116 protein-coding genes, 7 pseudogenes and 1 riboswitch (2 of these 124 running past the window's edge) are annotated in these 114,126 nt (G+C 40.7%); of the genes and pseudogenes, 111 read left to right on the forward strand and 12 right to left on the reverse strand.

Annotation, left to right across the window (positions count from 1 at the left end):
- Positions 1-886 carry the 3' portion of an endonuclease Q family protein gene (locus AC3ZVC_RS11675; protein WP_490068588.1) on the forward strand. Its footprint begins 281 nt before the window's first position, so the window shows 886 of its 1,167 coding nt (coding positions 282-1,167); its start codon lies off the left edge, out of view; the stop codon is at positions 884-886.
- 90 nt (positions 887-976) lie between these two features.
- On the opposite strand, the gene AC3ZVC_RS11680 is transcribed toward AC3ZVC_RS11675, so the two are convergent.
- A complete protein-coding gene (locus AC3ZVC_RS11680) occupies positions 977-1,552 on the reverse strand; it encodes a GNAT family N-acetyltransferase (RefSeq protein WP_490068589.1) in 576 nt (191 codons plus the stop codon).
- A gap of 158 nt (positions 1,553-1,710) precedes the next feature.
- Between AC3ZVC_RS11680 and spoIIM the strand changes: the two genes are divergently transcribed.
- The 16 genes and pseudogenes from spoIIM to lysA all read left to right on the forward strand — a co-directional run bounded on the left by spoIIM (position 1,711) and on the right by lysA (position 16,869).
- Positions 1,711-2,355: a stage II sporulation protein M gene (gene spoIIM / locus AC3ZVC_RS11685; protein WP_490068590.1), complete on the forward strand. Its 645-nt coding sequence runs from the start codon at positions 1,711-1,713 to the stop codon at positions 2,353-2,355.
- A gap of 535 nt (positions 2,356-2,890) precedes the next feature.
- Positions 2,891-3,358: a ferric iron uptake transcriptional regulator gene (gene fur, locus AC3ZVC_RS11690; protein WP_144541425.1), complete on the forward strand. Its 468-nt coding sequence runs from the start codon at positions 2,891-2,893 to the stop codon at positions 3,356-3,358.
- 217 nt (positions 3,359-3,575) lie between these two features.
- Positions 3,576-3,803: a YqzK family protein gene (locus AC3ZVC_RS11695; RefSeq protein WP_490068591.1), complete on the forward strand. Its 228-nt coding sequence runs from the start codon at positions 3,576-3,578 to the stop codon at positions 3,801-3,803.
- Between the two features lie 9 nt (positions 3,804-3,812).
- Entirely contained in the window at positions 3,813-4,706 is an 894-nt protein-coding gene (gene xerD / locus AC3ZVC_RS11700; RefSeq protein ID WP_490068594.1) for a site-specific tyrosine recombinase XerD, read from the forward strand.
- A gap of 274 nt (positions 4,707-4,980) precedes the next feature.
- Positions 4,981-6,165, forward strand: a complete 1,185-nt coding sequence (gene deoB / locus AC3ZVC_RS11705) for a phosphopentomutase (protein WP_490068595.1) — start codon at positions 4,981-4,983, stop codon at positions 6,163-6,165.
- Positions 6,166-6,192: 27 nt separating this feature from the next.
- Complete coding sequence (locus AC3ZVC_RS11710) at positions 6,193-7,014, forward strand: purine-nucleoside phosphorylase (protein ID WP_490068913.1); 822 nt, start codon at positions 6,193-6,195, stop codon at positions 7,012-7,014.
- A gap of 40 nt (positions 7,015-7,054) precedes the next feature.
- Positions 7,055-8,359: a pyrimidine-nucleoside phosphorylase gene (locus AC3ZVC_RS11715; protein WP_490068597.1), complete on the forward strand. Its 1,305-nt coding sequence runs from the start codon at positions 7,055-7,057 to the stop codon at positions 8,357-8,359.
- 315 nt (positions 8,360-8,674) lie between these two features.
- Complete coding sequence (locus tag AC3ZVC_RS11720) at positions 8,675-9,838, forward strand: D-alanyl-D-alanine carboxypeptidase family protein (protein ID WP_490068598.1); 1,164 nt, start codon at positions 8,675-8,677, stop codon at positions 9,836-9,838.
- A 239-nt stretch (positions 9,839-10,077) separates the two neighbouring features.
- Positions 10,078-10,428, forward strand: coding sequence for an anti-sigma F factor antagonist (spoIIAA, locus tag AC3ZVC_RS11725; protein ID WP_110064298.1), 351 nt, complete (start codon positions 10,078-10,080; stop codon positions 10,426-10,428).
- A 3-nt stretch (positions 10,429-10,431) separates the two neighbouring features.
- The gene (gene spoIIAB / locus AC3ZVC_RS11730; protein WP_214722798.1) at positions 10,432-10,872 is read left to right on the forward strand and encodes an anti-sigma F factor; all 441 of its coding nucleotides are present in this window, start codon (positions 10,432-10,434) and stop codon (positions 10,870-10,872) included.
- Between the two features lie 12 nt (positions 10,873-10,884).
- A complete protein-coding gene (sigF, locus tag AC3ZVC_RS11735) occupies positions 10,885-11,643 on the forward strand; it encodes an RNA polymerase sporulation sigma factor SigF (protein ID WP_490068599.1) in 759 nt (252 codons plus the stop codon).
- 514 nt (positions 11,644-12,157) lie between these two features.
- A complete protein-coding gene (locus tag AC3ZVC_RS11740; protein WP_490068600.1) occupies positions 12,158-12,778 on the forward strand; it encodes a stage V sporulation protein AA in 621 nt (206 codons plus the stop codon).
- Complete coding sequence (locus tag AC3ZVC_RS11745) at positions 12,768-13,190, forward strand: stage V sporulation protein AB (RefSeq protein WP_490068914.1); 423 nt, start codon at positions 12,768-12,770, stop codon at positions 13,188-13,190. Before AC3ZVC_RS11740 ends, AC3ZVC_RS11745 begins: the two co-directional genes overlap by 11 nt.
- A 73-nt stretch (positions 13,191-13,263) precedes the next feature.
- Positions 13,264-13,833, forward strand: a complete 570-nt coding sequence (spoVAEA, locus tag AC3ZVC_RS11750; RefSeq protein WP_490068601.1) for a stage V sporulation protein SpoVABEA — start codon at positions 13,264-13,266, stop codon at positions 13,831-13,833.
- The gene (locus AC3ZVC_RS11755) at positions 13,826-15,301 is read left to right on the forward strand and encodes a spore germination protein (RefSeq protein WP_490068915.1); all 1,476 of its coding nucleotides are present in this window, start codon (positions 13,826-13,828) and stop codon (positions 15,299-15,301) included. The genes spoVAEA and AC3ZVC_RS11755 overlap by 8 nt, the downstream gene beginning before the upstream one ends.
- A 249-nt stretch (positions 15,302-15,550) precedes the next feature.
- Positions 15,551-16,869 (forward strand): annotated as a pseudogene (gene lysA, locus AC3ZVC_RS11760) (diaminopimelate decarboxylase).
- 42 nt (positions 16,870-16,911) lie between these two features.
- On the opposite strand, the gene AC3ZVC_RS11765 reads toward lysA, so the two are convergent.
- Complete coding sequence (locus AC3ZVC_RS11765) at positions 16,912-17,781, reverse strand: DUF1002 domain-containing protein (RefSeq protein WP_490068602.1); 870 nt, start codon at positions 17,779-17,781, stop codon at positions 16,912-16,914.
- Between the two features lie 542 nt (positions 17,782-18,323).
- Between AC3ZVC_RS11765 and AC3ZVC_RS11770 the strand changes: the two genes are divergently transcribed.
- Entirely contained in the window at positions 18,324-18,695 is a 372-nt protein-coding gene (locus AC3ZVC_RS11770) for a GNAT family N-acetyltransferase (RefSeq protein WP_490068603.1), read from the forward strand.
- Between the two features lie 21 nt (positions 18,696-18,716).
- Here AC3ZVC_RS11770 and AC3ZVC_RS11775 read toward each other — a convergent pair whose 3' ends face one another.
- The gene (locus AC3ZVC_RS11775) at positions 18,717-19,235 is read right to left on the reverse strand and encodes a DUF309 domain-containing protein (RefSeq protein WP_490068604.1); all 519 of its coding nucleotides are present in this window, start codon (positions 19,233-19,235) and stop codon (positions 18,717-18,719) included.
- Positions 19,236-19,535: 300 nt separating this feature from the next.
- Positions 19,536-19,637 (reverse strand): YjcZ family sporulation protein, encoded by a 102-nt coding sequence (locus AC3ZVC_RS11780; RefSeq protein ID WP_214722788.1) that lies wholly within the window; start codon positions 19,635-19,637, stop codon positions 19,536-19,538.
- Positions 19,638-19,872: 235 nt separating this feature from the next.
- Here AC3ZVC_RS11780 and AC3ZVC_RS11785 point away from each other — a divergent pair, with 235 nt between their 5' ends.
- The 19 genes and pseudogenes from AC3ZVC_RS11785 to AC3ZVC_RS11875 all read left to right on the forward strand — a co-directional run bounded on the left by AC3ZVC_RS11785 (position 19,873) and on the right by AC3ZVC_RS11875 (position 39,030).
- Positions 19,873-20,649 (forward strand): segregation/condensation protein A, encoded by a 777-nt coding sequence (locus AC3ZVC_RS11785; protein ID WP_490068605.1) that lies wholly within the window; start codon positions 19,873-19,875, stop codon positions 20,647-20,649.
- Positions 20,636-21,226 (forward strand): SMC-Scp complex subunit ScpB, encoded by a 591-nt coding sequence (gene scpB / locus AC3ZVC_RS11790; RefSeq protein ID WP_490068606.1) that lies wholly within the window; start codon positions 20,636-20,638, stop codon positions 21,224-21,226. Before AC3ZVC_RS11785 ends, scpB begins: the two co-directional genes overlap by 14 nt.
- Before the next feature lie 119 nt (positions 21,227-21,345).
- Positions 21,346-21,765, forward strand: a complete 420-nt coding sequence (locus AC3ZVC_RS11795; RefSeq protein ID WP_490068607.1) for a hypothetical protein — start codon at positions 21,346-21,348, stop codon at positions 21,763-21,765.
- Between the two features lie 31 nt (positions 21,766-21,796).
- Positions 21,797-22,285 (forward strand): YpuI family protein, encoded by a 489-nt coding sequence (locus AC3ZVC_RS11800; protein ID WP_490068609.1) that lies wholly within the window; start codon positions 21,797-21,799, stop codon positions 22,283-22,285.
- A 333-nt stretch (positions 22,286-22,618) separates the two neighbouring features.
- Positions 22,619-23,509, forward strand: coding sequence for a superoxide dismutase (locus AC3ZVC_RS11805; protein WP_490068916.1), 891 nt, complete (start codon positions 22,619-22,621; stop codon positions 23,507-23,509).
- A 433-nt stretch (positions 23,510-23,942) separates the two neighbouring features.
- Positions 23,943-25,094 carry a D-alanyl-D-alanine carboxypeptidase family protein gene (locus tag AC3ZVC_RS11810; RefSeq protein ID WP_490068612.1) on the forward strand — a complete coding sequence of 384 codons (1,152 nt, stop codon included), beginning with the start codon at positions 23,943-23,945 and terminating at the stop codon, positions 25,092-25,094.
- On the forward strand, positions 25,087-25,674 hold the full coding sequence (locus tag AC3ZVC_RS11815; RefSeq protein WP_490068613.1) for a nucleoside recognition domain-containing protein: 588 nt from the start codon (positions 25,087-25,089) through the stop codon (positions 25,672-25,674). Before AC3ZVC_RS11810 ends, AC3ZVC_RS11815 begins: the two co-directional genes overlap by 8 nt.
- Positions 25,675-25,681: 7 nt before the next feature.
- Positions 25,682-26,218: a spore maturation protein gene (locus AC3ZVC_RS11820; RefSeq protein WP_490068614.1), complete on the forward strand. Its 537-nt coding sequence runs from the start codon at positions 25,682-25,684 to the stop codon at positions 26,216-26,218.
- Between the two features lie 257 nt (positions 26,219-26,475).
- Positions 26,476-27,201: a 23S rRNA pseudouridine(2605) synthase RluB gene (gene rluB, locus AC3ZVC_RS11825; RefSeq protein WP_490068615.1), complete on the forward strand. Its 726-nt coding sequence runs from the start codon at positions 26,476-26,478 to the stop codon at positions 27,199-27,201.
- 236 nt (positions 27,202-27,437) lie between these two features.
- Positions 27,438-27,962 carry a thiol-disulfide oxidoreductase ResA gene (resA, locus tag AC3ZVC_RS11830; RefSeq protein ID WP_490068616.1) on the forward strand — a complete coding sequence of 175 codons (525 nt, stop codon included), beginning with the start codon at positions 27,438-27,440 and terminating at the stop codon, positions 27,960-27,962.
- A gap of 20 nt (positions 27,963-27,982) precedes the next feature.
- Complete coding sequence (resB, locus tag AC3ZVC_RS11835; protein WP_490068617.1) at positions 27,983-29,614, forward strand: cytochrome c biogenesis protein ResB; 1,632 nt, start codon at positions 27,983-27,985, stop codon at positions 29,612-29,614.
- Positions 29,615-29,626: 12 nt separating this feature from the next.
- On the forward strand, positions 29,627-30,808 hold the full coding sequence (ccsB, locus tag AC3ZVC_RS11840) for a c-type cytochrome biogenesis protein CcsB (protein ID WP_490068618.1): 1,182 nt from the start codon (positions 29,627-29,629) through the stop codon (positions 30,806-30,808).
- A 197-nt stretch (positions 30,809-31,005) separates the two neighbouring features.
- A pseudogene (locus AC3ZVC_RS11845) lies at positions 31,006-31,721 on the forward strand (response regulator transcription factor).
- Complete coding sequence (locus tag AC3ZVC_RS11850; RefSeq protein WP_490068619.1) at positions 31,718-33,502, forward strand: ATP-binding protein; 1,785 nt, start codon at positions 31,718-31,720, stop codon at positions 33,500-33,502. Before AC3ZVC_RS11845 ends, AC3ZVC_RS11850 begins: the two are co-directional and overlap by 4 nt.
- Positions 33,503-33,696: 194 nt before the next feature.
- Positions 33,697-34,248 carry an RNA polymerase sigma factor SigX gene (sigX, locus tag AC3ZVC_RS11855; RefSeq protein ID WP_490068620.1) on the forward strand — a complete coding sequence of 184 codons (552 nt, stop codon included), beginning with the start codon at positions 33,697-33,699 and terminating at the stop codon, positions 34,246-34,248.
- A complete protein-coding gene (locus tag AC3ZVC_RS11860) occupies positions 34,223-35,491 on the forward strand; it encodes a hypothetical protein (RefSeq protein ID WP_490068621.1) in 1,269 nt (422 codons plus the stop codon). Before sigX ends, AC3ZVC_RS11860 begins: the two co-directional genes overlap by 26 nt.
- Positions 35,492-35,913: 422 nt before the next feature.
- Positions 35,914-36,864 (forward strand): M23 family metallopeptidase, encoded by a 951-nt coding sequence (locus tag AC3ZVC_RS11865; protein ID WP_490068622.1) that lies wholly within the window; start codon positions 35,914-35,916, stop codon positions 36,862-36,864.
- Positions 36,865-36,928: 64 nt separating this feature from the next.
- The gene (locus AC3ZVC_RS11870) at positions 36,929-37,741 is read left to right on the forward strand and encodes a histidinol-phosphatase (protein ID WP_490068623.1); all 813 of its coding nucleotides are present in this window, start codon (positions 36,929-36,931) and stop codon (positions 37,739-37,741) included.
- A 371-nt stretch (positions 37,742-38,112) separates the two neighbouring features.
- Positions 38,113-38,283: riboswitch (FMN riboswitch) on the forward strand.
- A 162-nt stretch (positions 38,284-38,445) separates the two neighbouring features.
- Positions 38,446-39,030, forward strand: coding sequence for an ECF transporter S component (locus AC3ZVC_RS11875; protein ID WP_490068624.1), 585 nt, complete (start codon positions 38,446-38,448; stop codon positions 39,028-39,030).
- Positions 39,031-39,187: 157 nt separating this feature from the next.
- Here the strand turns inward: AC3ZVC_RS11875 and AC3ZVC_RS11880 are convergent, their stop codons facing one another.
- The gene (locus tag AC3ZVC_RS11880; RefSeq protein WP_026584182.1) at positions 39,188-39,436 is read right to left on the reverse strand and encodes a ferredoxin; all 249 of its coding nucleotides are present in this window, start codon (positions 39,434-39,436) and stop codon (positions 39,188-39,190) included.
- A 304-nt stretch (positions 39,437-39,740) separates the two neighbouring features.
- Here AC3ZVC_RS11880 and AC3ZVC_RS11885 point away from each other — a divergent pair, with 304 nt between their 5' ends.
- The 5 genes from AC3ZVC_RS11885 (at position 39,741) to AC3ZVC_RS11905 (ending at position 44,628) form a co-directional block, all read left to right on the forward strand.
- A complete protein-coding gene (locus AC3ZVC_RS11885; RefSeq protein WP_490068625.1) occupies positions 39,741-40,799 on the forward strand; it encodes a YpbB family protein in 1,059 nt (352 codons plus the stop codon).
- The gene (locus AC3ZVC_RS11890; RefSeq protein WP_490068627.1) at positions 40,796-42,295 is read left to right on the forward strand and encodes a RecQ family ATP-dependent DNA helicase; all 1,500 of its coding nucleotides are present in this window, start codon (positions 40,796-40,798) and stop codon (positions 42,293-42,295) included. The genes AC3ZVC_RS11885 and AC3ZVC_RS11890 overlap by 4 nt, the downstream gene beginning before the upstream one ends.
- A 6-nt stretch (positions 42,296-42,301) precedes the next feature.
- Positions 42,302-42,925: a CPBP family intramembrane glutamic endopeptidase gene (locus tag AC3ZVC_RS11895; RefSeq protein ID WP_490068628.1), complete on the forward strand. Its 624-nt coding sequence runs from the start codon at positions 42,302-42,304 to the stop codon at positions 42,923-42,925.
- A gap of 380 nt (positions 42,926-43,305) precedes the next feature.
- Positions 43,306-44,028, forward strand: coding sequence for a LysM peptidoglycan-binding domain-containing protein (locus tag AC3ZVC_RS11900; RefSeq protein WP_490068629.1), 723 nt, complete (start codon positions 43,306-43,308; stop codon positions 44,026-44,028).
- 141 nt (positions 44,029-44,169) lie between these two features.
- Entirely contained in the window at positions 44,170-44,628 is a 459-nt protein-coding gene (locus tag AC3ZVC_RS11905; protein ID WP_490068630.1) for a YpbF family protein, read from the forward strand.
- Positions 44,629-44,687: 59 nt separating this feature from the next.
- Here AC3ZVC_RS11905 and AC3ZVC_RS11910 read toward each other — a convergent pair whose 3' ends face one another.
- From AC3ZVC_RS11910 to AC3ZVC_RS11920, 3 genes are all read right to left on the reverse strand, one after another.
- Positions 44,688-45,257 (reverse strand): manganese catalase family protein, encoded by a 570-nt coding sequence (locus AC3ZVC_RS11910; protein ID WP_490068632.1) that lies wholly within the window; start codon positions 45,255-45,257, stop codon positions 44,688-44,690.
- Between the two features lie 107 nt (positions 45,258-45,364).
- Complete coding sequence (locus AC3ZVC_RS11915) at positions 45,365-45,625, reverse strand: spore coat protein CotJB (protein ID WP_490068634.1); 261 nt, start codon at positions 45,623-45,625, stop codon at positions 45,365-45,367.
- Positions 45,622-45,852, reverse strand: a complete 231-nt coding sequence (locus AC3ZVC_RS11920) for a spore coat associated protein CotJA (protein ID WP_214722757.1) — start codon at positions 45,850-45,852, stop codon at positions 45,622-45,624. Before AC3ZVC_RS11920 ends, AC3ZVC_RS11915 begins: the two co-directional genes overlap by 4 nt.
- Before the next feature lie 145 nt (positions 45,853-45,997).
- Between AC3ZVC_RS11920 and AC3ZVC_RS11925 the strand changes: the two genes are divergently transcribed.
- The 7 genes and pseudogenes from AC3ZVC_RS11925 (at position 45,998) to AC3ZVC_RS11955 (ending at position 52,533) form a co-directional block, all read left to right on the forward strand.
- A complete protein-coding gene (locus AC3ZVC_RS11925; RefSeq protein ID WP_490068917.1) occupies positions 45,998-46,630 on the forward strand; it encodes a CBS domain-containing protein in 633 nt (210 codons plus the stop codon).
- A 60-nt stretch (positions 46,631-46,690) separates the two neighbouring features.
- Positions 46,691-47,086: a hypothetical protein gene (locus AC3ZVC_RS11930; protein ID WP_490068639.1), complete on the forward strand. Its 396-nt coding sequence runs from the start codon at positions 46,691-46,693 to the stop codon at positions 47,084-47,086.
- A 23-nt stretch (positions 47,087-47,109) separates the two neighbouring features.
- Positions 47,110-47,880 (forward strand): metallophosphoesterase, encoded by a 771-nt coding sequence (locus AC3ZVC_RS11935; protein WP_490068640.1) that lies wholly within the window; start codon positions 47,110-47,112, stop codon positions 47,878-47,880.
- 83 nt (positions 47,881-47,963) lie between these two features.
- Positions 47,964-48,869: a MerR family transcriptional regulator gene (locus tag AC3ZVC_RS11940; RefSeq protein WP_490068641.1), complete on the forward strand. Its 906-nt coding sequence runs from the start codon at positions 47,964-47,966 to the stop codon at positions 48,867-48,869.
- Positions 48,870-49,096: 227 nt separating this feature from the next.
- Positions 49,097-49,678: a genetic competence negative regulator gene (locus AC3ZVC_RS11945; RefSeq protein WP_490068642.1), complete on the forward strand. Its 582-nt coding sequence runs from the start codon at positions 49,097-49,099 to the stop codon at positions 49,676-49,678.
- 373 nt (positions 49,679-50,051) lie between these two features.
- The gene (locus AC3ZVC_RS11950) at positions 50,052-51,326 is read left to right on the forward strand and encodes a Glu/Leu/Phe/Val family dehydrogenase (RefSeq protein WP_490068643.1); all 1,275 of its coding nucleotides are present in this window, start codon (positions 50,052-50,054) and stop codon (positions 51,324-51,326) included.
- A 230-nt stretch (positions 51,327-51,556) separates the two neighbouring features.
- Positions 51,557-52,533 (forward strand): annotated as a pseudogene (locus tag AC3ZVC_RS11955) (YpdA family putative bacillithiol disulfide reductase).
- Positions 52,534-52,666: 133 nt separating this feature from the next.
- Here AC3ZVC_RS11955 and AC3ZVC_RS11960 read toward each other — a convergent pair.
- Positions 52,667-53,635, reverse strand: a complete 969-nt coding sequence (locus AC3ZVC_RS11960; RefSeq protein WP_490068644.1) for an asparaginase — start codon at positions 53,633-53,635, stop codon at positions 52,667-52,669.
- A 153-nt stretch (positions 53,636-53,788) separates the two neighbouring features.
- Here AC3ZVC_RS11960 and prsW point away from each other — a divergent pair, with 153 nt between their 5' ends.
- The 9 genes from prsW (at position 53,789) to fni (ending at position 62,388) form a co-directional block, all read left to right on the forward strand.
- Positions 53,789-54,478, forward strand: a complete 690-nt coding sequence (prsW, locus tag AC3ZVC_RS11965) for a glutamic-type intramembrane protease PrsW (RefSeq protein ID WP_490068645.1) — start codon at positions 53,789-53,791, stop codon at positions 54,476-54,478.
- A gap of 126 nt (positions 54,479-54,604) precedes the next feature.
- A complete protein-coding gene (gene sleB / locus AC3ZVC_RS11970; protein WP_490068647.1) occupies positions 54,605-55,435 on the forward strand; it encodes a spore cortex-lytic enzyme in 831 nt (276 codons plus the stop codon).
- A 14-nt stretch (positions 55,436-55,449) separates the two neighbouring features.
- Positions 55,450-56,799 (forward strand): germination protein YpeB, encoded by a 1,350-nt coding sequence (gene ypeB, locus AC3ZVC_RS11975; RefSeq protein ID WP_490068648.1) that lies wholly within the window; start codon positions 55,450-55,452, stop codon positions 56,797-56,799.
- A gap of 309 nt (positions 56,800-57,108) precedes the next feature.
- On the forward strand, positions 57,109-57,768 hold the full coding sequence (locus AC3ZVC_RS11980; RefSeq protein WP_490068649.1) for a flagellar brake protein: 660 nt from the start codon (positions 57,109-57,111) through the stop codon (positions 57,766-57,768).
- An 89-nt stretch (positions 57,769-57,857) separates the two neighbouring features.
- Positions 57,858-58,043 carry a YpfB family protein gene (locus tag AC3ZVC_RS11985; protein ID WP_490068650.1) on the forward strand — a complete coding sequence of 62 codons (186 nt, stop codon included), beginning with the start codon at positions 57,858-57,860 and terminating at the stop codon, positions 58,041-58,043.
- 599 nt (positions 58,044-58,642) lie between these two features.
- A complete protein-coding gene (gene cmk / locus AC3ZVC_RS11990) occupies positions 58,643-59,323 on the forward strand; it encodes a (d)CMP kinase (protein ID WP_490068652.1) in 681 nt (226 codons plus the stop codon).
- Positions 59,320-59,901 (forward strand): lysophospholipid acyltransferase family protein, encoded by a 582-nt coding sequence (locus AC3ZVC_RS11995; protein ID WP_490068655.1) that lies wholly within the window; start codon positions 59,320-59,322, stop codon positions 59,899-59,901. The genes cmk and AC3ZVC_RS11995 overlap by 4 nt, the downstream gene beginning before the upstream one ends.
- A gap of 273 nt (positions 59,902-60,174) precedes the next feature.
- The gene (gene rpsA / locus AC3ZVC_RS12000; protein ID WP_214727223.1) at positions 60,175-61,314 is read left to right on the forward strand and encodes a 30S ribosomal protein S1; all 1,140 of its coding nucleotides are present in this window, start codon (positions 60,175-60,177) and stop codon (positions 61,312-61,314) included.
- A gap of 12 nt (positions 61,315-61,326) precedes the next feature.
- Positions 61,327-62,388: a type 2 isopentenyl-diphosphate Delta-isomerase gene (gene fni / locus AC3ZVC_RS12005; protein WP_490068660.1), complete on the forward strand. Its 1,062-nt coding sequence runs from the start codon at positions 61,327-61,329 to the stop codon at positions 62,386-62,388.
- A gap of 45 nt (positions 62,389-62,433) precedes the next feature.
- Here fni and AC3ZVC_RS12010 read toward each other — a convergent pair whose 3' ends face one another.
- Positions 62,434-62,577, reverse strand: a complete 144-nt coding sequence (locus AC3ZVC_RS12010; RefSeq protein WP_110064244.1) for a YpzI family protein — start codon at positions 62,575-62,577, stop codon at positions 62,434-62,436.
- Positions 62,578-62,728: 151 nt separating this feature from the next.
- On the opposite strand from AC3ZVC_RS12010, the gene AC3ZVC_RS12015 reads away from it, so the two are divergent.
- The 33 genes and pseudogenes from AC3ZVC_RS12015 to AC3ZVC_RS12175 all read left to right on the forward strand — a co-directional run bounded on the left by AC3ZVC_RS12015 (position 62,729) and on the right by AC3ZVC_RS12175 (position 92,482).
- Positions 62,729-63,337 (forward strand): YphA family membrane protein, encoded by a 609-nt coding sequence (locus tag AC3ZVC_RS12015; RefSeq protein ID WP_490068661.1) that lies wholly within the window; start codon positions 62,729-62,731, stop codon positions 63,335-63,337.
- Positions 63,334-64,221, forward strand: coding sequence for a YIEGIA family protein (locus tag AC3ZVC_RS12020; protein WP_490068663.1), 888 nt, complete (start codon positions 63,334-63,336; stop codon positions 64,219-64,221). The genes AC3ZVC_RS12015 and AC3ZVC_RS12020 overlap by 4 nt, the downstream gene beginning before the upstream one ends.
- A gap of 5 nt (positions 64,222-64,226) precedes the next feature.
- Complete coding sequence (locus AC3ZVC_RS12025) at positions 64,227-64,412, forward strand: capping complex subunit for YIEGIA (RefSeq protein WP_144541540.1); 186 nt, start codon at positions 64,227-64,229, stop codon at positions 64,410-64,412.
- 322 nt (positions 64,413-64,734) lie between these two features.
- Entirely contained in the window at positions 64,735-66,045 is a 1,311-nt protein-coding gene (der, locus tag AC3ZVC_RS12030; protein ID WP_490068664.1) for a ribosome biogenesis GTPase Der, read from the forward strand.
- A 142-nt stretch (positions 66,046-66,187) separates the two neighbouring features.
- Positions 66,188-67,258 carry an NAD(P)H-dependent glycerol-3-phosphate dehydrogenase gene (locus AC3ZVC_RS12035; RefSeq protein WP_490068665.1) on the forward strand — a complete coding sequence of 357 codons (1,071 nt, stop codon included), beginning with the start codon at positions 66,188-66,190 and terminating at the stop codon, positions 67,256-67,258.
- Positions 67,259-67,491: 233 nt separating this feature from the next.
- Positions 67,492-67,695, forward strand: a complete 204-nt coding sequence (locus AC3ZVC_RS12040) for a DUF2768 domain-containing protein (RefSeq protein WP_490068666.1) — start codon at positions 67,492-67,494, stop codon at positions 67,693-67,695.
- 25 nt (positions 67,696-67,720) lie between these two features.
- A complete protein-coding gene (locus AC3ZVC_RS12045) occupies positions 67,721-68,434 on the forward strand; it encodes a YphF family lipoprotein (RefSeq protein ID WP_490068667.1) in 714 nt (237 codons plus the stop codon).
- 352 nt (positions 68,435-68,786) lie between these two features.
- Positions 68,787-70,265, forward strand: coding sequence for a stage IV sporulation protein A (gene spoIVA / locus AC3ZVC_RS12050; RefSeq protein WP_490068669.1), 1,479 nt, complete (start codon positions 68,787-68,789; stop codon positions 70,263-70,265).
- A 665-nt stretch (positions 70,266-70,930) separates the two neighbouring features.
- Positions 70,931-71,203: a non-specific DNA-binding protein Hbs gene (hbs, locus tag AC3ZVC_RS12055; RefSeq protein ID WP_009332755.1), complete on the forward strand. Its 273-nt coding sequence runs from the start codon at positions 70,931-70,933 to the stop codon at positions 71,201-71,203.
- 436 nt (positions 71,204-71,639) lie between these two features.
- Positions 71,640-72,206 (forward strand): GTP cyclohydrolase I FolE, encoded by a 567-nt coding sequence (folE, locus tag AC3ZVC_RS12060; protein WP_110064235.1) that lies wholly within the window; start codon positions 71,640-71,642, stop codon positions 72,204-72,206.
- Positions 72,207-72,343: 137 nt separating this feature from the next.
- On the forward strand, positions 72,344-72,580 hold the full coding sequence (gene mtrB / locus AC3ZVC_RS12065) for a trp RNA-binding attenuation protein MtrB (RefSeq protein ID WP_490068672.1): 237 nt from the start codon (positions 72,344-72,346) through the stop codon (positions 72,578-72,580).
- Between the two features lie 322 nt (positions 72,581-72,902).
- A complete protein-coding gene (locus tag AC3ZVC_RS12070) occupies positions 72,903-73,712 on the forward strand; it encodes a heptaprenyl diphosphate synthase component 1 (RefSeq protein ID WP_490068673.1) in 810 nt (269 codons plus the stop codon).
- Between the two features lie 3 nt (positions 73,713-73,715).
- The gene (locus AC3ZVC_RS12075; RefSeq protein ID WP_490068674.1) at positions 73,716-74,423 is read left to right on the forward strand and encodes a demethylmenaquinone methyltransferase; all 708 of its coding nucleotides are present in this window, start codon (positions 73,716-73,718) and stop codon (positions 74,421-74,423) included.
- A gap of 75 nt (positions 74,424-74,498) precedes the next feature.
- Positions 74,499-75,226, forward strand: a pseudogene (locus tag AC3ZVC_RS12080) (polyprenyl synthetase family protein); the annotation flags it as partial.
- Positions 75,226-75,459 carry a hypothetical protein gene (locus AC3ZVC_RS12085; RefSeq protein ID WP_490069014.1) on the forward strand — a complete coding sequence of 78 codons (234 nt, stop codon included), beginning with the start codon at positions 75,226-75,228 and terminating at the stop codon, positions 75,457-75,459. The pseudogene AC3ZVC_RS12080 and the gene AC3ZVC_RS12085, both read left to right, overlap by 1 nt.
- 241 nt (positions 75,460-75,700) lie before the next feature.
- Complete coding sequence (ndk, locus tag AC3ZVC_RS12090; protein ID WP_110064231.1) at positions 75,701-76,147, forward strand: nucleoside-diphosphate kinase; 447 nt, start codon at positions 75,701-75,703, stop codon at positions 76,145-76,147.
- Between the two features lie 137 nt (positions 76,148-76,284).
- Positions 76,285-77,058 carry a CheR family methyltransferase gene (locus tag AC3ZVC_RS12095; protein ID WP_490068675.1) on the forward strand — a complete coding sequence of 258 codons (774 nt, stop codon included), beginning with the start codon at positions 76,285-76,287 and terminating at the stop codon, positions 77,056-77,058.
- Positions 77,059-77,435: 377 nt separating this feature from the next.
- Positions 77,436-78,607, forward strand: a pseudogene (gene aroC, locus AC3ZVC_RS12100) (chorismate synthase).
- Positions 78,607-79,692, forward strand: a complete 1,086-nt coding sequence (aroB, locus tag AC3ZVC_RS12105; RefSeq protein WP_490068677.1) for a 3-dehydroquinate synthase — start codon at positions 78,607-78,609, stop codon at positions 79,690-79,692. The pseudogene aroC and the gene aroB overlap by 1 nt, the downstream one beginning before the upstream one ends.
- A gap of 75 nt (positions 79,693-79,767) precedes the next feature.
- Positions 79,768-80,142, forward strand: a complete 375-nt coding sequence (gene aroH / locus AC3ZVC_RS12110; RefSeq protein ID WP_490068678.1) for a chorismate mutase — start codon at positions 79,768-79,770, stop codon at positions 80,140-80,142.
- Positions 80,143-80,391: 249 nt separating this feature from the next.
- The gene (hisC, locus tag AC3ZVC_RS12115; protein ID WP_490068679.1) at positions 80,392-81,492 is read left to right on the forward strand and encodes a histidinol-phosphate transaminase; all 1,101 of its coding nucleotides are present in this window, start codon (positions 80,392-80,394) and stop codon (positions 81,490-81,492) included.
- Positions 81,493-81,594: 102 nt separating this feature from the next.
- Entirely contained in the window at positions 81,595-82,701 is a 1,107-nt protein-coding gene (locus AC3ZVC_RS12120; protein ID WP_490068680.1) for a prephenate dehydrogenase, read from the forward strand.
- A gap of 49 nt (positions 82,702-82,750) precedes the next feature.
- A complete protein-coding gene (aroA, locus tag AC3ZVC_RS12125) occupies positions 82,751-84,040 on the forward strand; it encodes a 3-phosphoshikimate 1-carboxyvinyltransferase (protein ID WP_490068681.1) in 1,290 nt (429 codons plus the stop codon).
- A 198-nt stretch (positions 84,041-84,238) separates the two neighbouring features.
- Complete coding sequence (locus AC3ZVC_RS12130; RefSeq protein WP_490068684.1) at positions 84,239-85,144, forward strand: hypothetical protein; 906 nt, start codon at positions 84,239-84,241, stop codon at positions 85,142-85,144.
- Between the two features lie 19 nt (positions 85,145-85,163).
- The gene (locus AC3ZVC_RS12135) at positions 85,164-86,432 is read left to right on the forward strand and encodes a tetratricopeptide repeat protein (protein WP_490068687.1); all 1,269 of its coding nucleotides are present in this window, start codon (positions 85,164-85,166) and stop codon (positions 86,430-86,432) included.
- Positions 86,433-86,537: 105 nt separating this feature from the next.
- Positions 86,538-87,083 (forward strand): ReoY family proteolytic degradation factor, encoded by a 546-nt coding sequence (locus tag AC3ZVC_RS12140; protein WP_490068688.1) that lies wholly within the window; start codon positions 86,538-86,540, stop codon positions 87,081-87,083.
- A 223-nt stretch (positions 87,084-87,306) separates the two neighbouring features.
- Positions 87,307-87,771: a YpiF family protein gene (locus AC3ZVC_RS12145; RefSeq protein WP_490068689.1), complete on the forward strand. Its 465-nt coding sequence runs from the start codon at positions 87,307-87,309 to the stop codon at positions 87,769-87,771.
- 149 nt (positions 87,772-87,920) lie between these two features.
- A complete protein-coding gene (locus AC3ZVC_RS12150) occupies positions 87,921-88,427 on the forward strand; it encodes a Rieske (2Fe-2S) protein (protein ID WP_490068690.1) in 507 nt (168 codons plus the stop codon).
- 3 nt (positions 88,428-88,430) lie between these two features.
- On the forward strand, positions 88,431-89,105 hold the full coding sequence (gene qcrB, locus AC3ZVC_RS12155; protein WP_490068692.1) for a menaquinol-cytochrome c reductase cytochrome b subunit: 675 nt from the start codon (positions 88,431-88,433) through the stop codon (positions 89,103-89,105).
- A 133-nt stretch (positions 89,106-89,238) separates the two neighbouring features.
- Positions 89,239-90,006, forward strand: coding sequence for a c-type cytochrome (locus AC3ZVC_RS12160; RefSeq protein ID WP_490068695.1), 768 nt, complete (start codon positions 89,239-89,241; stop codon positions 90,004-90,006).
- A 108-nt stretch (positions 90,007-90,114) separates the two neighbouring features.
- Positions 90,115-90,711 (forward strand): lipoprotein heptaprenylglyceryl N-acetyltransferase LhaT, encoded by a 597-nt coding sequence (lhaT, locus tag AC3ZVC_RS12165; RefSeq protein WP_490068696.1) that lies wholly within the window; start codon positions 90,115-90,117, stop codon positions 90,709-90,711.
- Positions 90,712-90,819: 108 nt separating this feature from the next.
- Complete coding sequence (gene ypjB, locus AC3ZVC_RS12170; protein WP_490068697.1) at positions 90,820-91,608, forward strand: sporulation protein YpjB; 789 nt, start codon at positions 90,820-90,822, stop codon at positions 91,606-91,608.
- Between the two features lie 193 nt (positions 91,609-91,801).
- Entirely contained in the window at positions 91,802-92,482 is a 681-nt protein-coding gene (locus tag AC3ZVC_RS12175; RefSeq protein ID WP_490068698.1) for a zinc metallopeptidase, read from the forward strand.
- Between the two features lie 318 nt (positions 92,483-92,800).
- Here AC3ZVC_RS12175 and AC3ZVC_RS12180 read toward each other — a convergent pair whose 3' ends face one another.
- Positions 92,801-93,673 carry a YitT family protein gene (locus AC3ZVC_RS12180; protein ID WP_490068699.1) on the reverse strand — a complete coding sequence of 291 codons (873 nt, stop codon included), beginning with the start codon at positions 93,671-93,673 and terminating at the stop codon, positions 92,801-92,803.
- Positions 93,674-93,896: 223 nt separating this feature from the next.
- Between AC3ZVC_RS12180 and AC3ZVC_RS12185 the strand changes: the two genes are divergently transcribed.
- The 20 genes and pseudogenes from AC3ZVC_RS12185 to AC3ZVC_RS12280 all read left to right on the forward strand — a co-directional run bounded on the left by AC3ZVC_RS12185 (position 93,897) and on the right by AC3ZVC_RS12280 (position 112,012).
- A complete protein-coding gene (locus AC3ZVC_RS12185; RefSeq protein WP_490068700.1) occupies positions 93,897-94,229 on the forward strand; it encodes a nucleotide pyrophosphohydrolase in 333 nt (110 codons plus the stop codon).
- Between the two features lie 14 nt (positions 94,230-94,243).
- Positions 94,244-95,047, forward strand: a complete 804-nt coding sequence (gene dapB / locus AC3ZVC_RS12190; RefSeq protein WP_490068703.1) for a 4-hydroxy-tetrahydrodipicolinate reductase — start codon at positions 94,244-94,246, stop codon at positions 95,045-95,047.
- A gap of 14 nt (positions 95,048-95,061) precedes the next feature.
- Positions 95,062-95,487 carry a methylglyoxal synthase gene (locus AC3ZVC_RS12195; RefSeq protein WP_490068705.1) on the forward strand — a complete coding sequence of 142 codons (426 nt, stop codon included), beginning with the start codon at positions 95,062-95,064 and terminating at the stop codon, positions 95,485-95,487.
- Positions 95,474-96,190: a bacillithiol biosynthesis deacetylase BshB1 gene (gene bshB1 / locus AC3ZVC_RS12200; RefSeq protein ID WP_490068706.1), complete on the forward strand. Its 717-nt coding sequence runs from the start codon at positions 95,474-95,476 to the stop codon at positions 96,188-96,190. The genes AC3ZVC_RS12195 and bshB1 overlap by 14 nt, the downstream gene beginning before the upstream one ends.
- On the forward strand, positions 96,187-97,332 hold the full coding sequence (gene bshA, locus AC3ZVC_RS12205) for an N-acetyl-alpha-D-glucosaminyl L-malate synthase BshA (protein ID WP_490068707.1): 1,146 nt from the start codon (positions 96,187-96,189) through the stop codon (positions 97,330-97,332). The genes bshB1 and bshA overlap by 4 nt, the downstream gene beginning before the upstream one ends.
- Positions 97,329-97,748: a hypothetical protein gene (locus tag AC3ZVC_RS12210; protein WP_490068708.1), complete on the forward strand. Its 420-nt coding sequence runs from the start codon at positions 97,329-97,331 to the stop codon at positions 97,746-97,748. The genes bshA and AC3ZVC_RS12210 overlap by 4 nt, the downstream gene beginning before the upstream one ends.
- Positions 97,749-97,798: 50 nt before the next feature.
- Positions 97,799-98,539 carry a tRNA nucleotidyltransferase/poly(A) polymerase-related protein gene (locus AC3ZVC_RS12215; RefSeq protein ID WP_490068709.1) on the forward strand — a complete coding sequence of 247 codons (741 nt, stop codon included), beginning with the start codon at positions 97,799-97,801 and terminating at the stop codon, positions 98,537-98,539.
- Complete coding sequence (locus tag AC3ZVC_RS12220) at positions 98,512-99,495, forward strand: biotin--[acetyl-CoA-carboxylase] ligase (protein ID WP_490068710.1); 984 nt, start codon at positions 98,512-98,514, stop codon at positions 99,493-99,495. Before AC3ZVC_RS12215 ends, AC3ZVC_RS12220 begins: the two co-directional genes overlap by 28 nt.
- Before the next feature lie 509 nt (positions 99,496-100,004).
- A pseudogene (panB, locus tag AC3ZVC_RS12225) lies at positions 100,005-100,840 on the forward strand (3-methyl-2-oxobutanoate hydroxymethyltransferase).
- Positions 100,837-101,694: a pantoate--beta-alanine ligase gene (gene panC, locus AC3ZVC_RS12230; RefSeq protein ID WP_490068712.1), complete on the forward strand. Its 858-nt coding sequence runs from the start codon at positions 100,837-100,839 to the stop codon at positions 101,692-101,694. Before panB ends, panC begins: the two are co-directional and overlap by 4 nt.
- A gap of 12 nt (positions 101,695-101,706) precedes the next feature.
- Positions 101,707-102,090 (forward strand): aspartate 1-decarboxylase, encoded by a 384-nt coding sequence (panD, locus tag AC3ZVC_RS12235; protein WP_490068713.1) that lies wholly within the window; start codon positions 101,707-101,709, stop codon positions 102,088-102,090.
- A 185-nt stretch (positions 102,091-102,275) separates the two neighbouring features.
- Positions 102,276-105,079, forward strand: a pseudogene (gene dinG, locus AC3ZVC_RS12240) (ATP-dependent DNA helicase DinG).
- A gap of 295 nt (positions 105,080-105,374) precedes the next feature.
- Complete coding sequence (locus tag AC3ZVC_RS12245) at positions 105,375-106,082, forward strand: ComEC/Rec2 family competence protein (RefSeq protein WP_490068715.1); 708 nt, start codon at positions 105,375-105,377, stop codon at positions 106,080-106,082.
- 401 nt (positions 106,083-106,483) lie between these two features.
- Positions 106,484-106,654 carry a YpmA family protein gene (locus tag AC3ZVC_RS12250; protein ID WP_009332715.1) on the forward strand — a complete coding sequence of 57 codons (171 nt, stop codon included), beginning with the start codon at positions 106,484-106,486 and terminating at the stop codon, positions 106,652-106,654.
- Between the two features lie 17 nt (positions 106,655-106,671).
- The gene (locus AC3ZVC_RS12255) at positions 106,672-107,145 is read left to right on the forward strand and encodes a cell wall elongation regulator TseB-like domain-containing protein (protein ID WP_490068718.1); all 474 of its coding nucleotides are present in this window, start codon (positions 106,672-106,674) and stop codon (positions 107,143-107,145) included.
- Between the two features lie 59 nt (positions 107,146-107,204).
- Positions 107,205-108,389, forward strand: coding sequence for a pyridoxal phosphate-dependent aminotransferase (locus AC3ZVC_RS12260; protein WP_490068918.1), 1,185 nt, complete (start codon positions 107,205-107,207; stop codon positions 108,387-108,389).
- Positions 108,390-108,561: 172 nt separating this feature from the next.
- Entirely contained in the window at positions 108,562-109,857 is a 1,296-nt protein-coding gene (gene asnS, locus AC3ZVC_RS12265; RefSeq protein ID WP_490068719.1) for an asparagine--tRNA ligase, read from the forward strand.
- A gap of 212 nt (positions 109,858-110,069) precedes the next feature.
- Positions 110,070-110,780: a DnaD domain-containing protein gene (locus AC3ZVC_RS12270; protein ID WP_490068720.1), complete on the forward strand. Its 711-nt coding sequence runs from the start codon at positions 110,070-110,072 to the stop codon at positions 110,778-110,780.
- Between the two features lie 48 nt (positions 110,781-110,828).
- Positions 110,829-111,485, forward strand: coding sequence for an endonuclease III (gene nth, locus AC3ZVC_RS12275; RefSeq protein WP_490068721.1), 657 nt, complete (start codon positions 110,829-110,831; stop codon positions 111,483-111,485).
- On the forward strand, positions 111,482-112,012 hold the full coding sequence (locus AC3ZVC_RS12280; protein ID WP_490068724.1) for a YpoC family protein: 531 nt from the start codon (positions 111,482-111,484) through the stop codon (positions 112,010-112,012). The genes nth and AC3ZVC_RS12280 overlap by 4 nt, the downstream gene beginning before the upstream one ends.
- A gap of 171 nt (positions 112,013-112,183) precedes the next feature.
- Here AC3ZVC_RS12280 and AC3ZVC_RS12285 read toward each other — a convergent pair whose 3' ends face one another.
- On the reverse strand, positions 112,184-114,126 hold the 3' portion of the coding sequence (locus AC3ZVC_RS12285; RefSeq protein ID WP_490068726.1) for a PBP1A family penicillin-binding protein. It continues 742 nt past the right edge of the window; 1,943 of the gene's 2,685 nt are visible here — the last part of the coding sequence; the start codon falls outside the window, past its right edge — the gene reads right to left on this strand; its stop codon occupies positions 112,184-112,186.

Genomic DNA, 114,126 nt, shown 5'->3' on the forward strand with positions numbered 1-114,126 from the left:
TGATGAAAAGTGCAAGGGCCCTATTCATGTACTTTGCTTTTTTCCTTCCATTCCGATTATGAAGGAATTTTCAAACTGGCTGTCTGACTACTTGAAAAATATTACATTAAGCTCACAGCGGATATATGCTTCAGGGCAAATGCTGCAGAAGAAGGTAAAGGAGCTGAATGGGTTATTTATTCCTGCCCATGTTTTTACACCCTTTAAAAGTTTATTTGGAAAAGGTGTACAGCGGTCCCTGACTGAGGTTTTTGATCCTGGCCTAATTGATGCTGTAGAGCTGGGATTGAGTGCAGATACTGCCATGGCTGATCAAATCGGCGAACTGCACAGTTATACATTCCTTACCAACTCAGATGCCCATTCATTAAAAAAAATTGCAAGAGAATATCAAATCCTCGAAATAGAGGAACCGACCTTTGAGGAGCTTAGGAAGGCTTTGGCAGGTGCAGTCAACCGCAGAGTTAAAGCCAATTATGGCCTTGATCCCTTGCTTGGCAAATATCATCAGACCGTTTGTTCAGAATGCTTTAGCCCTTTTAATGCAGACAAGGGTGTGTGCAAGCATTGCAATCATCCCAAGTTCATCAAAGGAGTAGCCGACCGAATTTCAGAATTAAAAACAGCCGGAGAGATTTCTATGGACCGGCCTCCCTATATTCATCAGGTGCCACTCGAATTTATTCCTGGTTTGGGCCCGAAAATGCTGGAGAAGCTGTTAAACCATTTTGGGACAGAAATGGCCATTCTCCATCATGTTCCGTTATCTGAATTAAGCCGTGTGGTCCCTGCCAAAACAGCCGGCCTTATTGGCAAAGCACGTGAAGGGAAGTTAAACCTTAAAGCAGGGGGCGGAGGAAAGTACGGGAAAATAGCAGATAGCTAAAAAGCCTGTTCGATATGAGCAGGCTTTTTAATTTTGGCAACCTGTTGATTGGAGCGGAAATCAACAGGTAATTATAACAGAGGCTTTATATTAGGTGCTGGCTGCCTTGCTTACCTTGGCATAGACACATGTATCCCGAAGCTCTTTGCCATCTGCACTTAAACTGTCATTAGCAAGTATCCCTTCCAGTTTGTATCCCAGCCTTTCGGGAATCTTGCTGCTGTTTATATTCCTGGGATCGCATCTGATTTCTACTCTGTTAGCCTGAAAGTGCTCAAAGGCAAACTTCGTTAAACGTTCAGCTGCTTCTGTTATATAGCCGTTTTTCTGATATCTCGAATCACCCCAATATCCTATTTCAAATTTGCGGACATCCCAATCAATTCGATGCAAGCCCGTAGAGCCGACAAAAATGTTGTCCTCCTTTTTATAAATATGGATTCGGAAATCTTCTCTTGAAATAAACTTGGCGTAAGACCTTCGGATCCCAGCCTCTACTTCCTCCACTGTTTGTTCGTTCTGGGCAAAAGGAAGCCATTGTTTCAGCTCCTTAACAGATGCCATTATGGCATCATGGACTACTTTCCCATCTCCCGGTAAGGCAGGCCGCAGATAAAGCCTTTCAGTTTCAATTTTCTCTGGAAATTCGGTTAAAATGGCCTTCACTCGATCAGCTCCATATAGTTAAATAATTTCGAAAATTATAACGAAAAAAATTGGAATGATCAAGATTTTATTTTCTTATATACTTCTTCTGTCATACAAACCGGGGACAAGCATACAATTTAATAATCAAATTTTGTTTTGTCTTAGGAGGAAGAGCAATGAAGAAAAAAATGTACCAGAACGTCGCCGCAGCCCACTTTCGCGAACATTCCTCAATTTACTTGTTTGTCATTGTTTTATTCCTGATGGGTGTGATTTTTGGAGCAATAGTTGTTAATAGCTTAAGCTTCACGCAAAAAGAGGATTTATTTTATTACCTGTCTCAGTTTTTTGGCCAAGTATCTGATGGGCATGTGGCAGCAGCAAAAGACTTATTCAAACAGAGTTTTTTCCATAATACGAAATTTATAGGCTTGATGTGGATTTTGGGAATCTCCATTATTGGACTTCCTGTCATCCTGATTCTTTTATTTATGAAAGGGATGGTGGTAGGATTTACAGTTGGTTTTTTGGTTAACAAAATGGGCTGGGAAGGATTTTTGCTTTCATTTGTATCGATCCTTCCGCAAAATCTGATCATTATCCCGGTTTTTATTCTGGCAGCGACTCTCGCAGTTTCCTTTTCACTTAAAATGATTCGCAGACAATTTATGAAAAAAGTGGGCCAGCCAATCATGCCGCTATTCGGGCGATATATGATTACCTTTGCTGTAGCGATTCTGTTTCTTATCGCCGCAGCTGGAGTCGAGGCTTTTATCTCACCTGTTTTAATGAAGTCTGTAGTAAACTCCATCCAATCCTGATTTATTAATAAAGGCTGTTTTCGTAAAGTTTGTTGCTTTTTGAAGGCAAACGTATTTGGACAACTGAGTTGATTGTAGCGGAGGGCACTTGATCCTCGAAAATGCATCCGCATTTTCTTCGTGCGATGTTTACTCAAGGGTGTTTATTCAATGTCCTGCGGGAAGTGAGGGATGTGCGAGACCCCGCAGGCGAAGCCGAGGAGGCTCGCAACCCTTCCCGCGGAAAGCAAGTGTCCGCAGCGGAAATCAACTGGCAGAATTCATAAACAAAAACAACAATCTATGAGAAAAGAGCCTTAATAAATATAAAAGAAAGGCAGGACAATGTAACCTGCCTTTTTTGCTTTGTGCAAATACAAGGATAAAAAGATACAAGTTAGGGTATAGATAAAAAGGTTTTAATTCGCAGCCTAATATTTTATAATAATTATTAAATGATATTAATTATTTAATGTTATTTATAATAATTTTATTTTGAATCAGAAAGCATTTCTGTTATAATGAGAATGTTAGTGGCGAGGGAGGGACTTTCGGTATGGAAAGCAGAATTGAGAGAATAAAAAAACAGTTGCATTCATCCAGCTATAAACTAACACCACAGCGAGAAGCAACAGTTCGCGTCTTGTTAGAACACGAAGAGGATCATTTAAGTGCGGAAGATGTCTACCTCCTTGTTAAAGAGAAATCGCCTGAGATAGGCTTGGCAACTGTTTATAGAACACTTGAATTGCTAACTGAACTAAAAATTGTTGATAAAATTAACTTTGGTGATGGAGTTTCCCGCTATGACCTGCGCCAGGAAGGGGCAGCCCATTTCCATCATCACTTAGTATGTATTGAATGTGGGGCTGTTGATGAAATTCAGGAAGACTTGCTGGAGGATGTAGAGGAAGTGGTTGAGCGCCGCTGGAACTTTAAAATAAAGGACCACCGCCTTACTTTTCATGGAATCTGCTACCGCTGCCAGGATAAAAAGACAGATAACGAAACAGATGCAAACTAAACCTTGTTAACTAAACCTTTTCTTTAATTTAAGAGAAGGTTTTTTTATTGCATCTGTATTTCCCCATGCAGTAGCGCGAATGCAGTATCCCCAGCGCGAAGAGCAATTATACAGAAACAGGTATAATTCTTGTCCAAAATGGCATACCTTTTAATAAAAGATAAGAAAGTGGAGTTTTAGCTTTTCTTACAATTATGTGTTTTTGGGGGAAAAAAGAATGAAATCCTGGCTTAGTTTGGCTTTTCAAACAATTAAAGTGTTTGTCCTTTTTACCGGATGCACAATCCTTTTTTATTATGGTATTATGTGGTTAAATGAAGAATACCAGGATTATCACCGCTATGACGAACCAAAGGGAGCGGCTGTTAAAGTTTCGGCCAGCGGAACGGACCAAGATGCAAGCTGGCTGGACCGGTTAATTCTTTTCTACTTAAATGGGGAGTAATGCTATTATATGAACGATCAGTTAAAAGATTTTATTCATTATTTAATTGTAGAAAAAGGGCTTGCAAAGAACACGATTGTTTCTTATGAGAGAGATTTAAAAAGTTATTTGAAATACCTCAAGGCCGAAGAAAACTTGTCGAACCTTGAGAATGTACAGCGTGTGCAGATTGTCCATTTCCTTGGCTTTTTAAAAAAGCAGGGGAAATCTTCGAAAACACTGGCCCGGCACATAGCCTCGGTAAGAGCCTTCCATCAATTCCTGCTGCGTGAAAAAGTAGTGGGCCATGATCCTTCCGTACATATCGAATCGCCGCAAATGGAACGGTCGCTTCCAAAAGTGCTAAATATGGAAGAGGTTGAAACTTTATTGGAATTTCCTGAGATAAGGGACCATTATGGCTTGCGAGATAAAGCAATGCTTGAGCTGCTATATGCCACCGGGATTCGTGTCAGCGAGCTGATCGGCCTGGATATAGGAGATGTACATTTAACAATGGGCTTTGTAAGATGTATCGGTAAAGGCAACAAGGAGCGGATTGTGCCGATCGGGAAAACAGCAACGGAAGCCCTTGAAAGGTATTTAAATGAGGGAAGAGAAAAATTTGTTTCCAAAAGGCATAAAGACGGAGCGTTATTCTTGAACCATCATGGTAAACGGCTTTCAAGGCAGGGTTTTTGGAAGATCCTAAAGCGGCTTGCACAGGAAGCAGGCATTGAAAAGGACTTGACTCCACATACATTGCGGCATTCGTTTGCAACACATCTGCTTGAAAACGGGGCCGATTTGCGTGCAGTCCAGGAGATGCTTGGACATGCTGATATTTCTACCACTCAAATTTATACACATGTAACGAAAACACGGCTTAAGGATGTTTACAGCCAGTTTCATCCACGAGCTTAAAGTGGTAGTTTGAACAGAATAAACACCTAAAATAAAATGTCATAAAGCTGCCACGAAAAACGGCAGCTTTTTCTTGTTTTTTTACCTGTATATTATGTAAAATATAGATGTCAGACTTCTGACGAATAAAAGAGCTGATCTGGATTCTCTTCTGTAAATGAACTGGCAGAACAGACTTATTACAACAGGGGAAACTGTGTTAAATGCACCTAAAAAGGGTACTATACGAATATGATTTTTTGTAACCGTATTCAAAAAATTAGGAGGTTTTAAGATGTCCAAATATACATATAAGCGCGTATTTTTAATTGTTATGGATTCAGTTGGAATCGGGGAAGCGCCTGATGCCGAGAAATTCGGCGATAAAGGCGCCGATACACTTGGCCATATTGCAGAAAGAATGAATGGCTTAAATATGCCAAACATGGGAAAGCTCGGCTTAAGCAATATCCGGGAAATCAAGGGAATCAAAAAAGCCGTTAAGCCAATGGCTTTTTATACGAAAATGCAGGAGGCTTCCAATGGAAAAGACACAATGACTGGACACTGGGAGATCATGGGCTTGAATATCCAGACTCCATTCAGAGTGTTTCCAGACGGGTTCCCTCCAGAACTGATTTCCGAGCTTGAATCCCGTACAGGCAGAAAGATAATTGGCAATAAACCTGCAAGCGGAACAGAAATTCTGGTTGAGCTTGGAGAAGAGCACATGAATACAGGGGCATTGATTGTATATACCTCTGCTGATTCAGTACTTCAAATTGCTGCCCATGAAGAGATCATTCCAATTGAAGAACAATATAAGATTTGCAAGATTGCCCGTGAACTGACATTGGATGAAAAATATATGGTAGGCCGTGTCATTGCAAGGCCTTTCGTTGGAGATCCAGGTAATTTCCAAAGAACCTCAAATCGCCATGATTACGCGTTAAAGCCGTTTGATCGTACAGTTATGAATGAAATGGCTGATAGCGGATTGAATGTAGTAGCAATTGGCAAGATTTCAGATATTTATGATGGTGAAGGTGTAACCGAGTCAATCCGCACGACATCAAATATGGATGGCATGGATAAGATAATCGAAACGTTTGATAAGGAATTTACCGGCTTAAGCTTCTTAAATTTGGTTGATTTTGATGCTTTATTCGGGCATAGACGCAATCCGGAGGGCTACGGAAAAGCCCTGGAAGAGTATGATGCCCGTCTTCCTGAAGTATTTGCCAAGATGCAGGAAGGAGATTTATTGATGATTACAGCAGACCATGGAAATGATCCGGTCCACCACGGAACAGACCATACGAGGGAATATGTGCCGCTGCTTGTTTATGCAAAGGACATGGAAGAAGGCAAAGAGCTTCCAATCAGCGAAACATTTGCCGATATAGGGGCAACAATCGCCGAAAACTTTAATGTGAAAAAACCAGCATATGGAAAAAGTTTCTTGAACCAATTAAAGTAAGAAAAAAGCAGACGAGGAGAATAGATGATGGATTATAGCAAAATTCAAAATGCAGCGCAGTTTCTTAAAGACAAATACTCCAGCCAGCCAAGAATTGGACTTATTTTAGGATCAGGGCTTGGAGTTCTTGCAGATGAAATTGAAGACCCAGTTAAGATCCCATATAACGACATACCAGATTTTCCGGTATCCACAGTTGAAGGGCATGCAGGCCAGCTTGTGTTCGGGCGTTTGAATGGAATTGAAGTGGTAGCCATGCAAGGACGATTCCATTATTATGAGGGCTATACATTTGATAAGGTTACTTTCCCTGTCCGTGTTATGAATGAAATGGGCGTCAGTACACTGATTGTAACTAACGCAGCAGGTGGAGTGAATGAAAGTTTTTCACCTGGTGATTTAATGCTAATCTCGGACCATATCAATAATATGGGCAGCAATCCGCTAATCGGGCCTAATGATTCACGTATGGGTCCGCGTTTCCCTGATATGTCGGCAGCATATTCCAAAGAGCTAAGAAAGCTTGCAAGAGGAATTGCAGATACTCTTAACCTTAACATCCAGGAGGGTGTGTATGTTGGGAATACTGGCCCAACTTATGAAACTCCTGCAGAAGTACGAATGCTTAGAACAATGGGAGGGGATGCGGTTGGGATGTCAACTGTCCCGGAAGTCATTGTCGCACGCCATTCAGGTATGGAAGTACTCGGAATCTCCTGTATTTCAAATATGGCAGCCGGAATCCTTGATCAGCCGTTGAATCATGAAGAAGTAATCGAAACAACTGAAAAAGTCAAAGCAGATTTCCTTCGTTATGTAAAAGCAATAGTAAAAGAACTTGGTGTGTAAAAACAGATATTAAATGAAATGAAAGCTGTGGTGTTTAGGTATGAGAATGGTCGATGTTATTGAGAAGAAAAGGGACGGAATAGAGTTATCAACAGAAGAAATTCAATTTGTCATTAAAGGATATACAGACGGATCAATACCGGATTACCAAGTAAGCGCCTTGACAATGGCCATATTCTTTCAGGGAATGACTGAAAATGAAAGAGCGGATTTGACAATGGCTATGGTAGAGTCAGGGGATCAGATCGATTTATCAAAAATAGAGGGAATTAAAGTGGATAAGCACTCAACTGGCGGAGTTGGCGATACAACCACCTTAGTACTTGGTCCACTTGTAGCAGCAGTCGGAGTCCCCGTTGCGAAAATGTCTGGCCGCGGACTTGGCCATACTGGCGGAACAATCGATAAACTTGAATCTGTTGAAGGTTTCCATGTGGAAATCGAGAATGATGAGTTTATTAAGCTTGTCAACCAGAATAAGATTGCTGTCATTGGTCAGAGCGGCAATTTGACTCCTGCAGACAAAAAGCTTTATGCACTGCGCGATGTAACAGCAACAGTGGATAGTATACCTCTAATTGCCAGCTCGATTATGAGCAAAAAAATTGCAGCAGGTGCTGATGCAATTGTCCTTGATGTCAAAACAGGCGCAGGCGCATTTATGAAAACGCTGGAAGATTCCAGGGAACTGGCAAAAGCAATGGTGCGGATTGGGAACAATGTGGGCAGAAACACAATGGCAGTTATTTCCGACATGAGTCAGCCGCTTGGATTTGCGATTGGCAACGCTCTTGAAGTAAAGGAAGCGATTGATACACTTAAAGGCGAGGGGCCTGAAGATTTGACAGAGCTTTGCCTGACCTTAGGCAGCCATATGGTTTTCCTAGCGAAAAAAGCGGATTCTCTAAAAGAAGCACGTGAAAAGCTTGAAAATGCAATGAAAGATGGATCTGCTTTAGAAACTTTTAAAATATTCCTTAGCTCTCAGGGCGGAGATGCATCTGTTGTGGATGATCCCCAAAGGTTGCCGCAGTCAAAATATACATTTGAACTGGAAGCCAAAGAAGATGGCTATGTATCTGAAATTGTAGCGGACGAAATTGGAACTGCTGCGATGCTTTTGGGAGCGGGAAGAGCTACAAAAGAATCAGAAATTGATCTAGCTGTAGGCCTTGTTTTAAGAAAGAAAATTGGTGACCAGGTAAACAAGGGCGAATCTCTTGTTACAATTTACAGCAACTTCGAAAATATAGAAGAAGTAAGAGACATGCTATATGGAAACATTACAATTTCAAGTGGAAAAGTACCGGCTCCTGTACTAATTCATGAAGAAATTACTCAATAATTAAGTAAAGCCGCCAGGACAGTGTGTCTGGCGGCTTTTTTCGCTGAAAAATTCTCTTTTGGCTACTAAAACTGCAAGGCATCCTGAGCTGAAGCAGAATCCAAAAGCATCTTGAAAAAGGCTGTCCATCAGTATGAATTTAAACATACAAAAGAATTTAGTAATTACCCACCCTAACATCCCGCCTGATTTCCAATTATCAATAAAAATGACCTGCTAATGATTTTTCTTTATTTTCTATTTGGGCTCATTCGACTGTATAAATTTTCTTTAAATGGAAAAAATGGAGGCTATAAAGAATGGAGGTTTTATGTGATGACACGAATCGTCTCATTAATGTTAATAACATTTTTATTGGCAACAATCTTTGTTCCTTCAGGATTTGCAAGGGAAAGTGGTGCAGATTTGGCGGATAATGTGAAGTCCGCAATACTAATCGAACGCGATACCGGGTCGGTTTTATATGAAAAAAACAGCGGGGAACAGTTGCCTCCTGCCAGCATGACAAAAGTGATGACAATGCTGTTAATCATGGAAGCCATAGATGAAGGTAAACTGTCATGGGATGAGAAAATCCGAACAAGCGAGTATGCTGCATCAATGGGCGGTTCGCAAATATTTCTGGAACCTGGTGAAGAAATGACCACCAAGCAGATGCTCCAAGGGATTGCAATTGGTTCAGGCAATGATGCATCAGTGGCCATGGCTGAGCGAATTGCTGGCTCAGAAGAAGCTTTTGTGGAAATGATGAATAAGAAGGCGAAGGAATTAGGTCTCAAGAATACGAAGTTTCAGAATCCTACAGGCCTTCCAGCAGAAGATCATTACAGTACAGCCTATGATATGGCCATGATGGCGAAAGAGCTTCTAAAATATGAAGATATCACAAAGTTCACTGGCACATATGAAGCTTATCTGCGTGAGGATACAGATAAAAAGTTTTGGCTTGTCAATACAAATAGACTGGTCCGCTTTTATCCGGGTGTAGACGGGCTGAAAACAGGTTTTACATCGGAGGCAAAATACTGTCTTACAGCGACCGCTCAAAAAGAGGGAATGCGGGTCATCACAGTGGTTTTCGGCGCTCCAACCTCAAAGGAGCGCAATGCTCAAGTTACAAAGATGCTGGACTATGCTTTCAGCCAATATAAGACACATCCGATGTACGAGAGAAATCACGCCCTGGGAAAGGTATCTGTAAGTAAAGGCGAGAAAAAACAGGTTGAAGCTCTGACCAGCGAGCCGATTTCCTTATTAACGAAAAAGGGCGAAGGCATAGAGGATATTGAGCAAAAAGTAACCTTGGATAAAAATATTAAAGCGCCTATTCAAAAAGGCGATAAGATAGGCACTTTAACATTGACAAAGAACGGGAAGACATTGGTGGAAAGCCCGCTTGTTGCAAAGGAAGACAACAAGGAGGCAGGCTGGTGGACACTATTCAAACGCTCGATGGGCATGTTAACAAAAACTGAATAGTAGGCTAGGTACCTTTTTGAGAACTTGTCGAAAAGATACCCTATGACAACTATTTTTAGCGAATATACACTAGTTTTGTCTTCAGGAAGGAAATAAAACATTAGGCATCGAAATTGACTCACTATAAGGGCGGAGACCGGAATTTTCTGATTCAGGTTCAGCCTATCCGGCAGGAAAAAGCGAAAAGCAAGGATTATGTGCTTTTTCAGTGTAGGATACCAGATAAGGAGGCTATAGTAGTGAGTCTTAACATTAATTTGGAAGTAAAGCATGATGTTTTATGTATTCGTCTAAGTGGAGAGCTGGACCATCATTCAGCAGATGAACTGCGGGAACAGGCGACGAGAGCAATTGAAGATCATGATATCCATCATATTATTTTAAACCTTGAACATCTTTCTTTTATGGATAGTTCGGGATTGGGCGTTATTTTGGGCAGGTACAAGCAAATCAAACAAAAACATGGCGAAATGGTTGTTTGTGCGATTTCCCCTGCAGTGCAAAGACTTTTTGATATGTCAGGCTTATTTAAGATTATCCGTTTAGAGCCGACAGAGGAAAATGCTTTGCAAAGATTGGGGGTTGCCTGACCTATGAAAAATGTTATGAATTTGGAATTCAGTGCATTAAGTCAAAATGAATCCTTTGCCCGTGTGACAGTTGCCGCATTTATTGCCCAGCTGGATCCAACAATGGATGAATTAACAGAAATCAAAACAGTCGTTTCTGAAGCTGTAACAAACTCTATTATCCACGGTTATGAAAATGATCCAAATGGAGTTGTTTATATTTCTGTTCTAATTGAAGATGGTTTCATTGATATGACTATCAAGGATAAAGGGCTTGGGATTATGGATGTGGAGGAAGCCCGGCAGCCGCTGTTTACGACAAAGCCTGAATTAGAAAGATCAGGTATGGGCTTTACAATTATGGAAAATTTCATGGATGAAATTGAAATCAATTCGCAACCGGGAATAGGCACAGAGATCCGATTAAGGAAGCATTTATCAAATAGTAAAATGCTATGCAATTAAGGGAGTCTTGCTATGGATGTGGAGGTTAAATCAGATAAGGGCCAAACTTATTTAAAGGACCATGAAGTCAAGGAGCTTATAAAGCAAAGCCAAAGCGGGGATCAGGGTGCGAGGGATCGGATTGTCCAGAAAAATATGCGCCTTGTCTGGTCGGTTGTCCAGCGATTCTTAAACAGAGGCTATGAACCCGACGATCTCTTCCAAATCGGCTGTATTGGCTTATTAAAATCGGTTGATAAATTTGATCTCAGTTATGACGTAAAGTTTTCAACCTATGCAGTCCCTATGATCATCGGAGAAATCCAAAGGTTTATCCGTGATGATGGAACCGTTAAGGTGAGCCGTTCTTTAAAGGAAATGGGCAACAAAATCAGGAAGGCTAAGGATGAACTTTCAAAAACACTTGGCCGTATTCCAACAGTGACAGAGCTTTCCGAGCATCTTGAGATTTCCCCTGAAGATATCATTCTGGCACAGGAAGCAAGCCGGATCCCTTCATCCATTCACGAAACGGTGTATGAAAATGACGGAGATCCAATTACCCTCCTGGACCAAATTGACGATGGCAATGAAGGCAAATGGTTTGATAAGATTGCTCTGAAGGAAGCGATACGTGAATTGGATGAGCGGGAAAGATTGATTGTCTATTTACGCTATTATAAAGATCAGACACAATCTGAAGTGGCAGTCAGGCTTGGCATTTCCCAAGTTCAGGTTTCACGGCTCGAAAAAAAGATATTGCAGCAAATGAAAGACCGGATGGATTTGTAAAATCCACTCGGTCTTTTATTTTGGCTGTTTTCGCAAACTTTTAGCTCTTCTCTAAAGGCTCTTTTCATATAAATTGTTGTTTTTGGACTCTAAAGCTTGCCCTTTGATTTCCGCTCCAGTCACGCAGCGAACCCGCGGGGAGGAACGGGAGCCTCCTCGGCGTTTCACGCCTGCGGGGTCTCCCGCTCCCTCTCTTCCCGCAGGACATTGAATAGGCTTCCTCGAATTACCACCGCACGAAGAAAATGCGAATGCATTTTCGAGGATCAAGTGCCTTCCACTCCAATCAACTCAGTAATTAAAACTAGTTTGTAAGCAACATGCTTAGAATGATTTTTTGCTGTACAGCTAACTATAAAAAATAAAGCTTTTTTCCTAAAAAGTCCTCTAAACCTTCCAGCAAAGCCGAAAAATCCAATTCCTCTTTATACAGCCAATTATTGGTCTTCATGAAGCAAATATATGTAACTCATACTAAATATACGAGGAAATCACTGTGTGGGAAGTGAGCGTAATGGAAAAAACGGTTTATATTCGCTTGCGGCATCGCCTGCAAGTTCGGCCGGATGAGATTATTCTTCTCAAGGATATCGCTCAAGTCATTGCAGATGAGGGTATTTATGAACCGCTATGCAAACTTGCTTTGTATCGGGTAACGGACAATGACCGGAACATAATCATTATTGACGTTATGAAAGTGATCCGCGCTATAACTAAATCATTTCCGAACCTGGAAGTCCAGTCAATAGGGCCGGCTCAGGCAATTGTCGAGGTTGTCACAAAGAAGCGAAAAGTTTCCCTCCCACTTTTCCTGTTGGTTTGGGCCCTGCTATTTATTGGGGCTGCACTGGCCATTATGAATTTCCATGAAGATGTCAGCATGCAAGCTGTCCAGCTAAGAATTTACACAATTATAACAGGAGAAGTGGATAGCAAGCCGCTCATCTTTCAAATTCCATATTCAATCGGGCTGGGCCTGGGGATGATTATTTTTTTTAACCATGTCTTTAAAAAACGGCTTAATGAAGAACCAAGCCCTTTGGAAGTGGAAATGTTCAATTATCAGCTTGACCTAGATAATTATGTTGCTTTACATGAGAACAAGGAGAGTATGAAGCACATTGATGACAATTAATGTTGTTTTGGTGATGATAATTGGGTTTGCTGGAGGGTTGGCGGTTGGCTCAGGCTTCGTTGCATTTTTGGCAGTTTTGGGAATCATACCGAGACTTACTCAACTGACTAAAACGATGAAAATGATACACCATTATGAAGCTGCAGTCGTTTTAGGTGCATTGGCAGGAGCATTGGCGTCCCTTTGGAATCCGGTTTTGTTTTTTACACCATATCTTTTGATCCCGCTAGGTCTGGCCGCAGGTGTATTTGTAGGAATGCTTGCAGCCGCCCTAACTGAGGTGTTGAACGTTTTTCCGATCCTTGCGAAAAGGATCGGTGTTGATGGAAAAATTGCCATATTGCTAATGGCGTTTGTATTTGGAAAAGTAATCGGCTCACTATTTCAATGGGTGTACTTTGTTAACAAATAAGATAGTATACTGCCGAAAAGGCTGGCTGCAGAGTTTTGTTTAAACAATATTCATTCGGAAAGGAAAAATTATTATGGATGATCGGAGGCACGTCATTCTTATAACTGATGGAGACGACTATGCAAGGAAAACTGTTGAGCTTGTTGCAAAGGAAATTGGGGGCAGATGCTTGTCCTTGTCTCATGGAAATCCTTCTGTATTAACCGGCCAGCAAATCGTTAAGCTCATAAAAAAAGTCTCCCATGACCCTGTCCTTGTCATGTTTGATGACAGCGGATTTATTGGGGAGGGTGCAGGAGAGAATGCACTGAAATATGTGGCGTGCCATAAAGATATCCATGTTTTAGGTGTTATAGCGGTAGCTTCGAAAACGAGGCAGGCTGAATGGACAAAAGTTGATGTTTGTATTGATAGCAATGGGGAGCTCACTCCATATGGTGTAGATAAGTTTGGTGTTCCTGAGATGGAAGTAGGGCGCATCAATGGCGATACTGTATATTGTCTTGATCAATTAGATGTTCCGATTATTGTGGGAATCGGTGATATTGGGAAAATGTCGAAAAAGGACCATTACGAAAAAGGTTCACCAATTACCAGGAAGGCAGTAGAACTTGTTTTGGAAAGGAGCGGATATGATGTCTGACAGCAAGAAGAAAGATAAAATGCCCATTCCTGAATCTGTTAATGAAATTGAAAGGTATATGAAAGACAGAGTTGGCCTGGGAGATAGTTTTGATTTAGGAGTCCGCAAGTTAAAGGTTTTAAGAAAAGATGTCCATTTTTATTATATAAATGGCTTGACTGATACCCAGTTTATTATTGAAATTGTTGAAGGGCTTGTTGAAATTAACGATAATGAAAAACTTTCAACTAAATTGTTTGAAATAGTTGAAAACCGAATCATGCACCAGTCCGTTGAACATATAAAAACGATGGATGAGCTGGTTGACCAGGTACTATCAGGACTTATTGTAGTGGTTGTAGAGGGAGCTGGAGTAGGTCTTGTTGTAGATGTACGAAGCTATCCAGGAAGGACACCGCAGGAACCGGATACCGAAAAAGTCGTCCGTGGCTCTCGTGACGGGTATGTTGAGAATATTATCGTAAATACTGCATTAACAAGAAGAAGGATTAGGGATGAAAGACTTCGATTTGAAATTATGCGGGTAGGTGAGCGTGGCAAAACAGATGTTGCTATAGGTTATATTAAAGATGTTGCTAATAAGGATTTGGTCGACCTAATCAGAAAAGAAATCAAAGCGATCGAAATTGATGGAATCACAATGGCTGACAAAACAGTTGAAGAGTTTTTGTTAAAGCAGGGTTATAACCCGTTCCCGCTTGTCCGCTATACGGAAAGAGCTGACGTGGCAGCTGCCCATTTGCTGGAAGGGCATGTTATTGTATTCGTAGATACATCACCAAGCGTCATCATCACACCTACTACTTATTTTCATCATTTGCAGCATGCTGAAGAATATAGACAATCGCCAGCAGTTGGAACGTTTGTCCGCTGGATCCGCTTTCTGGGATTGCTTGCATCTATCGTACTGTTGCCGTTATGGTTTTTGTTTGTTCTGGAGCCTTCGCTCTTGCCGGAAAGAATTGCGTTTGTCGGCCCAAATGAAGAAACAAATGTACCAGTAATTGTGCAATTATTTCTTGCTGATGTGGGAATTGAATTCCTCCGAATTGCAGCCATTCATACACCGACACCGCTTTCGACAGCGATGGGCTTAATTGCTGCGGTACTCATAGGGCAAATCGCTATAGATGTTGGGTTGTTTGTGCCGGAAGTTATTTTGTACGTTGCTTTGGCGGCAATCGGGACATTTGCTACACCGAGCTATGAGCTCAGTATCGCCAATAAAATAGTGAGGCTGGGACTTCTGGTGTCAGTAGCCCTGTTCCATACACCAGGACTAGTCGTGGGGTTAACCTTGCTCATCTTGCTGCTTGCTAGCATTAAATCTTTGAATACGCCTTATTTATGGCCATTTATTCCGTTCAGTCCAGTAGCTTTATCTCAAATATTGATTCGCCGGTCAATGCCTGGTTCAAAAATCCGGCCAAGTATCGTTCAGACAAAGAATCGTTATAAGCAGCCATGAAGCAATAAATACACGGAATGCCGATTGCGAAAATACACGAAATATGGTAAAGTGTTTTTAATTGAATAAAGGATTAAAGGAAACAGAATAGACAGTCTCTTGCGGAAACTGTCTATTTCTTTAATAAATTTTAATTGATGTTTAGCAGGGGCAATATATGCTTGATTTTTAAAAGAGAGGGTTGCTTCTTTTTAGATCCTGTCGGATGTAAAAAGTCCTGTGCTTCGCTAAAAGGGAAGAGGGGGAAACATGTTTTTTCACGGCACAATGAAAGTTAATGATAAAGGGCACCTGGAGATAGGCGGTATGGACACTGTTGAACTCGCCGGCCAATTTGGAACGCCATTATACGTATATGATGTAGCTCTAATAAGGGAAAGAGCAAGAGGATTTAAGCAGACTTTTGAGAACCTGGGAATTACGGCTCAAGTAGCATATGCGAGCAAAGCTTTTTCAACTGTAGCTATGGTACAGTTGGTTGATGAAGAAGGCCTATCACTTGATGTTGTTTCAGGCGGCGAATTATACACAGCTTTAGCTGCAGATTTTCCTCCTGAAAGGATCCATTTTCACGGCAACAATAAAAGCAAAGAAGAACTGGAAATGGCTCTTAAATATAATGTCGGCTGCATCGTTGTCGATAATTTTTATGAACTGGACCTTCTCCAGGAAACCTGTGAATCGCTTGCCATTAAGACGAAAATCCTTTTAAGGGTAACACCGGGAATTGAAGCCCATACCCATGACTATATTTTAACAGGGCAGGAAGATTCCAAATTCGGATTCGATCTTCAAAATGGCCAGGCTGAAGAGGCATTAAAAAAGGCTATGTATTCCGAGTGGATTGAAACGCTTGGACTGCATTGCCATATTGGCTCCCAGATTTCGATACAACAGGATTTATTTTAGCGGCCAAGAAAATCTTTGAAAAGATGTACGAATGGAAAGAAGCATATTCTTATGAACCCCAAGTGCTTAATTTGGGAGGAGGGTTCGGAATCCGCTATACAGGGGATGATGATCCCATTCCTGCATCTCAATATGTTGAAGAAATTATTGGGGAAGTTAAAAATCAGGCTGAGCATTATTCAATGAAAATGCCTGAGATTTGGATTGAACCGGGCCGTTCCCTTGTTGGAGATGCAGGGACTACACTATATCAGACAGGTTCCCGCAAAGAGGTTCCAAATGTCAGGAACTATTTGGCTGTGGACGGCGGTATGAGTGATAATATCAGACCGGCTCTTTATCAGGCGAAATATGAAGCGGTTTTGGCAAACAGAGTAATGGAGAAGCCGGAAGAGACTGTTTCGATTGCAGGTAAATGCTGTGAATCGGGCGATATGCTCATTTGGGATTTGCCGCTTCCGAAGGCAGGGGATAAAGATATTTTGGCTGTCTTTTGCACCGGTGCTTACGGCTATTCCATGTCCAACAATTACAACCGTATCCCAAGGCCGCCTGTAGTATTTGTTGAAAATGGCGAAGCGAAGCTGGTTGTCAAAAGGGAAACGTACGAGGATATATTGCGACTGGATTTGCCGATCAATGAAAAAATAAAAAATTAAGCTGCCTGGTCCCAGGCAGCTTTACTTTTTGAGGCTGTGCACTTATGAGAAAAAGGCTTTAATAGCATCTATTGCGCTAACGAAAAAACGCTTTAGGCTTTCTAAGAACCCCTGTCCCTCTTCACTTTCAAGGTAATTGGAGATTTTGTCTTTTGCTTGATTGAGCTGTTCGCCTACTTGGTTCCAGTCGATATTCAGCTCTTTTAGCTTATTAAATAAATCTATTAAACTTAAAATCTCTTGTTCAGTCAAAGTGATGCCGAGTTCCTTTGCTGCATTTTCGATAATGGTTCTTAGCTCTGCATCTGTCTCAGGTGCATTTTTTGCAATCTCTTCTTTAATCTTTGCAATTAAAGCGGCTGCATTCTCTGTTCCTACCGAATCTCCAAGCTTGGCTGTTTCAACCATTTCTTCGTTGGCAGCCTGCTTTACATCTTCAGGAATAGTTTTTTCTGCAGATATTTCATAAGCTTTAATGATACCGGTTAAAGCAGCGGTGCCTGAAACAGGGGCAGGAGCTGTTATATAGATTTTCGCATCTTTTACGCCTGCTGTTATAAGCGCATTAATATACATTTCATCGGTTACCCAGTTAATATTCTTGGTTTCGACTTCGAGTCCAGAGCCTGGTTTAGCGATCGTAACTGCTGAAGAAGATATGGCCCTTGTTCCGATCAGGGCTTTGGAAATATAGTTACCCAGGTATTTATGTTCTTCTTCATTTGAAACAGTAATAATGGCAGCATCTTTGGGAGCTTCCATCTCAGCGAGAAGCATATTTTTTTGTTCTTCGGATAAATTCTCTCCTAAAGTGATGATCATGTCACCTTCTGCCATATCAGCAAATGCCTGCAATGGCATAATAAATATCATCGAAATCATGAATATGGCAAGCATTTTATTCCATTTCATTTTGTTTCCTCCCGGAGTAAAATATTAAAGCCATTAAGTTAAGTGTTGAAACCTGAGAAAGGGTATATCTATATCTCACTGCTTTTTCATAGAAGCAGAATGGCTTTACTTGTTAATAGACGATTAAAAAATAGAAAAGGTTTCACAGGTTCCTTAACGAAACCTTAGCTCAAAATTCCTAATTCAGCAAGCGGAATGGAATTATTAAAGAGAATAGTGTAAAATGAATAATAGTTTAAAAGCAATAGGTTTGATATTGTAAAGTGGAGGCAGTAAATAATTATGAAAAAAAGCAATTGGCTTCTTTTTATTTTATTGCTGGTGCTAAGTCTCGGTTGGGGACTGGTTTACTGGTTTTTCATCGTATAAAGTATTGTGCAGATCAGGGATAAGGCAAGATAAGGATAAAGAAAATCAGCCGGTTTGATCCGTAAGATAACAATGTTCAGCCTGAATACATATAATGGTAAGGGAAGTTTACAAAGTTAATAAATTGGGAAAAATAGTTTATGATGTTTTTATTCAAATAATGAGGGATTAATATGCTAATTCGATATAAAAAATCATTTGAAAAAATTGCAATGGGTCTTTTATCTTTTATGCCAAATGAGAAAGATTTGAAAAGATTGCAGCAAACGATGAAGCAATATGAAATGGAAGAAAATTGGCAGTTGTTTCTTTGGAAAGAAGGAGAAGATATTATTGGGCTGGTAGGTGTAACTGCAAGTGACAGTACCTTGGAAATTCAGCATATCTCTGTCAATCCTTCACACCGTCATCAGGGAATAGGCAAAACGATGATAAAAGCACTGGATGAACTTTATCCGGGGAAAAGCCTGACAGCTACGGAAGAAACCAAATCCTTCCTGAATAAATGCGATTTGAATGAGAATAAGGAAAAAGGCAGTGAATAGAAACTATTCCTGCCTTTTTCTCTATTTCATTTGTTTTCTATGCATTGCTTCAAACCGCTCTTTAATTACCTCGCTCCGGTCCCTTTTTTTATGGCGGTAAACTAAGTTTTCATCATCCAAGTTACTATTGGCACACCATTTAAATCCTTGTCCTGAGCACATTTTTATGCATTTTGCTTGGAGAATCGGATCTTCAATAGGTAAATTAAAGCTCGTATAATTGCCGCCTGCCTTAATTACTTGCAGTCTGTTTTTTAAGTCCTCGATCAATTGACCAGCCTCAAGCCCTAGCTTTGTCATTTCAGCTGGCTGGTTTTCCAGGATGCTGATTCCTTTCCTAAGGGTACGCTCTGCCCCCTTGAAATTTCCCCGGCGATGATGGTAAAAGGAAACTGCCATAAGAATAAGACCGACCCAGTGGGAAGTTTTATTATTTCTATCAACGCTTTTCCAGTATTCCTCAAGTACTTCATGGCATTCAAAATAATCGCGATCACCATGAAAATGGACCAGAAACTTTATATAATCATCCGGATACATAGTTTCACTCCCTGCGAATTCTATCTATATTTTAACATACAGGCCTGAGGGATCTATGCTGAAAAATAAAAACCCGGAATCATCCGGGCTTTAAGCTATTTTAAATAACGGCTTTTTTGCTGTTTTCGTAAATTTTGTTGCTATTTGAGAAGTGCGAGACCCCACAGGCGAAGCCGAGGAGGCTCGTAACCCTCCCCGCGGAAAGCAAATGCCCGCAGCGGAAATCAACGGTCTGAATTCAAAAGCAAAAACAACAATCTTTTAGCGAAAAAAGCCTAAATAAAATACTTTTTTATATTTTTAGAAGCACCAGGAAGCTCCCACAATGATCAATAAAATGAACAATACAACAATCAAAGCAAATCCGGTTCCCCAGCAATCGCCAATTCCAGCATTAGACATATCAAATACCTCCTGTTATCTTTGTATTCCATACATCCTATGTAGGCATTAGCCGGAGTGTTTGGGCGAATCCATTATTTTTTTGAGGATATTAGAGGATAATCTAGGACATAGGGTTATTTTTCTATTGGATAACACTAATGAATAATCTATACTAAATATAGTCTTTTACTATGTTTGCAGGGAATCGGATGTAAATTAATTTAATTTTTCAGAAAAATTTGGTGGGAATTTTATGCAATATGATCATTATAATGTAAAGATTGATGCTTTTGAGGGGCCGCTTGATTTGCTCCTTCATCTAATCAACCGGCTGGAAATAGATATTTATGATATTCCGGTCTCGGAAATTACCGAGCAATATCTTTTATATATACATACAATGAAGGAGCTTCAGCTTGATGTAGCGAGCGAATACCTTGTAATGGCTGCTACGCTTCTGGCTATTAAAAGCAAAATGCTGCTGCCGAAGCATGAAGAGGAAGAACTTGAAGACGAATTCGGAATGGATATGGAAGAAGATCCAAGGGATGAATTAGTTGAACGGCTTATTGAATATCGGAAATTTAAGGAAGCGGCAGATGAACTTAAAGAGCGTGAGCAGGAAAGAAGCCTAATGTTTACGAAACCGCCAGCGGACCTTTCGGATTTTGTAAAGGATGCTCAGCCAGAAAAAGCAGAATTGAACGTTAGCCTCTATGATATGCTTGGAGCTTTACAGAAGTTGTTAAGAAGAAAAAAGCTGCAGAGGCCTTTGACTACCAGAGTTGCCCGGCAGGAGATTCCCATTGAAAAGCGGATGTCCGAAATTGTAGAGCAGCTAAAAAACATGAAGGGCAGGAAAAGCTTTAATGAACTTTTTCCGGTACCTGACAGAGAATATATAGTTGTAACGTTCCTTGCAGTATTGGAGTTAATCAAGCGCAGGGAAATACAAGTTGAACAGGATCGGAATTTTTCAGAAATCTATGTGGCTTCCATGGAAGGAGGAGAAAAACATGGAGATTATTAATTGGAAGGGGATAGCAGAAAGCCTGCTGTTTGCAGCGGGTGATGAAGGCTTATCTTTAAAGCAAATTGCGCATGTCCTTGACGTTGAAGAAATACAGGCCCGTGAAATCATGGATGACTTAATGAATGATTACAAAGACAATAGCACACGCGGGATTATGGTGGTTGAGCTTGCGGCCACATTTCAGCTTGTTACAAAAAAAGAGTACTCCAATTATCTAAAGAAGCTTGTGGAATCACCCTCGGCTGCTACCTTATCACAGGCGGCACTCGAAACCCTGGCTATCATTGCTTATAGACAGCCAATTACAAGAACAGAAATCGAAGAAATACGTGGAGTTAAGACCGAAAGGCCTCTCCAGACACTGGCTGCAAAAGCACTAATCAAAGAAGTCGGACGGGCAGAAGGTACCGGGCGTGCTTACTTGTATGGAACGACAAAGGAATTCCTTGATTATTTTGGGCTTAAGAGTATTGAAGAACTGCCGCCTCTTCCAGATAAGGTAAGTGAAGAAGAAGATTCTTTCCAGGAAGAAGCTGATCTATTTTTTGAAAAGTTTCAGGAGATAGATTCTTGAGTTTTCTGACACATTACAATGGAAGTATGGTAAAATAAACTTAAATTTTTCCCTTTTCTTTTCTAAATAGCTGTCATACATATATTGTATAACCACCGAGGGAATTAGGAGGGTTTTACTTGCTGATTAAATACTGCAGGGGATACGAATTGGAAAAAGAAAAGCCGAACACATCTGAAGACTTTTTTAATCGTAGCGAAGTTGTGTTTGAAGAAGATGGGCAGGAAAAGACCTTTCATGTTTTATATGTCCGCTTCTTTGATGAATCCATTAATGAATTTACACCTTATGGGAGTGACCCGGTCTTTGCTGCGGGTACCAGAGAAGTGGAATTCAAGGATATTGTTGCACTTTCATGTTTACTTAAAAACCCGGGTTTCCGGCACCGCAAACGTATCTATATTAATTCAAAGGCTGACTTTGCATCCTATTTTCAGGATCTTGACTTTTCCAAGCTTCCCTCAATTTTTGAAGCGCTGGAGATTAAAAAATCCTATGACCTGCGATCTCCTTTAGAATTTATTATTCAACCGCAATAATAGCCAGTCTACAAATATGGGGGTGTGATAATTGGGAAATTCAATCGTTAAATCACAAATGGAAGATGTGAAAAATTTCCTCGGTAATAGCGTTAAAGTTTTTGAAGACTTTTTAAATAATACAACTATTAGGGACTTAGAGGCAGAAAAACAGGGAAATGCGGATTATTACAAAAGTATCCTATCCCATGTTAGAAAGCTGATTGTCTTTTGTGAAGAAGGGCTCGATACCTGCAATATTATTTCGAAAAGCGACCCTTTCCAAAAAGGTGCTGCCGAGAAAACTTTATACCGTATCTATCATCAATGTATTGAAGAGTTCTTCTCTCCTAAAAATGATGCATGGTTTGAAAATAGCCGTTCAGCCTATACAGGCAAAAACTCCATCCAGTTCCATGAGGAAGTGCCGGACAGCCTAAAAGCTCTGTTTCGCCAATTGGAAGGAGAATTCCAAAGGATTAGAGAAGAACTTGAGTATTACGAAACAGATTACCGCACAAAAATGATTCAATCTAAATAATAGTTTAAGAGAGAACAGCAGACTGCTGTTCTTTTTTTTGATTGAATATTTAAATCCGATATTACCTATTAGAGACAGCCAGGTAAACGGAAATAGCTGTTAACCGGTTTGAGCACGTATAAGGAAAAATCTCGACGCAACGTACTACTGTAACGGCTAAATACAATCCAAATAGGTGCAATCCCAAACTGAATCTTACTTATTTCTTGGTAATTAAACTAAAATCCAAGTAAAATACCTCCTCGCACCTTTCTTATATTCCTAGGCAATCGTACAAACTTGCGCTCATACATATAGAAAGGGAACCAAATAAGGAAGTGAGTGATGGAACGTATGAGTAAAATGGAAGATTACATCAAAGAAGTGTCACAATGGAACAAGGAGTTGAGAGGTTTTTTGGAATCGGAGGATGTTGATAAAAATAATGAGCTTTGGCAGAGGCTGGATAGTTTTACGGACATAATGGAAGGAATTACAGGGCACCTGGATATTCGAGAGTTGGAAAAAATCCAGGAACAGGTGGATGGGCTTCATTCAGACATGGAGAATTATTTTACAAATAGACAGAGGGTTGGGAATGTCTATATGAACGAACCGTATATCGCTGCCGGTAAACATACCCTGCCGCAGCTGCCGTATGATTATAAGGCACTTGAACCCCATATTTCAGGCGAAATAATGAAGCTTCATCATGATAAGCATCATCAATCCTATGTGGACGGGTTAAATAAAGCAGAGAATATGCTGCAAATTGCAAGGGATAAAGGAGATTACAGTCTTGTAAAACACTGGTCCCGCGAACTGGCTTTTCATGGTTCAGGACACTACCTCCATACGATTTTCTGGAATAACATGAGTCCAAAGGGAGGCGGGAAGCCATCGGGGGCTTTATTGAATGAGATCAATAAGTACTTTGGAAGCTTTGATCGGTTCAAGACTCATTTTTCAGAGGCGGCCAAACAGGTCGAAGGTGTAGGCTGGGCACTTCTTGTATGGTCACCAAGGGCCCGCAGGCTTGAAATTCTTCAGTCAGAAAGGCATATGCTCCTGACTCAATGGGATACAATCCCATTGCTTGTTTTGGATGTATGGGAACATGCTTATTATCTCCAGTACAAAAACAATCGCGGCGATTACGTGAAAAACTGGTGGAATGTTGTTAACTGGAAGGATGTTGAGAACCGGTTCCTGAAAGCATCAGAACTGAAATGGAAGCCGTTTTGATAAGTAAGCGGGAAACAGAATCCTGTTTCCCGTCTTTTATTATGGCTGTTTATTCGCAAACTTTTTTACTTTTTAAAATAGTGGAGGCAGGTTGGTTTCCGCTCCAGGGTGCTCGCTTTCCGCGGGGGGCGGTGCCTCCTCGGTGCGCAGCACCTGTGGGGTCTCACCTGTCCCACTCCTCCCGCTGTTCGCTGAGCACCTGGAGCGATAATAAAAAAGCAAGTTTTTTTAAAAAAAGGACAAGCATATTTGTGCAGCAATCACATCAGGACATGTTTTACTTAATAGTCATATCACTACTTGTCCTGCATAAACTTGTACAAACAAAAGAAAAGCATCGGCATCCTTCTCAAGCAGCCATTTTATCACGCAATGAGTTTCCGAGCTTTTCTGAAAAAATAGACATCCATAAAAGGAGACGGGGTTTTGTGCAATGAAAATCTTAAACAGGCTGATGGCCTTAATATTAGTTGCTGCATTGATGATCTTGAATATTCCGCAGAAGGCAGAAGCTTCTGTTTCAGTGAGTGCTCGAAGCGCTATATTAATGGAGCAGGATTCAGGACGCATTCTTTATGAGAAGGAAGCAAATAAAGTCAGAAGAATCGCGAGCATTACAAAAATTATGACTGCCATCCTGGCGATAGAATCCGGAAAGTTGGATGAAACGGTTAAAGTAAGTGATCAGGCTGTAAGAGCTGAAGGGTCATCGATTTATTTGCAGCCAGGTGAAAAAATAAAGCTTGAGGACCTGGTATACGGACTTATGCTTCGTTCAGGAAATGATTCCGCAGTTGCCATTGCTGAGCATGTCGGCGGCAGCCTTGAAGGTTTTGGTTTTTTAATGAATCAGAAAGCGGAAGAAATTGGGATGAAAAATACTCATTTTGCTAATCCTCATGGTCTGGACGATCATGAAGACCATTATTCAACAGCCTATGACATGGCCTTGTTAACAAGATATGCCATGAAAAATGAAATGTATCAAAAGATTGCTGGTACTGAAGTGCACAGGGCTCCAAATCCGAATGAAAGCTGGGACAGAGTGTGGAAAAACAAAAACAGACTGCTGACAGAATTATACGAGTATTGCACCGGCGGAAAAACAGGATATACGAAACGCGCAAAGAGAACCCTTGTTACTACTGCTTCGAAAGGTAATTTGAACCTGATAGCTGTAACCTTGAACGGACCGGATGATTGGAACGACCATATCAATATGTATGAGACCGCATTTAAAAATTACGATGTGGTAGAGGTTCTGCCTCAAGGGTCTATTAAGGATATAGAGGATGAATTTTATAAAAATAAAGTATATTTGAAACAAGCATACAGCTACCCAGTGACAAAAGAAGAAAAAAACCATTTTAAAATTGACTTCAAGTTTCAAAAACCAAAGGAAGAGTGGGAAGACAGCCGGGAAATACCGGAAGTTGTCGGACAGGCAACTGTCTATTTTGATAACCAGCCTGTAAAAAAACTTGCTATATATTATAAAACGGAAAAAATAAAAGAAGATAAGTCTCTATTAGACTATTTTAGAAGCTTGTTTACCACCATCGCCGGAGTGAAAAAAAATGGTTAATATCATATGGGTTATGCTGACTGCAATTGGAATCCTTTTTGCAATGATTAATGGCACCATGAATGAGGTGAACGAAGCGATCTTTAACGGTGCAAAAGAAGCGGTCACATTATGTATCGGATTGATCAGCATCCTTGTTTTTTGGCTAGGCATGATGAGGATAGCTGAGGATGCCGGACTTCTAAAAAAGCTGGCTGCCCTTTTCAGGCCCATTGTAATAAGACTTTTTCCAGAGATTCCAAATGACCATCCGGCAATGGGGTATATACTTTCCAATATGATGGCCAATATGTTTGGTTTGGGGAATGCTGCAACGCCACTCGGCATAAAAGCCATGGAGGAGCTTAAAGAATTGAATGGGGGCAAAAATGAAGCGAGCCGGTCAATGGTTACCTTTTTGGCTATCAATACTTCCAGCCTCACTTTAATACCTACAACCGTGATAGCGATCCGGATGAATTATGACTCCGCCTCTCCTACTGATATCGTGGGTCCTACTTTAGTTGCTACCTTTTGCTCTACATTGGCGGCTATAATGATCGACCGTTATTTCTATTATCGAAGAACCCGTAAAGGATGAGGTATAAATGGAGATTGTATCAGTTATTTCACTCTGGTTTATTCCAGTTTTAATAGGTTTTATATTAGTATATGGTACTTTTAAAAGGGTACCTACATATGAAAGTTTCGTAGAAGGGGGAAAGGAAGGCATCAAAATTGCTGTATCGATTATTCCTTTCCTCGTAGGCATGCTAGTGGCAATCTCGGTTTTCAGGGCGTCAGGAGCACTTGAATATTTAATGGATTTTATCAGGCCTGGACTGGAGGCAATCGGAGTGCCGCCAGATATCGTACCCTTGGCTATTATTCGTCCCATTTCTGGAACCGCAGCCCTGGGGATGACCAGTGATTTAATAGCGGTCCATGGACCCGATTCTTTTGTTGGCAGGCTTGCTTCTGTCATGCAGGGAAGTACGGATACGACCTTCTATGTATTAACCGTTTATTTTGGGGCGGTTGGAATCAAGAAAATGGGGGATGCCTTAAAAGTTGGACTGCTTGCCGATTTGGCCGGAATCATTGCTGCAATCATGATCGTTACGCTTGTGTTTGGAAGTGTATAAGATTCTTCTGCTTTCCTTGGAGGGGGCTTTTATGGAAATTAATATGTTCTTAATAAATCAGTATTATAAAGAAGGTACCTGCTGAAAGGTATCTTTTTTTGTTTTTGTGCTTATGTCCGTGCTTCAGGCTAATTCATGATTGCTGCGAACTCACTTATTTGATCATGGTTGCTTTGAAAACATGGCGAATTGTGTCATAATTCATTAGGAGTGAAAAAAGAATGAAAATCTGTTATTAAATCTATGAGGTGACATAAATGGAAAGATTGCAAAAAGTCATTGCCCATGCAGGGTTTGCTTCACGAAGAAAAGCTGAGGAGCTTATGGCTGAGGGACGCGTAAAGGTAAACGGAAAAACAGTCAAAGAACTGGGAGTAAAGGTGTCGCCGTCAGATCGAATAGAAGTCGATGGAATTCCTGTAGAAAGGGAAGAGCCTGTTTACTTTCTCCTGTATAAGCCAAGAGGCGTGATTTCAGCTGTATCCGATGATAAAGGAAGGAAAGTTGTCACAGATTACTTCGAAGGAATTAAACAAAGAATTTATCCTGTAGGAAGGCTGGATTATGATACATCAGGCCTGCTGGTTCTTACAAATGATGGCGAGTTTGCAAATCTGTTAATGCATCCAAGCAATGAAATTGAGAAGGTGTATGTTGCCAAGGTAAAAGGAATTCCTTCCAGGGAGAGCATTAAGAACCTTCAAAGAGGGGTCGTACTAGAAGATGGAAAAACAGCCCCTGCAAGGACAAAGCTTTTATCAATGGATAAGAAAAAACAAACATCCATTATTGAGATCAGCATTCATGAAGGACGTAACCGCCAGGTAAGAAGGATGTTTGAAGCGATAGGGCATCCTGTTCTCAAGCTAAAAAGGGAAAGATACGGATTCCTGACTTTGCAGGGATTATCAGCTGGGGATGCAAGGGAACTAACAGCCCATGAGGTGAAGCAGCTACGTGCACTTGCGATGAAGAAAAAGTGATAAATAGCTGGCTGGCTTCTAAAAAATTCATAGAAGTGTCACAGTTACGCTCATTTGTTAACAATGTCGGCATGTTGAAAAATGATATAATAATAAACAGCTGTGCAGGCTATTCATGATCCTAAGTTGCTACATAGTAACCTGATAAATTGTTAATAATGAAGAAATTTGATTTTTTAGACTCCGTTTCCGATTGATATAATCGTTAAGGGGTCGGCTTCGGGAGGGATTTATATATGAAAAAGCAGCGTCTGGTAATGAGAACAGTCATTCTGCTTGTCCTTGGTGCTGCAGTGGCATATACCTTATACGCTAATTTTACAAAAGATCAGGTGCAAAAGGTTGCTGTCGGTGAAAAAGCGCCTGACTTTGTTCTGACAGATATGGATGGGAAGAAACATCGGCTTTCAGATTATGAAGGACAAGGGGTTTTCCTGAATTTCTGGGGTACATGGTGCAAGCCTTGTGAAAAAGAAATGCCTTATATGAACAACCAATATAAACAATTTAAAGACCAGGGTGTTCAAGTGCTGGCAGTCAATGTAGGGGAAACCGACCTGGCAGTAAATAAATTTTCTGACCGTTACAATCTGTCGTTCCCAATAGTAATAGATAAGGAAACCCAGGTTCAATCAGCGTATGGAATTAATCCTCTTCCTGCTACCTTTTTGATTGATAAAGAAGGAAAGGTGATCAAGTATATAACAGGAGAGATGACTGAAGCTACGATTAAGGACTATATGGAACAGATTAAACCATAAGTTACGGGGAGTTTTTATATATGAAAGAAGTAAAATGCGAATGCGGCCATGTAAATCCGCATGGAACGGTTCTTTGTGAATCCTGCGGCAAGGTTTTGGAAGAAAAAGATAAAGAAAAAAAGCTTCTGGATATGCGGTATGAAGGAAGTGCCCGCCGTTCGCAAACCTATAATAAAACGATCGTTGATAAAATTTGGAACTTTTTTTCGTCTGTAAAAGTCGGGGTCTGGCTCATTGTTATTACGCTGGTTGCTTCAGCACTTGGCACGATCCTGCCGCAGGAAATGTATATCCCGCCAATCATGCCAGCAGCTGAATATTACGAGGATCAGTATGGTTGGATAGGCAAGTTATACTATGATCTAGGATTCCATAATCTATACAGCTCCTGGTGGTATCTAATTTTGATTGCCTCCATTGGAATATCGCTGGTAATATGCAGCCTTGACAGGGTTGTTCCATTATACAGGGCTTTGAAAAAGCAGCGGGTAAGCAGGCACGAAAGCTATCTGCAGCGCCAGAGGGTTTTTGGAGTTTCAGAAGTTGAAAATACAGACCAGGCTTTTTCAATTGCAAAAGGTAAGTTAAAAGAAAAGAAATACAAATTAAGAGAAGAAGATGGAAACCTTCTTGCTGAAAAAGGCCGCTTTTCAAGATGGGGCCCATACGTTAACCATGTTGGACTTATCATATTTCTAATAGGCGGCATGCTGCGTTTTGTTCCCGGCATGTATGTAGATAAAATTTTATGGATTCGGGAAGGTGAGACTAAGGTCATCCCAGAAACCAGTGGGGAATACTACCTGAAGAATGATGCATTCATTCTTGAAGTCTACGATAAAGAGAAGGATAACAAAGTGTTCGGTGAAGCCATTGATAAAGCTGGAATGGTAGCCAAAAACTACCAGTCGAATGTCACTCTTTATAAAAAACAGGGAGATGCAGTTGCAGGAGAAGAGGCAGACCTTGAGAAAGTGAAAGATTTCGAAATAAGGGTAAATGAGCCTCTCAAGTTTGAAAACTTTGCTTTATACCAAGTGGATTACAAACTTGATGAATTAAATAAAATGTCCTTCGCCTTGACCAATAAACAGACTGGTGAAGAGTTTGGCGACTTAACAATTGATTTAAATGATCCAAAGGATGTATATGATCTTGGTAATGGCTATAAAGCTGAAATTGTCAGCTATTTTCCTGATTTTGAATTTGATGAAAACGGGGAGCCGGTTACAAAGTCAAGAATTCCTAATAATCCTGCCTTTGTTTTTAAGATGTATACACCGGATAAGCCTGATGGGGAAATCAGTTTTGTGGCTATAAGACAGACAATTGAGCCATTTGGCGATAATGAATACAAGATGGCATTTAAAGGTGTAGATACTAAGAATGTGTCGGCTTTGACAGTCCGGAAGGATTTAACTCTATGGATTATCGCATTGGGTGGTGCCATTTTCATGATAGGTGTTGCTCAGGGGGCTTACTGGAACCATCGACGCATTTGGCTTCGCCGTGTTAATGGCGAGGTGTGGGTAGCCGGCCACACAAATAAAAACTGGCATGGACTTAAACGAGAAATTGAAGCAGTTCTGGATGGAACCGGGATTAACGAACCTGAAGACCAGCTGCAAGAACAAAGTGAGAAAAAAGGCTAAGGAGGAATCGGAGTGGTTAATTTAAGCAGCAATTTATTATATACAGCTTTTATTCTCTATTTAATTGCTACTGTCTTTTTTGCTGGCTCCATTAAAGATAAGAAAAACCCAAAAAAAGGGCCAAACAGGTGGGCAACTCTTGGACTATGGATTTCAATAATTGGCTTTATTGCGCAACTGGGATACTTTATAACCAGATGGATTGCTGCCGGGCACGCCCCGGTCAGCAACTTATTTGAATTTACAACGTTTTTTGGAATGTCGCTCGTAGGTGCATTTATTGTTATTTACCTAATTTATAAAACACCAATTTTGGGAGTTTTTACCCTTCCGGTAGCATTGCTGATGATCGCGTATGCAAGCATGTTTCCAAGGGAAGTTTCACCGCTGATTCCGGCATTGCAAAGTGACTGGCTTCACATACACGTCACAACTGCTGCTATCGGGCAAGCTATTTTGGCGGTAAGCTTTGCAGCGGGAATTATTTATTTAGTTAAATCAGTTGATCAGACTAAGCAAAGTAAACAAAGATTCTGGCTTGAAGCAGTTATGTTCGGATTGGTTTGTACACTAGGCTTTGTCATCATCAGCTCAACTTTCGCAAGTATGGGATATAAAGCAGAATTTAATTGGATTGATAAAAACGGGCAGGAAGCAGTTCTTGAATATCATATGCCCGCTTTAACAGGTCCCAATGAGGGACAGATGCTGACAGAAGGGAAATTTGAACCGTTAGCGGAAATGCCAGCAATCATTAATGCTAAAAAATTAAATACGGTTATATGGTCTTTGGCATCGGGTATCATTCTATATCTGCTGTTAAGAGCGATACTCCGCAAACGGGTTGGAGCAGCGCTGCAGCCTCTAGCGAAAAATATCAATCTTGACTTAGTTGATGAGATTGGCTATCGATCCGTACTAATCGGATTTCCGGTATTCACCCTCGGAGCACTGATTTTTGCCATGATATGGGCACAAATTGCCTGGACACGCTTTTGGGGATGGGATCCGAAGGAAGTATGGGCGCTTATTACCTTCCTTTTCTATGCTGCTTACCTGCATCTCCGCCTTTCTAAAGGGTGGCATGGCGAGAAGTCAGCCTGGCTTGCTGTAATAGGGTTTGTCATTATCATGTTCAATCTTGTTGCTGTTAACCTGGTCATTGCGGGTCTGCACTCCTATGCCGGATCATAATGGAAAAATATGAGCCTTCACTTCACAATAGTGAAGGCTTTATTTAAAACTTCATTTATTTCTTTATTAAAGGGTTGTTTTCGTATAGTTTGTTGCTTTTTCAAGGCAAACGTATTTTTAATCAACGGGCATTATTCATAAACAGAACACAATCTATGAGAAATGAGGCTTATTAAATCATTAGGGGGATTTGTGAAATGGAAAACGAAGTAAAGATTTTAGTAGTGGATGATGAGGAAAGAATTCGCCGATTATTAAAAATGTATCTTGAACGAGAAAATTACACAATTGATGAAGCAGAGGATGGAAATCAGGCTTTATCAAAGGCATTGGCAAACGATTATGATGTCATTCTTCTTGACTTAATGATGCCCGGCAAAGACGGGCTTGAAGTATGCAAAGATCTTAGAGAAAAAAAGCTACTCCTGTTATCATGCTGACAGCTAAAGGTGAAGAGGTAAACCGTGTTCAGGGCTTTGAGGTAGGAACTGATGATTATATTGTAAAACCGTTTAGTCCAAGGGAAGTTGTTTTGCGAGTAAAGGCATTATTGCGAAGATCTTCCAAAACGACTTACCTTCAAACAGAAACCACTGCCAAAGATGTGATTGTGTTTCCGCATTTAACAATTGATAATGATGCCCACAGAGTATTGGCTGATGGGAAAGAAGTAAGTTTAACTCCAAAAGAATATGAATTGCTTTACTTTCTTGCAAAGGCACCAGATAAGGTCTTTGATCGTGAGCAGCTGTTGAAAGAAGTATGGCACTACGAATTTTTTGGGGATTTAAGAACAGTTGATACCCACGTAAAACGCCTTCGTGAAAAACTAAACAAAGTTTCCGAACAGGCTGCCAGAATGATTGTGACCGTATGGGGAGTGGGCTATAAGTTCGAGGTTGTCAATGAATGATGCTTTGGCGGAGTGTAGTAGGTAAGCTTTGGGGTACAATCCTCTTATTGGTTTCCTTTGTATTGCTAATATTAACTGTGATGCTTTTGGAGTTTTTTGAGAATTATCATATAAATGAGACGGAAAAAGGGCTGACCAACACAGCCCACAAAATCACCAGGATTATGAAAGAGCATGACCGGGATGTTGGTTTAGAAATTTCCTGGGAGCTTGTTGATGATGTTACAAAAGTAGTCATTATTAATACGCCGACAGAATATTATTATTCTCCCAACCATACAGATGCATTGAAACTGCCTGTTTCTTATCTGATAGAGGAGAAAGACTTAAAAGAAGTCCTTACAAAAAATAAAACGGTTAAAAAAGTATCCTCCGTTAATCCCGAATATGCGGATGCAGGCGCTGATGATGAAAGCAGGATTTTGATTATAGGTGTCCCGCTTGAACTCGGTAACAGCAATGGAGCTGTTTTTATCTACCAGTCTATTGAGGTTATGCAGGAAACCACAAGATCAACAACGAAATTTATCTTGCTTGCTGCAGGAGTCGCAATCATCTTAACAACTATTTTTGCGTTTTTCTTATCAACAAGAATTAACGCACCGCTAAGAAAGATGAAAGAGGCTGCTTTTGAGGTGGCAAGAGGGAAATTCGATACAAAGGTTCCAATTCTTACACATGATGAAATAGGTGAATTAGCTACCGCGTTTAATCAAATGGGCAGGCAGCTGAAATTCAATATGAATGCCCTTAGTCAGGAAAAAGAACAGCTTGCAAGTATTCTAAGCGGTATGGCTGATGGTGTTATCACGTTTAACAGGGATGGTACCATACTCATAACAAATCCTCCTGCCGAACGCTTTTTACAAAGCTGGTTTTACGAGCAGGGTGAGGCTGTTAAAAATACTGAGGCCGTGCCTTCCAAAGTAATGGAACTTTTTCAACTGGCTGTTAACACCGAAAAAGAGCAGATCGGTGAAATCTCCATTCAAGGCCGTTCATGGGTGATCATTGTCAGCCCTTTATATAATAATAAGTTTATACGAGGCGCTGTCGCTGTAATCAGAGATATGACAGAAGAACGCAAACTTGATAAACTACGCAACGATTTCATTGCAAATGTTTCACATGAATTAAGGACACCAATTTCCATGATGCAGGGATACAGTGAGGCAATCGTAGATGATATTGCCGGAACGGTTGAAGAGAAAAAAGAAATGGCAAGTGTCATTTATGACGAATCCTTAAGAATGGGAAGGCTTGTAAATGAACTTCTTGATCTGGCAAGAATGGAAGCGGGGCATATCCAACTGACAATGGAAGAAATAGAAGTAAATGCATATCTGCAAAGGATCATCCGTAAATTTCAAGGCCTCGCAAAAGAAAAAGATATTAGCCTTCAATTCGACTTGGAGAGCAAGGAAACGTTTATACCTTTTGATCCGGACAGGATTGAACAAGTGATGACAAACCTGATCGATAATGCGATCCGCCATACACCAGAGAATGGCGAAGTTAAAGTAATGGAACATAGCGACGAGCGCGGTTTGTTTATTGAAGTGAAAGATTCAGGATCGGGCATACCTGAAGAAGATCTGCCGTTTGTATTTGAACGTTTTTATAAAGCAGATAAAGCAAGGACAAGAGGGCGCTCGGGAACCGGACTTGGATTGGCTATCGCCAAAAATATTATTGAGGCACACAAAGGCCATATCACTGTTCAAAGTAAGTTGGGACAAGGTACGACATTTTCTATTTTTATTCCTCGAAATGAAGGGTAAAATCGAGAAATGTGGCGATTGTTCTTGATACACGGGAAACATTTGCGGAACATTTTATCAGCTGAAAGTAAATAGAATTCTGGGGGAAGGAGATGTCGAATTATCCTTCCTTTTTTTTATGAATAATAATATAGTTAAATTGTAACTTTTTTTAGAGAGATAACGACTATTTAATTGAACGGGGAGGGGAATCCATGGACTCCGTTTTTGATGAACTTTATAAAAAATACCATCATGATGTCTTTCAATTTCTTTTTTATATGGTCAAAAACAAGGAACTGGCTGAGGACCTGGTCCAAGAAGTCTATATAAGAGTGTTAAAATCATACGAACGTTTTGAAGGAAAAAGCAGTGAAAAAACATGGCTTTTTTCAATTGCCCGTAATGTTGCCATCGATTCTTTCCGCAAACAAAAAGGGTGGAAACAAAAGATTATGGAGAAATTTGACTGGTCTACCCAGCAGGTAATGGATGAGCTTCCCCTGCCGGAAGAAATCGCCATGCAAAGGGAAGAAATACAACTGATCTACCGATGCCTGGATTTGTGCACAGTTGACCAGCGGCTGGTTATCATCATGAGATACATTCATGAGCTTACCATTACTGAAACTGCCGAGGCATTAGGCTGGACTGAAAGTAAAGTTAAGACAACTCAGCATAGAGCATTAAAGGTTTTGAAAAAATATATGGAAGACATAATGGTAAAGGAGGGGATGAATAATGAGGAAGTCAAAGTGGAGCGATGAGCAGATCGAAGAATTATTAAGTCAGATGCCAAAAATAAAAGATAACCGTGATCAAATAGAAATCTATCAAAGCATTGAAATGAAAATCGGAAAACGAAAACAAAAAACATGGATCCTGCCTGCTGCTTCCGCCGCCGCTGCCTTGCTCCTATTTTTTATTCTTGCCCCAAGCCTTATAAATTGGCAGGAGTCTGCCGATAAATCAGTCGAGATCCAAGCTGATAAATTTTCTTCATCTGCAGAGATTGCCACTGAAAACAATCTTTTTGAAGCCAACGATAATGAAGCCGAATTAAAAGCAAAGGAAGAAGAAATAGGAGAGGATAAAGCGGAACAATTTGATGATGCTTCTAAAAATAATGCGGAAACAGAATCAAATGATCAGATCAGCTTGAAATCTTTAGCTTCTAATACTAGTCCTACTGCTGTTTATGAGGAAGATTTGACCGGGAAAGAAGTGCTAACGTATGCTATTCCGGATCAGACTGCTCAAAACATCGTTCCGGTCAGCGTTCTGGTTGATGAGAATCCCGCAAAATCCAAATTTGAATTGTTTGAAGACAGCATGAGCAGGCTGACTGAAGAGGAATGGGGACTATCCGATTATTATCCACTAAAAGCAAACTTTAGTTATGACCAGGAAAATAGAACATTAACAGTTGATGTACCTGAGGACCACCCTTACAGTATGTCCTCTACTACTGAACTGCTGCTTGAAAAGGTTCTTGGAAATGTTATGCATAATCTTGAAATAGAAAAGGTTAACCTTGCAACCGAGGGTCAAAAGGGCATTGAATTTAGCCATTTCGGATATAGAGAAAACCTTGTGCCGGAAAAAGGCACTGGCAACTTAATATATTATTTTCTGTATCCGGATGGTTCGGAATCTAAGCCCTTTATGGTTCCTCTAAGGGAAAAGCTCGATTCTATAAAAGACGCTCTAAGGGCTATGAAAAAGAACCGTGGTGAAGACAATTTGCAGGCATCCATTCCTGAAGATATTAATTTTGAAGCAGAAGAATTACAGGAACGGAAGCTTCTGATCCGCTTCGAAAGTGAATCGGAAATTATTGATAATGAACCAACACTCCATGCCATAGAAGCGATCTTGCTGACTGCAAAGGAATTTAACTTTGAGACAGTTAAGCTTGAAAATGCTGATGTTGATAAGATTGGCAACTTTGACCTATCTAATGAATTAAAAGTGCCGGTGGCGGCAAATAAACGTGAATTGCCAAATTAAAAAGGCGGCCCATTGAGGCCGTCTTTTTTGTTGTGCAAAAAAAATTTTGGAGTATAGGATGATTTTGGCACTCTGTTGAGTGGAACGAATGGCTTGAGGTGCTCAGATATACATTCGCATTTCCTACGTCGAAGGTTTATCCGAGGAAGCTTTTTTTTCAAAGTTCTGGGGCAGAAGCGGGTCATATGGAGCCCTCGGAGCGAGTGGTGGAATGGAAATCAACAGAGAAGTTTAAAAGAACTTTGCATAAAAAACCTCAGGCAGGAAGTATACTAACAAATGTGCTTTTGGAACCAACATCCAAATATATTCGGTTCTAAAATAGTACAAGCTGTCATAGGGTGAAAAAGAGAGCCGCTGAAGATTTTTTAATAGCTCAAAATTCAGCTAGTGATTCAGGCTAACAATTTAGGAGGAAAAGAATGAGGGATTACATAAGACGTTTCTTTATTGCAGGAATAATGGCTCTTTGTGTTGGTCTATTATTTCTAGGAGGGAAGCATTCTAAAGCTGCCGAGCTAAATGTTGAGGACCTTACAAGGGACTGGATGTGGCCTGCAGATGGTGTGATTACAGATACATTTGGGACAAGGCATGGCCAACATAAGGGAATCGATATTGCTGCCGAATCCGGTTCGCCAGTTTATGCTGTCGACTCTGGAATTGTATCAAAATCGTATTATTCACAAACTTATGGACATGTTATTTTTATAAAGCACAGCAACCAAACGGAAACCGTTTATGCACATATGAACGAGCGCTTGGCCGGAGAAGGGCAAAAAGTTAATCAGGGTGAGAAAATAGGAACAATGGGGAACACCGGTGACTCTTCCGGAGTGCATCTCCACTTTGAAATACATAAACGAGAATGGACAGTTGATAAAGAAAATGCAGTCGATCCTTTTGTAGCTTATGGGAAGGAAGAAATTGGACAACCGGTGTATGCTACATTAAATGAAGAAAGTGCACAGGAGGTATCAGCCCAATTATCACAGCTTGGACCGGGACAGACGCGAATACTGGAACACCCATCTGAAAATGCCGAAATACTTGTACCTGAACCAGGCCAGGGGAAAGAATCGGTCCATATTGTCCAGCCGGGCGAAACCCTCTGGGAGATTGCAAGGATGTATAATTTATCAGTTAATGCCATTACGAGTTTGAATAAAATTGAACAAAATAAAATTGTGTCGGGCCAAAAGCTCAGAATTAGTGCAGAAAACTATGAGCGATATGCCGTGAAAAAAGGTGACACTCTTACAGCCATTGCAAATAATTATCAAACCTCAGCGGAATTAATCAAGGAAATCAACAAACTGGATACAGATGTTATTAATGTTGGACAATTGCTAATTATCCGCCAAAATGAGTAGATTTTGATTGCGTCGCTTTACTCCCTTAAAGTATAATGGTAGAAAACTTGGGGGAGTTGGAGAAATGCTGACAGATTATCATAATCATCTTGAAAATGGCACATTAAGCTTGGAGTATTTAAGGAAATTTACAGATGCTGCTGCACAAAAAGGCATTGAAAGCTTTGGAGTCTCCGAGCATGCCTATCATTTCTATCAAACAGCAGACATCCTGCAGAATCCATGGGTAAATGAGAGACGGTACTATGATATGAAAGACTATGTGAATGTTTTTCATGAAGCCTGGAACAATGGAATAGATGTCAAGATGTCTATCGAAATGGATTACACGCCAGGAAAGCATGAAGAAATGGAAAAATTCATCCAAAATTATTCTTTTGATTACGTAATCGGCTCCATTCACTGGGTAGGGGATTTTGGAATAGATCTTGCAGAGTATAGAAAAGAATGGGATAAAAGAGATCTTTACGATGTCTATCGTAAATATTTTGATCAGGTCGTAACATTAGCACAATCTAATTTATTTGATATCGTAGGTCATCTTGACTTAGTGAAGATCTTTAAATATGTTCCGCAGGATGAGGAATTTTTACTGGAACAGTATGACCGTGCAGCCAATGCCCTTGCAGAATCAAAGACCTGTGTGGAAATTAGTACAGCCGGTTTGCGGAAGCCTGTTGGGGAACTTTACCCTGATAAAAGGCTTTTGCAGAAATGTTATGAAAAAAATATACCGATTGTGCTTTCATCAGATGCGCATTTTCCAGAACATGTAGGAGCCGACTTCGACCAGGCAATTGCGCTTGCGAAGGAAGTGGGCTATCAGTCAATAATGACCTTCTCCAAAGGAGAAAGAAAAGAATATCCTCTAGGGTGATAAAAAGGATGGCTTTGGAGCCATCCTTTTATATGGGAATGTGAATCCGAGCCTAAAGGGCAGGAGGACGCGCAGAAGTATCAAACCCCGCATGTAAAACCTGGAAAGCCGTGCACAAATTGATAACCGCTTATAAAAGTCGGAATCCACGCACAACAATCAAGAATCCTGACATGAAATTCAGAAACAGCACAGAAAAAATATCTTGGAAAACAGCTATTAAATGACTAAGGATGATAAAACTCTTCACTCAAACTCTTGAAAAGTTAAAATCTCTTGAAATTCTCCACCTGTATGATCAGCAGAGAGAATATATCCCTTCACATTACCTCTATTTTTCAGTATAATAAGAGATGAAAAAAATTAATACGGTCTATCTTCGGGGCAGGGTGAAATTCCCGACCGGCGGTGATGAGTTTTTTTTACTCTAAGCCCGCGAGCCTGAGAGTAAAGTCTTCTTTAACAAAACTTTACTATTTAATTGGGCAGGATTTGGTGCAATTCCAAAGCCGACAGTACAGTCTGGATGGGAGAAGATGGAGGTTCTGCAGACGTTCAAAAAATGCAGGTTTTGAATGTTTATTAAGCGTGCCTTTGTAATTCTCCCTCAAGTGATTTAGCTTGAGGGATTTTTATTCCAGAGACATTTGCTTTGCCGAACCTTTCTTCTATAGGAGAGATAGTCCTAAAAAGGAGAGAGGAACATGAAAAAACTTAATATCAAAGCTTTAGTTTCAATCGGGATGCTTAGCAGTATTTCATACATTTTAATGCTGCTGAATTTTCCAATCCCGCCATTTCCACAATTTTTAATGATTGACTTCAGCGATATCCCTGCATTGATCGCAGCGTTAATCTTTGGTCCGGCGGCAGGAATCTTAGTCGAATTCATTAAAAACGTTCTTGATTATTTTATGACTGGAAGCGCAACAGGAGTTCCTGTTGGCCATATTGCAAACTTCGCAGCTGGCATTTTGTTTGTCTTGCCAACTTACTATGTATACAACAAGCTGAAAACAAAAAAGGGCATGACCTTCGGATTGGTTATTGGCACAATGTTTATGGCTGTAATCATGAGTGTGTTAAATTATTTCATCATTTTGCCGGCATATACATTCTTTTTAAACTTCCCTTCAATGTCTGCACCGGAGATGCGCACGATGATCGTGACAGGTATTTTGCCATTTAACATTGTTAAAGGTTTACTGATCTCTATTGTTTTCATGCTATTATTTACACGCATGGGAACATGGATGAACAAGCAGGCTACTTTTAAAAACGCAGCTTAAATAAATTATAAATAATAAAAAGCAGCGGCTATGTGTGCCGTTGCTTTTTTTGCTTTGCAAAACGGGACCTTGTTGTCACCTTCACTGCAAATAAAAACTCCCTTTCATCATGAAAGGGAGCAGTAGCTTAACATTGGATTAGAATATAATTGAAGATCTATTCGTATTTAAGCGGGTCGCCGTCAAACGCATCGTCAGCTACTTTAATTGAATCAGTTGGGCAGCCTTCAAAAGCATCCATCATATCATCAATTAATACATCCGGAATTTCAACGATTCCCTGGTTATCATCAAGGGTAACGAATGCAATGCCTTCGTCATCGTAATCATAAATGTCTGGTGCAGCAGCTCCACAAGCACCACATGCGATGCATGTCTCTTTGTCAACAATCGTATACTTTGCCATGAAAAAAACCTCCCAAGATTTAAACAAATAATCTTCCATCATGAAGATGGTAACGCATTCCTCATATCTATTGTAAAACTGTATGGGCAACTTTTCAATAGAAAATGTATTGAGAATGCTTATCATAACTGGGTTTGGGCTTTAATTTACCCTAAATAATTTATTTAAAACAGTTTGCTTATTTCTTTCATGATAAAATGGAGAGAGAGTCACAAATTGTCGTATATGCTCGCATAGACACAACATTCCAAAAATATCATGAAGGCTGCATAAAATAAAATCAGCAACCAATAAGGTGAGAAATATGGAAAATTCCTATTTAAAGATAGTTATTTTATATTGTATAAAGGAACTGAAGGGACAGAGAACGATCTTTTCCATTCTGCACTTGTTAAATGGCAAAAAGTCTTCTCAAACGATTCAGGATGCCCACTTATTCCAATTAACCCGCTTCTTTAAAACATTTGGGCAATTAAGTCGTTCTGATCTTGAGCAGCATGCAAAAGAGATGGAAATCGTTAATTGGATTAGTCAGAATGAAAATAGCCATTTTGATTTGACTGCAGAAGGAGAAAGGTATTTGCAAAGTGCTTTTTTAAATTGCCCAATTCCTTCTTCCTTAAACGGCTGGAAATTCCATACGTCCACAGGGGTCTTTTGGGAGAGGCTTTCACTCCTTATTCAGGTTATATCACATTTGAATTATAATCATACAAAATATCTTCCAATTCAAAGAAAAAGGGAAGTTCATGCCTGGCTTAAAGGTTTTTTGAAAACAGCTGGAGCCCCCCGAAATGAATTAGGAAAACTTTTGAATAAAGAACTGCAGCACTGTCTTGGCGGTCTAAGTGATATTAATCCTGCTGTTCTTACGCTGAGGCTTACAGGCTTTAATCATATTGGCCTTACCCCTGTTCAGGCTGCCGAGCATCTGGGGATAAGCCACGATTATTATCACCACCAATTTCTTGGTGTACTCCATTATATTTTGGATTGCCTAATACACAGTTCCTCCCAGTATCCTTTGCTGGGAAAACTGGTTTCAGGATCTGAGGATTCTGTTCCGCTAACATTCTCGACTAAAAAAACCTACTCATTGTTAAACCGGGGCTTAGGTTTAGACGAAATAGCACGTATTAGAAATTTAAAAAGAAGTACCATTGAAGATCATGTAGTTGAAGTGGCTTTAAATGAGAGCAGCTTTGATATTTCACCGTATGTTGCGGATGACCGGCAAAAATCAATTCTTGAGGCAGCAAATAGCTCTGAGTCAAGGCAGCTTAAACAAATACGTCAATTGGTGCCGGATGCGGATTACTTTGAAATAAGATTAGTATTGGCAAAGTTTGGAGAAGAGAGATGAATTTAGAAACTATTTTACAAAATAACTTTGGGTATACATCCTTTAGGCCTGGCCAAAAAGAAATCATTGCATCCGTGCTTGCCGGAATGGATACAGTGGCCATGCTTCCCACTGGAACTGGCAAATCTCTCTGCTATCAGTTTCCTGGATACTTGCTTGAAGGGCAAGTGATTATCATATCACCTTTACTTTCCCTGATGCAGGACCAGGCAGAACAGCTTATGCTGAACGGGGAGAAGAAGGTGATTGCTTTCAATTCTTTTTTGACACATGAAGAAAAAAGGCAATCGCTCATGAATTTAAGGCACTTTAAATTTATATTTATTTCACCGGAAATGCTACATTTTGAGGCAGTCCTGTCTCAGTTGAAGAAATTGCATATTGCTTTATTTGTGGTGGATGAAGCTCACTGTATATCGCAATGGGGCTATGACTTTAGGCCTGATTATTTAAAACTTGGGGAAGTCAGAAAGAAGCTCGGAAATCCGCTTACTTTGGCTTTGACGGCTACAGCTACTCCAGAGGTAAAGGGAGATATAAAAAAATCACTGGGCATAACTGAAGGGAATGAATTTATTTATTCTGTTGACCGTCCTAATATTTCTCTATCAGTGGAAAGGCTGAACAGCTATCGCGACAAAATAGAAAGACTTGCTGAACTTGCTCAAACACTGGAGGGTCCCGGAATCATATATTTTTCCAGCAAAAAAATGGCGGAGCAGTCTGCAGAGCTACTTAGGGACCGTGGAGTTGGAAGGGTTATGGCTTACCATGGCGGCATGGACCAGGAAAGCAGGATTCTTGTGCAGCAGCAATTTATTCATGGACAGCTTGATCTTATTTGCGCAACGAGTGCATTTGGCATGGGGATTAATAAAGAGAATATCCGTTATGTCATTCATTTTCATATGCCTATGCAAATCGAATCGTATTTGCAGGAAATTGGACGGGCCGGAAGGGATGGAGATAAAAGTATTGCCATTCTCCTCTTTGCTCCTGGGGATGAACAGCTTCCCTACCAGCTTGCAGAGAGCGAACTGCCTGATAAAGTGCAAATTGATTGGTTAAAGGGATGGCTGGAGGATAATCCGGCGGTTATATCAAGTCTATCTCAATACGAAGAGCAAATCAGACAGCTATCAGGTTTAACTGACACACAATGGCGAGTTTTTGAAGATTTTTTTCAACGAAAAAGCAAACAAGGGATCTCTCTTGAGCAAATCGTGCTGGAGATGAAGATCTATAATCAGAAGAGACTTGAGTCAAAGAAACAGAGTATTGAAGAAGTATATAGTTGGATAAGTATGAATGTATGCCGCCGAGAGCATATTCTTTCTCATTTTAACGAGCAAAAAACAGATGCTATCCCAAACTGCTGCGATGTATGCGGCCTGGAACTAAACGATTTTACAAAAAAAACTAATAAAGTAAATCAGGAGAACTCGCTATATGATTGGAAGAATCATTTAGATGCGCTTCTGAATCCGGGTGTGTGAATGAAAATGATGAAGAAATACGCGGATATTATTAAAGACCTGACTGACAAAGAACTGTTATTTCACCTCTATATTACACAAATTCTACTATTAATCATTTCTTTTATATTAGGTATTATATTATTTGATAGTTTTGGCGCTTTTGTAGATCTGTTTAGGTGGAATGATGTTAATATTCTTTTGGTTGGGGGGACAGCTGGAGCGGGTGTTGTAGCTGTGGATTTAATTCTCATGAAGCTGCTCCCTGAATCCCTGTATAATGATGGGGGATTGAATGAAAGGATTTTCAGGAGCCGCAATCTGTTGCATATAGCATTGATAGCGGCATTAGTAGCCTTCAGTGAAGAACTGTTATTCAGGGGAGTCATTCAAACGCATTTTGGGCTCGCCGTTTCAAGCATTATCTTTGCACTTGTTCATTATAGATATTTATTTAATTGGTTTTTGTTTTTAAATATTATTACATTAAGCTTTTTTATAGGTTATATTTATCTTGTAACCGAAAATTTGCTTGTTACCATGGTTATGCATTTCCTGATTGATTTTCTATTGGGAGTCATTATCCGTATTCGGCACTCCAAAAATCCGACGAGGAAAGAACAGGACGGTAATGAGATACATAACGAATAACAAAGCCACTTATAAAAATTTTTTGATAAAAAGGCTGTTTTCGCAAACTTTGTTGCTTTTTAAACAAAATATTGTATTGAGGTTGATTTCCGCTCCAGGATGCTCTCTTTCCGCGGGGTGGGCGGTGAGCCTCCTCGGCGCGAAGCGCCTGTGGGGTCTCACCTGTCCCACTCCTCCCGCTGGACGTTGAATAAGCATCCTCGAATCATCACCGCACGAAGGAAATGCGAATGCATTTTCGCGGGATTAGCACCTTACGCTCCAATCAACCAACCTTATTTATTGTTTTATTCACAAATCTATTCAAAAACAACAATCTTTTAGAAAACAGCCTATAAAAATTAGCTTCTTATGAATATTAATACAGGAAGGGATGTTCCATGAATAAAGAAGGTCCATACAGAGATCAGGCGGAACGGCTCCGTAAAAAGATTGATAGAAAGCAGGAATCGGACAAAGGTGGATCAAAAACAGCTCTGCCGCCAAGGAGCAGGGTACACCAGGAAAAAAGAAAAAAGAATAAATGGAAGCTTAAATATCCTGTCATCCGCTTGCTTGCTATGTTTTTTATCCTTCTTCCCATTACTATTTTCAGCATTTACAATTATTTGAGCAAAGAAAGGGGCATGGGAGCTGCTGAAGAAGCTGCAGTTACCGAGACAGGCTTTGAAACCGTTGGCTATGCGACTAACGATTCTAATAAAGGGACTACGATCGAAGTAAGAGAAGATAATATTGCATCAGAATCAAAAGAGCCTGAGAATTCTCCTGCACAGAGGGAAAGTACAGCAGATTCTGAAACACAAGCTTCTCAAAAGGCAGATTCAGAAGATAAGGGTTCTGCAGCACAGCCTGTACAGAAAGAACAGACAAAAGCAGTAGAAAAATCTGTATCTGAAGAGGCGGCTGAATTAAAGCAGAAGGAAGAGCCCAAAACAGAAGAAAAAGTTGTCTATCATACTGTTAAGCCAAAAGAAACAATCTTTAGAATAGCTATGACCTATTATAAATCACAGGCTGGGATTGATATTTTAAAAGAAGCCAATAATTTGCAGTCGAATGAAATTCAGACAGGTCAAGTATTAAAAGTTCCGCTTAAATAATAGCAGAAAACTAAGGCTCCCTGTCCGGGTATTTTGCAGGCCAATGATGTTTAAGGAAAAAGTGCTTCAAGCTACTCTGCTTCTACAGTCATATAATGTTGTACAAGCTCATACATTATTATGAAAAGAGGAGGGAGAATCTTGGAGTCGCCGATTAGAATGCTTGATGATCGAACAGACCAGGCTACACGTAAGATGCTTGAAAAAGTAGTGGAGAGAAAGCAAAAGTTTGATAAGTTCAAGTCATGGCATTTGTTTGCCATGTGGGCAACAGTTTTTATATCTTTCTTATATTTTTTGTATATTTACAAAACAGTGATGCAGCCTTTTTCGTATTCATTTGCCTCTATGTTTTCTGCTTTTGTCAACCAATCGGCTAATTTTTATTTGCTTGTTATTTCGGTTGGGTTATATGGGCTGATGAACCTGCTGAGGGAAAAAAGAGAAAAAGCGGAAAAGGAATTTCACGCATTAAGATGTGAAATCATAGATAAAAGCAAGGATTTATGGAAAAGAGAAGATGAATGGAAAAACCGGCACAACGTTTTTGAAATGATGAAAAAAAATTATGACATTAACCTCTACCATGAGAATAAATAAGTGGGTAAACAATAAAAAGAAGCAGCCAAACTGCTTCTTTTTTCAATGTTAAGTATTTATTAAAAGAATTTCTTCTTATCCCGTTCTTCTTTAAGGATCTCTACTGCTTCCCTGAAGCGCTGTGAATGGATAATTTCCCTTTCCCTTAAAAAGCGCAAACCATCATTTAAATCCGTGTCATCGCTCATGTTGATGATCCACTGGTATGTTGCTCTAGCTTTTTCCTCTGCTGCTATATCTTCATATAAATCCGCAATCGGATCCCCCTTGGCCGCGATATAAGAAGCTGTCCAAGGCACACCTGCTGCATTATGATAGAATAATGCGTTATCATGGTTGGCATAATGGGCGTCTAGGCCAGCTGCTTTCATTTGATCAGGTGTGGCATCCTTTGTTAATTTATAAACCATCGTAGCAATCATCTCTAAATGGGCAAATTCTTCAGTTCCGATGTCTGTTAAAAGGCCGATAACTTTATCTGGAATGGAATAGCGCTGATTCAAATACCTTAGGGCAGCAGCAAGTTCGCCATCGGCACCGCCATATTGTTCTATTAAAAACTTTGCAAGCTTCGGATTGCACGTGCTAACCCGGACTGGATATTGTAATTTCTTTTCATAAACCCACATCTTTCTTCAACCCCTCCCTGAAAATCTGCCTTCAGATCACGTTATCTATAGATAAGAATATTTCCGGTTATCAGCGCTTCCGTTAGTGAAGGCGCAGCAGATGAATATTACACTTGCCATGGCCAAGGAGCGTCATCCCAATTCCAAGGCTGGCCGGAGTAGCTATGACCGTATTGCATTAATGGACCATATTTGCTTTCGATTGCATTTCTCAGTTTTTTTCGTTCCTTTGCATAATGATTGAATTGGTTAATCGCATCTGCATCATCATTATGAGTGTCGAGATACAGAGTCAAGTCAACTAACACAAAATCGACTGCTTGCAGTTGTTCGAGAAGCTGGTAGTATTCTGCTGGCATTTGTTTCATGGCTGCTGCCCCTCCCTGGCCTTTTCATATGGACTATACCAAGGGTCATAGAATGCTTTCCATAGTGTTCCTGTTCGTAAGGCTTGCATTGGTGTGAATTGCTCAAGACCGGGCGGCTGGAATCCCATATATAGATTTGGCGGGGTTGAATATGTTTTAACGGTAATGGGTTTGCAAGGGTCAAAAGGGCTTACATACGGGTGCCAGGTTTTACGGAGTGTGTACATGCTTATTCCCTCCTCATTTGTGCGTCATTGAATCATATGAGAAATTTCTGGTTTTCATGTTAGTTTTATATAAGAAAAAGAGGGGATAACGTAGGTGACGGAGAACTTATAAATGGGTCTTATTAATTACTCTGAGGTGATGGCAATGTTTGTGAAAAGTATTATGATACCAAAGCACACCTGTTATACAATTGGACAGGATGAAACATTGAAGACAGCATTAGCAATGCTTGAGGAGCATCAAATTGACGGACTTCCTGTATTGGAAGGCGATAAATACGTCGGCATTATCACCAGATATGGAATATATGAGAACTTCTTTTCATCAGGAAAATTAAAAGAGGATTTTTTAGGTGCAACACTGGTGAAAGATATCGCCACACATCATGAGAACTATCTTGAGGGAAATGAAATTTTTGAAAAAACTTTATTGGCACTAAAGGACTTTCCTTTGCTGGCGGTTCTGGGAGAAAATCGAAAATTCATGGGTATAGTTACAAGATTTGATGTGCTTGCACAATTCCAATCTGCTTTCGGCACCAACCGTTCCGGTGTAAGGATTGCTTTTACATCTGTAGAAACGGAGGGGCGGATCGCAAGGCTGGCAGAAATTGCCCACTACTTCCATGAACACATTATATCCCTTGTGACATTTGATGAAACAGATAAGCTGGTACGCCGCATTGTAATGAAAGTGGAAAAAAATAATAATCTGGATAAGTTCATTAGCAAACTTGAAAAATCCGGGTTTCGTGTTCTTGATATTACAGAAGATTAATTTTGAATATAGTCAACAAAACGAATCCTTCTCATACAATTTGTATGGGAGGGATTTTTTGTGTATTATCAATGGCTGAAACTACTGACTGGCTTAATTAGCGGTTTTTTATTTATAAAGTTTTTTCCGGTGTCCGTCCCAATGAGTATTTCAGATATGATTGTCATATTCGTACTGGAGCCGGGCGGGTTTTTTTTAGGGATGATTTTTTTTATTATCGCTTTTATTGCCAATGCAGAAATGATCAGAAGCGCCATAGAATTAACTGCATTGCTTATAATATATAAAAGAACACATTTGCTTGAACTTCTGCTGAGTTTATTAATTATCGGAAGCTTTATCATTTTGTCTGCTATTTCTCTTTGGGAAACGATTGCACTTTTCTGTTTTTCGGTAATCTATGGTATTATTTCTTTAGATTTTAAGAAACTGAAATTTGCTGAAGACTATGAGTAAAAGCAATGTAAGCAGGAGGAATTATGATTTATATAGCGGCTTTGACCTTTATAGGCGGTGCAGGATTACTTATCCATATGCTCAAGGAGGCATTTGCGGATAGAATAATATATAAAGAGCTTTCTTTTTCCGAATTCCCGAAAAGCTTCGGAGAAGTAAAGCTTTTTTTTATTTCTGATATTCATAGGCGACAGATTACCGGCAAACTTATTAGTGAAATCAAAGGGAAAAAACCGGATATAGTGATTATCGGTGGAGATTTAATGGAAAAGGGAGTTCCTTTTGAAAGAGTGAAAAAAAACGTATTAATGCTAATGGAGATAGCACCGGTTTATTTTGTCTGGGGAAATAATGATTATGAAGTAGACTATCATCAGCTTGATGCCCTACTTTTAGAATGCGGCGTTAAAATTCTTGATAATACAGCGCTATCCTTTGAATCTCAGAAAGGGGATCGCTTTGTTTTAATTGGAACGGACGATTTAAGCAAGGATAGGGAAAGGCTGGATCTTGCATTGGAAGATGCAGGAACAGGAGGCTTTCGGGTATTAGTAAGCCATGATCCCAGAATCGCCAAAGAAATAAAAAAAGAACACAATATTCACCTCGTGTTGAGCGGTCATACACATGGAGGTCAAATCCATATCTTAGGTTATAGTCCCTATGAAAAGGGGCGGATCAAAGTCCTTCCTGAAACAACGATTCTAATCAGCAATGGATACGGGACGACTGGTGTGCCACTGCGTCTTGGTGCAAAGGCGGAAACTCATTTCATTACACTTAAGAATGGCTGATCCATGAATGTTATTCAAAACATATACAGAGTTTACACACTTAAATGTAACTTCTATAATTGGAATTGAATGGAGGGCTGAGCATGTCTAATGATGAAGGAAAATACAATATTAAGGCTGTTTCAAAAATGCTCGGCATTCAGCCAGGTACTTTAAGAGCATGGGAAAGGCGTTATCAAATTGTCGCCCCTAAAAGAAATGACTCAGGTCACAGGCTATATACAGAGGAACATGTAAGAATTTTAAAATGGCTGCTGATGAAGGTTAGTCAGGGTTTTTCTATAAGCCAGGCCGTTTCTCTGCTGGAAAACAATGAATTGAATACAGAGCCCATACAGATGGAAAAGGAAGGAGACAGGTCAAGTATTTTAGCAAATGAGCTGCTTGAGTCTCTTCTCAATTTTGACGAACCAAAAGCGCATGATTTGATCAATCAGGCGTTTAGTTTATTTACAATTGATAAAGTGCTTGTTGATATATTGGGTTCATTGCTGGTTAATATCGGCACTCTTTGGGAGGATGGAAAGATTACCAGCGCACATGAGCACTTTGCTTCATCAATTTTAAGATCAAGAATCGGAATGATTCTCCATTCTTTTCCTCATAATTCGGTTTTGCCAAAAGCCATAGCTGTATGCGGCCCTGGTGAGGCACATGAATTGGGCCTTTTGATATTTACACTATTTTTAAGGCGAAAGGGCTTTGAAGTGGTTTATCTGGGGACAAGCATTGCAGACGATGATATCCATACAGTCATCAATATTGTAAATCCTAAGTTTTTATTTTTTTCCTGTACCATGAAGGCGAATGTCTCCGAAACTCTGAAATTGTCCGAGAGACTGTTTGCAACCTATGAGTCGCTCAATGTGGGAATAGGGGGATTCGCTATTGATAGCCTGGCGGAAGAGGAAAAAAAGAAGTATAAGGATTTTATTCCCGGTAGCTCCAAGGGCGAGTGGGAAGGATGGATAAAAGAACATTTAAATTAAGGCTCTTTTCTAAAGGCTGTTTTCCGCGGTTCGCTGAGTATCCTGGAGCGGAAATCAACCTCTTCACACTATTAAAAAGTGCGAAAAAAGACTATTTAATTTGAGAAAGCCGGCGGTGCATTGCCGGCTAATTTAATTTTTGCCCTCATTTAAAAAGAGACGACTCACAAACTTTTCTTATCTTCATACACTAAACCAAAGAGTTGGTTCAGGGCAGGGGGCTTATTATGCGCTTAGAACGTTTGAATTATAATAAAATCAAAATCTTTCTTACATTAGATGATTTAACAGACAGGGGCCTAACAAAGGAAGATGTCTGGAAAGACTCTTTAAAATGGCATCAGCTTTTCCATGAGATGCTTGAGGAAGCAAGTGAAGAATTTGGCGTTGACATTCAAGGGACTGTCGCTGTCGAAATTTTTTCCATGCAGGCCCAAGGAATGGTTATGATTGTAACTATGGAGGAGCAGCAGCAGGATGATGAGCTCCTTGACGATGGTTTTATTGAAATGCAAGTAACAGTTGATGGCAGTGAAGACATCCTGTTTGAATTTCAGGATTTTGAGGATGTAATTCAAATGGCTAAAAGGCTGAATCTTGTTCATATTGAGAACGGGAGCCTTTATTCCTATAAAGGAAAATATTTCTATCATATTACCGATATTCACGGTGAAGACGTCCATAGGACAGTTGCTATATTGGCCGAGTTTGGAAACCCCTCATTTGTCAGTATCCATCTAATTGAGGAGTATGGCAAAATCATCATTAAAAACAAGGCTGCCAAAAAGCTAGTTGAGTTTTTCTTATAAAATAAGAGGGGGGTGTTCCTCCTCTTTCGTATTTTCAGGAATTTATCTTAACTGCTCATGAACCATGCAGATATTGGGCAAAACAATGGTAAGTTCACGAGCTGCAAAAGCCGCCGAAGAAGCATTGACCCTTTGTATATTAAAGAATAAAAATGGATGTTTTCTTTGCCTGTGAGCGGGAAAACAGGTAATAAGAATAAACAGAAAATTGCCTTTAAAACCAGCATTGATAACGGTTTCATAAAAGAATCAAAAAATGCGGAAAAGTGTACTATTCTTCTTGCATAAATTAAGCAAAGGTGTATACTATTTCATGGAAGCGGACAACTGAAGCGGACAACTAATGAAAGTGATTTTTCTAGGAGGTTTACAAATGGTAGCCGAGAAAGGTACTGATTCAAATAAAGCTGAAAAACTAGACGTTTTAAAGTCGACGCAAACTGTCATACATAAAGCTTTGGAAAAGCTGGGATACCCAGATGAGGTATATGAACTTCTAAAAGAGCCAATTCGCATGATGACAGTGAAAATTCCTGTACGGATGGATGACGGAACTGTAAAAGTCTTTACTGGCTACCGGGCCCAGCATAATGATGCTGTAGGTCCTACTAAAGGCGGTATTCGTTTTCACCCGAATGTAACTGAAAAGGAAGTAAAGGCACTGTCTATTTGGATGAGCTTGAAATGCGGAATTGTCGATCTCCCATATGGAGGGGGCAAAGGCGGGATTGTCTGTGATCCGCGGGATATGTCCTTTGGAGAATTAGAGCGGTTAAGCCGGGGATATGTACGCGCTATCAGCCAAATTGTAGGTCCTACTAAAGATATTCCGGCACCTGATGTCTTTACAAACTCCCAAATTATGGCGTGGATGATGGATGAATACAGCCGGATTGATGAATTTAACTCACCTGGCTTCATTACTGGTAAACCTCTTGTACTTGGCGGTTCCCATGGCAGGGAATCTGCAACAGCTAAAGGTGTTACGATATGCATCCGTGAAGCTGCAAAGAAAAAGGGCATCAACCTGGAAGGCGCAAGAGTTGTAGTGCAGGGTTTTGGTAATGCGGGCAGCTTCTTGTCAAAATTCATGCATGATGCTGGTGCGAAGGTAGTCGGCATTTCAGATGCTTATGGCGGGTTGTACGATCCAAATGGTCTTGATATTGATTATCTTCTTGATCGCCGTGACAGCTTTGGTACTGTAACTAAACTCTTTAATGATACAATTACAAATAAAGAGCTGCTGGAGCTTGAATGTGACATTCTCGTTCCTGCCGCCATTGAAAATCAGATAACTGAAGAAAATGCGCATAACATCAGAGCTGGCATCGTTGTAGAAGCTGCAAATGGTCCAACTACACTTGAAGCCACGCAAATCCTTACAGAGAGAGGTATATTGCTTGTACCTGATGTATTGGCATCTGCCGGCGGTGTAACGGTTTCTTATTTTGAATGGGTTCAAAATAATCAGGGCTACTACTGGACAGAAGAAGAAGTGGAAGAAAAGCTAGAGAAGGTAATGGTTAAATCATTCGATAATATCTATCAAACAGCCCAGACGCGCAGAGTGGATATGCGTTTAGCTGCTTACATGGTTGGCGTGCGGAAAATGGCAGAAGCTTCAAGATTCCGCGGCTGGATCTAGAATAGTGTTCTTTCTTAAAGTAAATTGAAGTAAGACATTTGAATAATCATAAAAAATCTCCTATCATAGATTGATGGGAGATTTTTTAGTAAGGCTTTGTTAAAGCTCATTGTTGATTTTGGCACCCTGATGATCGAAGCGGTAACAACAGCTTAACTAAGCTAAGGAAAAAATTTAAATGAAAGCAAGCATTGCTTTCTTTTGGTCGTGAACTAAGGAGTGAGAACATCTTGACAATAGACGCTATAATTGTTGGAGGCGGTCCATGCGGATTGGCAGCAGCCATAGCCCTTCAGGAAATGGGGAAAAATCCGCTAGTCATCGAAAAAGGGAACATTGTAAATGCGATTTACCACTACCCAACACACCAAACTTTTTTCAGTACAAGTGAAAAGCTTGAAATAGGTGGCGTACCATTTATCACAGAAAACTATAAGCCAAAAAGAAATCAGGCGCTTACTTATTACAGAGAAGTTGTGAAAAGAAAAGGAATTAAGATTAACGCATATGAAAAAGTAGTAGAGATAGCTAAAAAGGGTGAGGCTTTTGAAGTTAATACCGATAAAGGCCAATATGCTGCAGAGTATGTAGTCATTGCTACAGGCTATTATGATCATCCTAATTTTATGGGTGTCCCAGGTGAAGACTTGCCTAAGGTTCACCATTATTTTAAAGAAGCCCATCCTTATTTTGATAAGGACGTCGCTGTTATAGGCGGAAAAAACTCCAGTGTGGATGCCGCAATTGAATTGGTTAAGGCGGGAGCAAGAGTAACAGTCATTTATAGGGGAAAGGAATATTCCCCAAGCATAAAGCCATGGATTCTGCCGGAGTTTGAAGCATTAGTCCGCAATGGTATTATTAAGATGGAATTTAATGCACATGTGAAAGAAATTACCGAGATCAGCTGGCTTACACCAAAGAAAATCACCTATATGAAATAAAAAATGATTTTGTATTTGCGATGACAGGCTATCATCCTGACCATAGCTTTTTAAAAAGTATGGGGATTATGATTGATGAGGAAACAGGACGACCTCTTTTCGACCCGGATACAATGGAAACAAATATTCAAGGTATCTTTATTGCGGGCGTTATAGCAGCGGGCAATAACGCCAACGAAATCTTTATAGAAAATGGCCGCTTCCATGGAAAACTAATTGCTCATACCATTAATAAAAATGAGAACAAAGCAAAAAAAGGCTGATCCATGTTTGTGGATCAGCCTTTTTTTTGGATATGTTAATGCGTATTTTGAATTTGGCCCTTGCTGATAAGAGCGAAAATTAATAAAGCCAGTTTAACTGGACAGACAAGAAACAGGTCATTTATCCTTCGGCTTACAATTGAAAAATCTTTTCAATGCTTTGCTGGCTTTCGAGGCCAATCAAAAGCTTTATCCTCGCTTTTTGTCCGTTAAGGCCATTGGAAAAGATTACACCCATTTCTTTAAGGTGCTTCCCGCCTCCGTCGTAACCGTAAACATCCTGGGCAATTCCGTTAAAGGATCTGGATACGAGGATAATAGGAATCCTTTTCTCGGTAAGTGCTTTAATACCCTGAATAGTAGCAGGAGGGAGGTTGCCTTGTCCTAGTGCTTCAATGACTACACCATCAAAGTCCAAATCTCTAATCGCCAAAAGCAAAGAAGAATCCATCCCTGCATGGGCTTTTATAAGAGTAACTCGTTTGGATACACCTTTTATGGGATAATATTCTTTTTTTGTTGGTGCATGGTGAAATAATACACCACGTTTAGTGACGATGCCTATGGGGCCGTATTGCGGGCTTTGGAATGTTGAAACATTACTGGTGTGCGTTTTGGTGACATTTTCAGCAGTATGGATTTCGTCATTTAGTACCACGAGGACCCCCTTGTCTCTAGCTGCTTCACAAACAGCAACCCTGATGGAAGAGATTAGATTATACAGACCATCAGAACCAATTTCGTTGCTGGACCTCATTGCACCGGTAACGACAATTGGCAGAGCCGTTTTGACAGTTAAATCCAAAAAGTAAGCCGTTTCTTCCAAGGTATCTGTTCCATGTGTAATGACGACTCCGCATATCTCTTCTTTTTCGATGTATCCTTCAATAATCTCTTTTAATTTAAGCATTTCCTTCGGTGTTATATGCGGTGAAGGGAGATGGAATGGCTCTTCAATCAATAATTCGGCCATCGATAATAGTTCCTTTGTCTTTTCCGTTAAAGGATTGTAATCGGTTGGCTTTACAGAGCCAGTTGCGGCATCCTCGCTCATGGAAATGGTGCCGCCGGTATGTATTACAAGAATTTTTTTCTTCTCCATAATTAATCCCCCGAATAATTGTATTTTTTCTTTCTAGCAGCCTGAAATTTTAACAAGTAATGGTATTTATTTTTTTCCAAAATTTGAATAATCATTTAAATTCTCACTATATCATGATACGATTAAGAAAACAGATTGAAAAGAGGACAGCTCATGCTGGGAATATTATCTGCGGGCATCGCTCCTGGATTGGCGTTATTAAGCTATTTTTATTTAAAAGATCAATATGAGTCTGAGCCTATCTCAATGGTATTTAAAACCTTTTTGTTTGGCGCTTTGCTTGTGTTCCCCATCATGTTTATCCAATATGTTCTTGAAACGGAAAGTGTGCTTCAATCAAGCCTGCTGGATGCTTTTCTTTCTTCCAGCCTTCTTGAGGAATTTTTTAAGTGGTTCATACTATTTTATACGATCTATCAGCATATAACCTTCGATGAGCCATATGATGGCATTGTATATGGAGCTTCTGTCTCGCTTGGCTTTGCTACTGCGGAAAATATTTTTTATCTGCTTGCCCTTGGAGTCGAACATGCAATTGGGAGGGCCCTGCTTCCAGTTTCCAGCCATGCTCTTTTTGGTGTCATCATGGGCTATTATATAGGAAAAGGAAAATTCACGGCAACTGCTACAAAAAAATGGATAGCCCTTTCGCTCTTTGTACCCTTCCTGCTTCATGGCATTTACGACTTCATCTTAATTTCTCTTGAACATTGGATTTATATCATGTTTCCATTTATGATCTTCCTTTGGTGGCTTGGTCTTAGAAAGGTTAAAAAAGCGAGGGCACACAGTGTCAATCATATTGATAATCAATTGGACTTTCAGAAAACTCTCCATTCATGATGGAGAGTTTTTTTATCCTCCTCTAAATGGATAAGTTTTTAAAAACCTGAAGTTCTTGAATAAAAAACCAGAGACTACAAAAAATAGGGTCAATGATAAAAGATTGACTTTTGGAGGTTATAATCCATGAAAAAGAACTTTTTGGCAGCAAAGGTTTTACTCATAATCTCCCTCTGTGTCCTGGCAATTCCCATGAGTGGAAGTGTTGATAAAGCAAGCGCATTTTCCAATCAGATTATCCAGCACGGAGCGGTAGGAGATGATGTTATTGAACTTCAATCCCGCCTGCAGTATTTGGGGTTTTACAATGGAAAGATCGATGGTGTCTTTGGATGGGGGACCTATTGGGCTTTAAGAAACTTCCAGTATGAGTTTGGACTTCCGGTTGACGGGCTTGCAGGCCAGGAAACAAAGAATAAGCTCGTAAAGGCATCACATTATAATGAGCAATATGTTAAAGAACAGATTAATAAAGGCAATGAATTTTCCCACTATGGCGGTGTAAATCTGGAACAGCAGAAAAAGCCTCAAGGAGGAACTACTGCTCCTCAGCAGCAGGAAAAGCCGAAGCAGCCAACTGCTGCGAACATGCCTAATGGTTTTTCGGAAAATGACATTCAACTTATGGCCAACGCTGTTTATGGAGAGTCAAGGGGCGAACCATATACAGGCCAAGTAGCAGTTGCCGCGGTTATTCTAAACCGTGTAAACAGTGCATCTTTTCCGAACACAGTTTCAGGAGTTATTTTTGAACCTCGGGCTTTCACGGCCGTTGCTGATGGACAAATATGGCTTACTCCTAATGAAACAGCAAAGGAAGCGGTCCTTGATGCAATCAATGGCTGGGACCCAACAGGAGAGGCTCTTTATTATTTTAATCCTGATACTGCTACAAGCGGATGGATTTGGACTCGTCCGCAGATTAAGAGAATTGGCAAGCACATATTCTGTAAATAGAGGGGTGAAGAACTATGCTTAGAGGAATTCTCATTGGGGTACTAGCGTTGGGTGTCGCCGGTACAGCGTTTTGGGGATATCAGGAACACCGAGAGAAAAATGCAATCCTAATTAATGCTGAAAATAATTATCAAAGAGCATTTCATGACTTAACTTATCAGGTTGATCTTTTACATGATAAAATTGGAACTACTTTGGCAATGAACTCCAGGGCCTCTTTATCACCAGAATTGGCGGAGGTGTGGAGGTTAACTTCTGAAGCTCATTCGGATGTAGGCCAGCTGCCGCTGTCACTTCTTCCATTTAATAAAACAGAGGAGTTCCTGTCCAATATTGGTGATTTCAGCTATCGTACTGCCGTAAGAGATTTAGATAAGGAACCATTAACCGATAAAGAATATCAAACACTTAAAGAGCTCTATAAGCAATCTGCTGATGTCCAGCAGGATCTTCGAAAAGTCCAGCATATGGTTTTGGAAAAAAATCTTCGCTGGATGGATGTTGAAATGGCACTGGCTTCCAATCAGGAAGCTGCTGACAATACTATTATTGATGGCTTTAAGACCGTGGAAAAAACCGTTGAAGGCTATGGTGAAACAGACTTTGGCCCTGCATTTGTTAATATGCAGAAAAAGGATGAGAATTTTAAATATTTAAAGGGCAAAGAAATTACGGAAGACGAAGCTGCCCGAATAGCAAAGAAATACGCTGCCCTTGGAAATAATGTAAATATTAAGGTAACCGAAAACGGTAAAGGTTCAGATTACGGATTTTTCAGTGTAAGCATACAGAATAAGAAAACAAAAGAAGAAGCAGATATGGATATCACTAAAAAAGGAGGATATCCGATTTGGTTAATATTGAAACGGGAAGTCGGACAGCAAAAGATCAGTCTAAATGAAGCAAGCAACAATGCAATAAAATTCCTTAAGCAAAACGGATTCCAGGATCTGGACTTGTTTGAAAGTGCGCAATATGACAACCTTGGGGTGTTTACTTTTGTTTCCAATCAAAATGGTGTAAGAATCTATCCGGATGCAATTCGTGTGAAAGTGGCACTGGACAATGGCAGAATAGCCGCTTTTTCTGCAAATGATTATTTAAAGTCCCATCATCAGCGGGAAATACCTGAACCTGTGATTTCTAAGGAAGAGGCAAGAGCAAAAATAAATCCGCAGGTAAAAGTCATGGAAGACAGGCGGGCAGTTATTATGAATGATTTGAATCAGGAGGTTTCCTGTTATGAATTCCTTGGCACGATGGGGGAAGACACCTATAGGATTTATATTAATGCTGAAACTGGACAAGAAGAGAAAGTAGAAAAGCTCAAAAATGCTGAGCCTGTATACGAGGACGTTGTTTAAAGAAAGCCGAATGGCTTTCTTTTTTATTGCTATGTTAAAGCAAAGCAGTTATTTATGAAACCCTTGATTGAAGAGAAAGAAACGAGACTGTTGTGGGAGGAGGGTGTAAACGTTAAATCCCGCAGTTGAAGCTGATACCCAACGGCTTATCATAGCATCAAGAAGAATATTTGATTTAATTATGATGCGGAAAAACAGATATAGGACTTTTTGCTTATATTTCTTATAAAATGCTGTTGCACGAAAGTTTTAAAGCATGTCATAATTAAATGACAAGATTATCCTTTTGAATAGGGAAGTGTAGCAAGCATGGTGAAAATTGGAGAAGCATTAATATTGGAGATGAAATATTCAGATAAATCAGAGAAATACAAATGCAAGCTTGTCGAGAGAGAAGGAAATAACCTCTATATCGATTACCCAATAAATCAGGAAACGAAAAAGACCGCTTTCCTGCTCGACGGAACTCAGCTAAAAGCAACATTCGTCGCAGCTGATGGCTCCGTTTACTTTTTTGAAAGCGAAGTCCTCGGCAGGGTAAAGCTAAAAATCCCTATGATGATTCTTTCTTATCCAGGGGATGAACATTTAATGAAGATTCAGCGCCGCCAGTTTGTCAGGATTGAAACGTCAGTCGATGTGGCAGTTCACCCTGTTAGAGGCGAATGTTCAGCGTTTGTGTCTGTTACAGATGATATCAGCGCAGGAGGTGCTGCAATTATTGCAGACAAATCCTGTTTGTTAAAAGCGAATATGCAAATACATACTTATTTTGTTTTACCTATGCAAAATGGGGAATCTCATTATTTGAAACTGAAAAGCAAAGTAATAAGAATCTCGGAAATGAATAATGGAAAGTCCATTATTTCTGTTCAGTTTATGGAGATTAGCCCGCAAGACCGACAATTGCTGCTGCGATTTTGTTTTGACAGACAATTGGCCATGAAGAAAAAAGGTCTCGAAATTTAAAGGGATGGGGATATTTTTAATGTGCAGCTCTCATAATAGATAAAGAAGTCAAATGGCTTAGACCTATTTTTAACTATGGAGAGATGTAGATGATGAAAGCGATCGAGAGGATTCTTCTAAAATTAATCATCGTGCAGTTTGTTTTTTTGCTGATTACTCAATTATTCTTTCATCATATGAATGCATTTCCTGAATTAAAGCAGCTGACACAATATGAGGGTGTTACAGACCAGAACTTCACTGAGCTGCTGGAAACGTTCAAAGAAAATTACTAGCAGGCAGCCGCCTGCTTATTTTTTATTTTGGCTGTTTTCGCAAAGTTTGTTGCTTACAAACTAGTTTTAATTACTGAGTTGATTGGAGTGGAAGGCACTTGATCCTCGAAAATGCATTCGCATTTTCTTTGTGCGGTGCTTATTCGAGGAAGCTTATTCAATGTCCTGCGGGAAGAGAGGGAGCGGGAGACCCCGCAGGCGTGAAACGCCGAGGAGGCTCCCGTTCCTCCCCGCGGGTTCGCTGCGTGACTGGAGCGGAAATCAACGGGCAATCTTTAGAGTCCAAAAACAACATCTATACGAAAAGAGCCTTTGTTTTAGACTATGTTAAAGCCATTGCTGATTTAAGCACTCTTTAGAGTGGAATGGAAGGCACAGGATCCTCGAATCTATTCGCACCTTGCGCTCCAATCAACCAATCTTATTTATCAATGTTTTTTACAGATTTATTTAAAAACAACAATCTTTTAGAAAACGATTTTAGAATAGAGCCATTGTAAAAAAGCTGTATAATATAACCTGAATTCCACTTATTATGTTAAAATAAAGCTGAAGGAACCTGGCCTGAAAGAACCTGGCCAGGCAGTACAGGAGGAACTATGAACAGACAAATATCAATCGCAATAGATGGGCCTGCTGCTGCTGGCAAAAGTACAGTAGCCAAGATTGTAGCAGAGAAATTATCATACATATACATTGATACCGGAGCCATGTATCGGGCCTTGACATATAAAGCCATTCAACAGCAGGCGAGACTAGAAGACGAAGCAGCATTGATGGAAATACTGAACAGTACCACTATTGATTTGCAGCCTGGCACAGAAGGGCAATTAATTTATTTGGATGGTCAGGATGTGACCAATGAAATCAGGTCATCGGAAGTTACAAATTCTGTTTCGATTGTTTCAATGCATAAGCTTGTAAGAAAAGAAATGGTCTTAAGACAGAAAAGCTTCGCACAAAATGGAGGAGTGGTAATGGACGGCCGGGATATCGGTACGCATGTCCTGCCCGGAGCGGAAGTAAAAGTATTCCTCTTGGCTTCAGTCGATGAAAGAGCGATTCGCCGCCATACTGAGAATGTCCAAAAAGGTTTTTCATCGGACCTTGAAAAGCTAAAGGAAGAAATTTCTCTGAGGGATAAGCTAGATTCAGAGCGCGAAGTTGCTCCATTAAAAAAAGCTGAAGATGCTGTAGAAATTGATACAACCTCATTATCAATTGAGCAGGTAGTAGAAAAAATAATGGACCTGGCCAATGAAAGGATCGAATCAAAGTGAACCTCTATTCTTTTGCTAAAGCATTAGTCTATGGTGCTTTAAAACCAGTTTACAGATTCGAAGTGATTGGCAGGGAAAACTTTCCACCTGATGGCGGCGTGCTGCTATGTTCCAACCATATTGATAATCTGGATCCTCCGGTAGTAGGCATTAATGCTCCGCGGCCTGTGCACTTTATGGCCAAAGAAGAGCTTTTTAATGTGCCTGTTCTTGGGAAAATCGTCCCTCATCTAAATGCTTTTCCTGTCAAAAGGGGAATGAGTGACAGGGAAGCCCTAAGAAAAGGTCTTGGAATCTTAAAAGAAGGAAAGGTTTTAGGGCTATTTCCAGAGGGTACTAGAAGCAAAACGGGGCAATTGGGTAAGGGGCTTGCCGGTGCTGGATTCTTTGCTTTAAGATCCGAAGCGCATGTTATGCCATGTGCCATCATTGGCCCTTATAAAGCCTTTTCCAAGCTGAAAGTAGTTTATGGTAAGCCAATTGAGATGAAGGACCTTCGGGAACGGAAGGCTTCAGCGGAAGAAACGACCGAATTCATTATGGGAGAAATCCGTAAGTTAATTGAGGAGAATTCTTAAACCTTCTTGCTTGACAAAAGGCTTCTTTTGTAAGAAGTTAGTAAAAAGGCATTTTTTAAAAAGGCGAGAATATTCGAAAAATAAAGAGGCTGTCCTTTGCTGACAATTCTCAAATTAGGGCAGAAAAGAGACGTTCAACACTGTTGAAAAATAGCCTGCATTAAAACGCCATTCGAGTATTTCTGCTGCTGACACAGGGTTCTTGCCTGGATGGCAGGCAGTTGAATACAGATAAAAATTTGAAAGCAGCCATTGGATTAAGGAGGAATACATATGTCAGAGGAAATGAACCAAGTAGAAGTCAAAAATTTTGAGGTTGGTGACAAGGTAAAAGGCCAAGTCACCAAAGTAGAAGAAAAGCAAGTCATTATTGATATTGCTGACAGCAAGCTGGATGGTATTATTCCGATCAGTGAGCTTTCAAGCCTTCATATTGAAAAAGCAAGTGATGCTGTTTCTGAAGGGGAAGAGCTTGAGCTTGAAGTGTTAAAAGTGGAGGAAGAAGCACTTATTCTTTCTAAACGAAAAGTAGACGCAGAAAAGTCATGGGAAACACTTGAGAGGAAATTCAATGAGGGCGAAGTCTTTGAGGCAGAAATCAAAGATGTTGTAAAAGGCGGATTAGTTGTAGACTTGGGTGTTCGCGGATTTGTACCTGCTTCCCTTGTAGAAGCTCATTTTGTTGAAGACTTTACTGATTATAAAGGCAAAACAATGACGTTTAAAATTGTGGAGCTGGATAAAGAGAAGAATCGGCTGATTCTTTCCCACCGAGCTGTTATTGAGGAAGAAAAAGGCAAGCAGAAGCATCAAGTGCTTGAATCTCTTCAGGCAGGTCAGGTACTGGATGGAACAGTACAAAGAATCACAGACTTTGGCGCGTTCGTAGATATTGGCGGAATCGATGGCCTTGTTCATATTTCCCAGCTATCCTATGAACATGTGGAAAAACCTTCCGATGTTGTAGAAGAAGGACAAAAGGTTAAAGTAAAAGTATTAAGCGTGGATCGCGATAATGAGCGCATTTCACTATCTATTAAGGAAACGCTGCCAGGACCTTGGGATGATATCAGTGAAAAGGCACCGAAAGGAAGTACGCTTGATGGGACTGTTAAGAGACTTGTTTCATACGGAGCATTTGTTGAAGTGTTCCCTGGAGTAGAGGGCCTTGTCCATATTTCTCAAATTGCGCATAAGCATATTGGAACTCCTCACGAAGTATTGAGCGAAGGACAGGAAGTAAAAGTAAAGGTTCTTGATGTGAACGAACAGGACCAGCGCCTGTCATTGAGCATCAAAGATCTTCTTGAAAAAGAACAGGAAGAAGTGACTGACTATGAACTTCCTGAAGAAAATAAAGGCTTCTCGCTTGGTGATATGATTGGCGACCAGCTAAAGAATTTAAAAAAGTAATGGTGATAAATTGTGTCTAGATCAAAAAGAAAATGGGACCATATTCAGCATGCCTTGGCAACAGGACAGAAAAGTCTTACAGGTTTTGAGGATATAGCATTTATCCACCAAAGTCTTCCTGATGCTTTTCTCGATCAGGCTGATTTAGGCACTTCAATTGGCGAACTTTCATTAAGTTCGCCAATTTTTATAAATGCGATGACAGGCGGCGGTGGAGATAGAACAATCCAAATAAATCGGGACCTTGCATCTGCTGCCAGAACAACAGGCCTTGCAATGGCAGTAGGGTCACAAATGTCAGCCCTGAAAGATCCAAATGAGATTGAATCATATAGGGTAGTCAGGAAAGAAAATCCAAAAGGGATCATCTTCGGCAATTTAGGCAGTGAAGCCACAATAGATCAGGCAAAAGCAGCTGTTGATATGATAGAAGCAAGCGCGTTGCAAATCCATTTAAATGTTGTTCAAGAATTGACCATGCCAGAAGGAGATAGGGATTTTCGGGGAGCATTAAAAAGGATTGAAAAAATAGTTTTGCATTCTAAAGTCCCCGTGGTAGTCAAGGAAGTAGGCTTTGGAATGAATAAAGAAACTTTATCAATGCTGGCATCCATAGGCGTTTCAGCTGTTGACGTAGGAGGATATGGGGGTACAAATTTTTCGCGCATTGAAAATGCTAGAAGAGAAAGGCTCTTAAGTTTCTTTGATGAATGGGGAATTCCTACCGCAGTATCAATTGCAGAAGCTGCCTCCCAGGAAGATGATATCGCAGTTATTGCTTCTGGAGGGATTCAAACAAGCATTGAAATAGCCAAAGCCCTTGCGCTGGGTGCCGAAGCTGCGGGTATGGCCGGATATTTCTTAAAGATTCTTATTAAAGAAGGACTCGAATCACTGGTAGAAGAAATTAACATCATACATAATGAATTAAAAATGATTATGACTGCACTTGGTGCGTCAACTATCAGGCAGCTGCAGCAGGCTCCCGTAATCATATCGGGAAGGACCCACCACTGGTTAAATGAACGGAGCATTAATACAAAAGCATTCAGCCAGAGGATAATTCAAAAGTAAAGCTCTCGTCATAGACGGGAGCTTTTTTCGGTCTAAAAATAAATCTTAGCTGTATTTTGAATCATTTAAGGATCTTGCTTCTTCAGGACTCTGCAGTTTTGAAGCACCCGGGTAATGAAGCGCCTGATCGCGATCTGATTCCACTCTTCTGCTTTCCTTCAATTTTCTTTCCTGGCGGTCTTTGCCCATAGTTACACACCTCCCTCTTCTTAAGATGAAGTCAGATTTAAAGATTTATACAGAAGAAAAGCATTCCTCATAGGAACCCATGAAACCTTTTCAACTGGGAGGGTTAAAGTACATAGCAAAACGCCATAATGGAAATGATAGGAGGAAGAGGATGGAAGGTATAATTTTTTATTGGGTTTCCTGGATGTTTTGGATTATGGCTACTTTCTTTCTGGATCGAAAAAATAAGGATAGGACAATATTTTCGGTCTGGCTTCTGCTGTTAATCATTCTATCACCTTTTACTTTTAAAGTTTTTAGTGTGGAAACAAGCACTGCTGCTGTTTTTTTAATGGGGACTTTATACATATTGGCATGCAGGCTGGAGAGATTAAAAAGAGTTTATTTCCTTTTTTGCACTTTTATCATGATGATGGCATATGTGAGCTTTCACTTATTTGAGTTATTTGATCCTGTATGGGTAATTTTTTCTCGGAAGTGGATGCTTGCGTTTCTGCTCGTTTATTTGGCTGTCCTCCTACAGAAAAAAAGGGTACTGCGCTTGCCTCTAATACTGCTTGGGGGAATCCAGGGAGAGGTTTTGTATGCGCTTATTCTTAGGCAATATTCCTTCCCTTACATAATTGGTTCCTTGGCATTCCTTGATATTATGGCACTCTCCACTTCAATTGTTGCTGCTTGGAGTGCGATGCACTGGACGGCTTCTTATTTTGAGAACAACTTCAAACATTTTGAAAGGGAGAAACAAAAATTATCATGAGCGAATATACATACCCAATACTTTTTGGACTTGCAGTAGGTACCTTGACTCGTGTTTATATGCTAAGAACAGATTACCGCCAATATCCTACCTATTTGCATGGGAAAATCATACATGTTGCATTGGGGTTTATTGCAGCTGGACTGGGCACTGTGGCCATTCCTTCCATAATGGAAGAACAATTTACCGCAGTAACCTTCCTAACGCTTGCTGCATCCCAGTTCAGGGAAGTAAGAAATATGGAAAGAAATACATTGACTGAACTGGACAGCTATGAATTGGTATCAAGAGGGAAACCGTATATAGAGGGTATAGCAATTGCTTTTGAAAGCAGAAATTATCTTGTGATTTTCACATCCTTAATTTGCACACTTGGTTATCTGCTTTATAATTTTTTGGGCGGACTTGCAGCAGCTATAATAGCTCTAATTATCTCCAATATGCTTATGTCAGGAGGAAGGCTGAAAGATATTGTGGATGTGGAGTATGTTGAGCCTCGTTTTGATGGTGCAGGTTTGTATGTGGATAACATCTATATCATGAATATCGGACTCCCTGAAAGACAGGAGGAAGTATTGAGATATGGGATGGGCTTCATTTTAAAGCCCAAAAATTTTAATGCCAGGTCGACCATTGCTAATCTTGGGCAAAGGCAGGCCATTTTGCATGATGTTTCAACAGCATTGGGAGTTTATCGTGATTCTGGAACACCTGCTCTTGTACCACTGGCTAAAAGAGACCTCGATGATGGGCGCGTAGGAGTTTTTGTATTGCCGCAGGAGAAGAATATCGGGAAAGCTTTAAAAATTATCGGTGCAGTTCCAACGCTTGAAAACGCAATTAGGATGCCTTCTGAGCGGCAAACGAATGGGAAAGGAAGTTGAGGGAAATGGTACTTGAAAAGTATATACTTGCTGTTATTACAACCAATCCTTCCAAAGTACCTTCAGGAGCTGCTGTATTTCATTGCGAAGATAAAAAGGAAATGGAAATCATAGCAGCCAATCTTGAGGCCATACTTGATGGAATCGCCCATGCTTTAACAGAAGAATTATACGTTATTGTAAAGCATTGAGGCGGTTTCCAAGTTTTTCATTGCTAGGAAGGTTTCTCTTTGTTAAAATATCTAAGTTAGACCCTTCTATCTTCGAGAAGGGTTTATTTTATAAATGTATAGCGAAATAGATGAACTTGCCAGGAAAGTTTAAAGCTTATTGTGGCCAGCCATCTGCACTTTAGTAAAGGAATAGACATTTCTAGAACAGAGGCTGCGTTAAAGCTAATTGCTGATTTTAGCTACTCTGTTGATTGGAGCGGCAATCAACAGGCAAGTTTAACGAGCTAAAAAATAGGATGTTGAAGCATATTAAGAATAAAGAATTGAAAGGGTGATGTTCATGGCAAAACCGGTTGTGGCTATTGTCGGGCGTCCAAACGTTGGAAAATCAACGATATTTAACAGAATTGTAGGAGAACGGATATCGATTGTCGAAGATATTCCTGGAGTAACACGTGATCGTATTTATAGTTCGGCAGAATGGCTGACACATGATTTTAATATTATTGACACAGGCGGAATCGATATTGGTGATGAACCATTCCTGGAACAAATACGGCTTCAGGCTGAGATTGCCATAGATGAGGCAGATGTGATTATTTTTCTTGTAAATGGCAGAGAAGGGGTTACAGCTGCAGACGAAGAAGTCGCAAAAATTTTATATAAAGCCAAAAAACCTGTTGTGTTGGGCGTAAATAAGATTGATAATCCGGAAATGAGAGAACTTATCTATGATTTCTATGCTCTTGGATTTGGGGAACCATTCCCTATTTCAGGATCCCACGGACTTGGGCTTGGGGACTTGCTGGATGAAGCAGCCAAACACTTTCCGAAGCATGGACAGGGTGAATATGGTGAAGAAGTAATTAAGTTTTCATTAATCGGGCGTCCAAATGTCGGAAAATCGTCTCTTGTAAATGCCATCCTAGGGGAAGATCGGGTTATTGTCAGCAACATCGCAGGAACCACAAGGGATGCAATTGACTCCCAGCTGAAGGTTGACGGCCAGGAATATGTCATTATCGATACTGCCGGAATGCGCAAAAAAGGAAAAGTTTATGAAACGACAGAAAAATACAGTGTTCTGCGGGCATTGCGGGCAATTGAACGTTCAGATGTCGTCCTGGTTGTCATTGATGGAGAAGAGGGTATTATTGAACAAGATAAGCGGATTGCCGGATATGCACATGAAGCAGGAAGAGCGGTTGTTATTGTAGTAAACAAATGGGATGCTGTTGAAAAAGATGAAAAAACAATGAAGGCATTTGAACAGAATATTCGGGACCATTTTCAATTTCTCGACTATGCTCCTATTGTGTTCCTATCTGCAAAAACGAAGAAGCGCATTCATACGCTTATCCCAATGATTAACACAGCCAGTGAAAATCATGCTCTTCGTGTTGAGACAAGCGTGCTGAATGATGTCATCATGGATGCTGTAGCCATGAATCCAACACCTACAGATAAGGGAAAACGCCTAAGAATTTATTACACAACTCAGGTTGCTGTGAAGCCGCCAACTTTTGTAGTGTTTGTAAATGATCCCGAGCTTCTTCATTTCTCTTATCAACGTTTTCTTGAGAACAGAATAAGGGACGCTTTTGGTTTTGAAGGCACTCCTATTAAGATATTTGCAAGGGAAAGAAAATAGCATGGAAAGCAAATATCTTTGAAAAAGGAGAACCATAACATTGGGGAGTATATCGGTACCTCTTATATGATCATACTCCGTATTGCTGACTGGCATGGATGGTGTTTTGTAACATCCAAATAAATTAAAAGGCAGTGATCAAATGGAGCGGAATAGAGAAAGTGTTGCAGTTGTAGGAGCAGGCAGCTGGGGAACGGCCCTTGCTATGGTCCTGGCTGATAATGGACATGATGTTAAGCTATGGGGCCATAATCCTGAGCAAATAGAAGAAATAAATGTGCAGCATACCAATAAAAAATACTTATCTGAAATTCATCTGCCGGAAGAGATCAGAGGCTATTCATCACTTGAAGAGGCTTTAACCGGAACAGAAATCATAATTTTAGCTGTACCGACGAAGGCAATTAGGGAAGTTCTTGGCAAAATTAGAGAAATCAGGACAGAGCCTATCCTAATTGTGCATGTTAGTAAGGGGATTGAGCCAGACTCCCTTCTGCGGATTTCTGAAATGATTGAGGAAGAAATGCCCGAAAACCTTCTGGATAGTGTTGTAGTACTATCAGGTCCAAGCCATGCTGAAGAAGTAAGCCTGCGGCATCCAACTACTGTTACTGTTTCTTCAAAAGATATGAAAGCTGCTGAGAAAATTCAGGACTTGTTTATTAATAACAATTTTAGAGTTTATACTAACCCAGATATCATTGGAGTTGAAATTGGCGGTGCACTTAAAAATATTATTGCGCTTGCTGCCGGAATTACAGATGGTTTGGGATATGGGGACAATGCAAAGGCGGCCTTAATAACACGAGGGCTTGCAGAGATTGCCCGCCTTGGCATGAAGATGGGGGCTAGTCCGCTTACCTTCTCCGGATTGGCTGGTATAGGCGACCTGATTGTAACATGCACATCGGTCCATTCGCGCAATTGGAGAGCTGGCAATCTTCTTGGAAAAGGGCATAATCTTCAGGAAGTTCTGGATAATATGGGCATGGTTGTAGAAGGTGTTAGAACAACGAAAGCAGCCCATCAGCTTGCTAAAAAATATGATGTAAAAATGCCAATTACAAATGTTCTTTATGATGTCCTTTTTAATAATGTTAATGCAAAGGATGCAGTTGATCTGTTGATGGGGCGAGGAAAAACACACGAAATGGAAGACCTTGCAAATGTCCTGGAGGATCAAAAAGGAAGTAAAAAACAGGAAAATCTTTAATAATTTAAAAATATAGGCATTAGATGATGCGAGATGGCAGGTTCCTGCATACAATGCAACGAAGCAAACTAGTGTAATGAACAGGGTGTTGGGTTATTTAGTCAACTGGCTGAGGTAAAGAATTGCCCCTTCTTTACCTCAGTTTTTTTATGCCTGAATCTTTGATGAGGAAAAGCTTTTAGATTTTTCTTCATGGTATGTTATAATACTTTTCGGAAAAGGGAGTTGATTAAATGTCACCGGCTTTAATGAAAATGTGGGTATCACTGGCTTCAATGGGATTTATGTTTATATCTATAATTCTGATATATCTTAGCCGCTTTAAATTGAAAGCTGGAATACTGAAGGCCTTTACGGCAACCATTGCTTATATTTTGATGATTATTAGCGGAATTATAATTGTACTTGTCGTGTTCAGCGGCCCCACAAGCAGCTAGCTATATTACATAAAGGGATGATTAGATGAAAAAAGCATTTAACACGTTTTTGCTTCTTTTGCTTACAGGAATGGCCCTGACTGGCTGCATGTATCCTGAAGAGAAGCTATCCCAAAATCAGATAGCCTATAAGGACCAAATGCAGTCTGTCCAATCGGCTGTTGATCAGTACAGAAAAGATAATGGCGGTCTTCTTCCAATCAAGACGAAGGATCAGACAACCCCAATTTATCAAAAGTATCCGATTGATTTTAAAAAGATCGCGCCTCAATATATGGCTGAACCTCCAGGAAATGCATTTGAGTCAGGCGGCGTATTCCAATATGTACTTGTTGATGTGGAAACAGAACCCAAAGTTAAAATCTTTGATTTGAGGATCGCAGAAACAATCAGGGATATAAACCTGAGGATTAAAGCACATGGTTTCCCGCCTTACAAAGAACAAATTGCTGATAATGTATTTACAATGGACTATAAAAAATTAGGGTTTAAAGAAGAGCCGAAAGCGCTTAGCCCATATAGCGGCCAAAACCTTCCGTTTGTTGTCACCGGAAATGCCGAAGTATATGTTGATTACCGGATTGATCTGTATCAGGCGCTGAAGGAAAAGGAAGGCAAGTATAAGCCTGGGGATGATATCAGGGATATGCTTGTTGAAGGCTCTGCTTTTGTTCCCTCCTATTCATTGCCTTATACAATAGATGCTGACACAAATGAACCAATCTTTTTGGTGAAATAGTCATAACCTTTCTTCTGCAAAATATATTGTAGGAGAAGGGTTTTTTTTATTATTTTTTCATAAAAGCACTCTTCAACCTGACCAATAGCATAAAGAAAAAGAAATAAAGCGTAAAGGGAGTTATTAAATTTAGAAAAGGAAATTTGGGGTGGCCGGCTGTCCATTCCAGATCGCCTGAGGGCTGGGGGATTTCTTTGCATGCCGGCGGGTGCGCTGCACTTTCCTGATAAGGGGGTAAAAATTTTAAAAAACTGTCATAACAATGTAGGACAACATCATACACATATAATGTCCAAACATAATAGATAGGATAATATTATCCCACTAACTCTATGATTCGGGAGGGGATCACTTGGAAAAGGTTGATATTTTTAAAGATATTGCCGAAAGAACTGGCGGCGATATATATTTTGGAGTAGTTGGCGCAGTTCGCACCGGCAAATCCACATTTATAAAGAAATTTATGGAGCTTGTTGTTTTGCCGAATATGAACAATGAAGCAGACCGTGCCCGCACACAGGATGAACTTCCGCAAAGCGCTGCCGGCAAAACGATTATGACTACAGAACCAAAATTCGTACCTAACCAGGCTGCTACGGTCCATGTGGCAGAAGGATTGGATGTGAACATAAGACTGGTTGACTGTGTAGGGTATACAGTCCCAGGCGCTAAGGGATATGAAGATGAAAATGGACCAAGAATGATCAATACACCTTGGTATGAAGAGCCAATCCCTTTCCATGAAGCTGCAGAAATAGGTACGAGAAAAGTTATTCAGGAGCACTCAACCATCGGCGTCGTAATTACGACTGATGGAACGATTGGCGAGATTCCTCGTGCCAATTACCTGGAGGCGGAAGAAAGGGTTATTGAGGAATTGAAGGAAGTCGGCAAACCGTTTATCATGATCATCAATAGCGTGCAGCCTCACCATCCGAATACAGATGCGCTTAGAAATGAACTTTCCGAGAAGTATGATATTCCTGTACTTGCCATGAGTGTAGAGGGCATGAGGGAATCGGATGTTATGAATGTAATGCGTGAAGCTCTATATGAATTCCCAGTGCTTGAAGTCAATGTAAATCTTCCAAGCTGGGTGATGGTGCTGCATGAGGATCACTGGCTTCGTGAAAGCTATCAGGAAGCAGTGAAAGAAACCGTAAAAGACATTAAGAGGCTTAGAGATGTAGACCGTGTGGTCCATCAATTCAGCGACTTTGAGTTTATTGACCGTGCCGGACTCGCTGGCATTGAGATGGGGCAAGGTGTAGCAGAAATAGACTTGTATGCCCCGGATGATCTTTATGATGAAGTACTAAAAGAAATTGTCGGAGTGGAAATCCGAGGAAAAGACCATCTTCTTGAACTGATGCAGGAATTTGCCCATGCAAAAGCAGAGTATGACCAAATTTCCGATGCATTAAGAATGGTGAAGCAAACAGGCTACGGCATTGCTGCTCCTTCGCTGGCTGATATGAGCCTTGACGAACCGGAGATTACTCGTCATGGATCACGCTTCGGAGTAAGGCTTAAAGCTGTTGCGCCATCCATTCATATGATTAAAGTAGATGTAGAATCTGAATTCTCTCCTATCATTGGAACAGAAAAGCAAAGTGAAGAGCTCGTCCGTTACCTGATGCAGGACTTTGAAGACGATCCACTTTCAATCTGGAACTCCGATATCTTCGGGCGCAGCCTGAGCTCAATTGTGAGGGAAGGCATCCAGGCAAAGCTGTCCCTAATGCCTGAGAATGCAAGATATAAGCTTAAAGAAACTTTGGAAAGAATTATCAACGAAGGTTCTGGCGGATTAATAGCGATTATTCTTTAACTTGAAGGCTCCGTTTGGAGTCTTTTTTTGTTATGACTGTGCTAAAGCTCAAGAGGAAATTATCAAAGGGGTTATTGGGAATATTAGGTTGTGATCACGCTATTTGTCTATATATCGCCGTGTTGATTGGAGCGGAAGGTGCGAGACTCCTGCGGGAGAAGCGAGTCAAAGGGAGACCCCGCAGGTGCGAATGCACCGAGGAGGCTCCCGGACCGCCCGCGGAAAGCGAGCGCCTGCAGCGGAAATCAACACCCAATTCAACAGAGGGATTTTAAAAAATTATCACGATGAAAAAGTAATCCTTCTTCAGGAGATAGGTATTTAAATGTTTAAAACAGCCTCTTTAGGGTAAGAAATAAAGGTCAACTTATTACAAATATGTTGCAAAGAAGAAAAGATTCCCATTAAATCATGAAATATTCTTGATAAGAGTAAATGATTGTGATAATCTTTTAACAGAATTACCGTTGTGGCGGCCAAAACCCTTATTATTAAAGGATTTTTTGATAATTTATGGATTGAAATTTTTCCTTTCATAATTTATTATTAGGCTTGTTAAACAAAAAAACGCCATAACGTATAGAATTCAGTAATTTTGTTTACAAATGTATGTAAGGAATCTTATTTTACTGGGTTTTATCGATATTTGGGAGGAGGTGAAAGGCATGAACAAGACAGAACTAATTAACGCAGTTGCTGAAGCTGGCGAACTTTCTAAAAAAGACGCAACTAAAGCAGTTGATGCTGTTTTCGATACAATCTTAGATGCTTTGAAAAATGGTGATAAGGTACAACTAATCGGTTTTGGAAACTTCGAGGTTCGCGAGCGTGCTGCCCGTAAAGGACGCAACCCGCAAACTGGCGAAGAAATCGAAATCGCTGCAAGCAAAGTTCCTGCTTTCAAACCAGGCAAAGCGCTTAAAGATGCAGTTAAGTAATGTACATAAAAGTGCTTAAAGCTTATGCTTGAGCTAAAAACCGCGATTCGTTCGCGGTTTTTTCTATTTTCTGGGCTCTGTTATGGCTCATTGTTGATATTTGCATCCTGTTGATTGGAGCGGAAGGCTCGAGATCCTCAATAATGCATCCACATTTCCTTCGTGCGGTGTCTAATTCGGAGATGCTTAATCAACGTTCAGCGGGAGAGGCGAGTCAAAGGGAGACCCTGCAGGCTTCATGTTTTAAGGAGGGTCGGACCGACCGCTGTTCGCTGATCTCCTGGAGCGGAAATCAACAGGCAAATATAACAGAGCCTTAAGATAATCACTGCCTATGCTCTATGCAAATACAGATTCAGCTTTGCGCAGATCAAAAGGGTTATGCTAATATGAACATATTATTACACACAGTGTTATAGCATAGGAGGAAGCAATTATGGCAGACGTAAATCGTGCCCAGATAGAAGATGCGGTACGTTTAATATTAGAAGCGATCGGTGAAGACCCAAATCGGGAAGGGCTCCTTGATACGCCGAAACGTGTAGCAAAAATGTATGAAGAAGTTTTTATGGGATTAAACCAGGATCCTAAAGAATATTTTGAGACAGTATTTGGTGAAGATCACGAAGAGCTTGTCTTGGTCAAGGATATTCCTTTCTATTCCATGTGCGAACATCACCTTGTGCCATTTTTTGGTGTCGCCCATGTCGCCTATATTCCAAGGAACGGAAGGGTAACGGGATTAAGTAAGCTTGCCAGGGCTGTAGAGGCAGTAGCAAAAAGGCCGCAGCTTCAAGAACGCATTACATCCACAGTTGCTAACTCCATCCTCGAGAAGCTTGAGCCGCATGGTGTAATGGTCGTTGTCGAAGCGGAACATATGTGCATGACAATGCGTGGAGTTAAAAAGCCTGGTTCCAAAACAGTTACTTCAGCTGTAAGAGGTGTGTTTGCAAATGATGCAAGAGCAAGGGCAGAAGTGCTTTCATTAATCAAACAATAATCTTGGCAGCGAGAATATAAAATATGCATTCTTATTTTTACAGAAAGAATAAATTTGGAAAGGCTGAAAGATAAAACTTTTGGCCTTTTTTAGTAAAAAATTATACTTGCCAAAATATATAGTAAAGGAAGTTATAAATGGAAAAGAATAGTCCTGCGGGAAGTGATTATATAGTTATTAAAGCAAAAGAAGACGGTGTAAATGTTATTGGTTTAACACGGGGATCTGATACAAGGTTCCATCATTCGGAAAAGCTGGATCAGGGGGAAGTTATGATTGCCCAATTTACAGAACACACATCGGCTATAAAGGTGCGGGGAAACGCGAGGATCATGACCTGTTATGGTGAACTTGAAAGCGATGCGAAAAAATAATTCATATGGTAAAAACGGACATAATTGTTTTTCAAGATAATGTCCTGACATGTATCTGTAATTTATGATATAATTGTCTCTGCTTAATTAATAATGCAGCTGATAACAAGATACCAGTAAAAAGGGCTTTTTTTATGCCTGATTTATATATATTTCATAGTAAACGATGAATAGGTCAAAAATAGACTATATAATCTCAAAGATAATGTTTTTAACAATTTTGATAAAGCTTCTCCTGTCTTTTCCCTTTAAATTTACATGCTCAGGGAGCAAGGAGGCTGCTGCGGGAATTAGAAAACTTAGGGGAAACAAGGGTGATTACATGCATGACGTGAAGATTAAATTGGCAGATATTAAAGAACAGATTGAGAAAAAGGTACACCACCCTTATCTGCTCAGGTATATTGATTCTCCCGTTATAGACGAAGATAAGCTTCTGCTCTTAATCTCTATCCTGGATGAAATAAAACTTTCAGAAACAAAGGCAGAACAATATGCAGTAACGGCTATGCTTATCCAAATCGCCCTTGATACCCATGAACTTGTAATGAACGATGAGTCTGAAGGCGAAGACCTTAAACACAGACAGCTTACTGTCCTTGCAGGCGTGTATTACAGCGGCTTATATTATAAAATTCTTGCTGCACTTGATGATATCAGCATGATTCGTGCATTGGCTGATGGGATTAAAGATGTGAATGAGCATAAAATATCCCTCTACCAGAAAGCCCCTGATGCAGTTGATCACTTAATGAATTCCGTTAAGAAGATTGAGGCGGCTCTATTCGAAAAGCTGACCGATGCTTATTCCAAGACTGATTGGAAAGAAGTTGCCTCCAATCTGCTATTTATTAAACGGCTAATTGCCGAGAAGGAGCAATTTATTAAGTACGGCACTTCAATTGTTTTTGAAGCGCTGAAAAAGCTGACATTCCCAAAAGTGAAAGAGATGTCTGCTGAACAGCAAAACTATCTGCTTCTGATTTGTGACAGATATATTGACTTTTCCAAAAATCTGGTTGATCAATATCTGATGAAAATCCCTTTTGTAAACGAATTGTTAGAGCAGCGTATTCATTGCATTTTTAATCATAGTCAGTCTGTGGCTAAAACTTTTGTGGAAGAAGGGTAAGGTATGCAGCAATCAAAAGAAGAGCGAGTTCATAGTGTTTTTGAAAAGATTTATGGCAACTACGATAAAATGAATTCAGTTATTAGTTTTCAGCAGCATCTCAGATGGCGCAAGGACACCATGAAAAAAATGAATGTCCAAAAAGGATCGAAAGCCCTCGATGTTTGCTGCGGCACAGCTGATTGGTCCATTGCACTTGCTGAAGCTGTTGGCGACAATGGTCAAGTAGTCGGGCTTGATTTTAGCAAAAACATGCTGAAAATTGGTGAGGAAAAAATTAAAGAACGGGAGCTTGAACAAGTTGAACTTGTTCATGGAAATGCCATGGATCTGCCTTTTCCCGATAATTCATTTGATTATGTGACAATTGGATTTGGGCTAAGGAATGTCCCCGACTACATGCAGGTATTAAAAGAAATGCACCGTGTTGTAAAACCTGGAGGAATAGCAGTGTGTCTGGAAACATCCCAGCCCACTATGCTCGGTTATAAACAAGCCTATTATTTCTACTTCCGTTTTATTATGCCGATGTTCGGCAAACTTTTTGCCAAAAGCTTTAATGAATATTCTTGGCTGCAGGAATCTGCAAGAGATTTCCCTGGAATGAGAGAATTGGCGGAAATGTTCCAGGAAGCAGGCTTTAAGAATGTCACTTATAAGCCATATAGCGGCGGAGTGGCAGCTGTACACATTGGAACCAAACAAAAATAATACTTGTTCTGAATGTTTCTCATTGTACAATGCAGTAAACAGCAGACGGGATTGATAAGCCGGGTGAGTTAAAAAATGAAATTGAAAATGATGTATTCATTTTTGAATTCAGATTTAAATGTGATAGAGGACGAGTTGGAGGAGACAATTAAAGCAGAGTCTCCTCTATTGCATCAGGCATCACTGCATTTACTGCAGGCCGGGGGAAAAGAATTCGCCCAGTTTTTGTCTTGCTTGCAGCAAAGTTCGGAAATTACGATATTAATAAAATTAAAAATGTGGCCGTTTCACTGGAGCTTATCCATATGGCATCTCTTGTCCATGATGATGTCATTGATGATGCAGAGATACGCCGCGGCAAGCCGACTATCAAAGCGAAGTGGGACAACAAGATTGCCATGTATACAGGCGACTATATTTTCGCGCGTGCTCTCGAATTAATAACGAATATTGAAAACCCGCATGCACATAAAATTCTGTCCCACACGCTAGTTGAGCTATGTATTGGTGAAATTGAGCAAATCAAAGATAAGTATAATTACGACCAGAATGTAAGGACTTATTTTCGGAGAATAAAAAGAAAAACGGCAATGCTGATAGCTGTAAGCTGCCAATTGGGTGCCATTGCAGCTAATGTGGAAGATGATATACATAAGAAGCTTTTCAAATTTGGTTATTTTGTCGGAATGTCCTATCAAATTATTGATGATGTCCTTGATTTTGTCGGAACGGAAAAGGAGCTCGGCAAACCTGCGGGAGGAAATTTCACCAGGGGAATATAACGCTTCCTGTCCTTTTTGCAATGGAAGATAAGACCGTTCGCGAGGAAATCATCAAAGTTCATGAAGGAACTGAGCGTTCGGATATTGAGGAAATCATTAAACTGGTCAAGGATTCAGGTGCAATCGAAAAATCTCTTCATATAAGTGACATGTATCTGCAAAAGGCTCTGGAGGTTTTGGAAGAGCTTCCGCCATCAAAGTCTAAGAAGGCTTTGCGGGATATTGCCAAGTTCATTGGCAAGAGAAAATTCTAATAACTCAGGCCTGGGCACCTATCTCCTGCGAGGGTGCCCAACAGTGTAGAGTGTTTTTTGGGCTATTCCTTATCACTCGCCTTGAAATCCGGATGGATAGATTGGAATCGTGCATTTTTGTATCCTTTTTTTTAAAGCGCTTCCAGATTTCTGTTGCTAAATTGTCGAAACAATGTTAATATTTTCGTGGATTGTCAGAGAATGATTAATCACTATACATATGTTTTAGGAGTGGAATTAAATGGAAAGAACATTTTTGATGGTTAAACCTGATGGAGTACAGCGCAATTTAATCGGTGAAATCGTTTCCCGTTTCGAAAAGAAAGGCTTCCAGCTTGTTGGCGGTAAGCTTATGAGCATTAGCAAAGAGCTTGCGGAAGAGCATTATGGAGAGCACAAAGAGCGTCCATTCTTCGGCGAACTTGTAGACTTCATCACTTCCGGCCCTGTTTTTGCTATGGTTTGGGAAGGTGAAAATGTTATTGCAACAGCCCGTCAAATGATGGGTTCAACTAATCCTAAAGATGCGGCTCCTGGAACGATCCGCGGAGACTTCGGCATCACTGTAGGGAAAAATGTAATCCATGGTTCAGATTCACCTGCAAGTGCAGAACGTGAAATCGGTCTATTCTTCAAAGAAGAAGAAAAAGTGGAATATACTAAATTAATGAATGAATGGATTAACTAATGTGAAAAAAGCACTTGTCGCTGACAGGTGCTTTTTTTGTAACCGAATACAAAAAACCGGGTAAAGGGCCGGAAAGCATCAAGGGGAAAAGAAGGTGCAGCACCACTGCCAAATGAGCTAAATTAGAGGGGAAAAACATGGAGCGGGATTATCAGGAATTTATCATAAATATTAAAAGAAAAACGGGGATTGACCTTTCACTATATAAGGAAACACAAATGAAAAGAAGGCTTACCTCTCTTTACGAGAAAAAAGGTTTTGAAACCTTTGAAGATTTTTATAGTGGAATGAATAGGGACAGGGAATTACTGAACGAGTTTTTAGATCGGATGACTATAAATGTTTCAGAATTTTACCGAAACGCTAAGCGCTGGGGGGTTCTGGAAAAAAATATTCTCCCAGGGGTACTTAAACAAAACAAAGCTCCTAGGGTTTGGAGTGCAGCCTGCTCGACAGGTGAAGAGCCTTATACGATAGCGATGATTTTATCCAGATTTTTGCCATTATCACAGATTAAGGTATCTGCAACGGATATTGATGAAAATGCCCTCGCACGGGCCAGGATGGGCATCTATCCTGAAAGAGCCCTGAATGAAGTCCCTGAACCTATGAAACAAAGGTTCTTTAGACGTGAAGGTAGTTTTTTTAAAATATCTGATGACATCAAAAAGACAGTAATGTTTAAAAAACAAAACCTGCTTGCTGATGATTTTGGCGGACCCTATGATTTAATTGTGTGCAGGAATGTCTTAATTTATTTTACGGAAGAGGCAAAGGATGGCCTCTATCATAAATTCAGCAGTGCATTAAAAAAGGATGGCATATTATTTGTTGGCAGCACAGAACAAATCTTCAATCCTGGGCGCTATCACTTTGAGTCTGCTGAAACCTTCTTTTACAGAAAGCTTTAATAGAAATACCGGGTATGGAGGATGATTTGATGCCATCCTCTAATTTAATTTCGTTGAAAAAATATAAGTTTTCGTTGATAAAATCAAATTATCGTTGAACTATCATCAGTTTTCGTTAATTTATGAAATCATTTTTGATTTAATTCTTTTTTGGACTCCAGCTTACATTCTAAAACAACCCAGTGGGAGCTCAAATTACCCGCAGAGGGATATAAGCCCCTCCATATTTTGTAGTACGTTCCTTAACGTGTTAAAATGGCTCCATCCATAAGAAGAAATAAAATATTATAGGAATTTTCAAATTTTATCTATTCTTATATTTATCATTATGTTATATTGGTACATAATCCTTTAATGAGTTGAAGGGGGAAAGAGTTTTGAGATATCTTACATCTGGTGAATCTCACGGACCGCAGCTGACCACTATAATAGAAGGGTTGCCTGCCGGAATGCCGCTGCTTGATTCCGATATAAATGAAGAATTGGCCCGACGCCAGAAAGGCTATGGCAGAGGCAGAAGGATGCAAATTGAAAAGGATACCGTCCAAATAACTGGCGGCATCAGGCATGGCTATACATTGGGCTCGCCAGTCGCCCTTGTGGTAGAGAATAATGACTGGAAGCACTGGACTAAGATTATGGGCCAGGAACCTCTAAATCCGGAAGATGAGGCAGAGGTAAAAAGGAAGATCTCCCGTCCGCGCCCAGGGCATGCAGATTTAAACGGAGCCCTTAAATATGGGCACAGGGATATGAGAAATGTACTTGAGCGATCTCTGCAAGGGAAACTACAGTAAGAGTCGCAGCCGGAGCAGTTGCCAAAAAACTATTATCTGAGCTTGGAATCAAAGTAGCAGCACATGTCATTGAAATAGGCGGAGTTTCTTCCTCAGTAAAAGAATATTCCTCATTAGAAGAATTAAAACAAATTACGGAAGAGTCGCCGGTTCGCTGTCTTGACCCGGATGCCGGGCAAAAGATGATGGAAGCGATTGACAATGCGAAAGAAAATGGTGACTCCATTGGCGGAGTTGTGGAAGTGATTGTTGAAGGGATGCCGCCTGGAGTTGGAAGCTATGTACACTATGACCGCAAGCTTGATTCCAAGCTGGCAGGTGCAATGGTTAGTATTAATGCTTTTAAAGGTGTTGAATTCGGCATCGGATTTGAAGCAGCCAGAAAGCCGGGCAGTGATGTTCATGATGAGATTGCGTGGAATCCTGAAAGAGGCTATTACCGCAAAACAAATCGCCTTGGCGGTTTTGAAGGCGGCATGTCAACCGGAATGCCAATTGTTGTCAGAGGTGTGATGAAGCCGATCCCTACACTATATAAGCCTCTCCAAAGCGTAGACATTGAAACGAAAGAGCCGTTTTCCGCAAGCATTGAGCGTTCAGACAGCTGTGCTGTTCCGGCAGCTGCAGTGGTTGCTGAAAATGTGATTGCATGGGAACTTGCCTCGGCACTTGTGGATCAATTTTACTCAGACAGATTTGAGACATTAAAAGCAACAGTTGAAGAGCAAAGAAAATTTGTGAGGGAGTTTTAATGAAAAGTGTTTCCATCCAGACAGATACCAGAACCTATCCTGTTTTTATAGGTTCTGGGGCAATTGGCAGATTAAGCACATTTATTAAAGAGGCTTATCCGTCTATAACAAATTTAATGGTCATAACAGATGAAACCGTTCGGGATATTCACCTACCCGCACTAGAGGTAGAACTAGAGGGCACTGATGCGTGCATCTGCACGGTGCCAAGCGGGGAAAAGGCAAAAACATTTGATGTGTACTATAATTGTTTAACTTTTGCATTAAAACACAAGCTTGACAGGAAATCACTCATTTTGGCATTTGGCGGTGGAGCTGTCGGCGATTTGGGTGGTTTTGTTGCAGCCACATATATGAGAGGAATTCCTTTTATTCAAATCCCTACTACTATATTGGCCCATGATAGTGCAGTAGGAGGGAAAGTGGCAATTAACCATCCGTCAGGCAAAAACATGGTTGGGGCCTTTTATCAGCCGGCCGCAGTGTTTTATGATTTGGATTTTCTTAGTACCTTGCCTCCGAAAGAGAAACGTTCCGGATTTGCAGAAGTGATCAAGCATAGCTTGATCCATGATATTCAATTCTACTCCAATCTGAAGGAGCAGATTCATTCTCTTGAAAAAATACCGAGTGAGGAATTAAGCTCGATCCTTACAAAGGGGATAGAAATAAAAGGTGCCATAGTTGCTGAGGATGAAAAAGAGTCAGGGGTACGCGCTTTTTTAAACTTTGGGCACACACTCGGCCATGCCATTGAAGCAGAGAAAGGCTATGGAGAGTGGACACATGGAGAATCCGTTGCTGTAGGGATGATCTTCGCTCTGGAATTAAGCAGAAAGATATTCGGTTTAAAATTCGAAATTGGTGAGTTCAAAAACTGGCTGTCTGCTCTTGGATATCAGGTTACCTTACCACATGAGCTATCACATCAAAATCTTCTGGAACGCATGAAGCAGGATAAAAAGTCAGAAGGCCAAAAAGTCCGGTTTGTTTTATTACAGGATATAGGGAAGCCGGTATTATACGAAGTTTCTGATGAACTGTTGCTAAAAGAACTTGAAAATTTTTCGAAGCAGCAAGGTTGACTTTGCCTTGGGCTGAGAAAGAGCTTGGGATGACAGGATAGAGACGCTCTATACCGTTTTTTGGAGGTGTTGCAAGTGATTCGAGGAGTGAGGGGAGCCGTCACCGTTGATGAAAATAATGAATCTGAGATTATTGAGGCAACTGGGATGCTTATTAGGGAAATGATACTGAAAAATAAAATAGAAGCAGAAGATGTAGCGTCCGTATTCATCTCTGTTACAGAAGAACTGACAGCAGCCTTTCCGGCAAAGGCTATGCGGTCATTAGAAGGATGGACATATGTTCCTGTGATGTGCATGAGGGAAATACCAGTTGAAGGGTCTCTGCCGAAATGTATTAGAGTTATGATGCATGTTAATTCGGACTCTCCGCAGCAGAATATTCATCATATTTATTTGCGTGACGCAGTCCAGCTTCGTCCCGATCTTAAAACAATCAGCACAACATAGGACTCTCCTTTGCGGGGTTTTTTATGATAATAAGTTTAACTTTCGAATTTTGATAACTGTTTAGCTCCTGGCGCCATCGGCTCGAGGTCTTAAGTCAATCGCTTCTGAAGGCAAAGAACGCCTTTTGCCGGCGCTCGTCTTAAGCTTGTTGCCGAAAGGCGGGCGCCTTGCGCTTTTCAGATATAGGAGCAAATCATTTTTACTTTAATACGATAATAAGTAAAAGTAATTATTAAGAGGTGGAATTGTATGAAATGGAAGGAACAGCTTCTGAATTTAACTCCTTACCAGCCGGGAAAATCAATTGAACAAGTCAAAAAGGAATATGGGCTGGATAAAATAGTGAAACTTGCTTCTAATGAAAATCCATTTGGGTGTTCGGAAAAAGTACTTTTCGCAATGAATCAGTCCCCTTCATTTTTTGCGCTATATCCAGATGGATATGCTACTGAATTGCGTACGGTTCTGGCGAATCACTTGTCGGTTGAAGAAGAGCAGATCATTTTTGGAAATGGTTCCGATGAAATCATACAAATGATCTCAAGGGCATTGCTTGGCCCGGATACAAACACCGTTATGGCTGCTCCGACTTTCCCGCAATATAAGCATAATGCTGTCATCGAAGGTGCTGAAATCAGGGAGATTCCGTTGGTGAATGGTGAACATGACCTTGATGCAATGCTGGCTGCTATTGATGAAAATACCGCTGTCTTGTGGGTTTGCAGCCCTAATAATCCAACAGGGAATTATGTTAATGAATCTTCATTGCAATCTTTTTTGAAAAAAGTGCCTGAAGACATTTTGGTTGTCCTTGATGAGGCTTACTCTGAATATGTAGTAGCAGATGACTACTATAATGCACTGGATTTAATCAGCCAATTTGAAAACTTGATTGTTCTGCGTACTTTTTCAAAAATTTACGGATTAGCGAGCCTCCGGGTGGGATATGGAATCGCAAATCCTCAAACAATTAGAGCTTTGGAGCCTGTACGGGAGCCGTTTAACGTCAATAAGGTTGCACAGGCAGCTGCAGCTGCAGCTATTGGCGACCAGCAATTTATTGAAAGCTGCAGGCAAAAAAATCGTGAAGGCCTTGAACAATTTTATGCTTTTTGCAAAAAGCATGGACTTCAATACTTTCCGTCACAAGGAAACTTCATTTTAATTAATTTTAATGCTGATTCGAACGAAGTGTTTCAGTTCCTGCTTGAAAAGGGATATATTGTCCGTTCTGGGAAAGCCCTTGGTTTCCCGGATTCTGTCCGTGTGACAGTTGGTTCCCGGGAGCAAAACGAAGGTGTCCTTGAAGCAATGGAACAGTACCTGGCTAAACAGGCTGCTGCGTTATGATATAAAATTTTCCGCAATGGATCTACTCCAGTTTATAGAAAAACCCATTTATTCAGAGGCATCTTCATGCCTCTGAATTATTTTTAAAAAGGCGGTGAGGGGATGAGAGGAAGAGTCTTTGTAATTGGCCTTGGGTTAATTGGCGGTTCTCTGGCTTTGTCTATAAAAAGAGCTCACAGAGAATCAGTCATCATTGGCTATGATGTAAATAAAGAGCAGTCCCGCCTGGCTGAAATGCTGGGCGTCGTCGACGAAATTGCCCTTGCGATTGAAGAGGAAGCTTCAGAAGCAGACCTGATTTTAATAGCTGCACCTGTACAGGAAACAGAAAGAATCATACATATGTTAAATGACTGCAAATTGAAGGAAAATGTTATCATATCGGATGCCGGCAGCACCAAAAAGGAGATTGTGTGCTGTGCCAAAGTCCTAAAAGAAAGAGGTATCACATTTGTTGGAGGCCATCCAATGGCTGGATCCCACAAGAGCGGTGTAACGGCAGCCAAAGCTTTGTTATTTGAGAATGCCTTTTATCTGCTAACACCAGACGAGCATATTTCAGATACTGAGATTGCCATGCTAAAGGAATGGCTTTCAGGTACAAAAGCGAAGTTTTTAACCATCTCGCCGGAAGAACATGATTATATTACGGGAATAGTCAGCCATTTTCCTCACATGGTTGCCGCTTCTCTTGTCCATCAGGCAGAAAAAACGAGCCACACCCAAACACTAATACCAAGATTGGCAGCAGGCGGATTCAGGGATATTACGAGAATTGCATCTAGCAGCCCTGCCATGTGGAGAGATATCCTGCTGCAGAATAAAGAAGTTCTTCTGGATTTGATGGAGGAATGGCAGGAAGAGATGGAGAAAGTAAAAAAGATGCTGAACAAAGAAAACAGTGCTGGCATTTTTGAATATTTTTCTCAGGCCAAAAGGTTCAGGGATGAGTTGCCGAAAAAAGAAAAAGGCGCAATTCCGGCATTTTATGATCTATTTGTCGATGTTCCCGATTACCCTGGTGTCATTTCCGAGATCACGGGATATTTGGCGAAGGAAGAAATCAGCATTACAAATATAAGGATCCTGGAAACAAGAGAAGAAATATATGGAGTCCTTGCAATCAGTTTTCAAACGGAAGAGGACCGTGAACGTGCAATTGATTGTATAGAGCAATATACTAGCTATGAAACAACCATCGGCCTATAAAGAGGAGCAGGACATTGTCTTCTTTAAATCAGTTTAAAAGGGTGATAATATGAATCCAGCAAAGCTGAATACAAATATACAAGGATTAAGAGGAGAAATAGCTATACCTGGGGATAAATCCATTTCCCATCGATCCATTATGTTTGGAGCAATTGCTAAAGGAAAGACCAATATAACCAATTTTTTATTGGGCGAAGATTGCTTAAGTACCATTGCCTGTTTCCGAAAGCTTGGCGTACACATCGAACAGGAAGAACATCAGGTCACAGTAAGCGGCAGGGGCCTAGAAGGGCTTCAAGAGCCTGTGGATATTTTGGATGTCGGGAATTCCGGTACGACAATCAGGCTTCTGATGGGAATCCTTGCTGGCCGTCCTTTTCATTCAGTGCTTGTTGGTGACGAGTCTATTGCGAAAAGGCCAATGACAAGAGTGACCAAACCGTTAAGCTTATTCGGTGCAGAAATTAACGGCAGAAAGAATGGCGAATTTACGCCTCTTTCGGTTAATGGCGGACAATTAGCAGGTGTATCCTACGAGTTGCCTGTTGCAAGTGCACAGGTTAAATCATCGCTGCTCTTCGCGGGCTTACAGGCAAAGAGAGAAACGGTTATAATCGAGCCCGTAAAGACCCGCGATCATACAGAAAGAATGATTAGACAGTTCGGCGGGAAAATTGAGACAGACGGACACACAATCCGCATTAAGGGCGGCCAAACGTTAACAGGAACGGAGATCCATGTTCCAGGAGACATATCTTCTGCTGCGTTCTTCCTGGTCGCAGGAGCTATCGTACCGGAAAGTGAAATCAGATTGAAAAACGTCGGCTTAAACCCAACAAGGACAGGTGTTATTGACGTAATGCAAAAAATGGGCGCCGACATCAGTATAAAACCATATGAAAATGGTTCATCAGAGCCTGCCGGAGACATAACGATTAGAACATCTTTCCTTACCGGAACAGTTATTGAGGGAGACCTTGTACCCCGCCTGATTGATGAAATTCCCGTTATTGCCCTGCTGGCTACACAAGCAGAAGGAGATACGGTAATTAAAGATGCAGAGGAACTCAAAGTAAAGGAAACTAATCGGATTGATACGGTTGTAAATGAACTGTCAAAGCTTGGGGCCAAAATTGTTGCCACTGAGGATGGAATGATCATCAAAGGGAAATCCTCGTTATCAGGCGGTACTGTATCCAGCCACGGTGATCATAGAATAGGGATGATGCTTGCAGTAGCAGCAGCGATTTCCAGCGGTGAAGTCCACTTGCATCAGAAAGAAGCTATATCCGTTTCTTATCCTTCGTTTTTTGAGCATTTCGAAAGCCTTTTTAAATAAATGTCCTGCTTTTTGCATGTTGATTTCCGCTCCAATCAACAGGACATTTTCAAAAATGGGGTTTAACACAGCCAAAATAAAAATGGCACTATAAAACATAGAAAAAGGGCTGGTCATCCGCAGCTCTTTTTCTATTGAATAGTCATATTTTCTGTAAAAATACATAGCTTGTCATAAGACCGTTTAGAGGGTGGTTTTATGACTTATATAATTGAGAATGCGAATATTTTAAAGGAAGACAAGCTCAAGAAGGTATCATTGCTAGTCAAGACTAATGAAATTTCTTTGATGCAGCCTGAACTGAAAAGGTTTCATTTTACCAGAATGGATGCAGACCCATTTATTATGACTTCAGGTTTTATTGTCCTGGATACAGAAATTCCTCTGGAAAAACCTTTTTTAGAGTTGAAGGACTATTATATCAGGGAGTTCATACTTAAAGGATGTACGGCTTTCCTTACTGCTGCTGCTGTTAAACATGAATACTCCATGAAGAGTGATATTAAAGGCCTTAGGGCACGTTTGTTAAGCAGTCCGATTGATTATATTATTGGAGTAAGGATTCCAGTTCGTTTATTGACTCCTTCTTTTATGAGAAAGTGCAAGAGGGAGAGGGTGCCCGTTGTGTTCGTTGAAGTCAGGGATGCACAGGAGCTGGAACAAGTCCCCTGGGGGTGGATACGTGAATCCATGTTTCCTTATAATTGCCCGCTTTCCCCTGTATTTTTAGGAAGGAATGATAAGGAGAAAAGCAGAATTAAAAGAGTATGGGACAGATTGATGAAGGAACAGAAAATTCCTTCTATGCCGGACGAGCTGAAAGAGCATGAACCTCTTTCTCGCACGATTCTATCTAAGGCTGGAATTTATCCGTTAAAGGGCAATATTCAGCAGGGCGGTGAGGTAACCTATAATTTATACTTGAAGCCCAGCGAAGTCCTTACAATTGAAGAATCGGAGCTGTTTCATTATCATAGAGATACACTTGCTGTTACTGTCCAAAGAGGCAAAGTGGTCCGGGCGGGACAAGAAGTGGTTTTTCGTTCCGGATTCGGCGAGCATATTAAAATTAATACACCCGCTTACTTTAAAATAGCCGATTAGCATTCGAAAGGAATTTAGTATGGATAAAGTAAATAAAATCATTACTCTATTAGAAAACGGTCAACATGAAGAAGCATTGGAGAGCTACCAGCAAATCTTGCTTGGCGGTTCGCATGAGGAAAGGTTCCTGCTGGCTGAAGAACTTTTTCAGTTTGGTTTCCTTGAAGAAGCAAAAGCGCTATATGAACGGCTCCTCGAAGCTTATCCCGAAGAGGGGGAACTGCTTGTATTATTGGCGGAGACACATATAGATCTGGGAAATGAGGAGGAAGCAATCCTCGTCCTTGAAAGAATAAATGAGCAAGATCCCAGTTATCCGCAGTCACTGCTCCTGCTAGCCGATCTTTATCAAATGGACGGCTTGTTCGAGGTAAGCGAACAAAAACTGCTAAAAGCCAAAAATATACTGCCGGAAGAAGTTATTGTAGATTTTGCCCTAGGAGAGCTTTATGCTGAACAAGGAAAATTTCTTGAAGCCATCCGGGTTTATGAAAAGGTCCTGGAAAAAGAGGAAAACATTGCTGGCATTAATGTTAACCAAAGAATGGGAGAGGTTCTTAGCGCTGGAGGAGCATTTGAAGAGGCACTCCCGTACTACGAAAAAGCGCTGGAGGACAAACTCGAAATCAATACTCTGTTCAGTTATGCTTTCACAGCACTTCAGGCTGGCTTTAACCGGACAGCTATCGAAAAATTCACTGAACTAAAAGAGCTTGATCCTGAATATCATTCTCTGTATTTATATCTCGCCCAGGCCCATGAGCGTGAAGAAGAGGCTGCTAAGGGTCTGGAAGCAGTTAAGGAAGGCATTAAGCAGGATGAATTCAATAAGGAGCTATTCTATTATGGAGGGAAATTGTCTCTGAAGAATAGTGATGAAAAAGAGGCTGAAGATATGTTCAGGCAGGCTCTCGCGCTTGATCCTGAATACAATAAGGCTGCCATTACATTAAATAAAATCCTGCTTCAGCAGGAAAGATTTGAAGATGTGATCGAAATTGTAAATATGATGAATGACCTTAATGAAGAAGAACCGCAGCTTTTGTGGGATGCTGCTATTGCCTATCAAAATATTGAAGAATATTCAGAGGCATTAAACAAATACCAGCTTGCATATACTTTCTTTAAACAGCAGCCGGATTTTCTCTCCGATTACGGATATTTTTTAATTGAGGAAGGAAAAAGGGAAGATGCTGCCGAAATTTTTAATACATTAATCAAACTGGAACCAGGCAATGAAGAGTATCAGGATGTTCTGCAAAGACTTACGGATGATTTTCTTGCATAAATAAGGAAGCTTGACAACAAGAAGTGTTTTTCCTCGTTGGAGGGCTGACTTATTGAAAACTCAGTTTTGGCCAAATTTGTTTGTAAGCAGAGGAGGGAATCAAAAATGGCGACCCCTGTATCTGTCAACGAGAAGAAAGACTTTATACGCTGGTTTTTAAATCATTACCAGCTGAAAAGAAGGGAATGTGTCTGGATCCTCAATTATTTGATGAGCCATGACCAGCTGATGGAAAAAGTGCATTTTGTGGAGCAGGCACAGTACTGCCCGCGCGGATTGATTATGTCCACCCATTGTGTGGATGAAGTCCCTTTCCGTTTTTACAAAGAGAATGTAATGACAACAGATGCTGAAAAATCGTTCCATGATATCAGGTTAAATCGAGATGAGGAAATATACATCCAGCTTAATTTCCACGCTTCCAATAAGGCTCATCAGTATGCTGCAGTTATGGAAGAAAATCCTTTTATGCCAAAAAGCCTGCAAATCAGCGAAAAGGATCGGCTGATTGCTGAAAGATTCCTGACTGAAAGCCTGGAGAAATTTAGAAGGGAAAAGCTTCTTGAGTTAATTGATGAGGCGCTGGATAAACAGGATAAAAAAGCTTTCAGCATCTTAACCCAGCAGTTAAGTAAATTGGAAACAACCTAAGCCTTGCTTTTTCAAAAGCAGGGCTCTTATTTTGCTCTTTTTTTATGGCTATTTTCGTAAACTTTTTCTTGTGAGGAAATTGAAAGACAAGTTTAACAGAGCTTTTTTTATCTGATAAAATCCCATAGTAAGCCGCCAGCCCCCACTTGGAGTTTCTGGTTTGTTGCATAGCGGCGGATAATGATATAGTAAATAGGTAAAATACTGTAATGGAGTGAATAAAATGAAGTGGATTTCACAGGACATCGATATGTTCCTGAAAGAAAAACAATATGTAGATACTGCTGTGTTGCCCCTGCTTCCGGTTTCATTCGGCAATGATATAAAACAGTCAGTCGCCATGACTGAATTCATATCTCTCCTCAGCGTGCAGCTTGAACGGCAATTTAGAGGCCGCCTCATTATGCTCCCTGGGTATGCTTATTTGAAATCGGCTTCAGAGGACAAGCTTGTAAGCGGCTTAAGCGAATGGGAAGCAGAGTTGAAATCCCAGGGATTTAAGCATATATTCCATTTAACCTCGGACAGCATGTGGAAGGCGCTTGAAGATCGTTTAGAGGGCGGGGTAATATGGCTGCCATCTCTGCCTCTTGGGCACATGGATGAAAACTATAAAAATTCAATTTTGGAGGATCAAGTGAAGCAGCTTCTTAACTTGTTTGTGCAAAAATGGCAAAATGGTGAATAGTGTGAATTTTAAGTCACCCCATTTACATGTTTCGCCAAAGGATTATATTGACCTTACATAAAGATTGATATATCATTGTTATGTCCTAGTTTTATATTGTGTTGAATTTTGTCCGTTGGACTTAACTTCATAATAGAGGGGGGAAAAGTATGAGCAAAAATCGAGTTTCTAGACGTCAATTCCTAAACTACACACTTACTGGTGTAGGCGGTTTCATGGCAGCTGGCATGTTAATGCCGATGGTCCGTTTTGCGGTCGATCCTGTATTGCAGGCAGCTGGCGAAAGTGATTATATTCCAACAAAGCAAAAAGTGTCGGAAATTACCGAAACGCCAACAAGGGTTGATTACACTTTTGAACAGCAGGATGCCTGGTACACATCCGAAGTTACAGGCACTGCGTGGGTTTATAAGGATGAAAAGGGTGAAGTTGTTGCATTGTCTCCAGTTTGTAAGCATTTAGGGTGCGTAGTCGACTGGAATACTGACAAATCAAACCCTGATCATTTCTATTGCCCTTGTCATGGCGGCCTTTATACAAAGGATGGAACAAACGTTCCGGGTACACCGCCGGTTGCACCGCTTGATGTATATCCTTACACAGAAAAAGACGGCTTTTTGTATTTAGGAAAGGCTGAACCGCGAAAGGAGGCGTAATAATTGTTAAACAAAATTTATGATTGGGTAGATGAGCGTTTAGATATTACGCCGATCTGGCGGGATATTGCTGACCATGAAGTGCCTGAACATGTTAACCCTGCGCATCACTTCTCTGCGTTTGTTTACTGTTTTGGCGGTCTGACGTTCTTCGTTACAGTAATTCAAATTTTATCCGGTATGTTCCTGACAATGTACTATGTTCCGGATATTAAAAATGCATGGGAATCTGTGTATTACCTTCAAAACCATGTTGCATTTGGACAAATTGTCCGCGGAATGCATCACTGGGGAGCAAGTTTGGTAATCGTAATGTTGTTCTTACATACGTTACGTGTTTTCTTCCAGGGAGCTTACAAAAAGCCCCGTGAATTGAACTGGATCGTCGGAGTGCTAATTTTCTTCATTATGCTTGCACTTGGACTAACTGGTTACTTATTGCCTTGGGATATGAAAGCCCTTTTCGCAACAAAAGTAACAATCCAGATCGTAGAATCTACTCCGTTAATTGGGGAATATCTGAAAATACTTATTGCCGGTCATTCTGACATTGTCGGCGCACAAACTATTACCCGTTTCTTTGCAATCCATGTATTCTTCCTTCCGGCTGCATTATTCGGGTTAATGGCTGCCCACTTTATAATGATCCGTAAACAAGGTATTTCTGGACCGTTATAAGATAAACGAAGAGCGGAGAGACCCCGCTTATCGGCGGCAAGTCCCCTGAGCCAATGGGGCTCGCAGCTGGACAGCCGTAAAAGTTCAAAAATGAAATACTTCCTACTTATAAAAAAGGAGGGGAAATCGCCCAATGCATCGTGGTAAAGGTATGAAATTCGTAGGTGACTCTCGTGTTCCTGCTGAACGCAAACCGAATATTCCGAAAGACTATTCGGAATATCCAGGTAAAACGGAAGCATTCTGGCCAAACTTCCTGCTAAAGGAATGGATGGTTGGAGCTGTCTTCCTTATCGGTTTCCTCAGTTTGACGATTGCGCATGAGCCGCCATTAGAAAAAATCGCTGATCCAAGTGATACAGCTTATATTCCGCTGCCTGACTGGTATTTCTTGTTCCTATATCAGCTGCTTAAGTATAGCTATGCATCAGGACCTTATAATGCTATTGGTGCGTTCATTATTCCCGGACTGGCATTTGGAGCTTTAATGCTTGCTCCATTTATTGACCGCGGACCTGAACGCCGTCCATCTAAGCGTCCATTAGCTACTGGATTTATGCTGTTGGCATTAGCGGGTATTACTTATTTGACTTGGGAGTCTGTTGCTCACCATGACTGGGAAGCTGCAGCAGAACAAGGTAAAATTGTAGCTGAAGTGGAATTCGATAAAGAAGACGAAGGCTACAAGATTTTTGAAGCAAATGGCTGTATTTCCTGCCATGGTGGAGACCTTCAGGGTGGTGCAGGTTCACCTGCCCTTGTTGACACTGGTTTAACGCCTGAAGAAGTTGCTGACATTGCCAAGAACGGTAAAGGTGCAATGCCTGCCGGTATGTTCAAAGGCACTGATGAAGAACTTCAAAAGCTGGCTGAGTTTATCTCTGGCCTTGAAAGTAAATAATATATAAGGAGCTGGCATTTGCCAGCTTCTTTTTTATGTTGATAGTTATAAATGGTGTACTATGGTAAAATAATGAAATAAGATGATAGTTAGAGAAGGAGAGCAAAAATGAAGTGGATTTATCCTTTATTGGGCAGTAGAGCAATGTTAATGCTGCTATTGATTGTAAATACGGCGGGTACGATTTACGGATATATTTGGTACAAATGGCAGCTTGTTGATACACCTCCTATTTTTCTGCTGTTTGTTCCGGATAGCCCGACTGCCAGCCTATTTTTTGTGTTTGTCCTGATCGCTTTTTTGATAGGCAAGAATTGGCCTTTGCTTGAAGCATTGGCGATTGTGACTTTGGTTAAATATGGAATATGGGCTGTAGTCATGAATTTGCTTGTTTATCAGGTGACAGGTGATATGGATCCAGCTGCGCTTATGCTAATTTTTTCACACGGGGCTATGGCCATTCAAGGCGTATTATATGCTCCTTTCTACAAGTTTAAAACATGGCACCTTGTTTTAACAGGAGTCTGGACACTTCATAATGATGTAATCGATTATGTCTTTTTTATGCTTCCCCGTTATCCAATTTTGAACTTGTACACACCTCAAATTGGCTACTTTACGTTTTGGCTGAGTATTTTTTCTTTAGGTGTAGCTTATTATTTAGTATTAAGAAAAAATCGATTTAACCTCGATATAGCGAATTAGCCTAATAATATTTAATAATTAATTATGATGGACTGTGTGTATAATTCTGGTCTAACCTTGTCCTCCTTTTCATACATATCTAGTAGTAATTTGAGGGGGGACAAGTTAATGAGGCGGAAATTAATCGCAGTCTTAGTTTTTATTTTAATGTTATTGCCTGGACAAGGGTTTGCAGAAAAGACCTCACACATAGATAAGTTGGATCAGTTATCCGATGAAGCACTGCAAATGGTTAAGCTTCACCGGTATGAGGATGCAAAGAAGCTACTTGAATATTTCTCCGAGAAATTCGTGGCTGTTAACGGGAAAGAAAGGCCTTTTACGATGGATGAACTGCGTATCGTTACGGTTTCACATAATGATGCTGTACAAGCTACCGTAAATGCATCCATGAGCCATGATGAAAGGTTGAATAACGTGACAAAGTTCAGGCTGGTTATGGACGCGATTTCATCTAATTATCAGCCTTTATGGACAGAAATGGAAAAGCCAATTATGACAGTTTTTGCGGATGTTAAGGAAGCAGCATATAGTGGAAATAATGAAAACTTTCATTTGAATTTGAATTCCTTTTTATCATTATACGAGGTTATTTATCCAAGCATGAAAATAGATGTGGATGCAGAGCGGGTTCAAAAATTAAACGCACGCATTAATTTTATTGATCATTATCGCCCGCAAGTTCTAACACAGCAGGCAAGCCAGCAGGAGCTTGAGGCATTAGAGAGTGATCTGCAGACAATCTTTGATGAAATGACAGAAGATGAAGCAGATCCTTCCCTTTGGTGGGTGATTATTTCGACAGGAAGTATAATCATCCTTACATTATCTTACGTCGGTTGGAGAAAATACAAGGGAGATAAAGCAAGACAGAAGAATCGGGGGCCAGAGAGCTGAAGGATTGACTGTGAAGTATCGCGCAAAATACAATATTTTTACTCTTACAGCTTCAGCCAAGTTTTTAGCGAAGTGGCAGTTTTGTAAACTGGGAATAAGGGAAATGATTAGAAAAGAATTCTGTTGTTTCCTGTTGCTGTTTTAAAATGTGCTGATGCCGGACACCATGATCAGCTTGATAGGAGGGTAAAGAATGGGAGGATATCTCATTTATTTTGCGATTATCATTATTGTCCCGCTCTGGGCGCAAATGAAAGTAAAGGGAGCATATAGCAAGTATTCGAAGGTCCCATCTTCCACCCAAATGAGAGGTGCTGAAGTAGCAAGAAAGATATTGGACTCCAATGGGTTATATCAGGTAGGAGTTGAAGAAACCCGCGGACACTTAACAGATCACTATGATCCGCGATCTAAGACGGTCAGGCTCTCAGCCACAAATTATCATGGACATTCTGTGGCTGCAGCTGCCATAGCTGCACATGAAGTAGGGCATGCGATCCAGGATCAACAGGAGTACGCGTTTCTGCGTTTTCGCCATGCATTGGTGCCTGTAGCAAATCTCGGGTCAAACTTTTCGTGGATTTTAATTATGATAGGATTTTTTGCAGGGATGAGCGGCATGGTTTTATTGGGAATTATTTTCATGGCAGCAGCTGTAGTTTTCCAGGTTATTACGCTGCCGGTGGAATATAATGCTTCAAATCGGGCGATGGACCAGGTTGTTTCATTGGGAATTATCAGAAATGATGAAGAAAGGGAAACCAAAAAGGTATTAAACGCGGCTGCATTGACTTATGTTGCGGCAGCGGCGGTAGCTGTACTTGAATTGCTTCGTTTAATCCTTATATACACAGGAATGACAAGATCTGAGTAGGGAGCTGGCTTTGAGTAAGCCGGCTTTTTATTTTGGCTCTGAAAAAATGTTGTTTTTTAGAACCCTGTTGATTTTGCCATCTTGTTGATTGGCGAAAAAGGCACGAGACTCCTCGAAAATGCATCCCGATTTTCTCCGTACGGTATTGATTCAAGGATGCTTACCTAATGTCACGCGGGAAGCGCGAGTGGGTGACCCAACTGACGCTTCATGCGCCGGGCAGACACCCAGACTGTCCGCGGAAATCAACAGCCGGGTTTATTAGAGCTTTTCGTTAAAAAAGATGCCCTTTTCCGGCATCTCATTTTTAGTACAGATTTAACGTTCAACAGGCTTTTTGTTTTCATCTAATGTGAAGCCTTCGCCAAGTACATCATGAACAGCTGTGACTGATACAAACGCATGTGGGTCAACAGATGTTATGACATTTTTAAGCCTGACAATTTCATTTCTCCCGACAACACAATATAGTACTTCCCGATCTTTTTTTGTAAAAGAGCCGTGGCCTTTTAAAACAGTGACACCCCTGTCCATTTCTTTCATTATTTTATCAGCAATCGCATCATTCAGTTCGGAAATAATCATGGCTCCTCTTGCGGCATAAGCACCCTCCTGCATAAAGTCGATCACTTTAGCACCGACAAAAACAGCTACTAGGGTGTACATGGCTTCGCGATAGTCTAAATAAGTTATTAACGAAAGGGCAATAACAAAGAAGTCAAAAATGAACATCGTTTTACCCATGCTTACTCCCGCGTATTTATGGGCGAGTCTGGCAATGATGTCTACTCCGCCTGTTGTACCGCCGTACCTGAAAATAGTACCCAGCCCAATCCCGATAAAAACACCTGCAAATAGAGCAGCGAGAGTCAAATCCTCTTTTAATGGCATTACAATTTGGTAACGCTGGAAAATCCACAAAAACACAGAGACAGCAACTGTTCCTATAATCGTGTATAGAAAAACATTCCTTCCAAGGAGCTTCCATCCGATAAAAAAGAGAGGTATATTTAATAACAAGTTTGTGTAGGAAGGGTCCCATTTGAAAAGAAAATAAAGCAGCAGGGTAATACCGGTGAACCCGCCTTCAGCCAAATTGTTTTGCATATTAAAATGAACGAGGCCAAATGAAAAAATGGCTGCTCCCAGCAAAATAAAAAAGATATTTTTAAACTTTAATCCATAAAGCATTTTATCCCTCCACTACCTAAATATCTCAAATCCAAAGCGTATCTAATTATATAAGATATTGAATATAAGAGCAATAATGTTGGAAGTTGGACCCAGTTATAGATAGTGGGAAGACAGTGGAAATATTTTTGATTAAAAATATTTGTAATAGGGCTAAGCTTTAGCTAACATGAAAAGTGGAAATCTCCGTTTATAAGCGCAAGATAAAGCTGAGGTGAAATAAATGCAAACAAGAAAAACGATGAAAGAGCTTCAAACAGAGGTAGATACATACATAAGCCAGTTTAAAGAAGGATACTTTAGTCCGCTGGCAATGCTGGCAAGAATGACCGAAGAGCTTGGTGAGCTATCTAGGGAAGTGAACCATCATTACGGTGAAAAACCGAAAAAAACCACTGAAGAAGAAAAGGCAATCGAAGAAGAGCTTGGAGATATGCTTTTTGTTCTAATATGCTTTGCCAATTCGCTGAACATTGATCTGGAAGAAGCACACGACCGGGTTATGAAGAAGTTTAATACACGCGATAAAGACCGTTGGACAAGAATCGAAGATTAGAGGGAGAGATTTAAATGGATAAAGTCAAAGTTGTAATAGCCGGGCCGCGCGGAAGAATGGGAAGGGAAGCTGTTCAGCTTGTTAAAAGAACTGATTACTATGAATTGGCCGCGGTAGTTGATCATAAAAATGGAGGAGGCCATCTTGGCGACTTTGATGGATTCTCAGAGTTTGGCCAAATTCCTGTATATTCAGATGTAGCAGACTGCTTTCAAGAGATCGAACCAAATGTTTTGATTGACCTGACAACTCCAGAAGTGGGAATGCATCATACGAAAACAGCACTAGAGCATGGGGTAAGGCCAGTAGTTGGAACAACAGGCTTTTCTAAAGAAAACCTGCAAGAGCTTGAGGCACTTTGCCACGACAAGGGAATTGGCTGCATTATTGCCCCTAATTTTGCTCTTGGGGCTGTGTTAATGATGAAATTCTCACAAATGGCAGGCAGATATTTTAACGACGTAGAGATTATAGAATTGCACCATGACCAAAAATTGGATGCTCCTTCCGGCACAGCTGTTAAAACGGCAGAAATGATTGCGGATGTCAGAGAGCAAAAGCAGCAAGGCCATCCAAACGAAAAAGAAACCATCCCTGGTGCCAGAGGTGCCAACTTTGATGGAATGCACATCCACTCCGTTCGTTTGCCTGGGCTGATTGCACATCAGCAGGTTATGTTTGGGTCGGAAGGTCAAACGTTAACCATTCGCCACGATTCTTACAACCGTGCTTCTTTTATGTCTGGAGTTAAGCTGGCAGTGGACACTGTATTAAAAATAGATACTCTCGTATACGGACTTGAAAATATTATGGAATAGAGAGGGGTGCCAACATGAATATTGCTCTAATTGCCCATGATAAGAAAAAGGATGATATTGTGCGTTTTGCTATTGCCTATAAGTCCATACTTGCAGGGCATACCCTTTATGCAACCGGAACTACCGGTGCACGGATAATGAAGGAAGCGGGCTTGGACATCCACCGTTTCCAGTCGGGCCCTCTTGGCGGTGACCAGGAGATCGGAGCATTCATTGCCAATAATAAAATGGATGTTGTGTTTTTCTTTAGAGATCCGCTTACTGTTCAGCCCCATGAGCCAGATGTTTCCGCACTAGTCCGCCTGTGCGATGTATACGCTGTTCCATTGGCAACCAATATGGGTACTGCAGAGATATTAATAAAAGGCCTTGAACGGGGAGATTTATCCTGGCGGAAAATTGTAAGCGAAGAAAAAGGTGACATGAATGGACCACGATAATCTGGATATTCTAGCATTTGGCGCTCATGCTGATGATGTTGAAATCGGCATGGGCGGCGTGATTGCGAAGTATGTATCCGACGGAAAAAAGATAGGGATATGCGACCTGACAAGGGCTGAACTATCCTCAAACGGAACGGTCGACATCCGTAAAAAAGAAGCCAGGAAAGCAGCAGATATTTTGGGAGTTGGCATTAGAGAGAACCTTAATCTGCCTGACAGGGGCTTATATTATAATCAGGAATACATAACTAAAATTGCGGAAGTGATCCGTAAATATCGGCCATCTCTGGTTTTTGCACCCTTTATGGAGGACCGGCATCCGGATCATGGCCATTGTGCCCGCCTGGTTGAGGAAGCTATTTTTTCAGCGGGAATCAAAAAATTTGAGACGGAAGGCACCTACCCTCCTTATAAGGTGAAAAGTCTCTATTATTACATGATTAATGGCTTCCATACTCCTGACTTCCTGGTTGATATTTCATCTTTCATGGATAAAAAAACAGCCAGTCTTGAGGCTTATAAAAGCCAGTTTGTTAAAAGCCCCGGGTCATACGAAACACCTTTGGTCAACGGTTACATTGAAACCGTCCAGGCCAGGGAGAGCCTTTTTGGAAAACAGGCTGGAGTTCAATTTGCAGAAGGCTTTAAAGTGAGCAAGCCTCTGCTTTTAAATAAGGATTTATTTGGTGAAGATATATGAAAAAGAAACTGAAAATAGGAATTACCTGCTATCCGACAGTAGGCGGATCAGGTGTTGTGGCAACCGAATTGGGTAAAATGCTTGCTGAAAAGGGGCATGAGATTCACTTTATTTCATCGAGCCTCCCTTTTCGGTTAAAAAGAATGTACCATAATATCTTTTATCATCAAGTTGATGTAAATCAATACTCCGTATTTCAATATGCTCCTTATGATATTGCTCTTGCCAGCAAAATGGCAGAAGTAATAAAAAGAGAGGATCTTGATTTAGTTCACGTCCATTATGCGATCCCGCATGCTGTTTGTGCCATATTAGCAAAACAGATGAGCGGGAAGGATATTAAAATTGTGACAACACTCCATGGGACAGATATTACTGTACTTGGATACGACCCGTCCCTCACTGATGCTATCCGTTTCGGCATTGAAAAGTCTGATGGGGTTACTGCCGTATCCAATGCCTTAATATCTCAAACTTACGATTTAATTAAACCTGATAAACCGATTAAAACGGTTTATAACTTCATAGATGAAAGAGTTTACCAGAAAACGGATTCAGCTTATCTGAAAGATGAGTATGGCATTAGGCCGGAAGAAAAAATTATCATCCATGTTTCGAATTTCCGCAGTGTTAAAAGAGTCCCTGATGTCGTTAAAGCTTTTGAAAAAATAGCAAAAAAAGTTCCTGCAAGGCTTCTTCTTGTCGGAGACGGTCCGGAGATGACTGTCATATGCCAGCTTGTCAATGAATTAAAGCTTAAAGACAAAGTCTTGTTTCTGGGCAAACAGGATAATCTGGAGGAGCTTTATAGCATCAGCGATTTAATGCTGCTGCTGTCCGAAAAGGAGAGCTTTGGACTTGTAGCCTTGGAAGCAATGGCTTGCGGAGTTCCGTGTATTGGCACAAATGTTGGCGGCATTCCTGAAGTGATAGATGATGGAGAAACCGGGTATGTATGTACGCTTGGGGACATTGATGAAATCTCCCAAAAAGCTATAAAACTCCTTCTGGATGCAAAACTTCACCGCAAGTTTTCTTCACAATCCATTTCCCTTGCAAAAGAAGTGTTTAGTGCTGGACGAATAGTTTCCCAATATGAAGAGTTCTATTATGAGCTGCTAAAGAATGGTGATGGTCTATGAAAGAAGCATTCCTCCAGGCGATTCCTGTGTTAAATAAAATTGAGTCTGCCGGTTATGAGGCCTATTTTGTCGGGGGCTCGGTCAGGGATTTTTTGCTGGGCAAAGAAATTGCCGATGTCGATATTGCCACCTCGGCTACTCCTGAGGAAATGAAATCTATATTTTCAAAGACCCTTGATGTAGGTATCGAGCATGGAACGGTTGTTGTCCTATTTAATGGCATCCCATATGAAGTTACAACCTTTAGGACTGAAGCTGAGTACCTGGACTTCAGAAGGCCGTCTGAAGTCCAATTTATCAGGTCTCTAAAGGAGGATTTGAAAAGAAGGGATTTCACCATGAATGCCATTGCGATGGATAGGAATGGGCAATTGATAGATCCCTTCGGGGGAGAAAGGCTATTGAGGAAAGGATAATCAGAACTGTTGGAAACCCTGAAGAAAGGTTTACGGAAGATGCCCTTAGAATGATGAGAGCAGTCCGCTTTTTTAGCCAGCTTTCATTTGATATTGAGAAATCAACCTATGAGGCTTTATCATCACTGGCTCATTTGCTTGAAAAAATTGCAGTGGAACGCAAACTGGCTGAATTCGAGAAGCTTTTGGCGGGCAAAAATCGTATGAAAGCTCTTAAAATTATTGGAGAAACCGGGTTATATAGATATCTTCCGCACATGTCAGCTTACCAGAGGGAGCTTTTCAGCTCAGCAGATTATCATGCAGATGGACTGACAGAAGAAGAAATGTGGGGCTTCCTTGTTTGTCTTTTTGATATAAATCATTCTGCCGCCGAGTCCTTTTTAAAAAGCTGGAAACTGCCAGTAAAGAAGATAAGAAAGATACTATCAATTTTAAAATGGATCAGGTATAGATCCGAAAATGAATGGGATGGCTATTCTCTTTATCAGGCAGGGAAGGAATCTTCTCTAAGTGCCGAGAGGATTCGCAATGTACTGCAGCAAACGGATTTAAAAAGAAATACAGAAAACCTCATGGAACTGTATAATTCTTTGCCGATCAAGCAAAGAAGCGAGCTGCAGCTTACAGGAAATGATCTGATGGACTGGTTTGGCAAACCTCAAGGGGCATGGATTAAAGCGGACCTGGAAAAGGCGGAAACTGCCGTGTTAAAGGGTGAATTAAAAAATAGCAATGAATCCATAAGGGAGTGGCTCATGAAGTGCAATCAGAACTTAGGAAAAAATTGATTGATGCTTTTACAAACAGCAAAGAAGAATATCTATCAGGTCAGCATTTGGCAGATTTAATCGGTTGTTCACGAACTGCGGTGTGGAAGCATATAGAGGAACTGAGAAAGGAAGGCTTTGAGCTGGAAGCTGTACGAAGAAGGGGCTATCGTATTACAAAAACGCCTGAAAAGGTGACAGCGGATGAAATCAGGCTGGGGTTGAAAACCAAAAAACTCGGCCGCAATATTCATCATGAAGAGAGTGTCGATTCCACCCAGAAAATTGCCCATCGCCTGGCATATGATGGCGCTCCCGAAGGAACGGTGGTCATTGCAGAAGAACAGCTTTCAGGCAGAGGAAGAATGGATCGCAGATGGCATTCCCCAAAATCTACAGGAGTATGGATGAGTCTCATACTAAGGCCAAATATCCCGCCTCCAAAAGCTCCCCAGCTTACACTGATCGCAGCTGTAGCTGTCGTGCAGGCTATTGAAGAGCTTACTGGTTTAACCCCGCAAATTAAATGGCCAAATGATATTTTAATGAGCGGCAAGAAGGTAACAGGAATCCTGACAGAGCTTCAGGCGGATGCGGACAGGATTATTTCAATTATTATTGGAATTGGAATCAATGTTAACCAGCAATTGGATGATTATCCAGAAGAGATTAAGCACATTGCAACCTCCCTATCAATTGAAAAAGGGGAAAAGCTTTCAAGAGCTGAACTGATAAAAATTTTCCTTGGTAAATTGGAAAACCTTTATACACTATACCTAGATAAAGGCTTCTATCCAATCAAGCTATTATGGGAGAGCTACGCTGTCAGCATCGGAAAGAATCTTACTGCCAGAACGATTACTGGCAGCATTTATGGGAAGGCCCTTGGAATTACTGATGATGGAGTGTTGATGATTGAAGATAGCACTGGAAAAGTCCATCATGTTTATTCTGCAGACATTGAGCTGGATTCCTAACTATAAGGCTTTGTTAAAGCTCATTGTTAATATTAGCCCCTGTTGATTGGAGCAGAAGGCGCGGGATCCTCTAGAAATGCATTCACATTACCTTCGCAGGGTATTAATTCGAGATGCTTGTTAAACGTCCAGCGGAAGAAGTGAGTCAAAGGGTTATCCAGCGGGCGCAGAACGCTGTAGAGGCTTCTGGACCGCCCTCCGTTCGCTGAGTGGCGGAGCAAGTTAAAAGATTTAATTAAAAAATTTTTATAGCCAATACTTTCTTTTTTTTGCTATACTTTTTTTATGGGCAGTATCCTATAAAGAACTGCACCTTTAAGGTACTAACTTAAACGAATAGATATCTGCCTAGATCCAAAATGGACCGGGACAGAGGGATGAACGACTATAATGAGCTATTACGAGATCCTTCTGCGCACAGAAGGATTTTTTTTGTGGTTGGAGCGGCATCTTGCTGCGGACTCATTGGGAAAGTTTTATCTCCTCTTCCTGAATAAGGAGGATGAAAGATGAAGCAAACAACTGATTTTCTAAAGATGAAACAATGTGAAGAAAAAATTGTAATGCTCACAGCTTATGACTATCCGGCTGCCAAACACGCAGAAAGTGCTGAGGTAGATATGATTCTTGTGGGGGATTCGCTTGGAATGGTCGTTTTAGGCTATGATTCAACGGTTCCTGTCACAATGGAAGACATGATCCATCATGGCAAGGCTGTCAAAAGGGGAGCAAAAGATACATTTATTGTTATAGATATGCCATTCATGAGCTATCATTTGTCCATTAAAGATACACTTTCAAATGGGGCAAGCCTTATTCAGGAAACAGGTGCACATGCTGTCAAGCTTGAAGGCGGAGATGAAGTTATTGAGCAAATTAGGTCATTAGTAAAGGCGGGCATTCCTGTAGTTGCGCATCTGGGCTTAACTCCACAATCCGTTGGGGTTTTAGGCGGATATAAGGTTCAGGGGAAAAATGCTGAAGCTGCCAGAAAGTTAATGGAGGATGCAAAGGAATGTGAAAGAGCCGGTGCGTTCGCTGTTGTTCTGGAGTGTGTTCCAAAACAGCTGGCAAAGCAGATTGCTCAAGAATTGACAATACCAACAATTGGGATAGGCGCTGGCCCGGATACTGATGGCCAGGTTCTTGTTTATCATGATGTATTGGGATACGGTGTAGATCGCGTTCCTAAATTTGTAAAACAATATCAAAACTTAAATCCTGTTATTCATGATAGTCTATCCGCTTATTCTGCTGAGGTAAAGAACGGATCTTCCCTGCTGATAGCCATTCTTTCACGATGAAAGAAGAAGAACTGCTTAGCTTGTATGGAGGCAAAGTATGAGAACGATTACAACAGTTAGAGACATGCAAATGTTAGCATTGCAGCTTAAACGTGAAGGAAAGTCTATTGGATTCGTCCCCACAATGGGGTATTTGCATGAAGGTCACCTTTCATTATTAAAAGCTGCCAGAAAAGAAAATGACGTGACCGTGCTAAGCATTTTTGTGAACCCGCTTCAATTCGGGCCTAAAGAAGATCTGGCCACATATCCAAGAGACTTTAACCGAGACAGCAAATTGGCGGAAAAGGAAGGGAATGACATTATTTTTTATCCTTCTCCAGAAGAAATGTATCCTGGTTCTTTGTCAGTAATTGCAAGAGTGCAGGATCGGACCGATGTATTATGCGGCAAATCCCGCCCCGGACATTTTGATGGTGTCGCCACGGTTCTTACAAAACTATTTAATATCGTACAGCCCAATAAAGTCTATTTTGGAATGAAGGACGCTCAGCAGGTTGCGGTTGTTGATGGGCTTGTAAGAGATTTTAACATTCCCGTTGAAATAGTGCCTGTAGAAACAGTTAGAGAAGAGGATGGCTTGGCTAAAAGCTCAAGGAACATCAATCTACTTCCTGCAGAACGACTGGAGGCTATAGCACTAAATCAAAGCCTTAAAATCGCTGAATCCACGATAATAGAGGGAGAAAAAGATCCTCGGAAGATAATTGCCCAAATCAGTGAACATATTGAGAAAAATACAACAGGCAATATTGATTACGTCGAAATTCTTTCCTACCCGGACCTTAAGGTACTTGACCGTCTTGAAGGAAAGATCATTATTGCCATCGCTGTTAAATTCACCAAAGCCCGGCTGATTGATAACGCTATTATTACAATAAATAAAGAGAATTAAGGGGGAACCAGCATGTTTCGTACCATGATGAATGGAAAAATCCATCGTGCAACCGTAACGGAAGCGAATTTAAATTATGTAGGAAGCATCACCATTGATACAGATATTATCGAGGCGGTAGGAATGGCACCTAACGAAAAGGTCCAAATCGTCAATAATAATAACGGAGCACGCTTTGAAACTTATATCATCCCTGGTGAAAAAGGAAGCGGCGTTATCTGTGTAAATGGTGCAGCAGCCCGCCTTGTTCAGGAAGGGGATATTGTGATTATCATCTCTTATGCCCTTGTTCCTGATGAACAAGTGCCTTACCATGAACCTAAAGTGGCTATTATGGACAGAAATAATCGGATTGCCGATTTGATTCATGCCGAGCCGGAAAGTACAGTTCTATAAAAAATTTTTAAAAAAGTGCTGACCCGGGAACGCCGGTTCAGTGCTTTTTATTTAACTTGCAAAGGTCATGAATGAATAAGGGAGAGGTTCGGGTGGAAGAAAAGTAATGAGCAGAAGGCTATTTGCCTTTTTCTTTTTCCGTTTTTGTGATACCGTTTGAATGACTGAATGTAGAGGTGTAGGCCATGGGTAATAAATATGTTGTAGTTGACTTGGAAACTACCGGAAACGCCCCGAAAAAGGGCGATAAAATTATACAATTTGCTGCTGTGGTGATCGAAAACGGAAAAATTACGGAGGAATATTCATCATATGTAAACCCTGAGCAGCCGATTCCCCCTTTTATTGAAGAATTGACAGGACTGTCGGATGATATGGTGGAGAATGCACCCCTTTTCTCTGAAATCGCCCCAAAAGTTCTGACTTTACTGGAGGGTGCATTTTTTGTTGCCCACAATGTACTTTTTGATTTGTCGTTCTTGCAGGAAGAATTGTTGGAGGCGGGATATAACGGGTTTTACGGGCCTGTTCTTGATACAGTGGAAATGTCAAGGATTCTTTTTCCAACTGCGGATAGCTTCAAGTTATCCGATCTTGCACACCGTGAAGGGCTGAACCATGAACGGCCGCATCAGGCAGACAGCGATGCCTATGTAACTGCAGAGCTCCTATTGATCCGATTAAAGAAACTTGAAAACCTTCCGCTTAAAACAATTGAACAGCTCCATAAGCTTTCGGGCGGATTGAAAAGCGACCTTGATATTCTGCTTGACGAACTCATTTTAATTAAGGAAAGCAAGATTGAGTATTTGCCTGATTTTCTTGAAATACATAGAGGAATCGCAATGAAAAAAGCGATAGTCCCCAGAAACCCTGATAATTTTGAAGGTACAAGGTATCCCTTTGGTATTGAGGAAAAGCAGGAAATTTTTATGAAAGCTTTCCCTTCCTATGAAATAAGAGAAGGCCAGTTTAAGATGATGGACTCCGTCTATGGAGCATTCAATGATAAAAAACATGCATTAATTGAAGCTGGTACAGGCGTTGGAAAATCGTTGGCTTACCTGGTTCCATCAGCAATTTACGGGAAGGGAAACAGCAAAACAGTCATTATTAGTACATATACAACACAGCTGCAGGAACAACTGTTAACTAAGGATATCCCGCTGCTGCAAAAAATGCTTCCATTCCCTGTTAAAGCTGTTTTGCTGAAGGGAAGAAGCCATTATATCAGCCTGGCCAAATTTGTTCAGACCTTAAGGGATGATAAAGAAGATAATTATGATACGATTCTGAGTAAAATGCAGATTCTTGTATGGCTGATGGAGACGGATACAGGTGATATTGACGAATTGAACCTCTCGAGTGGCGGCATGATTTACTGGAGCAAAATTAAGAATGATGAGACAGCTTTTTTACAGGATAAATCGTGGCTATCAAGGGACTTCTATCTGAGAGCGAGAAAAGAAGCGCAAAATGCGGATATTATTATTACCAACCATTCATTGCTTCTAACCGATCTGGTAGCCCAAAGTGCGATTTTGCCTAAATTCAGCCACGTGGTTATAGATGAGGGCCATCATTTTGTGAAAGCATCTGGTAAACATTTTGGCCATAAGCTTGATTATTTAACGGTACGGCTAATGCTTAGCCAAATAGGATTGTTTGAACAAAAGCAGCTCTTTTATAAGCTTGAAAAATTGGTTGAAGAGAAAGCAGGGAGCCCGGAGGATTTGATTCATTCCTTTGAAATGAATCAGCTTATAGTTGATCTCTTTCACGAAATGGATGAACTGTTTAAAGTTATTGGAATTTATGCGAAAAAGTTTTCAAAGGCAAAGAAAAGCATGAACCGATTAACTGTCCGATTTATAAACGGAGGCAGTGACAAGGAGTCAAAAGCCGTTTTAGCGTGCGCAGAGCGATTTGGATTTCTCCTGAGAGACTTAATGGAAGCGATTGATAGGCGGGTTATGATTGTCGCTCAGCTAAAGGCTTCCTTAACACAGGAGGAGAAGGCATTTATGGAGGAGGTAGCCTCCATATTTAGTGACTTAGAAGATTTGAATGAAAATATAAAGCATATTTTTCAGATGCACGAATCCCAATTTGTTGTTTGGATTGAAATAGATACACGCTCAGCCCAAAATGCGACTACAGTTTATTCTCAGCCCGTAACGGTTTCAGAGTACCTTAAGGAACAATTTTTCAGTGAAAAGGAAAGTGCCGTCATTACATCGGCCACTTTGTCTGTAAAAAATTCCTTTCATTTTATCCTTAATGAACTTGGACTTGAAGAAAAAGAGTGCACACTGGAACAAATTCCATCACCATTTAATTATCAGGAACAGGTGAAGCTGCTTATCCCTGGTGATTTGCCGGAAGTGAATGCTGTTCCGCTGGAGGAATATGTTGCCTCCATATCGGAGCATATTATATCGATTGCTGAAGCAACAAAAGGCCGGATGCTGATTCTGTTTACCTCTCATGAGATGCTTAGGAGAACGTATGAGCTTATAAAGGAATCAGGATTTCTGGAAGATTATGCTGTTATTGCCCAGGGTATTACGAGCGGCAGCCGTTCAAGGCTTACCAGGAATTTTCAGCGATTCGATAAAGCTATCCTTTTGGGAACAAGCAGCTTTTGGGAAGGAGTGGATATCCCTGGTGAGGATCTTCCTGCCTTGTTATTGTCAGACTGCCTTTTTCACCGCCGGATGAACCAATGGCACAGGCCAAAAATGAACAAATCAAAAGTGAGGGAGGAAACCCATTTTCCGCCTATTCATTGCCTGAAGCCGTAATCCGCTTTAAACAAGGTGTTGGAAGGCTGATCAGAACAAGCTCTGATAGAGGATTTATCGTTGTTTTTGATCGCAGAATTGTCACCACAAAATACGGAAAGGCATTTCTGGATTCCATCCCGCCTATTCCAGTTCAAAAAAGCAATATTGATGAAATTGTGGAATTAATTTATACTTGGCTATAAAATATATTCTGATGCGGCTGGATCCCTTGTTGGTAAGCATCGGAATATCTTCATTAAAGAAAGCCTGCGGGGGGTTGATGTAGTTTTGGAATCCCGACACAAATCGAAAATTTAAATCCTTTTTATGAACATTGGGAAAGACTTTTGCGAGCAGGATAAATTCGCATGAATAACACATTCTATATTTGTTGGGTATTTAGTTTAAGTAGGGTGGAAATGACTTTGCAGAAGGGTTCATGCTTATGGTGTATATGCCCGCTTCCGCTTTTGTTCATTGGGTAGGAGGAATGAGTAGATGAAAGTGTTGTTCGCCTTTTTACTGATGTTTACAAATTGGTACTACATACCGAAAGACTCGCCTGCTGTTCCAGTTAAAGTGGAAAGCATTGATCTTAAACTTAAAAGCGATGAATTGGCTATTACTTTTTTTTCTTTATCCGATGGTGAAGCATCATTGATTCACCATGGAAATGATCAAAATATCCTGATCAATACTGGCGGCGCCGGGACTGAGCATGAATTAAAAAGGCTTTTGCAGCTTTATAGGACAAATCAGATTTCGACAATCATTCTGACAGATGAGGATTTGTACAATGAATCAAGCCTTGTCTGGCTAATAAAAGAATATGATGTTAAGCAGGTCATAACAGGTGAAACCGTTGCTGCTCAATTAAAAGAGGGAAATGCTGAGTTGAGCGATATTAATATTCATGTCTGGCGCCAAGATACTAAACAGCAGCTTCTTCCGGGGCTTCAAACTGAAGTTCTTTATGAAGGGATTGAAGCAGGCGATGGAATGGATGTTTCCTTTATTTTCTCCAGACATCGGATTCTTTTCATGAATTCAACTAGTGACCTAGCGAAGGATGTATTTATGAAGAAAGACTTATCCAATGTAAATATCGTAAAACTTCCTGTGTTTGGCAAGGAAGGATCCATTTCGGAAGATATGGTTAAACATATGGATCGCAGATTGCCATCTTGTTTCATAAATCATCAATAAAACCGGATTCTGATTTGTTCGCACTATTAAACGATGCGTGGGTTGATGTATATTATACAAGGAAGCATGGAACTGTCACCATCAAATTTACCGACATTAACTATGAAGTCATTACAATTTTCCAGGAAGAGGAATTTAAGTAGTGCAGATAGTGCTTTATATGACTCCAGGAAATGCTCTTCCTGGAGATTCTTTGTAAAGGGTAAATCCGTAATGAAAAAAGCTGCGCCTATGGCGCAGCATTACGTGGTGGACTAGAAGAAAATTTATATTCGTTTGATACAAGGAAACATTTCTGCTGTTATACTGATATAGAGTGTATTTCTTTGTAAGTATATTTTAACCTAAAGGATAAGGTATATAAGTTACAAATATTGTTGAGGCTGAGGAGGAATTCCAGAATGGAAAGCAAAATTGAGGTATTATCTACAGTTAAGATCCAGCAAAGCCCGGATCTGTATAAAATTGTGGATGCATTAAATAGAACCTTGAAGGAAAAAGACCTGATGTTCGGCTTGGCGCTTGATCAGGAAGACCAAAATAAAGCGATTTTTACCATTTATCGTACATAAAAAAGAGTGATTATAAAATGAAAAAAGCTTTAATAGCCACACTTATTTTGTTTGTTATTGGCATTGGCGCAGGCAGTTGGATTTACTTCAGCAGCATGAAGCCCGTAAGAGCGGCTGAATCAAAAGCTGTGGAGCTTGCAAAAAAGGAAACAGATCTTACTGAGGTTGAAGATTTCCATTTATATCATGGCACTGAAACCTACTATGTAATCGAAGGCATAGATCCTAAAGGGACTAACATATTTGTGTGGATTCCCGAGAAAAAAGGAAAAATAATTACGCGAAAGCAATCTGACGGAATATCCCGCCAGGAAGCCATTAACAGGCTTAAGCAGGAAAAAAACCCCGCTGAAATTATGTCAGTGCGTCTCGGTATGGAGAAAAATATACCATTATGGGAAATTCATTATCGTTCCAAAGGTGATTTAATAAATTATTATTATATAGATTTTAAAACTGGAGAATGGCTGAAAAAAATCGAAAACCTGTAAGCCGGAGCTAAAAAAAGCCATGAGCGGCGTCAGGAAAAATGGGAGGAAGCACAATGGAGATTCAACTGGCACAACGAGTTAAAGCATTAACACCATCAACAACCTTGGCAATTACTGCAAAGGCAAAGGAATTAAAATCCCAGGGACATGATGTTATCGGATTGGGAGCTGGGGAGCCTGATTTTAATACCCCTCAGCATATCATTGAAGCTGCAGTCCAATCCATGAACGAAGGACATACAAAATATACCCCCTCTGCAGGGCTTCCGGCTTTAAAAAAAGAAATTGCAGCCAAGTTTAAAAGGGACCAGGGACTTGATTATGATGCTTCGGAGATTATCGTTACAAGCGGGGCAAAGCATGGTTTATATACTCTTTTTCAGGTATTGCTTAACGAAGGGGATGAAGTAATTATCCCAATTCCATACTGGGTTAGTTACCCTGAGCAAGTTAAACTTGCTGGCGGAGTACCGGTTTATGCAGTTGGAGAAGAGGAGAATGAATATAAAATTACACCGGAACAGCTGGCTGAAAGCATCACAGACCGAACAAAAGCTGTGATTATTAATTCGCCGAGCAATCCGACAGGAATGCTATATTCTGCAGAGGAATTAAAGGCATTGGGAGCTGTTTGCCTAAAACATAATGTTTTAATTATTTCAGATGAAATATATGAGAAATTGGTTTATGGGAGCCATAAGCATACTTCCATTGCTGAACTTTCACCTGAATTGAAAGAGCAAACCATTATTATCAATGGGGTATCGAAGTCGCATTCCATGACAGGCTGGAGAATTGGCTACGCTGCAGGAAATAAAGAAATCATTAAAGCGATGACCAATCTTGCCAGCCATAGTACATCCAACCCTACAACAACAGCACAATACGGGTCCATTGCGGCATATGCCGGACCGCAGGATATGCTTGCAGAGATGCGAGAAGCTTTTGAACATCGTTTAAATATCATTTATGATAAATTAATTAATATTCCAGGATTTACTTGTGTTAAACCTCAAGGAGCATTTTATTTATTTCCAAATGTACAAAAGGCTGCTGAACTGACAGGTTTTGTTAACGTTGATGACTTTGCAAAAGCTCTACTGGAGGAAGTAATGGTTGCTGTTATTCCAGGCTCGGGCTTTGAATTTCCGGAAAATATCCGTTTATCCTATGCAACGTCTCTCGATTTGCTTGAAAAAGCAGTTGAGCGTATGCATAGCTTTGTTGACAAGAATACGAAGTAATAATTAGTGATGGAGTGCCGGATGATATCCGGCCTTCTTCCGTCTTATTTAATGAAAAATATCATTTATTATGCTGAAAACTACTGTATTATTGCTTGTCAGAGGGCTGGAAGGTATAATATATAGCGATACATAAGAAGCGATTGCTTAGATTTTTTGGAGGGAACATAAATTGACAAAAACAACAATTTCTCAAGTTCATAAATATGTTGACCAGGAAGTTACCATTGGAGCATGGATTGCCAATAAACGATCGAGCGGAAAGATTGCTTTTTTGCAGCTTCGTGATGGAACAGGCTTTATCCAGGGAGTAGTCGTGAAGGCTGAAGTCCCTGAAGAAATCTTCCAAGGTGCAAAATCAGTGACACAGGAATCTTCGGTATATGTTACTGGCAAGGTTCAAACGGATGAACGCTCACCTTTTGGCTATGAGCTCCTAGTAACCGGGCTTGAAGTTATTCATCAGGCTGTGGATTATCCGATTACTCCAAAAGAACATGGAACTGAGTTTTTAATGGATAACCGCCATTTATGGCTGCGATCCCGCCGCCAGCATGCAGTAATGAAAATTAGAAATGAAATTATTCGTGCAACATATGAATTCTTCAATGAGCAGGGATTCTCCAAGGTGGACCCGCCAATTTTAACAGGAAGTGCACCGGAAGGAACTTCAGAGCTTTTCGCAACTAAATATTTTGATGAAGATGCTTATTTATCACAAAGTGGCCAGCTATATATGGAGGCCGCTGCTATGGCGCTTGGAAAAGTATTTTCATTCGGACCGACGTTCCGTGCTGAAAAATCCAAAACGCGCCGCCATTTGATTGAATTCTGGATGATTGAGCCTGAAATGGCTTTCTGCGAATTCGAAGATAACCTTAAAGTCCAGGAAGAATATGTATCCCACATTGTACAATCCGTTTTGAAAAATTGTGCAATTGAACTTAAAACGCTTGGCCGCGATACAGACAAGCTAGAAAAGATTACAGCTCCATTCCCGCGCATCACATATGACGAAGCCATTAAATTCCTTCAGGAAAAAGGCTTTGATGATATCCAGTGGGGTGATGACTTCGGTGCACCGCATGAGACGGCTATTGCTGAAAGCTATGAAAAGCCAGTCTTTATCACACACTATCCAACATCCCTGAAACCTTTCTATATGCAGCCCGATCCTTCAAGGGAAGATGTGGTATTATGTGCAGACTTGATAGCTCCTGAAGGTTATGGAGAAATAATCGGAGGTTCCGAGCGTATCCATGACTTTGAGCTTCTTAAGAAGCGCCTGGAGCAGCATAATTTGGAAATGGATGCATACAAATGGTATCTTGAATTGCGCCAGTACGGTTCTGTACCGCATTCCGGATTCGGCCTTGGCCTGGAAAGAACAGTTGCATGGATTAGCGGAGTGGAGCATGTTCGTGAAACAATCCCGTTCCCTCGTTTGCTAAACCGTTTGTATCCATAATGTAACTGCCCGCTTGGAAGAAATGAATATGAGCTAAAGCAAAAAATCCGCCCTCCCGCGGATTTTTTGCTTCTTGTGATATCGAATGAACATTCTGAAGCTAGAAGGCTACATGTCTTTCCAGTCAAGATAAAACTTCATGGAAAACTTACCGGTTATTCTCCTCACTTTAGCCTTTGTGTTCATGATATACTTTAAAGGAGGTGTCCCTAATGTCAAAAAAAAGTTTATTGAAATGGCTTCAGGAAGGAAATATTTCTATCCCTGGAGTACTATTAAGCCAATACAAAGAAATGAATCTGAATGAACATGAACTTGTTTTGTTACTACATGTAATTTCCTTTATTGAACATGGGAATGAGTTTCCCACCCCTGTTGAATTATCTTCCCGCATGACTATATCTGTAGCGGAATGTTCGGAGATGCTAAGAAAATTAATTCAAAAAGGCTATATTGAGATTAGAGACAGCTATTCAGCTGATGGCATCCGTTTTGAAAAATACCATCTCGATTCGCTTTGGGAGAAGCTTATTGATCAATTTCTTCTTATCGGCAAGAAGGAAGAAGCGGTTAAGCTGCAGCAAGACGAAACAGACTTGTATACATGCTTTGAAAGGGAGTTTGGCAGGCCGCTTTCACCGTTTGAATGCGAGACACTTGCACTATGGATGGACGATGACCACCATGATCCCCATATAATCAAGGCTGCACTAAGAGAATCTGTCTTGTCCGGTAAGCTAAACTTCAGATATATAGACAGAATTTTATTTGAATGGAAAAAGAACGGCATCAAGACAATTGAACAGGCAAAAAGCTACGGAAAAAAATTCAGGCAAAACCAAACTCAGCAAAGAAATAAAAGAGAAGATATACCTTCCCAGACAACCAAGTCAGTTCCTTTTTACAATTGGCTTGAACAGTAAATAATGGTAATTCAGGAAAAAATAGATAAACAGTAAGTGGTGATTTCTTTGTTAAATAAAACACAAATCCGATATTGCCTTGATACAATGGGAGAAATGTTTACGGAAGCACACTGTGAATTAATTCATTCCAATCCCTTTGAACTTGTAATAGCAGTCGCTTTGTCTGCGCAATGTACCGATGCGCTGGTAAATAAGGTGACAAGGGATCTGTTTCAAAAATACAAAACTCCACAGGACTATCTTAAGGTTCCATTAGATGAACTGCAGGAGGATATCCGTTCAATTGGGCTATATCGGAATAAAGCAAAAAATATCCAAAAACTCTGCCGGATGCTCCTTGATGACTATAATGGAATAGTGCCCCGAGACAGGGATGAGCTGACAAAGCTGCCGGGTGTCGGCCGTAAAACGGCAAATGTAGTTGTATCTGTCGCCTACGGTGTCCCGGCTATTGCTGTTGATACTCATGTAGAGCGTGTCAGTAAAAGGCTTGGTTTCTGCCGCTGGAAGGACTCCGTTCTAGAAGTTGAGAAAACGTTAATGAAAAAGGTGCCGATGGATGAGTGGTCCGTGACCCATCATCGTATGATCTTCTTTGGAAGGTATCATTGCAAGGCTCAAAATCCTCAATGTGAAATTTGCCCTCTTCTGGACCTATGCAGGGAAGGAAAAAAGCGGATGAAGGGTAAGCAAGAAAAATGAATGGGCAGCTAATCATCCCCATTGCAGCTCAGCTTTGCCATCCTTTATTGAATAAGCAGCAAGAGATAACAGCAGACGAAAAAATGCTTAAAATCCAACATCTTCACCCGCCATTTTTGTATGAAGCTGCATACTATGCCGGGATAGAGGCTTTAAAACCTTGGGAAAAAAAAGAAGAGTGCATTCCTGCGCTGCAGGAAGAATGGAAAGAACAAAAATGGATTCTTGATAAGTGCTTTGCTAATCGAAACCAAAAAGCTGCCGAAGAGCCAATAAAAACAGCCATTGGGTTATTTCTGCAGCTATTATTTTGGACAAACGGCAAGCCTGTTAATTTTCAAGCAGAGGTGGGGGAGTTGAAGATAAAACCAGTTAACCTAGAGGAAAGACTGGATTTTATATTTGAGCGTCCAGCTTCTTACCACGCATATATCCAGCTGTCCGAACTGATGTATGAAATAGAAAAGCACTATATGAAGCATATTACACTGGAAAATATAAAGAAGAAAGTGCCAGGAAGAAAATAGGCGCTTTTTTCTTTTTATGTGTTTAAAGGGTGGTAGTCTCGCAAAAATGGGTTCCATCCTACTCATATTAAGAATTCAGGTTCGTAAACGTCGGATTCAGCACACAACATTGAATCACACTCAACATCGAAAAAGCTGACTCATATTCGAGTCAGCTTTTTTTGATTTACTTTAATTGGTAGAACTTGATCCAGACCCTGAGCCAGTTCCAGAACCAGAGCCTCCAGCATTGCCGCCTGTGCCGTCTCCAGTGCCTGTTCCGGTACCGGTGCCTGTGCCGCCATTTCCGGTTCCAGTACCGTCGCCGTCACCGTCGCCATCACCTCCACCTTCGCCTTCACCGGTGTCGTTACCTTCGCCGTCACCTTGGTCTTCTTCATTTCCGCCATCTTCTTCAGAACCGCCGTCATCCTGGTTACCGCCCTGATCGCTGTCTTGGCCATCCTGGCCTTCTTCAACGGTATCATCCTGTTCTTCTCCTTCAGTATCATCTTCCTCGATGATGCTTGGATCAGGGATTTCAACCTTTACAGATGCAGGATCACTTTGCTGGTTTCCTCGAATGGCTGTTACTTTAAAGGTGTACACAGCGCCCGGTTGTGGGTTGGCAACCTTTAAGCCCTTTTCGGATGTAGTGCTAAGCTGCTGGTCGCCGCCTTCATTCACCGATACGGTTACTTCAAACTGAGTGCCTTCTGCATCTTCTGGATATTCCCAAGTAAGTGTGATTTCATTTGCTGCCTGGTCATAGCTTGCTCCCAAGCCGGATGGGGAGTCCAGTTTATCAAATTTCTCGGATACTTCTGTTGGAGCATTTCCTTTTACAGCATATTCATAAATTATTTGGTCTTTTGGTGTGAATTGGCTTGCTAGTTTAGCAGGGTTGCTGCCTTTCTCAATCGCTACCTTTTCCACAGTCTTAGGAACTTTAAAGTCTGCTGTTTCTTTTCCTTGGGATACATGTGCCATTAAATTGCTAAAAAGTTTTTGGGCAATTTTTTGGTCAGCACCCGCACTGATATAGTTCTTTCTGTCTTGATATCCCGTCCAAATGGCAGCGGTATAGTTTGTCGTATAACCCGCAAACCATGCATCAGGAACAGCGCCATCTGGTATTCCAAATTCTTGTTCTTGTTCTTTAGGGTAATTCGTAGTCCCGGTTTTTCCTGCTACAGGGAGGCCGGGAACGTCAGCCAATCGGCCTGTTCCATATGATGATTTCACAACACTCTTAAGCATGTCACTGATCATGAATGCTGTGTAATCCTTCATGACAACTTCAGATTCAGGTTTTAAATCAAGCTTTGTTCCATCACGCATTTCAATTTGTTTTACTGCATGCGGTTCCGTGTAAAAGCCATTGTTTCCAAAAGCACTATAAGCTCCTGCAACTTGCATGGATGAAACCTCATAAGCACCGATAGAATAGGATTCATACATTTCATCCATTGGAATACCTAAGTTCTTGGTGAATTCGAGTGCTTTATCTGTTCCTACTTCCTGCAAAGTTTTCAAGGCTGGGATATTCCGTGAACGTGCGAGGGCTTCACGCATGGACATTGGGCCCATGTGTGTTCCATCCCAGTTATTGATTTCTGTTCCGCCTGTGTAAGTATGGGGTTCATCCACAATCGTATGATATGTTCCCCATTTTAAATATTCGATCGCAGGGCCGTAATCGACAATTGGTTTAAAAGTTGAACCTGCATGTCTCTTTTGGTCCACAGCGAAATTAAATCCGCGCTTAACTTTTTGGTTCCGTCCTCCGCCAATCGCCCTGATTTCGCCTGTTTTAGTATCAAGCAGGGTAATACCAGCCTGGAACTCTTCATCTGGATATTCAACAACTTCATTTGTGTTTAAAATTGTTTCAACATGCTTCTGGGCATTAGGATCCAGGGTTGTATAAATTTTTAATCCATCAGAATAAGGATCGAGATCCGGGTACTTCTTTTCAACCTCGTCTAACACCACATCTATAAAAGCATCATAATTTGATTCATCAGTTTCTCTTTTATCTTCTGCTACAAGAGTGGATTCAACAGGAACTTTTTGCGCTGCATCCATTTCTTCCTTAGATATGAAACCATGCTGATTCATAAGTGAAAGCACAA

The organism is Cytobacillus sp. C11.1, from assembly GCF_058145115.1.

What these genes read in the sequence shown, in the direction of transcription:
- AC3ZVC_RS12075 (WP_490068674.1), top strand. Translation starts at nt 73,716, where the DNA reads ATGCAGCAATCAAAAGAAGAGCGAGTTCATAGTGTTTTTGAAAAGATT.
- AC3ZVC_RS11890 (WP_490068627.1), top strand. Translation starts at nt 40,796, where the DNA reads ATGAATTTAGAAACTATTTTACAAAATAACTTTGGGTATACATCCTTT.
- AC3ZVC_RS12120 (WP_490068680.1), top strand. Translation starts at nt 81,595, where the DNA reads ATGAGAGGAAGAGTCTTTGTAATTGGCCTTGGGTTAATTGGCGGTTCT.
- cmk (WP_490068652.1), top strand. Translation starts at nt 58,643, where the DNA reads ATGAACAGACAAATATCAATCGCAATAGATGGGCCTGCTGCTGCTGGC.
- folE (WP_110064235.1), top strand. Translation starts at nt 71,640, where the DNA reads ATGGCAGACGTAAATCGTGCCCAGATAGAAGATGCGGTACGTTTAATA.
- ypjB (WP_490068697.1), top strand. Translation starts at nt 90,820, where the DNA reads ATGAGGCGGAAATTAATCGCAGTCTTAGTTTTTATTTTAATGTTATTG.
- AC3ZVC_RS11745 (WP_490068914.1), top strand. Translation starts at nt 12,768, where the DNA reads ATGACAATTAATGTTGTTTTGGTGATGATAATTGGGTTTGCTGGAGGG.
- deoB (WP_490068595.1), top strand. Translation starts at nt 4,981, where the DNA reads ATGTCCAAATATACATATAAGCGCGTATTTTTAATTGTTATGGATTCA.
- AC3ZVC_RS12160 (WP_490068695.1), top strand. Translation starts at nt 89,239, where the DNA reads ATGCATCGTGGTAAAGGTATGAAATTCGTAGGTGACTCTCGTGTTCCT.
- AC3ZVC_RS11895 (WP_490068628.1), top strand. Translation starts at nt 42,302, where the DNA reads ATGATGAAGAAATACGCGGATATTATTAAAGACCTGACTGACAAAGAA.
- AC3ZVC_RS12215 (WP_490068709.1), top strand. Translation starts at nt 97,799, where the DNA reads ATGATGAGAGCAGTCCGCTTTTTTAGCCAGCTTTCATTTGATATTGAG.
- hbs (WP_009332755.1), top strand. Translation starts at nt 70,931, where the DNA reads ATGAACAAGACAGAACTAATTAACGCAGTTGCTGAAGCTGGCGAACTT.
- scpB (WP_490068606.1), top strand. Translation starts at nt 20,636, where the DNA reads ATGGAGATTATTAATTGGAAGGGGATAGCAGAAAGCCTGCTGTTTGCA.
- spoIIM (WP_490068590.1), top strand. Translation starts at nt 1,711, where the DNA reads ATGAAGAAAAAAATGTACCAGAACGTCGCCGCAGCCCACTTTCGCGAA.
- AC3ZVC_RS12245 (WP_490068715.1), top strand. Translation starts at nt 105,375, where the DNA reads ATGAAAGTGTTGTTCGCCTTTTTACTGATGTTTACAAATTGGTACTAC.
- AC3ZVC_RS12195 (WP_490068705.1), top strand. Translation starts at nt 95,062, where the DNA reads ATGAATATTGCTCTAATTGCCCATGATAAGAAAAAGGATGATATTGTG.
- AC3ZVC_RS11850 (WP_490068619.1), top strand. Translation starts at nt 31,718, where the DNA reads ATGATGCTTTGGCGGAGTGTAGTAGGTAAGCTTTGGGGTACAATCCTC.
- bshA (WP_490068707.1), top strand. Translation starts at nt 96,187, where the DNA reads ATGAAAAAGAAACTGAAAATAGGAATTACCTGCTATCCGACAGTAGGC.
- prsW (WP_490068645.1), top strand. Translation starts at nt 53,789, where the DNA reads ATGCTGGGAATATTATCTGCGGGCATCGCTCCTGGATTGGCGTTATTA.
- sigF (WP_490068599.1), top strand. Translation starts at nt 10,885, where the DNA reads ATGGATGTGGAGGTTAAATCAGATAAGGGCCAAACTTATTTAAAGGAC.
- AC3ZVC_RS12270 (WP_490068720.1), top strand. Translation starts at nt 110,070, where the DNA reads ATGTCAAAAAAAAGTTTATTGAAATGGCTTCAGGAAGGAAATATTTCT.
- AC3ZVC_RS11950 (WP_490068643.1), top strand. Translation starts at nt 50,052, where the DNA reads ATGGTAGCCGAGAAAGGTACTGATTCAAATAAAGCTGAAAAACTAGAC.
- der (WP_490068664.1), top strand. Translation starts at nt 64,735, where the DNA reads ATGGCAAAACCGGTTGTGGCTATTGTCGGGCGTCCAAACGTTGGAAAA.
- AC3ZVC_RS11715 (WP_490068597.1), top strand. Translation starts at nt 7,055, where the DNA reads ATGAGAATGGTCGATGTTATTGAGAAGAAAAGGGACGGAATAGAGTTA.
- panC (WP_490068712.1), top strand. Translation starts at nt 100,837, where the DNA reads ATGAGAACGATTACAACAGTTAGAGACATGCAAATGTTAGCATTGCAG.
- AC3ZVC_RS11810 (WP_490068612.1), top strand. Translation starts at nt 23,943, where the DNA reads ATGAAAATCTTAAACAGGCTGATGGCCTTAATATTAGTTGCTGCATTG.
- AC3ZVC_RS11880 (WP_026584182.1), bottom strand. Translation starts at nt 39,436, where the DNA reads ATGGCAAAGTATACGATTGTTGACAAAGAGACATGCATCGCATGTGGT.
- AC3ZVC_RS12015 (WP_490068661.1), top strand. Translation starts at nt 62,729, where the DNA reads ATGGAAGGTATAATTTTTTATTGGGTTTCCTGGATGTTTTGGATTATG.
- AC3ZVC_RS12130 (WP_490068684.1), top strand. Translation starts at nt 84,239, where the DNA reads ATGACTTATATAATTGAGAATGCGAATATTTTAAAGGAAGACAAGCTC.
- AC3ZVC_RS11710 (WP_490068913.1), top strand. Translation starts at nt 6,193, where the DNA reads ATGGATTATAGCAAAATTCAAAATGCAGCGCAGTTTCTTAAAGACAAA.
- AC3ZVC_RS11780 (WP_214722788.1), bottom strand. Translation starts at nt 19,637, where the DNA reads ATGTCTAATGCTGGAATTGGCGATTGCTGGGGAACCGGATTTGCTTTG.
- rluB (WP_490068615.1), top strand. Translation starts at nt 26,476, where the DNA reads ATGGAAAGATTGCAAAAAGTCATTGCCCATGCAGGGTTTGCTTCACGA.
- AC3ZVC_RS12135 (WP_490068687.1), top strand. Translation starts at nt 85,164, where the DNA reads ATGGATAAAGTAAATAAAATCATTACTCTATTAGAAAACGGTCAACAT.
- AC3ZVC_RS11960 (WP_490068644.1), bottom strand. Translation starts at nt 53,635, where the DNA reads ATGGAGAAGAAAAAAATTCTTGTAATACATACCGGCGGCACCATTTCC.
- resB (WP_490068617.1), top strand. Translation starts at nt 27,983, where the DNA reads ATGAAAGAAGTAAAATGCGAATGCGGCCATGTAAATCCGCATGGAACG.
- AC3ZVC_RS11885 (WP_490068625.1), top strand. Translation starts at nt 39,741, where the DNA reads ATGGAAAATTCCTATTTAAAGATAGTTATTTTATATTGTATAAAGGAA.
- AC3ZVC_RS12040 (WP_490068666.1), top strand. Translation starts at nt 67,492, where the DNA reads ATGTCACCGGCTTTAATGAAAATGTGGGTATCACTGGCTTCAATGGGA.
- ypeB (WP_490068648.1), top strand. Translation starts at nt 55,450, where the DNA reads ATGCTTAGAGGAATTCTCATTGGGGTACTAGCGTTGGGTGTCGCCGGT.
- AC3ZVC_RS12280 (WP_490068724.1), top strand. Translation starts at nt 111,482, where the DNA reads ATGAATGGGCAGCTAATCATCCCCATTGCAGCTCAGCTTTGCCATCCT.
- sleB (WP_490068647.1), top strand. Translation starts at nt 54,605, where the DNA reads ATGAAAAAGAACTTTTTGGCAGCAAAGGTTTTACTCATAATCTCCCTC.
- AC3ZVC_RS11755 (WP_490068915.1), top strand. Translation starts at nt 13,826, where the DNA reads ATGTCTGACAGCAAGAAGAAAGATAAAATGCCCATTCCTGAATCTGTT.
- AC3ZVC_RS12145 (WP_490068689.1), top strand. Translation starts at nt 87,307, where the DNA reads ATGAAGTGGATTTCACAGGACATCGATATGTTCCTGAAAGAAAAACAA.
- AC3ZVC_RS12140 (WP_490068688.1), top strand. Translation starts at nt 86,538, where the DNA reads ATGGCGACCCCTGTATCTGTCAACGAGAAGAAAGACTTTATACGCTGG.
- AC3ZVC_RS11860 (WP_490068621.1), top strand. Translation starts at nt 34,223, where the DNA reads ATGAGGAAGTCAAAGTGGAGCGATGAGCAGATCGAAGAATTATTAAGT.
- AC3ZVC_RS11985 (WP_490068650.1), top strand. Translation starts at nt 57,858, where the DNA reads ATGATGAAAGCGATCGAGAGGATTCTTCTAAAATTAATCATCGTGCAG.
- AC3ZVC_RS11770 (WP_490068603.1), top strand. Translation starts at nt 18,324, where the DNA reads ATGCTAATTCGATATAAAAAATCATTTGAAAAAATTGCAATGGGTCTT.
- rpsA (WP_214727223.1), top strand. Translation starts at nt 60,175, where the DNA reads ATGTCAGAGGAAATGAACCAAGTAGAAGTCAAAAATTTTGAGGTTGGT.
- AC3ZVC_RS11870 (WP_490068623.1), top strand. Translation starts at nt 36,929, where the DNA reads ATGCTGACAGATTATCATAATCATCTTGAAAATGGCACATTAAGCTTG.
- AC3ZVC_RS11935 (WP_490068640.1), top strand. Translation starts at nt 47,110, where the DNA reads ATGATTTATATAGCGGCTTTGACCTTTATAGGCGGTGCAGGATTACTT.
- AC3ZVC_RS11720 (WP_490068598.1), top strand. Translation starts at nt 8,675, where the DNA reads ATGACACGAATCGTCTCATTAATGTTAATAACATTTTTATTGGCAACA.
- AC3ZVC_RS12020 (WP_490068663.1), top strand. Translation starts at nt 63,334, where the DNA reads ATGAGCGAATATACATACCCAATACTTTTTGGACTTGCAGTAGGTACC.
- AC3ZVC_RS12255 (WP_490068718.1), top strand. Translation starts at nt 106,672, where the DNA reads ATGAAAAAAGCTTTAATAGCCACACTTATTTTGTTTGTTATTGGCATT.
- AC3ZVC_RS11785 (WP_490068605.1), top strand. Translation starts at nt 19,873, where the DNA reads ATGCAATATGATCATTATAATGTAAAGATTGATGCTTTTGAGGGGCCG.
- AC3ZVC_RS12180 (WP_490068699.1), bottom strand. Translation starts at nt 93,673, where the DNA reads ATGCTTTATGGATTAAAGTTTAAAAATATCTTTTTTATTTTGCTGGGA.
- xerD (WP_490068594.1), top strand. Translation starts at nt 3,813, where the DNA reads ATGAACGATCAGTTAAAAGATTTTATTCATTATTTAATTGTAGAAAAA.
- aroB (WP_490068677.1), top strand. Translation starts at nt 78,607, where the DNA reads ATGAAAAGTGTTTCCATCCAGACAGATACCAGAACCTATCCTGTTTTT.
- AC3ZVC_RS12095 (WP_490068675.1), top strand. Translation starts at nt 76,285, where the DNA reads ATGGAGCGGGATTATCAGGAATTTATCATAAATATTAAAAGAAAAACG.
- mtrB (WP_490068672.1), top strand. Translation starts at nt 72,344, where the DNA reads ATGGAAAAGAATAGTCCTGCGGGAAGTGATTATATAGTTATTAAAGCA.
- AC3ZVC_RS12025 (WP_144541540.1), top strand. Translation starts at nt 64,227, where the DNA reads ATGGTACTTGAAAAGTATATACTTGCTGTTATTACAACCAATCCTTCC.
- spoVAEA (WP_490068601.1), top strand. Translation starts at nt 13,264, where the DNA reads ATGGATGATCGGAGGCACGTCATTCTTATAACTGATGGAGACGACTAT.
- lhaT (WP_490068696.1), top strand. Translation starts at nt 90,115, where the DNA reads ATGAAGTGGATTTATCCTTTATTGGGCAGTAGAGCAATGTTAATGCTG.
- AC3ZVC_RS12045 (WP_490068667.1), top strand. Translation starts at nt 67,721, where the DNA reads ATGAAAAAAGCATTTAACACGTTTTTGCTTCTTTTGCTTACAGGAATG.
- AC3ZVC_RS11740 (WP_490068600.1), top strand. Translation starts at nt 12,158, where the DNA reads ATGGAAAAAACGGTTTATATTCGCTTGCGGCATCGCCTGCAAGTTCGG.
- resA (WP_490068616.1), top strand. Translation starts at nt 27,438, where the DNA reads ATGAAAAAGCAGCGTCTGGTAATGAGAACAGTCATTCTGCTTGTCCTT.
- AC3ZVC_RS11775 (WP_490068604.1), bottom strand. Translation starts at nt 19,235, where the DNA reads ATGTATCCGGATGATTATATAAAGTTTCTGGTCCATTTTCATGGTGAT.
- AC3ZVC_RS12035 (WP_490068665.1), top strand. Translation starts at nt 66,188, where the DNA reads ATGGAGCGGAATAGAGAAAGTGTTGCAGTTGTAGGAGCAGGCAGCTGG.
- AC3ZVC_RS11820 (WP_490068614.1), top strand. Translation starts at nt 25,682, where the DNA reads ATGGAGATTGTATCAGTTATTTCACTCTGGTTTATTCCAGTTTTAATA.
- AC3ZVC_RS12210 (WP_490068708.1), top strand. Translation starts at nt 97,329, where the DNA reads ATGAAAGAAGCATTCCTCCAGGCGATTCCTGTGTTAAATAAAATTGAG.
- spoIIAB (WP_214722798.1), top strand. Translation starts at nt 10,432, where the DNA reads ATGAAAAATGTTATGAATTTGGAATTCAGTGCATTAAGTCAAAATGAA.
- AC3ZVC_RS11695 (WP_490068591.1), top strand. Translation starts at nt 3,576, where the DNA reads ATGAAATCCTGGCTTAGTTTGGCTTTTCAAACAATTAAAGTGTTTGTC.
- AC3ZVC_RS11915 (WP_490068634.1), bottom strand. Translation starts at nt 45,625, where the DNA reads ATGAAACAAATGCCAGCAGAATACTACCAGCTTCTCGAACAACTGCAA.
- AC3ZVC_RS11900 (WP_490068629.1), top strand. Translation starts at nt 43,306, where the DNA reads ATGAATAAAGAAGGTCCATACAGAGATCAGGCGGAACGGCTCCGTAAA.
- AC3ZVC_RS11865 (WP_490068622.1), top strand. Translation starts at nt 35,914, where the DNA reads ATGAGGGATTACATAAGACGTTTCTTTATTGCAGGAATAATGGCTCTT.
- aroA (WP_490068681.1), top strand. Translation starts at nt 82,751, where the DNA reads ATGAATCCAGCAAAGCTGAATACAAATATACAAGGATTAAGAGGAGAA.
- AC3ZVC_RS12150 (WP_490068690.1), top strand. Translation starts at nt 87,921, where the DNA reads ATGAGCAAAAATCGAGTTTCTAGACGTCAATTCCTAAACTACACACTT.
- bshB1 (WP_490068706.1), top strand. Translation starts at nt 95,474, where the DNA reads ATGGACCACGATAATCTGGATATTCTAGCATTTGGCGCTCATGCTGAT.
- hisC (WP_490068679.1), top strand. Translation starts at nt 80,392, where the DNA reads ATGAAATGGAAGGAACAGCTTCTGAATTTAACTCCTTACCAGCCGGGA.
- AC3ZVC_RS11765 (WP_490068602.1), bottom strand. Translation starts at nt 17,781, where the DNA reads ATGAAATGGAATAAAATGCTTGCCATATTCATGATTTCGATGATATTT.
- AC3ZVC_RS11805 (WP_490068916.1), top strand. Translation starts at nt 22,619, where the DNA reads ATGAGTAAAATGGAAGATTACATCAAAGAAGTGTCACAATGGAACAAG.
- AC3ZVC_RS11945 (WP_490068642.1), top strand. Translation starts at nt 49,097, where the DNA reads ATGCGCTTAGAACGTTTGAATTATAATAAAATCAAAATCTTTCTTACA.
- AC3ZVC_RS12185 (WP_490068700.1), top strand. Translation starts at nt 93,897, where the DNA reads ATGCAAACAAGAAAAACGATGAAAGAGCTTCAAACAGAGGTAGATACA.
- AC3ZVC_RS12070 (WP_490068673.1), top strand. Translation starts at nt 72,903, where the DNA reads ATGCATGACGTGAAGATTAAATTGGCAGATATTAAAGAACAGATTGAG.
- panD (WP_490068713.1), top strand. Translation starts at nt 101,707, where the DNA reads ATGTTTCGTACCATGATGAATGGAAAAATCCATCGTGCAACCGTAACG.
- ndk (WP_110064231.1), top strand. Translation starts at nt 75,701, where the DNA reads ATGGAAAGAACATTTTTGATGGTTAAACCTGATGGAGTACAGCGCAAT.
- AC3ZVC_RS12250 (WP_009332715.1), top strand. Translation starts at nt 106,484, where the DNA reads ATGGAAAGCAAAATTGAGGTATTATCTACAGTTAAGATCCAGCAAAGC.
- fur (WP_144541425.1), top strand. Translation starts at nt 2,891, where the DNA reads ATGGAAAGCAGAATTGAGAGAATAAAAAAACAGTTGCATTCATCCAGC.
- AC3ZVC_RS11980 (WP_490068649.1), top strand. Translation starts at nt 57,109, where the DNA reads ATGGTGAAAATTGGAGAAGCATTAATATTGGAGATGAAATATTCAGAT.
- AC3ZVC_RS12175 (WP_490068698.1), top strand. Translation starts at nt 91,802, where the DNA reads ATGGGAGGATATCTCATTTATTTTGCGATTATCATTATTGTCCCGCTC.
- AC3ZVC_RS11815 (WP_490068613.1), top strand. Translation starts at nt 25,087, where the DNA reads ATGGTTAATATCATATGGGTTATGCTGACTGCAATTGGAATCCTTTTT.
- AC3ZVC_RS11925 (WP_490068917.1), top strand. Translation starts at nt 45,998, where the DNA reads ATGTTTGTGAAAAGTATTATGATACCAAAGCACACCTGTTATACAATT.
- AC3ZVC_RS11875 (WP_490068624.1), top strand. Translation starts at nt 38,446, where the DNA reads ATGAAAAAACTTAATATCAAAGCTTTAGTTTCAATCGGGATGCTTAGC.
- AC3ZVC_RS11910 (WP_490068632.1), bottom strand. Translation starts at nt 45,257, where the DNA reads ATGTGGGTTTATGAAAAGAAATTACAATATCCAGTCCGGGTTAGCACG.
- AC3ZVC_RS11920 (WP_214722757.1), bottom strand. Translation starts at nt 45,852, where the DNA reads ATGTACACACTCCGTAAAACCTGGCACCCGTATGTAAGCCCTTTTGAC.
- dapB (WP_490068703.1), top strand. Translation starts at nt 94,244, where the DNA reads ATGGATAAAGTCAAAGTTGTAATAGCCGGGCCGCGCGGAAGAATGGGA.
- AC3ZVC_RS12085 (WP_490069014.1), top strand. Translation starts at nt 75,226, where the DNA reads ATGGAAGATAAGACCGTTCGCGAGGAAATCATCAAAGTTCATGAAGGA.
- AC3ZVC_RS12010 (WP_110064244.1), bottom strand. Translation starts at nt 62,577, where the DNA reads ATGGGCAAAGACCGCCAGGAAAGAAAATTGAAGGAAAGCAGAAGAGTG.
- sigX (WP_490068620.1), top strand. Translation starts at nt 33,697, where the DNA reads ATGGACTCCGTTTTTGATGAACTTTATAAAAAATACCATCATGATGTC.
- AC3ZVC_RS11940 (WP_490068641.1), top strand. Translation starts at nt 47,964, where the DNA reads ATGTCTAATGATGAAGGAAAATACAATATTAAGGCTGTTTCAAAAATG.